107 protein-coding genes and 2 pseudogenes (1 of these 109 running past the window's edge) are annotated in these 115343 nt (G+C 42.5%); 56 read left to right on the plus strand and 53 right to left on the minus strand.

Annotated elements, in window-relative coordinates:
* Positions 1-203: 203 nt before the first annotated feature.
* Complete coding sequence (locus HWQ44_RS04920; protein ID WP_292715633.1) at positions 204-827, minus strand: 4Fe-4S single cluster domain-containing protein; 624 nt, start codon at positions 825-827, stop codon at positions 204-206.
* 199 nt (positions 828-1026) lie between these two features.
* On the opposite strand from HWQ44_RS04920, the gene HWQ44_RS04925 reads away from it, so the two are divergent.
* The 7 genes from HWQ44_RS04925 to HWQ44_RS04955 all read left to right on the plus strand — a co-directional run bounded on the left by HWQ44_RS04925 (position 1027) and on the right by HWQ44_RS04955 (position 11860).
* Positions 1027-2220 (plus strand): NAD(P)/FAD-dependent oxidoreductase, encoded by a 1194-nt coding sequence (locus HWQ44_RS04925; protein ID WP_292715636.1) that lies wholly within the window; start codon positions 1027-1029, stop codon positions 2218-2220.
* A gap of 241 nt (positions 2221-2461) precedes the next feature.
* Entirely contained in the window at positions 2462-3109 is a 648-nt protein-coding gene (locus HWQ44_RS04930) for an HAD family hydrolase (RefSeq protein WP_292715639.1), read from the plus strand.
* Between the two features lie 214 nt (positions 3110-3323).
* On the plus strand, positions 3324-5057 hold the full coding sequence (locus tag HWQ44_RS04935) for an ABC transporter permease subunit (protein ID WP_292715642.1): 1734 nt from the start codon (positions 3324-3326) through the stop codon (positions 5055-5057).
* 25 nt (positions 5058-5082) lie between these two features.
* Positions 5083-6468, plus strand: a complete 1386-nt coding sequence (locus HWQ44_RS04940; protein WP_292715645.1) for a nitrate/sulfonate/bicarbonate ABC transporter ATP-binding protein — start codon at positions 5083-5085, stop codon at positions 6466-6468.
* Positions 6469-6581: 113 nt separating this feature from the next.
* Entirely contained in the window at positions 6582-7442 is an 861-nt protein-coding gene (locus tag HWQ44_RS04945) for a Tab2/Atab2 family RNA-binding protein (RefSeq protein WP_292715648.1), read from the plus strand.
* 268 nt (positions 7443-7710) lie between these two features.
* Positions 7711-9024: a TldD/PmbA family protein gene (locus HWQ44_RS04950; protein ID WP_292715973.1), complete on the plus strand. Its 1314-nt coding sequence runs from the start codon at positions 7711-7713 to the stop codon at positions 9022-9024.
* Between the two features lie 196 nt (positions 9025-9220).
* On the plus strand, positions 9221-11860 hold the full coding sequence (locus HWQ44_RS04955; protein WP_292715650.1) for a chloride channel protein: 2640 nt from the start codon (positions 9221-9223) through the stop codon (positions 11858-11860).
* Positions 11861-11895: 35 nt separating this feature from the next.
* Here HWQ44_RS04955 and HWQ44_RS04960 read toward each other — a convergent pair whose 3' ends face one another.
* From HWQ44_RS04960 to HWQ44_RS04975, 4 genes are all read right to left on the minus strand, one after another.
* Positions 11896-12087, minus strand: a complete 192-nt coding sequence (locus HWQ44_RS04960) for a hypothetical protein (RefSeq protein WP_292715652.1) — start codon at positions 12085-12087, stop codon at positions 11896-11898.
* Between the two features lie 44 nt (positions 12088-12131).
* The gene (locus HWQ44_RS04965; RefSeq protein ID WP_292715655.1) at positions 12132-13292 is read right to left on the minus strand and encodes a glycosyltransferase family 4 protein; all 1161 of its coding nucleotides are present in this window, start codon (positions 13290-13292) and stop codon (positions 12132-12134) included.
* Entirely contained in the window at positions 13270-14523 is a 1254-nt protein-coding gene (locus tag HWQ44_RS04970; RefSeq protein ID WP_292715658.1) for an O-antigen ligase family protein, read from the minus strand. Before HWQ44_RS04970 ends, HWQ44_RS04965 begins: the two co-directional genes overlap by 23 nt.
* 698 nt (positions 14524-15221) lie before the next feature.
* Positions 15222-17270 carry a serine/threonine-protein kinase gene (locus HWQ44_RS04975; protein WP_292715976.1) on the minus strand — a complete coding sequence of 683 codons (2049 nt, stop codon included), beginning with the start codon at positions 17268-17270 and terminating at the stop codon, positions 15222-15224.
* Positions 17271-17829: 559 nt separating this feature from the next.
* Between HWQ44_RS04975 and HWQ44_RS04980 the strand changes: the two genes are divergently transcribed.
* Entirely contained in the window at positions 17830-19071 is a 1242-nt protein-coding gene (locus HWQ44_RS04980) for a peptidase (protein ID WP_292715661.1), read from the plus strand.
* Positions 19072-19389: 318 nt separating this feature from the next.
* Here the strand turns inward: HWQ44_RS04980 and HWQ44_RS04985 are convergent, their stop codons facing one another.
* The 10 genes and pseudogenes from HWQ44_RS04985 to HWQ44_RS05030 all read right to left on the minus strand — a co-directional run bounded on the left by HWQ44_RS04985 (position 19390) and on the right by HWQ44_RS05030 (position 33119).
* A complete protein-coding gene (locus HWQ44_RS04985; RefSeq protein WP_292715664.1) occupies positions 19390-20577 on the minus strand; it encodes a glycosyltransferase in 1188 nt (395 codons plus the stop codon).
* 353 nt (positions 20578-20930) lie between these two features.
* Positions 20931-21157, minus strand: a pseudogene (locus HWQ44_RS04990) (glycosyltransferase); the annotation flags it as partial.
* A 411-nt stretch (positions 21158-21568) separates the two neighbouring features.
* A complete protein-coding gene (locus HWQ44_RS04995; protein ID WP_292715665.1) occupies positions 21569-22237 on the minus strand; it encodes a response regulator transcription factor in 669 nt (222 codons plus the stop codon).
* The gene (locus HWQ44_RS05000) at positions 22215-23819 is read right to left on the minus strand and encodes a HAMP domain-containing sensor histidine kinase (RefSeq protein WP_292715670.1); all 1605 of its coding nucleotides are present in this window, start codon (positions 23817-23819) and stop codon (positions 22215-22217) included. Before HWQ44_RS05000 ends, HWQ44_RS04995 begins: the two co-directional genes overlap by 23 nt.
* A gap of 164 nt (positions 23820-23983) precedes the next feature.
* On the minus strand, positions 23984-26020 hold the full coding sequence (locus HWQ44_RS05005) for a serine/threonine-protein kinase (protein ID WP_292715673.1): 2037 nt from the start codon (positions 26018-26020) through the stop codon (positions 23984-23986).
* A gap of 438 nt (positions 26021-26458) precedes the next feature.
* A complete protein-coding gene (locus HWQ44_RS05010; protein WP_292715676.1) occupies positions 26459-27523 on the minus strand; it encodes a serine/threonine-protein kinase in 1065 nt (354 codons plus the stop codon).
* A 368-nt stretch (positions 27524-27891) separates the two neighbouring features.
* On the minus strand, positions 27892-28452 hold the full coding sequence (locus HWQ44_RS05015; RefSeq protein WP_292715678.1) for a hypothetical protein: 561 nt from the start codon (positions 28450-28452) through the stop codon (positions 27892-27894).
* 139 nt (positions 28453-28591) lie between these two features.
* Positions 28592-29815 (minus strand): type II secretion system F family protein, encoded by a 1224-nt coding sequence (locus HWQ44_RS05020; RefSeq protein WP_292715680.1) that lies wholly within the window; start codon positions 29813-29815, stop codon positions 28592-28594.
* A gap of 80 nt (positions 29816-29895) precedes the next feature.
* A complete protein-coding gene (locus HWQ44_RS05025; RefSeq protein ID WP_292715683.1) occupies positions 29896-31026 on the minus strand; it encodes a type IV pilus twitching motility protein PilT in 1131 nt (376 codons plus the stop codon).
* 86 nt (positions 31027-31112) lie between these two features.
* Positions 31113-33119 carry a type II/IV secretion system protein gene (locus HWQ44_RS05030; RefSeq protein WP_292715686.1) on the minus strand — a complete coding sequence of 669 codons (2007 nt, stop codon included), beginning with the start codon at positions 33117-33119 and terminating at the stop codon, positions 31113-31115.
* A gap of 455 nt (positions 33120-33574) precedes the next feature.
* On the opposite strand from HWQ44_RS05030, the gene grpE reads away from it, so the two are divergent.
* From grpE to HWQ44_RS05045, 3 genes are all read left to right on the plus strand, one after another.
* Positions 33575-34324 (plus strand): nucleotide exchange factor GrpE, encoded by a 750-nt coding sequence (gene grpE, locus HWQ44_RS05035; protein ID WP_292715979.1) that lies wholly within the window; start codon positions 33575-33577, stop codon positions 34322-34324.
* A gap of 227 nt (positions 34325-34551) precedes the next feature.
* The gene (gene dnaK / locus HWQ44_RS05040) at positions 34552-36510 is read left to right on the plus strand and encodes a molecular chaperone DnaK (protein WP_292715689.1); all 1959 of its coding nucleotides are present in this window, start codon (positions 34552-34554) and stop codon (positions 36508-36510) included.
* Between the two features lie 87 nt (positions 36511-36597).
* On the plus strand, positions 36598-36708 hold the full coding sequence (locus tag HWQ44_RS05045) for a toxin-antitoxin system HicB family antitoxin (RefSeq protein WP_292715691.1): 111 nt from the start codon (positions 36598-36600) through the stop codon (positions 36706-36708).
* 293 nt (positions 36709-37001) lie between these two features.
* On the opposite strand, the gene HWQ44_RS05050 is transcribed toward HWQ44_RS05045, so the two are convergent.
* Positions 37002-37178 carry a hypothetical protein gene (locus HWQ44_RS05050; protein ID WP_292715693.1) on the minus strand — a complete coding sequence of 59 codons (177 nt, stop codon included), beginning with the start codon at positions 37176-37178 and terminating at the stop codon, positions 37002-37004.
* A 265-nt stretch (positions 37179-37443) separates the two neighbouring features.
* Here HWQ44_RS05050 and dnaJ point away from each other — a divergent pair, with 265 nt between their 5' ends.
* From dnaJ to HWQ44_RS05085, 7 genes are all read left to right on the plus strand, one after another.
* On the plus strand, positions 37444-38574 hold the full coding sequence (gene dnaJ, locus HWQ44_RS05055) for a molecular chaperone DnaJ (RefSeq protein ID WP_229548044.1): 1131 nt from the start codon (positions 37444-37446) through the stop codon (positions 38572-38574).
* Complete coding sequence (locus HWQ44_RS05060; RefSeq protein ID WP_292715701.1) at positions 38574-38831, plus strand: sulfurtransferase TusA family protein; 258 nt, start codon at positions 38574-38576, stop codon at positions 38829-38831. Before dnaJ ends, HWQ44_RS05060 begins: the two co-directional genes overlap by 1 nt.
* Positions 38828-39937 (plus strand): small ribosomal subunit biogenesis GTPase RsgA, encoded by a 1110-nt coding sequence (gene rsgA, locus HWQ44_RS05065; protein ID WP_292715704.1) that lies wholly within the window; start codon positions 38828-38830, stop codon positions 39935-39937. Before HWQ44_RS05060 ends, rsgA begins: the two co-directional genes overlap by 4 nt.
* Positions 39938-40061: 124 nt before the next feature.
* The gene (locus HWQ44_RS05070) at positions 40062-40802 is read left to right on the plus strand and encodes a Uma2 family endonuclease (protein ID WP_292715707.1); all 741 of its coding nucleotides are present in this window, start codon (positions 40062-40064) and stop codon (positions 40800-40802) included.
* A 44-nt stretch (positions 40803-40846) separates the two neighbouring features.
* Positions 40847-41416, plus strand: coding sequence for a Uma2 family endonuclease (locus HWQ44_RS05075; RefSeq protein WP_292715710.1), 570 nt, complete (start codon positions 40847-40849; stop codon positions 41414-41416).
* 602 nt (positions 41417-42018) lie between these two features.
* Positions 42019-43608, plus strand: coding sequence for a glycoside hydrolase family 57 protein (locus HWQ44_RS05080; RefSeq protein ID WP_292715713.1), 1590 nt, complete (start codon positions 42019-42021; stop codon positions 43606-43608).
* Positions 43609-43886: 278 nt separating this feature from the next.
* The gene (locus tag HWQ44_RS05085; RefSeq protein ID WP_292715716.1) at positions 43887-44654 is read left to right on the plus strand and encodes a superoxide dismutase; all 768 of its coding nucleotides are present in this window, start codon (positions 43887-43889) and stop codon (positions 44652-44654) included.
* A 127-nt stretch (positions 44655-44781) separates the two neighbouring features.
* Here HWQ44_RS05085 and rsmG read toward each other — a convergent pair whose 3' ends face one another.
* Entirely contained in the window at positions 44782-45516 is a 735-nt protein-coding gene (gene rsmG / locus HWQ44_RS05090) for a 16S rRNA (guanine(527)-N(7))-methyltransferase RsmG (protein ID WP_292715719.1), read from the minus strand.
* 69 nt (positions 45517-45585) lie between these two features.
* Entirely contained in the window at positions 45586-46260 is a 675-nt protein-coding gene (locus tag HWQ44_RS05095) for an ABC transporter ATP-binding protein (protein ID WP_292715722.1), read from the minus strand.
* A 307-nt stretch (positions 46261-46567) separates the two neighbouring features.
* On the opposite strand from HWQ44_RS05095, the gene HWQ44_RS05100 reads away from it, so the two are divergent.
* From HWQ44_RS05100 to HWQ44_RS05110, 3 genes are all read left to right on the plus strand, one after another.
* On the plus strand, positions 46568-47524 hold the full coding sequence (locus HWQ44_RS05100) for a Sll0314/Alr1548 family TPR repeat-containing protein (protein WP_292715725.1): 957 nt from the start codon (positions 46568-46570) through the stop codon (positions 47522-47524).
* A 74-nt stretch (positions 47525-47598) separates the two neighbouring features.
* On the plus strand, positions 47599-48051 hold the full coding sequence (locus HWQ44_RS05105; RefSeq protein ID WP_292715728.1) for a DUF3531 family protein: 453 nt from the start codon (positions 47599-47601) through the stop codon (positions 48049-48051).
* Between the two features lie 8 nt (positions 48052-48059).
* The gene (locus tag HWQ44_RS05110) at positions 48060-48491 is read left to right on the plus strand and encodes an NUDIX hydrolase (protein ID WP_292715731.1); all 432 of its coding nucleotides are present in this window, start codon (positions 48060-48062) and stop codon (positions 48489-48491) included.
* 75 nt (positions 48492-48566) lie between these two features.
* On the opposite strand, the gene HWQ44_RS05115 is transcribed toward HWQ44_RS05110, so the two are convergent.
* On the minus strand, positions 48567-48836 hold the full coding sequence (locus tag HWQ44_RS05115) for a hypothetical protein (RefSeq protein ID WP_292715734.1): 270 nt from the start codon (positions 48834-48836) through the stop codon (positions 48567-48569).
* The gene (locus tag HWQ44_RS05120) at positions 48833-49051 is read right to left on the minus strand and encodes a hypothetical protein (protein ID WP_292715736.1); all 219 of its coding nucleotides are present in this window, start codon (positions 49049-49051) and stop codon (positions 48833-48835) included. Before HWQ44_RS05120 ends, HWQ44_RS05115 begins: the two co-directional genes overlap by 4 nt.
* A gap of 223 nt (positions 49052-49274) precedes the next feature.
* Between HWQ44_RS05120 and HWQ44_RS05125 the strand changes: the two genes are divergently transcribed.
* A complete protein-coding gene (locus tag HWQ44_RS05125; RefSeq protein WP_292715738.1) occupies positions 49275-49745 on the plus strand; it encodes a DUF29 domain-containing protein in 471 nt (156 codons plus the stop codon).
* A 7-nt stretch (positions 49746-49752) separates the two neighbouring features.
* Here HWQ44_RS05125 and HWQ44_RS05130 read toward each other — a convergent pair whose 3' ends face one another.
* From HWQ44_RS05130 to mfd, 5 genes are all read right to left on the minus strand, one after another.
* Entirely contained in the window at positions 49753-49962 is a 210-nt protein-coding gene (locus HWQ44_RS05130; RefSeq protein WP_292715982.1) for a type II toxin-antitoxin system HicA family toxin, read from the minus strand.
* Complete coding sequence (locus HWQ44_RS05135) at positions 49959-50162, minus strand: type II toxin-antitoxin system HicB family antitoxin (protein ID WP_104908349.1); 204 nt, start codon at positions 50160-50162, stop codon at positions 49959-49961. The genes HWQ44_RS05130 and HWQ44_RS05135 overlap by 4 nt, the downstream gene beginning before the upstream one ends.
* 111 nt (positions 50163-50273) lie before the next feature.
* Positions 50274-50837: a hypothetical protein gene (locus tag HWQ44_RS05140; RefSeq protein ID WP_292715740.1), complete on the minus strand. Its 564-nt coding sequence runs from the start codon at positions 50835-50837 to the stop codon at positions 50274-50276.
* A complete protein-coding gene (locus tag HWQ44_RS05145) occupies positions 50837-52222 on the minus strand; it encodes an AAA family ATPase (RefSeq protein WP_292715743.1) in 1386 nt (461 codons plus the stop codon). Before HWQ44_RS05145 ends, HWQ44_RS05140 begins: the two co-directional genes overlap by 1 nt.
* Before the next feature lie 120 nt (positions 52223-52342).
* Positions 52343-55984: a transcription-repair coupling factor gene (mfd, locus tag HWQ44_RS05150; RefSeq protein WP_292715746.1), complete on the minus strand. Its 3642-nt coding sequence runs from the start codon at positions 55982-55984 to the stop codon at positions 52343-52345.
* A 240-nt stretch (positions 55985-56224) separates the two neighbouring features.
* On the opposite strand from mfd, the gene HWQ44_RS05155 reads away from it, so the two are divergent.
* Positions 56225-57553, plus strand: a complete 1329-nt coding sequence (locus HWQ44_RS05155) for a hemolysin family protein (RefSeq protein WP_292715749.1) — start codon at positions 56225-56227, stop codon at positions 57551-57553.
* Positions 57554-57699: 146 nt separating this feature from the next.
* Positions 57700-58602 (plus strand): ABC transporter ATP-binding protein, encoded by a 903-nt coding sequence (locus HWQ44_RS05160; RefSeq protein WP_292715752.1) that lies wholly within the window; start codon positions 57700-57702, stop codon positions 58600-58602.
* Between the two features lie 2 nt (positions 58603-58604).
* Here HWQ44_RS05160 and HWQ44_RS05165 read toward each other — a convergent pair whose 3' ends face one another.
* Positions 58605-59285 (minus strand): tetratricopeptide repeat protein, encoded by a 681-nt coding sequence (locus HWQ44_RS05165; protein ID WP_292715754.1) that lies wholly within the window; start codon positions 59283-59285, stop codon positions 58605-58607.
* A gap of 660 nt (positions 59286-59945) precedes the next feature.
* On the opposite strand from HWQ44_RS05165, the gene HWQ44_RS05170 reads away from it, so the two are divergent.
* Together HWQ44_RS05170 and HWQ44_RS05175 are read left to right on the plus strand one after the other, a co-directional pair.
* Positions 59946-60272 (plus strand): YbjQ family protein, encoded by a 327-nt coding sequence (locus tag HWQ44_RS05170; RefSeq protein ID WP_292715756.1) that lies wholly within the window; start codon positions 59946-59948, stop codon positions 60270-60272.
* A 337-nt stretch (positions 60273-60609) separates the two neighbouring features.
* Positions 60610-61242: a hypothetical protein gene (locus HWQ44_RS05175; protein WP_292715759.1), complete on the plus strand. Its 633-nt coding sequence runs from the start codon at positions 60610-60612 to the stop codon at positions 61240-61242.
* Positions 61243-61493: 251 nt separating this feature from the next.
* On the opposite strand, the gene HWQ44_RS05180 is transcribed toward HWQ44_RS05175, so the two are convergent.
* Together HWQ44_RS05180 and sufR are read right to left on the minus strand one after the other, a co-directional pair.
* Entirely contained in the window at positions 61494-61754 is a 261-nt protein-coding gene (locus HWQ44_RS05180) for a hypothetical protein (protein ID WP_292715762.1), read from the minus strand.
* 90 nt (positions 61755-61844) lie between these two features.
* Positions 61845-62528: an iron-sulfur cluster biosynthesis transcriptional regulator SufR gene (gene sufR / locus HWQ44_RS05185; RefSeq protein WP_292715765.1), complete on the minus strand. Its 684-nt coding sequence runs from the start codon at positions 62526-62528 to the stop codon at positions 61845-61847.
* A 246-nt stretch (positions 62529-62774) separates the two neighbouring features.
* On the opposite strand from sufR, the gene sufB reads away from it, so the two are divergent.
* From sufB to HWQ44_RS05205, 4 genes are all read left to right on the plus strand, one after another.
* Complete coding sequence (gene sufB, locus HWQ44_RS05190) at positions 62775-64214, plus strand: Fe-S cluster assembly protein SufB (protein WP_099103157.1); 1440 nt, start codon at positions 62775-62777, stop codon at positions 64212-64214.
* A 130-nt stretch (positions 64215-64344) separates the two neighbouring features.
* Positions 64345-65136 (plus strand): Fe-S cluster assembly ATPase SufC, encoded by a 792-nt coding sequence (sufC, locus tag HWQ44_RS05195; RefSeq protein ID WP_193945662.1) that lies wholly within the window; start codon positions 64345-64347, stop codon positions 65134-65136.
* On the plus strand, positions 65136-66497 hold the full coding sequence (gene sufD / locus HWQ44_RS05200) for a Fe-S cluster assembly protein SufD (protein WP_292715775.1): 1362 nt from the start codon (positions 65136-65138) through the stop codon (positions 66495-66497). The genes sufC and sufD overlap by 1 nt, the downstream gene beginning before the upstream one ends.
* A gap of 14 nt (positions 66498-66511) precedes the next feature.
* A complete protein-coding gene (locus HWQ44_RS05205; RefSeq protein ID WP_292715778.1) occupies positions 66512-67774 on the plus strand; it encodes a cysteine desulfurase in 1263 nt (420 codons plus the stop codon).
* 96 nt (positions 67775-67870) lie between these two features.
* On the opposite strand, the pseudogene HWQ44_RS05210 reads toward HWQ44_RS05205, so the two are convergent.
* Both HWQ44_RS05210 and HWQ44_RS05215 read right to left on the minus strand, forming a co-directional pair.
* A pseudogene (locus tag HWQ44_RS05210) lies at positions 67871-68128 on the minus strand (Uma2 family endonuclease); the annotation flags it as partial.
* Positions 68101-68322 (minus strand): PIN domain-containing protein, encoded by a 222-nt coding sequence (locus tag HWQ44_RS05215; protein WP_292715781.1) that lies wholly within the window; start codon positions 68320-68322, stop codon positions 68101-68103. The pseudogene HWQ44_RS05210 and the gene HWQ44_RS05215, both read right to left, overlap by 28 nt.
* A gap of 79 nt (positions 68323-68401) precedes the next feature.
* Here HWQ44_RS05215 and HWQ44_RS05220 point away from each other — a divergent pair, with 79 nt between their 5' ends.
* Positions 68402-68947: an isopentenyl transferase family protein gene (locus HWQ44_RS05220; protein ID WP_292715784.1), complete on the plus strand. Its 546-nt coding sequence runs from the start codon at positions 68402-68404 to the stop codon at positions 68945-68947.
* Positions 68948-69022: 75 nt separating this feature from the next.
* Here HWQ44_RS05220 and uvrB read toward each other — a convergent pair whose 3' ends face one another.
* Entirely contained in the window at positions 69023-71020 is a 1998-nt protein-coding gene (gene uvrB / locus HWQ44_RS05225; protein WP_292715786.1) for an excinuclease ABC subunit UvrB, read from the minus strand.
* Between the two features lie 254 nt (positions 71021-71274).
* Here uvrB and HWQ44_RS05230 point away from each other — a divergent pair, with 254 nt between their 5' ends.
* The 4 genes from HWQ44_RS05230 to HWQ44_RS05245 all read left to right on the plus strand — a co-directional run bounded on the left by HWQ44_RS05230 (position 71275) and on the right by HWQ44_RS05245 (position 73647).
* A complete protein-coding gene (locus tag HWQ44_RS05230; protein WP_292715789.1) occupies positions 71275-71739 on the plus strand; it encodes a hypothetical protein in 465 nt (154 codons plus the stop codon).
* Positions 71740-72094: 355 nt separating this feature from the next.
* Positions 72095-72277 carry a CsbD family protein gene (locus HWQ44_RS05235; RefSeq protein ID WP_099103871.1) on the plus strand — a complete coding sequence of 61 codons (183 nt, stop codon included), beginning with the start codon at positions 72095-72097 and terminating at the stop codon, positions 72275-72277.
* Positions 72278-72570: 293 nt separating this feature from the next.
* Positions 72571-73011 (plus strand): hypothetical protein, encoded by a 441-nt coding sequence (locus tag HWQ44_RS05240; RefSeq protein WP_292715793.1) that lies wholly within the window; start codon positions 72571-72573, stop codon positions 73009-73011.
* 114 nt (positions 73012-73125) lie between these two features.
* Complete coding sequence (locus HWQ44_RS05245) at positions 73126-73647, plus strand: hypothetical protein (protein ID WP_292715796.1); 522 nt, start codon at positions 73126-73128, stop codon at positions 73645-73647.
* Positions 73648-73778: 131 nt separating this feature from the next.
* On the opposite strand, the gene HWQ44_RS05250 is transcribed toward HWQ44_RS05245, so the two are convergent.
* Entirely contained in the window at positions 73779-73910 is a 132-nt protein-coding gene (locus HWQ44_RS05250; protein ID WP_292715799.1) for a hypothetical protein, read from the minus strand.
* A gap of 63 nt (positions 73911-73973) precedes the next feature.
* On the opposite strand from HWQ44_RS05250, the gene HWQ44_RS05255 reads away from it, so the two are divergent.
* Entirely contained in the window at positions 73974-74612 is a 639-nt protein-coding gene (locus HWQ44_RS05255; protein WP_292715802.1) for a histidine phosphatase family protein, read from the plus strand.
* A gap of 5 nt (positions 74613-74617) precedes the next feature.
* Here HWQ44_RS05255 and HWQ44_RS05260 read toward each other — a convergent pair whose 3' ends face one another.
* From HWQ44_RS05260 to HWQ44_RS05275, 4 genes are read right to left on the minus strand one after another with little or no spacing between them, the layout of a single operon-like run.
* Positions 74618-75076, minus strand: coding sequence for a hypothetical protein (locus tag HWQ44_RS05260; protein ID WP_292715804.1), 459 nt, complete (start codon positions 75074-75076; stop codon positions 74618-74620).
* 19 nt (positions 75077-75095) lie between these two features.
* A complete protein-coding gene (locus HWQ44_RS05265; protein ID WP_292715807.1) occupies positions 75096-75515 on the minus strand; it encodes a PIN domain-containing protein in 420 nt (139 codons plus the stop codon).
* Positions 75512-75802 carry a hypothetical protein gene (locus tag HWQ44_RS05270; protein ID WP_292715810.1) on the minus strand — a complete coding sequence of 97 codons (291 nt, stop codon included), beginning with the start codon at positions 75800-75802 and terminating at the stop codon, positions 75512-75514. Before HWQ44_RS05270 ends, HWQ44_RS05265 begins: the two co-directional genes overlap by 4 nt.
* Before the next feature lie 47 nt (positions 75803-75849).
* Positions 75850-76206, minus strand: a complete 357-nt coding sequence (locus tag HWQ44_RS05275; protein ID WP_334853268.1) for a hypothetical protein — start codon at positions 76204-76206, stop codon at positions 75850-75852.
* A 25-nt stretch (positions 76207-76231) separates the two neighbouring features.
* Here HWQ44_RS05275 and HWQ44_RS05280 point away from each other — a divergent pair, with 25 nt between their 5' ends.
* Positions 76232-76519 carry a hypothetical protein gene (locus HWQ44_RS05280; protein ID WP_292715813.1) on the plus strand — a complete coding sequence of 96 codons (288 nt, stop codon included), beginning with the start codon at positions 76232-76234 and terminating at the stop codon, positions 76517-76519.
* Between the two features lie 49 nt (positions 76520-76568).
* Here the strand turns inward: HWQ44_RS05280 and HWQ44_RS05285 are convergent, their stop codons facing one another.
* Positions 76569-80468, minus strand: a complete 3900-nt coding sequence (locus HWQ44_RS05285; RefSeq protein WP_292715816.1) for a tetratricopeptide repeat protein — start codon at positions 80466-80468, stop codon at positions 76569-76571.
* A gap of 145 nt (positions 80469-80613) precedes the next feature.
* Here HWQ44_RS05285 and HWQ44_RS05290 point away from each other — a divergent pair, with 145 nt between their 5' ends.
* On the plus strand, positions 80614-81741 hold the full coding sequence (locus tag HWQ44_RS05290; protein WP_292715818.1) for a succinylglutamate desuccinylase/aspartoacylase family protein: 1128 nt from the start codon (positions 80614-80616) through the stop codon (positions 81739-81741).
* Between the two features lie 109 nt (positions 81742-81850).
* Here HWQ44_RS05290 and HWQ44_RS05295 read toward each other — a convergent pair whose 3' ends face one another.
* Positions 81851-82933, minus strand: a complete 1083-nt coding sequence (locus tag HWQ44_RS05295; protein WP_292715988.1) for an ATP-dependent 6-phosphofructokinase — start codon at positions 82931-82933, stop codon at positions 81851-81853.
* 283 nt (positions 82934-83216) lie between these two features.
* On the opposite strand from HWQ44_RS05295, the gene era reads away from it, so the two are divergent.
* Together era and HWQ44_RS05305 are read left to right on the plus strand one after the other, a co-directional pair.
* Positions 83217-84191 (plus strand): GTPase Era, encoded by a 975-nt coding sequence (gene era / locus HWQ44_RS05300; protein WP_292715821.1) that lies wholly within the window; start codon positions 83217-83219, stop codon positions 84189-84191.
* 113 nt (positions 84192-84304) lie between these two features.
* Positions 84305-84982, plus strand: coding sequence for a response regulator transcription factor (locus HWQ44_RS05305; RefSeq protein WP_292715824.1), 678 nt, complete (start codon positions 84305-84307; stop codon positions 84980-84982).
* A gap of 111 nt (positions 84983-85093) precedes the next feature.
* Here the strand turns inward: HWQ44_RS05305 and HWQ44_RS05310 are convergent, their stop codons facing one another.
* The gene (locus HWQ44_RS05310; RefSeq protein ID WP_292715826.1) at positions 85094-85333 is read right to left on the minus strand and encodes a hypothetical protein; all 240 of its coding nucleotides are present in this window, start codon (positions 85331-85333) and stop codon (positions 85094-85096) included.
* Positions 85334-85766: 433 nt separating this feature from the next.
* Positions 85767-86336, minus strand: a complete 570-nt coding sequence (locus HWQ44_RS05315; protein ID WP_292715828.1) for a DUF3611 family protein — start codon at positions 86334-86336, stop codon at positions 85767-85769.
* A gap of 553 nt (positions 86337-86889) precedes the next feature.
* Here HWQ44_RS05315 and HWQ44_RS05320 point away from each other — a divergent pair.
* Together HWQ44_RS05320 and HWQ44_RS05325 are read left to right on the plus strand one after the other, a co-directional pair.
* The gene (locus tag HWQ44_RS05320; RefSeq protein WP_292715830.1) at positions 86890-87363 is read left to right on the plus strand and encodes a TspO/MBR family protein; all 474 of its coding nucleotides are present in this window, start codon (positions 86890-86892) and stop codon (positions 87361-87363) included.
* A gap of 89 nt (positions 87364-87452) precedes the next feature.
* Positions 87453-87926, plus strand: coding sequence for a TspO/MBR family protein (locus HWQ44_RS05325; protein ID WP_292715834.1), 474 nt, complete (start codon positions 87453-87455; stop codon positions 87924-87926).
* Here the strand turns inward: HWQ44_RS05325 and HWQ44_RS05330 are convergent.
* Complete coding sequence (locus tag HWQ44_RS05330) at positions 87914-88639, minus strand: M15 family metallopeptidase (protein ID WP_292715837.1); 726 nt, start codon at positions 88637-88639, stop codon at positions 87914-87916. The genes HWQ44_RS05325 and HWQ44_RS05330 overlap by 13 nt on opposite strands.
* Before the next feature lie 117 nt (positions 88640-88756).
* On the opposite strand from HWQ44_RS05330, the gene HWQ44_RS05335 reads away from it, so the two are divergent.
* From HWQ44_RS05335 to HWQ44_RS05355, 5 genes are all read left to right on the plus strand, one after another.
* Positions 88757-90244 (plus strand): aminotransferase class I/II-fold pyridoxal phosphate-dependent enzyme, encoded by a 1488-nt coding sequence (locus HWQ44_RS05335; RefSeq protein WP_292715839.1) that lies wholly within the window; start codon positions 88757-88759, stop codon positions 90242-90244.
* A 203-nt stretch (positions 90245-90447) separates the two neighbouring features.
* On the plus strand, positions 90448-91428 hold the full coding sequence (locus tag HWQ44_RS05340; RefSeq protein WP_292715842.1) for a choice-of-anchor A family protein: 981 nt from the start codon (positions 90448-90450) through the stop codon (positions 91426-91428).
* Between the two features lie 135 nt (positions 91429-91563).
* A complete protein-coding gene (locus HWQ44_RS05345; RefSeq protein WP_292715845.1) occupies positions 91564-92583 on the plus strand; it encodes an ABC transporter ATP-binding protein in 1020 nt (339 codons plus the stop codon).
* Between the two features lie 153 nt (positions 92584-92736).
* Positions 92737-93624 (plus strand): ABC transporter permease, encoded by an 888-nt coding sequence (locus HWQ44_RS05350; RefSeq protein ID WP_292715848.1) that lies wholly within the window; start codon positions 92737-92739, stop codon positions 93622-93624.
* A gap of 40 nt (positions 93625-93664) precedes the next feature.
* Positions 93665-94063 carry a hypothetical protein gene (locus HWQ44_RS05355; RefSeq protein WP_292715851.1) on the plus strand — a complete coding sequence of 133 codons (399 nt, stop codon included), beginning with the start codon at positions 93665-93667 and terminating at the stop codon, positions 94061-94063.
* A gap of 65 nt (positions 94064-94128) precedes the next feature.
* Here the strand turns inward: HWQ44_RS05355 and HWQ44_RS05360 are convergent, their stop codons facing one another.
* Positions 94129-94569, minus strand: a complete 441-nt coding sequence (locus HWQ44_RS05360) for a peroxiredoxin (protein WP_099101976.1) — start codon at positions 94567-94569, stop codon at positions 94129-94131.
* Positions 94570-94763: 194 nt separating this feature from the next.
* On the opposite strand from HWQ44_RS05360, the gene HWQ44_RS05365 reads away from it, so the two are divergent.
* From HWQ44_RS05365 to HWQ44_RS05385, 5 genes are all read left to right on the plus strand, one after another.
* Positions 94764-95168, plus strand: coding sequence for an Npun_F0494 family protein (locus HWQ44_RS05365; RefSeq protein ID WP_292715860.1), 405 nt, complete (start codon positions 94764-94766; stop codon positions 95166-95168).
* Between the two features lie 362 nt (positions 95169-95530).
* The gene (gene cobQ, locus HWQ44_RS05370) at positions 95531-97015 is read left to right on the plus strand and encodes a cobyric acid synthase CobQ (protein WP_292715862.1); all 1485 of its coding nucleotides are present in this window, start codon (positions 95531-95533) and stop codon (positions 97013-97015) included.
* Between the two features lie 102 nt (positions 97016-97117).
* Complete coding sequence (locus HWQ44_RS05375; protein ID WP_069073076.1) at positions 97118-97354, plus strand: 2Fe-2S iron-sulfur cluster-binding protein; 237 nt, start codon at positions 97118-97120, stop codon at positions 97352-97354.
* 58 nt (positions 97355-97412) lie between these two features.
* The gene (locus tag HWQ44_RS05380) at positions 97413-97631 is read left to right on the plus strand and encodes a type II toxin-antitoxin system HicB family antitoxin (protein ID WP_292715868.1); all 219 of its coding nucleotides are present in this window, start codon (positions 97413-97415) and stop codon (positions 97629-97631) included.
* Between the two features lie 274 nt (positions 97632-97905).
* On the plus strand, positions 97906-98235 hold the full coding sequence (locus HWQ44_RS05385; RefSeq protein WP_292715871.1) for a hypothetical protein: 330 nt from the start codon (positions 97906-97908) through the stop codon (positions 98233-98235).
* Between the two features lie 207 nt (positions 98236-98442).
* On the opposite strand, the gene HWQ44_RS05390 is transcribed toward HWQ44_RS05385, so the two are convergent.
* From HWQ44_RS05390 to HWQ44_RS05405, 4 genes are all read right to left on the minus strand, one after another.
* Positions 98443-98886 carry an SRPBCC family protein gene (locus HWQ44_RS05390; protein ID WP_292715874.1) on the minus strand — a complete coding sequence of 148 codons (444 nt, stop codon included), beginning with the start codon at positions 98884-98886 and terminating at the stop codon, positions 98443-98445.
* 72 nt (positions 98887-98958) lie between these two features.
* The gene (gene zds / locus HWQ44_RS05395) at positions 98959-100398 is read right to left on the minus strand and encodes a 9,9'-di-cis-zeta-carotene desaturase (RefSeq protein ID WP_292715876.1); all 1440 of its coding nucleotides are present in this window, start codon (positions 100396-100398) and stop codon (positions 98959-98961) included.
* Between the two features lie 277 nt (positions 100399-100675).
* Positions 100676-100840 carry a CopG family transcriptional regulator gene (locus tag HWQ44_RS05400; RefSeq protein WP_181928261.1) on the minus strand — a complete coding sequence of 55 codons (165 nt, stop codon included), beginning with the start codon at positions 100838-100840 and terminating at the stop codon, positions 100676-100678.
* Positions 100841-102587: 1747 nt separating this feature from the next.
* Positions 102588-104207: a hypothetical protein gene (locus tag HWQ44_RS05405; protein ID WP_292715881.1), complete on the minus strand. Its 1620-nt coding sequence runs from the start codon at positions 104205-104207 to the stop codon at positions 102588-102590.
* Positions 104208-104881: 674 nt separating this feature from the next.
* Between HWQ44_RS05405 and HWQ44_RS05410 the strand changes: the two genes are divergently transcribed.
* The 3 genes from HWQ44_RS05410 to HWQ44_RS05420 all read left to right on the plus strand — a co-directional run bounded on the left by HWQ44_RS05410 (position 104882) and on the right by HWQ44_RS05420 (position 106194).
* Complete coding sequence (locus HWQ44_RS05410) at positions 104882-105238, plus strand: iron-sulfur cluster assembly accessory protein (protein WP_179069217.1); 357 nt, start codon at positions 104882-104884, stop codon at positions 105236-105238.
* A gap of 120 nt (positions 105239-105358) precedes the next feature.
* The gene (locus tag HWQ44_RS05415; protein WP_292715887.1) at positions 105359-105781 is read left to right on the plus strand and encodes a tetratricopeptide repeat protein; all 423 of its coding nucleotides are present in this window, start codon (positions 105359-105361) and stop codon (positions 105779-105781) included.
* Positions 105782-105948: 167 nt separating this feature from the next.
* On the plus strand, positions 105949-106194 hold the full coding sequence (locus HWQ44_RS05420; protein WP_292715890.1) for a hypothetical protein: 246 nt from the start codon (positions 105949-105951) through the stop codon (positions 106192-106194).
* A gap of 88 nt (positions 106195-106282) precedes the next feature.
* Here HWQ44_RS05420 and HWQ44_RS05425 read toward each other — a convergent pair whose 3' ends face one another.
* On the minus strand, positions 106283-107203 hold the full coding sequence (locus HWQ44_RS05425; RefSeq protein WP_292715894.1) for a TIGR01777 family oxidoreductase: 921 nt from the start codon (positions 107201-107203) through the stop codon (positions 106283-106285).
* Between the two features lie 363 nt (positions 107204-107566).
* On the opposite strand from HWQ44_RS05425, the gene HWQ44_RS05430 reads away from it, so the two are divergent.
* Positions 107567-107914, plus strand: a complete 348-nt coding sequence (locus HWQ44_RS05430) for a hypothetical protein (RefSeq protein WP_292715896.1) — start codon at positions 107567-107569, stop codon at positions 107912-107914.
* 72 nt (positions 107915-107986) lie between these two features.
* Here the strand turns inward: HWQ44_RS05430 and HWQ44_RS05435 are convergent, their stop codons facing one another.
* The 6 genes from HWQ44_RS05435 to HWQ44_RS05460 all read right to left on the minus strand — a co-directional run.
* Positions 107987-108484, minus strand: a complete 498-nt coding sequence (locus tag HWQ44_RS05435; protein WP_292715898.1) for an FHA domain-containing protein — start codon at positions 108482-108484, stop codon at positions 107987-107989.
* 223 nt (positions 108485-108707) lie between these two features.
* Positions 108708-111236: a cation-translocating P-type ATPase gene (locus HWQ44_RS05440; protein WP_292715900.1), complete on the minus strand. Its 2529-nt coding sequence runs from the start codon at positions 111234-111236 to the stop codon at positions 108708-108710.
* 159 nt (positions 111237-111395) lie between these two features.
* Positions 111396-111656, minus strand: coding sequence for a hypothetical protein (locus HWQ44_RS05445; RefSeq protein WP_292715902.1), 261 nt, complete (start codon positions 111654-111656; stop codon positions 111396-111398).
* A 347-nt stretch (positions 111657-112003) separates the two neighbouring features.
* The gene (locus HWQ44_RS05450; RefSeq protein WP_292715905.1) at positions 112004-112279 is read right to left on the minus strand and encodes an NINE protein; all 276 of its coding nucleotides are present in this window, start codon (positions 112277-112279) and stop codon (positions 112004-112006) included.
* Positions 112280-113115: 836 nt separating this feature from the next.
* Positions 113116-114690 carry a type II CAAX endopeptidase family protein gene (locus HWQ44_RS05455; RefSeq protein ID WP_292715908.1) on the minus strand — a complete coding sequence of 525 codons (1575 nt, stop codon included), beginning with the start codon at positions 114688-114690 and terminating at the stop codon, positions 113116-113118.
* Between the two features lie 192 nt (positions 114691-114882).
* Positions 114883-115343: the 3' portion of an ABC transporter permease gene (locus tag HWQ44_RS05460; protein ID WP_292715911.1), read on the minus strand. 367 nt of this gene lie beyond the right edge of the window; only the last 461 of its 828 coding nucleotides appear in the window; the start codon falls outside the window, past its right edge; it ends in the stop codon at positions 114883-114885.

Consider the following 115343-nt stretch of genomic DNA (forward strand, 5'->3'; position numbering starts at 1 on the left):
CTCAGAAGGTCAACGTCGAGCCTCAGAAGGTCAAAGTTGAGCCTCAGAAGGTCAACGTCGAGCCTCAGAAGGTCAACGTCGAGCCTCAGAAGGTCAAAGTTGAGCCTCAGAAGGTCAAAGTTGAGCCTCAGAAGGTGAATTTTTAAGCTTTAACCTCAATCCCACCCCATGCTCAATGCATTTCAGAAGTGCTGAGTGCCCCACTATGTTAGTTCTAGTCCACCTTGATAGCCAGTGACAATGCGGCCACCATCCTTGAGGATGTGGATTTCTATCTGGTCGCTAGCCCAAGTAATCTGGTCTTGGAAAGCCGGGTTTAACACCCGAACCCGTTGATTGCTAGAAGAAACTGGAGAATTGGGAGAATTAATTGCCAGAGATTGTACAAAAGGCCCGTCAATCAAAATATCGAGTTGTTCTAACAATGCTTGGGAACCAGACGGCGCAGATTGGGACTGTAGCTGCTTAAGAGTGAACCCAGTAAAAGACATTACATTTAAACCAGCAGCTTTTACCTTTTGAGCTAAAGATGCTAGTGCGGTTGCTTGCCAAAACGGTTCTCCACCAGAGAACGTTACACCCGTGTTGCGGGGATTGCTGAGAATATTTTCGGCAAGGGTATCAACAGCAATCAATTGGTTAGCCTCAAAAGACCAGGAGTTAGTATTAAAGCAGCCAGGACACTCACGCAAACAACCTTGTACCCAGACGACTGCACGACAACCAGGGCCATTAACTTCTGATTGATCGACGTAACCCATAATATTGAGATAGCCTGGGGGAATTTCCGTGAGTGCTAGCGATGGGTCAGTTGGCTTAATTTCCATCTCTTTAACTCCTTTTAGCCGTTAACTGTTAAATATAGCGAATCTCTAGTTATATAACCGTGACAATAGTTATATAACTAGGGATTTAATTGATGATTAATCTCTCAAAAACTTTTGGGGGTTTGGAAAAGTCCGGTTTAACTTACTAGACTTAAGATAACTGCCCAATTAATATTGATTGTTCCATAACATAGAATAGATGACTGAACAAACTTCTAGAATTTGTATCCTTGGCGGAGGCTTTGGTGGTCTTTACACAGCCCTGCGGTTAAGCCAATTACCTTGGGAATCTAAGCAAAAACCCGAAATTGTTCTGGTAGATCAAAGCGATCGCTTCCTATTCTCTCCTTTACTTTACGAATTACTCACTGGCGAACTACAAACCTGGGAAATTGCCCCACCCTTTGAAGAACTTTTACAAGGCACAGGGGTGCGTTTTTATCAAGGGGTTGTGTCTGGGATTGACATTGACCAGCAACGGGTAAATGTCCAAGAAGGGCCAGAGATTCCTTACGACCGATTAGTGCTAGCGCTAGGAGGTGAGACACCACTAGATTTAGTACCGGGTGCAACAGCCTACGCCTACACATTCCGCACAATCTCTGATGCCTATCGTTTAGAAGAACGCCTGCGATTTTTAGAAGAATCGGATGCTGATAAAATTCGGGTAGCGATCGTTGGGGCTGGCTACAGTGGTGTAGAGTTAGCCTGTAAGTTAGCCGACAGACTAGGAGAAAGAGGACGCTTTCGGATCGTTGAAATAGCTGACCAAATTTTGCGAACTTCCCCAGAGTTTAATCGGGAAGCAGCAAAGAAAGCAATAGATGCTCGTGGTGTGTTTCTTGACCTAGAAACCAAAGTAGAATCAATTGAGCAAAATACCATTTCCCTAGAATACAAAAACCAGTTAGACACGATTCCCGTGGATTTGGTAATTTGGACTGTGGGAACGAGGGTTGCGCCCGTAATCAAATCTCTTCCCCTCAAGCAAAATCAGCGTGGTCAAATCACCACTACATCCAATCTGCAAGTTCTCGATCATCCAGAAATCTTTGCCTTGGGAGATTTAGCAGACTGTCATGATGCTGAAGGACAGCAAGTCCCCGCTACTGCACAAGCGGCTTTTCAACAAGCTGATTATACTGCTTGGAATATCTGGGCAACTTTGACTAATCGCCCTCTGCTTCCCTTCCACTACCAACAGTTAGGAGAAATGATGGCACTAGGAATAGACAACGCCACTCTCACTGGTTTGGGCATTAAACTAGATGGGCCCTTGGCATACATCGCCCGCCGTGTTGCTTATTTATATAGGCTACCAACTTTAGAGCATCAGCTTAAAGTTGGTTTTAATTGGCTAGCCCGTCCGATTATAGAAACACTTTCTCGGTAACTTCAGGTTGGTAATTTGTCATTGGTCATTAGTGACTTTTGCCAGTTTCCAGTTCTGAGTAAAAAAATGAGATTCTCAACTCAGCACTCAGCACTCCTGAAGGGCGTTGGTAAAGAACCCACAAATTCACGATGATTTGCTTGATTTTCGCCAACTTACTTAGCAGATGCTAGACTCTACCCACAGAAGCTCTTTAATAAGTCAAAATCTAACATTCAACATTCAAAATTTTCAAACTTTGATGGAACAACCGAAAGTTATTTTTTTAGATGCTGTGGGTACACTCTTCGATGTCAAAGGTAGTGTGGGCGAAGTTTATAGTCAGATAGCTCAGGAATTTGGTGTTACAGTTTCAGCCGAAACATTAAATACAGCCTTCATCCAAAGCTTTAAAGCAGCGCCGCCGCCGATATTTCCAGATGCAGAACTACAAGATATTCCTCAGCGCGAGTTTGATTGGTGGCGGATAATTGCCCTGAACACTTTTGAAAACGCAGGTGTTCTCAAAGAATTTTCTGACTTTTCGGCTTTTTTTAGCGAACTTTACATTCACTTTGGCACTGGTGAACCGTGGTTTGTCTATCCCGATGTCTTACCAGCTTTAATTAACTGGCGGCGGTTGGGAGTTACTTTGGGGGTGCTGTCAAATTTTGATTCTCGGATTTACTCAGTATTGCAAAGTTTGGGATTAAGAGAGTTTTTTACCTCCGTCACCATTTCTACCCAGGTACGTGCAGCTAAACCCGATCCTCAAATTTTTGCTATTGCCTTAGACAAACATAAATGTTCCCCAGAGGCGGCATGGCATATCGGCGATAGCATTGTAGAAGACTACCATGCAGCTAAAGCAGCTGGACTCAGAGGCGTTTGGATCAACCGTGGAAAATGAGGGTTAATCAACAGTAGTCCAAATGTCAATTTAATGCATAGAGAACTGGGCAATCTTGTAATACACTAAAACTTAAACTACTTTCTCAGCGATCGCAGTAGAGTTGATTGACGATGGTATTCTGACCATAGGCTATATTATTTGCCGTTGTCCACTGAGGGCAATAATGTATTATTAGCTCAAAAAGGTATGCCAGCCTCGTAATTATCGTTAAATGCTGAAGCAAACTTTTCCTTCCCCTGAAGCACTTCGACGGTTCCCTTTTGGTCTGGCTGATATTGCCCTCATTCTTGGTACATTAGTGCTGCTGGCGCTGATTGCGCGTGTCGGTGCTGGAACATTGGTGAGTTTTGTACCACCAGATGTAGTACCAGGTATCAGCCTCGACCCACGTAATCTACCGTATTACGCTGGGCGATCAACCCTGCGAATGTTTATTGCCCTGTTTTACTCAACACTGTTCACCTTAATTTATGGTTACGTTGCGGCTAAAAGCCGCCGTGCTGAACGAATTCTGATCCCACTGCTCGATATCTTGCAGTCGGTTCCGGTACTAGGCTTTTTATCCATCACAGTTACAGGTTTCATTGCCCTGTTTCCTGGAAGCCTATTAGGACTGGAAGCAGCATCGATTTTTGCAATTTTCACCAGCCAGGTCTGGAATATGACCTTTTCGTTCTATCACTCACTGAGAACACTGCCACCGGAACTAGATGAGGCAGTAAGGCTCTATCGGTTGTCAAAATGGCAGCGGTTCACCAAACTCGAATTACCTACGGCAATGATTGGGCTGCTGTGGAATGCAATGATGAGTTTTGGGGGCGGTTGGTTTTTTGTAGCTGCGAGTGAAGCGATCAGCGTGCTGAAGCAGGAATACACATTACCGGGAATTGGCTCTTATGTAGCAGCCGCAGTTGCAGCTAAGAATTTACCTGCCTTGGGTTGGGCGCTATTGACGATCGCTGTGGTGATTATCCTGGTAAATCAACTATTTTGGCGACCATTAGTCGCCTGGGCGGATAAGTTCCGGTTGGAACAGAGTGCAGCAACACTAGCGCCGGAATCCTGGGTCTACGATCTGCTAAAAGCAGCCCGAATTCCTCGTCTGCTAGGACGGGCGTTAGCTCCTTTAGGTGAAGCTCTCAACCGCATTCTCTCATTGTTAACACCACCAGAAACTCCCCCTGCTGTGGAAACTGGTCAGCAGAAAATAGGCGATCGCCTTTATAACTTGATCCTGCTGGTTGTAATTGGTGGGCTACTGGTTGTCGGGTTGCACTTCATTTTCACAACAGTGGGACTGGGTGAAGTTTTCAAAACCTTTGGACTGGGATTACTCACTCTACTACGTGTACTGGTATTGCTGGTATTTTCAACTTTAGTTTGGACACCTGTTGGAGTAGCGATTGGGTTTAATCCCCGACTGGCAAGTTTGTTGCAGCCCGTAGTGCAATTCCTGGCTTCGTTTCCAGCAAACTTTATCTTTCCCTTCGCTACGCTCTTTTTTATCCGTTCCCATATCAGCATTGATTGGGGTAGTATTCTGTTGATGTCCCTGGGCGCACAGTGGTACATCCTCTTCAACTCCATTGCTGGAGCGATGAGTATCCCAACGGATTTGCGTGAGATGGCAACCAGCCTCGGTTTGCGTGGTTGGCGGCTATGGCGCAAGTTAATCATTCCCGGCATTTTCTCCGCTTGGGTAACAGGTGGCGTCACTGCCACCGGTGGCGCATGGAACGCCAGTATTGTCTCTGAGGTTGTCGCTTGGGGGTCAACTACCCTGACTGCTAGCGGGTTGGGAGCATATATTGCTCACGCAACCGGAGCAGGTGACTGGCCTCGCATTACCTTGGGGATTGGAATGATGAGCCTATTCGTTGTTGGGCTGAACAGAGTTTTTTGGCGACGACTGTATGAGTTAGCAGAAACCAAATACCATCTCTAAACCATCGTTCGCTAGAGGAGCAAGCATGACATCTACGCAAGTTACTAATAACGTACTAATCGCTGTTGAACAGGTCAATAAAAGTTTTCCCCTGCCAGAAAGCAAAGGGGAGTTTAAAGTTCTTAGCAACATTAATCTGACGGTAGGTGCGGGTGAAGTAGTAGCGTTGCTGGGGCGCAGTGGCAGTGGCAAAAGTACGTTACTACGAATTATGGCAGGCTTGATTCCACCAAGTGAAGGCAGGGTAATCAGCAATGGGAAACGCCTGCAAGGTGCTAACCCTGGTGTGGCAATGGTATTTCAAAGCTTTGCACTGCTGCCCTGGCTGACAGTACAAGAAAATGTCGAGTTAGGGCTAGACGCCCAGGGTGTTGGTCGGGATGAGCGACGACAACGAGCGCTGAAAGCCATTGACTTGGTAGGCTTGGATGGTTTTGAGAGTGCCTATCCCAAAGAGTTGTCTGGGGGAATGAGACAACGGGTTGGCTTTGCCAGGGCATTTGTGCTGGAGCCGCAAGTACTATTTATGGATGAGCCATTCAGCGCCCTAGATGTGTTGACGGCTGAGAACCTGCGCGGAGAAATTGATGATTTATGGAATGCTGGCACATTTCCGTCCAAAAGTATTTTAATTGTCACTCACAACATTGAAGAAGCTCTGTTTCTGGCAGATCGGGTAATTATCTTGGGATCAAATCCGGGGCATATTCGCGGTGAGGTGGTGATTGATTTACCGCGGCCTCATGACCGTACCAATATCCGCTTCAAATCGCTGATAGACTATATATATACGGTGATGACTAACCCAGAAGTGGAAGTGACTGGGGCAGTTGCAGCAGCCACATCAGTTTTAGAAGTATCGCGATCGCCTGGTGTAATCCAAGAATCGCCCTATGCAAAACCCTTGCCTCATGTAAGAGTCGGTGGTATTAGCGGTCTGCTGGAGTTAATTGTAGATCAACCAGAGGGCAAAGATGATATTCCCCGTTTAGCAGAACGAATCCGGTTAACCGTCGATGATCTGCTACCGATGCTTGATGCAACTGTGATGCTGGGCTTTGCTGAGGTTGCACAAGGGGATGTTTTCCTCACCGAGATTGGGCAAGATTTCGCAACCACAACCATTCTCCGCAGTAAAGACCTGTTCCGGCAGCAGGTGCTATCAAATGTGCCAGTCGTTGTCAGCATGGTGCAGACATTGCGGGAAAAACGGAATCGGTCAATGCGAGCGGATTTCTTTATCGATTTACTTAATGAATATTATTTCCATGAAGAAGCGGAGCGGCAATTTGCCACAGCCGTAGATTGGGGGCGTTATGCCGAACTGTTTGAGTATGACGCTAGTGAAGATAGATTGTACCTGCCAGAACTAACAGCAGCGCCAAGTAGTCAATCTGAGTCGGTGGAATGAGGGATAAGGGAGATGAGGGAGATACTTTCAATTCAGTAACGCCAAATGCTGCCCCAACACTCGTATGATCAACATATCAGGAAAACATAACAGCCAGATTTTTACCGCAAAACATGGGCAGTATTTGGGAAATCGATTTTTACTCTCGTCCAATTTTGGATGCTAATCAAAAAAAAGTTTGGGAAGTCTTAGTCTGCGAAAGTCCCTTGGATATCAGTACAAAAGCAGATTCTTTGTTTCGCTATGCTCAATATTGCCCAAGTAACCAGGTAAATTCGGGCTGGTTGCGGACAGCATTGCAGGAGGCTATTAACCAAGCTGGAAAAGCACCAATTAAAATCCGCTTTTTCCGCCGCCAAATGAACAATATGATTACTAAAGCCTGCCAAGACTTGGGCATTCCCGCCCAACCTAGCCGCCGCACTTTGGTTCTCAACCAATGGTTAGAACAACGCATGGAGGAAGTGTATCCTCAAGAGGCAGGGTATCAAGGGGGGACTAATCCCTCAGTCCGCTTGGAGAAACCTTTGCCGCAACGTTTACCAGATGCTTTGGAAGGACAGCAATGGGTATTTGTTACCTTAGACGCTGCGGATTTGGCAGAAATGCCAGAGTGGGAAATTGGCTTTGGTGAAGCTTTCCCCTTAGAGTTGGTGCAAGTGTCACCCGAAGCCCGTATTCCTGGTATTTTGATTTTCTCACCAAGAGCGTTGCCTTTGGCAGGCTGGATGTCTGGTTTGGAGTTGGCTTTCTTGAGATTTGACACCAGCGAAGAGGCAAGATTGGTTTTAGAAACCGGTGTAACTGAAAGCTGGATTGTGGCAAATATCAAAAAACCTCAAATTTTAGCAGAGGCTAAAGGTTTTGAAGAAGCCAAGCAAAAAGCTAACGGAGTGCATTTTATCGGTGTACAGTCTGATCCCAAAGCACAATCTTTTGCTGGTTTTTGGCTGTTGCAAGAGGTTAATCTTTGAAAATGGGCATGGGGCATTGGGCATTGGGTATTTACAAAGGACTAATGACTAATGACTAGAAACGTTGAGACATGGCAATGATTTGGGATAATTAACTGCGTCCATCAGTGTTGATCTGTGGTTTCAACGCAACTGCTGAAACATGCTGATGATTTTTGGATGGTTATCTGCGTTTATCAGCGGAAAGTCTTATCGTCGGCTTTTGGCGATTCGGACTTTCTTGGACAGCGTTGATATGCGGTTCAAAATCCACAATTCACTAAGGGTCATGGGTTCTGAAAATTTGTCACAAGATACACTAGCAGAACAGCTGTTGGAACTAGCTATAAAATCTGGAGCAGAAGCAGCTGAGGTGTATCAGTCGCGATCGCTTTCTCGTCCAGTGTTTTTTGAGGCCAACCGACTCAAACAGCTAGAAACCAGTCAATCTGAAGGTACAGCACTACGGCTTTGGCGAAATGGGCGTCCGGGACTCACGGTGGCTTATGGTTCTGTCACGGCCGAAGTAATGGTGGAAAAAGCTCTGGCACTGAGTCAACTTAATCAACCGGAACCAGTAGAATTAGGCTCTAACTCTCAGCCCGCCTATCCAGATTTAGGAGAAAGTGTGCCGATAGAGGTTTTGGTTGATTGGGGCAAAGAAGCGATCGCACTCATCCGTGATGCCTATCCAGATATTGTGTGCAATGGTGACTGGGAATGTGATATTGAAACCACTAGACTAGTCAATACCAAAGGTTTAGATTGTCACTATACTGACACTACTCTCAGTTGCTACATATCAGCAGAATGGGTGCGGGGCGATGATTTTTTGAATGTTTCCGATGGACAAACTCAGCGGGGCGAACTCCACCCGGAGAGATTAGCTAACCAAATTTTACAGCGGTTAACTTGGGCCAGAGAAAATGTCTTACCTCCTACTGGGCGCGTCCCAGTTTTGTTCACTTCAAAAGCAGCCGATATGCTTTGGGGTACTGTACAAGCAGCTTTGAATGGCAAGCGAGTCTTAGAAGTAGCTTCTCCTTGGGGGGAACGTCGAGGGAACCAAGTAGTTTCATCTAGCCTCACCCTCTATCAAGATCCGGAAGCTGGCCCTTACAGTTGTCCTTTCGATGATGAAGGCACTCCGACTCAATCTTTAGTGTTTATCGAAAATGGGACTTTACAGCATTTTTATAGCGATCGCACCACCGGCCGCCAACTCGGTACTGACACCACTGGTAATGGTTTTCGCCCTGGTTTAGGTAGCTATCCCACACCTAGTTTATTTAATTTTCTCATCCAGCCAGGTTCGGCATCACTACCAGATTTGATTCAACAGCTAGATGATGGCTTGATTGTGGATCAAATGTTGGGTGGTGGCGGTAGTATTTCTGGAGATTTTTCGATCAACGTTGATTTAGGCTACCGCGTACAAAATGGTCAGGTAATTGGGCGCGTTAAGGATACGATGGTCGCAGGTAATGTCTACACAGCCCTCAAGCAATTAGTTACACTGGGCAACGATGCTGATTGGAATGGTTCTTGTTATACTCCATCTCTGATAGTAGAAGGGCTATCCACTACGGGGAGAAGTAATTAAAGAGGCAGGGGGCAGGGGGCAGGGAGAGCAGGGGAGGCAGGGGAGGCAGGGGAGGCAGGGGAGGCAAGGGAAGAAGAACGATTATTGCCCAATGCCCGATGCTCAATGCCCAATTCCCAATGCCCAATGCCCAATGCCTAATGCCCAATTCCCAATGCCCAATGCTCAATGCCTAATGCCCTAATTGCCAAAAATTATGTCTCTTCCTGTTCTGAATCAGCGCTTTCGTACCTGGTGGCAGCCTAGAAGAGGTTTAGCGATCGCCGAAGCTTGTGTGATCGGTTTGGTTGCTGCCCTATCTGCGGTGTTTCTGAAAGTAGGATCGGGATGGCTGGGGACATGGCGAGTCCATAGTACCCACTTTGTACCTACATGGCTGGCACTACCGGCAATTGGTCTTATCCTGGGGTTTGTGGCTGGATGGTTGGTTGATAGGTTGGCACCAGAGGCTTATGGTAGCGGTATTCCGCAAGTCAAAGCAACTCTGGCTAATGTGCCGATGACATTATCTTGGCGGGTGGCAGCTGTGAAGTTACTCAGTGCCATGATTGCCATTGGTTCGGGCATGACTTTGGGACGACAAGGCCCCACTGTCCAAGTAGGGGCAGGTTTGGCAGCAGGGTTGAGTCGTTGGGTTCCCACTTCTCCAGATCATCGGCGGCAAATGATTGCAGCAGGTGCCGGTGCGGGTTTGGCTGCTGCTTTCAATGCCCCGATCGCAGGTGTATTATTTATCGTTGAAGAGTTACTCCAGGATTTATCAGGACTGACTCTGGGAACTGCCATTATCGCCTCCTTTATTGGTGGGGTGATATCCCGGCTTTTAGGTGGTGGCTCTCTTGACCTTAACCTGCAATTGACGGAATCTTCTAGCCAATTCTCCATCCCCGAAATTCCCTTTTTCGTGCTATTGGGTATTTTGGCAGGGTTGTTGGGTGCATTATTTAATCGCGGGTTGATATTTAGTATTAAATTTTATAAAAGATTACATATCAGCTTACCGCTGCGGGTGGCTTTGGCTGGATTTATCTCTGGTGTTGTTGTGGCAATGCTCCCTGCATCCTTCCGTGATAATACGGGATTACGGGAGTCCTTAATTACTGGAGGCGCTCATCCTAGCGTAGCAGCGATCGCCTTTGCGGCACAATTTATCCTCACACTAATAGCATTTGGTTCTGGAGCGCCGGGGGGATTATTCGCTCCCAGTCTGATTTTGGGTTCTTGTTTAGGACACATCATCGGTGTGTGCGAATTATACATCACGGGAGTGGGTTCTCCTACTACTTATGCGTTAGCAGGTATGGGTGGATTTTTTAGTGCCGTTTCCAAAGTGCCAATCACAGCAATTGTGATTGTGTTTGAGATGACTACAGATTTCAATCTGGTACTACCTTTGATGATTGTTTCTGTAGCAGCTTACCTGGTTGCAGATAAGGTAGTACCTGGTTCACTTTATGAGAAACTTTTGGAGTTAAAGGGCATCACTCTGACCAAAGAAGTTCTGATGGAAGGAGCATTAACTAAGTTAACTGCAAAAGATGTGATGCAAGAACGGGTGGAAACTCTGGACGCAGAGATGAGTTTGGAAGAAGCAATGCAATCCTTCGCCCATTCCCATCATCGCGGTTTCCCAGTGGTAGAAGACAGCAAGTTAGTAGGGATTGTGACGCAATCAGATTTGCTGAAAATACGCGAGAGTACAAAGCACACGCTTCACGAACGCAACCTAGCCGATATTTTCTTAAAAGAAATTATGACGCCTGTGCCGATGACAGTAACACCAATTCACACCCTGGGCAATGTGTTGTATTTACTCGACCGCTATCAAATCAGTCGCTTACCAGTGGTAGATGGACAGAAATTGATCGGAATTATTACTCGTGCAGATATTATTCGGGCGGAAGCAGATCATCTCAATTGTGACAACAGGACGCCTAAACTGCGACCAGAACCTTCTTATGTAGTTTACCAAACGCGATCGCCCAGCACCGGTAGAGGTAGATTATTAGTGCCCGTAGCTAATCCAGAAACAGCAGGTATTTTATTACAAATGGCAGCAGCGATTGCCCGCGATCGCCATTATGAAATAGATTGCGTGCAAGTGATGCTGATACCCCGCCACAGTTCCCCATCAGAAACACAGGTAAGAACGGCAAAAAGTCGCCGCTTGCTACGACAGGCGGAAGTCTTAGCAAAAAAATGGCGAATTCCCCTACACACGCAGATTCGAGTTACGCACGACGTAGCGCAGGCAATTTTGGAGATCATCACCGAACAACACACCGACCTCATCTTGATGGGATGGAAAGGTAGCACATCTACCCCCGGTCGGATTTTTGGCACCGTCGTAGACATTGTAATTCGCCAAGCCACCTGCGAGGTAGTGTTAGTAAAATTAGGCAAAATTCCCCAATCCCCAGTTCCCAATCCCCTTTTCAACCGCTGGCTAGTCCCAATGGCTGGTGGCCCCAATTCCCGGTTAGCGATTAAATTGCTCCCAGCTTTAGTTACCTTGGGAAATGAACCGAAAATTCGCCTGACACAGGTGTTCAAGCCATCAGAACTCAAGCCAGACATGTCAGTTTCAGAACAAGCCATCCGTCATTTGATGCGGCGTTGCAAACTGTCTAGTACTGTAGTTGCTCTCCCTGTCCAAGCTGATTCAGTCGCCGAAGGTGTGATTAACCTAGTGAAAACCGAAGGTTACGATGTTGTCGTTTTGGGAGCTTCGCGCGAGGGATTGTTGCAGCAGGCGATTCAAGGTAATATTCCAGAAGCGATCGCCTCTGGTGTAGAAAGTACAGTGATTTTAGTCAGAGGTGCGATTAATAATTAAAGAAAGACGCATTACAGTATAACTATTTGATTTTACTAACGATAAAATATACCAATAATCAGAGCAACAACTATTGGTATTAGGATTGGAATAGCAACTATAAGTCCCCACTTACCAAACTTAATCTCCTCACCCTCAGATTTTAAAAACGCAATCCAACCTACAACTCCCATCAAAATCCAAATACACCCAAAGGCCAGAAATATAACAAAGACTGAATCTTCCATTTTTCAAAGATTAAATGTGTACAAAAAATTACCTTTAATGGTAACTAATATCCACCAACTAACTTTGCTAAACTTGCGCGAAACTGGCTAAAATCAAAAGCATCAATAGTTCTTTGCTGCAAGTATTCTGGTTGGTAAACTAGTGGGTTAGAGCAATCCCCTTGCAGAATTTGAATTAGATTATAAGCAATTTCTTCTACATTATCAGGGTCAACTAAACATCCCAACTTACCTTCAGCCAAGGGATCTATAGAACCATCTTGATTACCCGCCAACACAGGTTTACCACAAGCTAAAGCTTCTAGATAAACAATACCAAATCCTTCTCCTTTACTAGGCAAAGCAAAAACATCACAGAGATTGTAATGAGCGCACAATTCCTCATCTGGTACAAACCCTGCAATAGTGACACAATCTTGTAGATTTAAGCTGCTGACTAAAGCATTAATTCGAGGCAAATCATCCCCTTTACCTGCTAAAATAAAGCGAACATTCGGGATATGGAAGCGGATTTTAACTAAAGCATGAAGGATTTGGTCATAACCTTTGTATTGTGCCATGCGTCCCATCCGCGTAACTGTTAGAATTACAGGCTGTTCATCTGTTAAGTTATATCGTTTGAGTAAGTAGTTAGGTTTGGGATTTATTTTAAATTGACTGGCATCAAATGTATTAGGTAAAAGGACTATTTTATCTGAGTCAATATTCTTATCTTCAAGCAATCGCTGACGTGTGTAATTACTCACACTTATAATTTTATCTGCTTTTTGTAATGCTAATTTTGTCGCATTATTTTCAAGATCCCAAACTTCTAAGCCATGAGCAACTACCCAGTAAGGAATCCCAGTCAAAAGTTTTAGAACATAACAAGCAACAGCATAGTTAACATGAGTTGATATGACTATAGTAGGACGTTGAAGAATAGCCAAAACAATTATTTTGGTAGCGAATAAAATCGTTTGCAATAATCTTGGTAAACCTCCAAAATAATGAAATCTTGTTGAAGTTAAAAATTGCAAATTCGGCTGTTGTTTTAAATTCTCCTTATCATACTTGAGAAATACATCATACTTAGCTTCAGGATATACATCTTGTAAAGCTTTTAGCAAAAATATTGAGTAAACTTGAATACCTCCCTTAAAATCAAATATATTCGGAAATATTAAGTTAAAATGACGTTTATCAATCGCGGATTTTTTGGACATTGTAAATAATTTCAGGTTTTGATTCAATAACAAAATCTTTTTTAGAATTGATAGCTGCTGCCAGAAAATAAAACTCAATAGTTGTGAAAGTATAGTCTTCAGCAAAAAAATCTGGCAGTTGAGACGCTAAAAACATCATAATTGGAATGATAGTCACGGGATTAGCATATTTAACGTAAGATGCAATTCTTACTAAAAAATTAGTAAATAACAATAATCCAGTAATTCCTTGTTCTACTAAAACATTTAAAAATATATTATGTGCGTGATAACCTTTAACCCCAAAAACTTTCACTCCTATATGTTCTGCAAAAACTCCTACACCTATACCAGTAATCGGTCTTTTAATAGTTTCAATAATAGCTGCGTGCCAAAGTGCAAACCTTGATAAGGCTGTTCCTACAGGACTAGGAAGCACTATTTCGCTAGGATTGGTTAAAAATAAATTAACTAAGGGAAATATTTTACTATGTCCCAAACCAATTCTATATGTAGATACTGGTATGGATATAATGCATAAAAGCCATAGACCCATAATAAAAACCATTTTTCTAATACTAATAATTTTATATATCAATAAAAGAAACATCCCAAAAATCAAAACTAGCCAAGAATTTCTGCTGGCAGACAAAGCTAGGGAAACGAGAAAAACAAATTCGCTTATGTATAATTCAAGTTTAGATATATTGTTCTGTTTTGCTAAAATTAGGCTCAAACATAATCCAATAGCAACTATTACTCCAAACTGATTAGGATTTTGCATGATTGACCCAATCTGAGGATAATAACTTGGAAATTTTAATAATTCAAAAATCCAGTGATTGGGGAATAAAGCTTCTAAAAAACCAAACGCCGCAATTATTTGTAATAGATATAATATACAACGATAGTAAAATGTTAAAGATGATGTTTTGAGATTTCTAAAAGTTAGAATTAAAAAAGCAAAAAATGCTATAAAGTAAGTAGTATATTTTATACTGTAAGTAATAGCAGTGTTGGGAAATGGGCTAATCAATGAGGATAGCCACATCCACAAATACACTAGAGTCATAGATATCAAAATGGTTCTATGCTTTTTTAAAATTTCTGGTATTAATTTTACAGATAAACTAATTATCCCAAAGCTAAATAGAGGAAGTAATAAATAATGGATACCAATATTTATTCCCGGAAATTTAATCCGCCCCAAAAGCGAAGAAAACAGTATTAGCAGGAAAAATATATTAATCATAACCTTGTAGTTGTGAATAGTTATTTGACAACAAAAAGCCTAAAATAAACCCAAACTTGCAGGTTTAAGCAAAGGGTTTGATATTTTTTCTAACTAAAATTCTGAGTACGTAAAGAATCCTATCATATTTACAGTCACCGGCGATATCATCTCTTGAAGTTATGAGTGATCTGAGATTTTCGCCGAGCTAAATATTCTGGAGCGTGATGCAAAAAATGGTATAAAGTATGGTAATGGCAAATGGACAAAAAAGAAATAAGTTAAAAATTTTCAGAAGCCTTACCAATTATTTATTTTAACTGGGGAATGCAATCCGCCGAAATCAGCTTATAATCTGCCTTTCAAGTATATCTATGATTGCTAGATTTAAGAGCGATCGCTAGCCCCTAAAGCCCAGCAAACCCCAATCGCCTTTAAAAGATAAAATTACATCTTCAGGTATGACGGATGGCGATAATTGAAGGTAATATTTCCGCAGCGATCGCCTCTGGTTGAGAAAACACAGTAATTTGGGTTAGGAGTGTGATTAATAATTAAAGTATTGCATAAATCAATACGGAATGATTTTATAGGTTTTATTTTGCATCTTTGTGTGAGATTCTCATAGCAGAAGTGTATATATCCACAATTCACAATTGACATTTATACTAAAATTGCTATTGCGTATCTCTCAATTGCTGCAAAAAATTCACTACTTTTCAGGGACTCATCTGCCAAATCTTGAGAATGTTCTCACCACTCCCACCACCAGCAATAGTTTGTCCATCTGGGCTGATGGCAACGGCATAAATATATCCAGAACCCGTCTCTAAAGTGCGGATTTCCTTTCCTGTGATTGGGTTCCAAAGTTTAATTGTCTTGTCACTACTGCCACTAACAAGGGTGACACCATTTGAACTTACGCTTGGCAAAAAGGCAACAGAATTAACCTTATCATTATGTCCTTTTAAGGTATGAATTAACTTTCCTGTTTTCAGATTCCACAATTTAATTGTCTTGTCTTTACTACCACTGGCAAGGGTTTTGCCATCGGGAGAAAAAGCGACTGAAAGAATCGACTCTGCATTTCCCTCCAAAGTGCGGATTAACTTTCCTGTCTCCAGATTCCACAATTTAATTGTCTTATCCCAGCTACCACTGGCCAGGGTTTTGCCATCAGGACTGAAAACTACAGATGGAACACCATTGGTATGTCCGTCTAAAGTGCGAATTAACTTTCCCGTCTCCAGATTCCACAGTTTGATTTTCATGTCCTTACTAGCACTACCACTAGCAAGGGTTTTGCCATCAGGACTGAAAGCTACAGAAGTAACTCCGTCGTTATTTCCCTGCAAGGTGCGGATTAATTTTCCTGTCTCCAGATTCCACAGCTTGATTGTCTTGTCCGCACTACCACTGGCGAGGGTTTTATTATCAGGACTGAAGGCTACAGTCCAAATCCAATTGGAATGTCCTTCTAGGGTGCGGATTTCCTGTCTACTTGCCAGATTCCATAGCTTGATTGTCTGATCATCACTGGCACTAGCCAGGGTTGTACCATCAGAACTGAAAGCGACGGAATTCACATCGCTGGAATGCCCCTTCAGGGGTTTTGGTAGGAAAGAATTTTCCGAGACGCTTTTTGGGGACTTAATAGGCTGAGAAAATTCGGTCATTCTATGGGGGTGAGACTGTAAATACCAAACTCCCCCCAATCCCAACATCAAAATGCTAGAACCTAACAGTAGATGATTTTTCCGCTTGATATTTGGTTTTGATGAAACGGGCCCTTTCTTGACTGCGGTGCCTATAAATGTTGGTGTAAGTATAGTTGGGGGAACTGATGAAAATGCTGGTAGCTGCGGTGTCAAGTCAGTGATGACTTCATCAGCCGATTGGTAACGCTTTTGGATGTCTAGTTGCAACAGCTTATCCAAAACTTCACCCAACTCTATAGAAACAGAAACCCCATTCCTTCCTGGACTGTTCAAATGTTGTCGCCAAGACGAAACCCAACCATAACCCTGCTGTATCCACAATTGAGATGGGCGAACCCCAGTCAGTAGATGAAAACAAGTCGCCCCCAAACTGAATAAATCACTGGCTGGGTAAGCTTTTCCATCTTGCATCTGTTCAAGTGCAGTGTAACCATGTGAGCCAATAACAGTACCCATTTTAGTCTGCACTGTTGCCGCCAACTGCTTGGAAGCTCCAAAATCAATTAGCACTAATCGCCCATCACTTTGACGGCGAATAATATTCTGTGGTTTGATATCCCGGTGAATCACTCTCCGCACATGGATAAACTTCAGCACAGGCAATAAATCTAGCAAAAATTCGCGAATCTCTATTTCGCTGTATCTTCCCCGCGTCTCCCATTCTTTAAGCAAGTTTTGCCCATTGATAAACTGCTGTACCAAGAATAGATAGCTATTTTGCTCAAAATAAGCCAATAAAGTTGGAATTTGCGGATGTTCTGCGAGTTCTTGCAGTCTGCTCGCTTCTTGTTTAAATAGCTGAATGGCCTTTGTTAGTGGGCCAGTTCCCTGAAGCTTTGGTGCGAATTGTTTAACAACACAGCATTCATTCAGTTTGTGTATATCTTTTGCCAGATAGGTTCTACCAAATCCGCCCTCATCTGACAACACCTGAGTGGGACGATAGCGACCTCCCAGCAGGGGTATCAATTCCGCTTTACAACTGTGGCAATAGTTGTTTTTATCAGGATTTAGGGGTTTTTGGCAATCGGGATTCACACAACAAAGCATACTGGGAATCCATTTCAATTGGAGTATATATTCATCTTAAGTCATGCAGTATAATCTCTCTTGTTAGTAAATATCACTGAGATAACATCCAAATCCCCAATTTCCTTACCTCATCAGGTATAGAACAATTTAAATAATTTGGAGGAAATTGTGTTTGAGTGATGCCTTTTGACGAATTGATGGGCATCAACTCTGCTTATACATCACATCTGTATTTGCCATTTAGTCAGTTTTGCAAAAATATCTGGGCAATAATCCGAAAAGCAGCAATTTAAGTTTTTAATTCAGTATATACCTACAAGATTTAGATTACTAAAGTAAATCTAAATTGAAAATCTAATTTTTTCGATTTAATTCTGGCAAAAATTTGGTGTATGTATGATATACGAATTAAATTCTTTCTCGGCGACACCTTTGGCAAGCCTATAAGTTATCCACGCTAAATTTTCCTTTCAGTGTATATCAAAAGTCAGATTTTTTAGCTGCCGAACAATACCAACTAGTCTTAAATTTGTCTATCCTGAAAGAAAAAATCATCAGCAAAATTAGGAGCGTAATTATGCTATTAGAAAACACAAACTATCGCCGTAAATTAAGTCAAGCTTTAATTTGTTGCGTGAGTAGTAGTTTGTTGATTACAAGTAATGTGCTGCCTATAAGTGCTTTGGTAAAACCTCAAAATTCTCAAGACTTCATAATTGCAAAATCACCAGATGAGAGACAACCAGAAGCAGTAAAAAAAGGAATTGATCAAATTCCTGCTTCTCAAGCGTCAGTATCTCCAAAACGCAAGACATCTATTGAATCACCAATACAGCAGACTCCTAGTGTATCGTCTAACACAGAAAATTCTCAGCCAACTTCCAGCGCTTCAAATGATAGCTCTACTTCTAGACCATCTGGACGTAGAGCTTCTAACTCAAACTCTAATCGTTCCAATAGTGGCTCTGCATCTAGATCATCTGGAGGTAGTAGAATTTCTAACTCAAATGCCAATCGTTCCAATGCTGGCTCCAGGCGAGTTCCCAAAGCAAATTCTAATGTAGCTACAAGTAGGAACCAAAATATCGATAATTCAGCACTTTCTTCATCTATGACACCTACTTACAAAGAAATTAACTTTGTAGATGTTGCGTTGGGTATTCTGAGTAGGGGTGACTTTCAATCTCAAGGTAGATATTTTCATTTCTATGAGTTTGAGGGCAGAGAAAATCAATTAGTTCAAATTAGACTGATTGGCAGTAATGACACACGTAGAACAAATAACTTGAGTTTAAATCCCTTGTTGTTTCTGCACGATCCTAATAATAATATCATCGTCAAAAAAGGCACTTTGGATAAAAGTAGTGGTAGCGATGATGCATTCATTTTTGCACGACTACCTATGAACGGCACTTACAAGATTGCAGTTACTAGCCAAAATCCCGGTGAGATAGGTCGCTATAGTCTGGCTCTCAGGAATGATAGAGCTAGTTATACCTTAGATGAATCAGGTCAACTAACTGCTAAAAGCTCAACCCTGAAACAAAATGGCGGCGCTTACAATATTTCCAATTTTCAAGGTAAAAAAAATCAGCTTGTTAGTATTCGTGTAGATAGTGTAGATGAAGAGTTTTCTCCTTATATAGCCTTGCTAAATTCTCAAGGACAGACGATCGCTATAGATAAAGACAAAGACAAAGATGGTGTGTATACTGCTTTAATTGACCGAGCTAGGTTGCCTCAAGATGATACATACTATATAGTTGTTACTTCCAAGAATCCACAGGAACGCGGTAAATACAGATTGACTATTTTCTGAGCTAATTGCCGATTCTGGTGTCGAGACTATTGTACGAGTGGATGTCGCCTAGAATGTCATACCATTGACAAAAATCTTTGCAACACATGAATTGGCTGTATGGTTGTACAGATGTACAACCATACCTACGTTCTTTTTGGCTTGCTTACCCAGGGGTTTTTCTATGATTTCAATAAACGCTATTAACTCTACCGAGTTGTTGTTGACGATATTGTAGAGTTCTTTACTGATTGAAGCATCTTGATTATTCGCTTGCAGTGGGTTGTGTATTATCCAAAGCTGCCCTTCAATTACATGATCAATCCTCGCTTTTTCAATCTAAGCAATTTTTTGCTTGACTGCTAAAGTTTTTAAGAGGGTTACAGTTTTTTCAACTCCGGCGAAATCAACGCTAATTTTATTGGGCTGTTCTTCCAGGTAATTGATAATTTTTATAGCAAAGTAATCGGGTTGCAAATCATAAGGAGTTATAAGTTTGACGATTCCTAAATTGGTTAATTTTTCGGTTCTAATGGTTTGTTCTCGATCTTGGTTGCCTGTAAAGGGAAGAATCATGGCTCGTACACCTGTGGTTAAAACATTCATTGTGGTGTTATAGCCAGACATATTTATCGAAAGTTCTGCTTTTTTCATATAACTTAGCAAGTAAGGAGTATGGCGTCGAATAGAGATATTTTTGCTATTTCTTGCCATTACTTGCAGCTCTTTAAATTTTGAATCTGGGATGAATGGCCCAGTGAAAACCTGGATATTATGCGACAATCTTTTCTCTAAGAAAGGTACTGTTTTCACTACACAATCAAGCAGTTCATGACCAAATCTGCCACCTCCTACACTGACTAAAATCAGGGGTTTGTCTGAGGTAATAATTACTCGATCTTCATCGGTGAAAACAGGATTGCTCTGTGGCTGTTGCACCACATATCCGGTATAATATATTTCACATTTGAGGTCACTGACTCTAGAAAAAGTTTCTTCTAATGGGACAAATTCAGGGTCACCGTGAACCAGCAACATATCAAAATATTGGTTGATGAAGTTGCAGACTTTCTCTTCGTGTTTTGCTTGCTTATGTGCTTTAGTAACTACAATATCTCGCAAACTACAAATCACTTTTGTTGAATTCTTATTTGACTTTGCCAATTCTAGTAAGGGAATTAATTCAAAAGAAAAGCGTCTTCTGCCAAAAGGAAATAATTCAATGATTAAAATATCAGGCTGGAATTGATTAAAAATTTCCAAAAGTCGATTTTTTCTGATCTCTTTGACTTCGTTAATGCTAAAAGCATCATCTACTACTTGCAGTTCTACAAATTCGGCATCAGTTTTAATTGCAGGCAGATTGATGAGTTCGATACCAGCAGGAATTTCAAATCCTTGAATGATTTCACCGCCATTAATAAAACAAATTTGGAAGTCTTTGGTTAAACCGCGCACAATTTCCCTGCTGCGAACCAAATGCCCCATACCCAAAATATGTTGGCAGTAGAACATAATACGTTTCATAACGATTTTACCTCTGTAATACCATTTTGAATTTTAGGTTTTGGATTGTCAAAGAGTCGTGGTAATTGCTTTGAGTATTCCATCTGTTGCAATCATTGTTAGAAGTTTGCATAAAACAAACAAGTCAAAAGTTAAAAAGCAAAAGAAAAAATTATTCAGTATTGTTTTACTTTTTACTTAAACGATTTTGGCAATCATCACTAAATCAGGTAATTGTTCCCGTGACTGGTAGCAAAATGGAATCCCGCTCTTTTGCGAGTAAGGTGGAGATGTATTAGGTAATTTTCGGTAACACATTCAGATTAATTACCAGAAGGTAAATCTGCGAAGTATGCAGTTGTTGTAACAGCGATCGCAGATAAAATTAACTCTGAGCGCAATTTCACAGTTTCATCGATTTCTGTCCCCAGATACTTCGCAGACATTTCACCCGATCTTCCCCGATTTAGGCAGGTTAGCATCGGCAACCAGAAACAACCAGAATAGAAAGTTCTGCAATCGAACCCAGTAAGTGAGTGCAGATTGCCAGCATTCTGCAAATATTACCGAGACCATCGTGGGAATATCCCATCAGTCTCATGGCTAAATATCCCTCAGTTATTCAGTGAATAGATGCCCTACTAATCAAGTAGAGTCTCAATTTTCCATGAGTCTTTTATGAAACTTTCATGAGAAGATTCTCATGAATTTGCCTCGTTAGCGCAGCAATGGGCTTGCTTAATGGAGTTCAAAGCCTCATTAATAAAGTTCAAAGATTTGTTCACTAGTAAATAAACCTCAGTAGGGTGGGTATTATAATGCCCACTCTACAAACTCCCCTACTGTCCATGCTCATTTTCTAGGAGTTGTGCTTGAGAGATTTTGTCAGCGATCGCACTTTTGATTAACTTAAGATATATCCCACAATTGCTGACCTTCTGCATCGATGTTGGGATTAGTTTTGATATAAATGATTACAGCAAAATTTAAAATCCTTTTATCCAAAATAGTATTAACTTCGCAAGCGATAGCCTATCCCTCTAACAGTTTCAATGAGGTTGCTGCCTAGTTTCTTGCGGAGATAACCGATATATACATCGACAATATTAGAACCTGGATTATAGTCGTAGCCCCAAACGTAATCTAGCAGTTGTTCTCGACTTATAACCTGTCCGGGATGACGACAAAACATTTCTGCCATTGTAAATTCACGCGCAGGTAATTCGATAAGGCGATCGCCTAGTTTCACCTGTCGAGTTCGCAAATTAAGCACCACATTACCCGCTTTCAGGAGAAACTCTTGGGCATCTCTCACAGGTCTAGCACTTCGCAAACGCAACCTGACGCGCGCCAGAAGTTCTTCAAATCGGAAAGGTTTGGTGACATAATCATCTGCGCCTCCTTCTAGCCCAGCGACTTTATCGTGAATGTCACTCCGAGCTGAGAGGATAATTACAGGTAAATCTTCTCCCTGTCCCCGCAGTTCTTCCAATACCTGAAATCCATCTTTTCCAGGCAATCCCAAATCCAAAATTAGTAAGTCAAAGATTCCATTCTGTGCAATGTCTAGCACATGCAGCCCATCGGTAACAGTTGTTGTCGTAAAACCTTGCGATCGCAATCCTTTTTCAATAAATGAGGCAATGCGGGGTTCATCTTCAGCGATGAGAATATTGGGCATATGCACTCATTTCCTGCGGGGGATCGAGGGGTAAAAGGATGGTAAACATCGAACCTTTTGCTAGTTGACTCCGAAGCAATACTTGTCCACCGTGCGCCTCAGCGATCGCTCGGACAATTGACAGCCCCAATCCTGCACCCTCGGAACGACGACGACTGTTAGAAGTTCGAGCAAAACGCTCAAAAATCCGTTTTTGATCGACAAGGGGAATGCCTTCGCCTGTATCGCGTACCCAGAAACGCACCTTTCCTTTAGCAATCCCAGAACCTATGGAGATAGTATCACTCTTTCCAGTATGCTGAGTTGCATTCTGCGCCAGATTCATCACAGCCTCAGTAATTCTATGACGGTCAACTATAATTTGACCCTTTGCCACCACATCGATTTGCCAATCCCGCTCTGCTAATGCCTGGGCTTTGACAAATAACTCTTGGGTTAAGTCTGCTACATTCACCGTCGCCAACTGCAAAAAGTCTAAGTGTTCTGCTTTGGCCAGCAAAATCATGTCATCGACCAGACGGCTCATCCGATCTAATTCTCCTATAACCAGTGCCAAGGTTTCCTGTTGCTCTTGAGGGTCATCTCCCATCAGTTCCAGATGTCCGCGAATGATGGTAATGGGAGTCCTGATCTCATGCCCAGCATCGTTGACAAATTCTCGCTGGGTAGCAAAAGCTCCCTCTAATCTGTCCATCATTTCGTTGAATGTCGTTGCTAATTCTGCCAGTTCTCCCTTACCTCGCGCAGGTAAGCGCTGGGTTAAATCTGACTCACTAATTGCACGGGCAGTGGTGGTAATCGTCCGTAGGGGAGCTAGCACCCGTCCCGCCGCCAACCACGCCAAAATGAACGACACCACAAACACGAAACTAGAAACTTCAATAATTACGGAAACTGCTTCTAGTGTCTTTGCCCGCTCACCATCTGTATTATGGGCAATAACGAAGACACCCTGCGTTTGTCCATTAATTTTAATCGGTTCCACCATGTAAAGGATCTTACTAAGACCCGGGTCAGAAAATTCTTTTTCTCCTTGTTCTGGTTTAGTTTGTTTTGCCCACCGTTGCATGAGTGGTGATTCCTTGGCAAGTAGTTTGGGACGCGCTCTGGGACTAGATTTATAAAATTTACCATCAACAAACGTGATGAAGTAAGAGTCATCTTTTGGCAGTCTATACAACAGATAAGCTTTGAAAAGCTCGATCAAATCTTCTTTGGCAGCAGGAGGAGCGATTTGTTTTTTTCCGCCGAGCAACCATTTCAAGTGTTTTGCCCCAATGGCTATATTTTCTGAGTCTTCCTCAGGCAGCGTATCCTCTGGAGCCAAGATTTCACCTTTAATTAATCCATTAAAAGCCGCCATATCTTCTACCATGTTTTGACGAACCCGCTCATCAATGCGCTGGTAGAGCTTGTAGCGAAATGCGGGAATGGCGATGAGAAAAGTTATCCCCAAAATCAGCAAGTACCAGAGCAAAATCCGGGTGCGTGCTTCTCCAAATACTTGCTGCCAAGCTAAAAACAGCTTTGGTATTTTAATCCCAGACTTGCGATCGCGGCGATGGCCGGTGATACTGCTCATTTTTACCCCTCCTCACTTGAGACAGTTTATCGCAATTGGGGATTTGTCATTTCTCATTTGTCATTGGTCATTTTTCATCAGGAGGTTTGATGTTCAAAGGTGGATGAACGAGATTCTAATTCTCCCTCATCCCCAATCCTCAATCCCCAATCCCTACTCCCCACTTACTGAGATAACCGCCAAATCTTAATAGTATTGTCCTCACTACCGCTGACAAGGGTTTTGTCATCAGGACTGAAGGTAAGGGATGTCACAGTGTTAGTGTGCCCCGCCAATGTGAGAATTTCCTCTCCTGTGGCTAGATTCCAAAGTTTGATGGTGCGATCGCGGCTACCACTAGCAAGAATTTTACCATCGGCACTAAAAGCTACGGTCGTTACAGTGTTGACATGTCCCACCAGTGTGCGAATTTCTTTCCCGGTAACTAGATTCCAAAGTTTGATGGTGCGATCGCGGCTAGCACTGGCTAAAGTTTTACCATCTGGGCTAATAGCCACGGTTGTTACTGTTTGAGAGTTTCCCAAGAGTGTACGAATTGAGTATCCCTTTGTCAGATTCCAGATTTTGATAGTCTTGTCAAAACTGCCACTGGCAAGAATCACAGCGTCGGGGCTAATGGCCACTGATCGCACCCAGAATGTATGCCCTACTAGTGTCCGAATTTGCTCTCCTGTTGCTAAATCCCAGATTTTGATAGTGTTATCATCGCTACCACTAACCAGAGTTTGGCTATCAGCGCTGATGGCTAAGGCATGAACTGAGTCAGAATGCCCTGTAAGAGTGCGAATTTGCTTTTCTGTTGCCAAATTCCAGACTTTGATGGTGTTATCATCACCACCACCCACCAGAGTTTTGCCATCAGGGCTGATCGCCACAGCATTTACCTGCTGAGAATAGGCGTTGAGTGAAGAGATTTGTTTTCCAGTTGCTAGATTCCAAAGTTTAATTTTGCGATCGTCGCCACTGCTGGCAATGGTTTTGCCATCGGGGCTGATAGCGACAGACAAAACCGAGCTTTCATGTCCTTGGAGAGTATTAGCTAAGGAAACCTTTCCCAAAACAATTTTTAGTGGTTGACTTAAAAGCGCCTCATCTTTGCCAGAACTATTATGCTGACTCAGCCTAGAAACTAAACTGGTCTGAATCCGACGAAAATGTTTATACCAAGATTCTCCAAAGCCAAACAAGAGAATGAAAGCACTTACCAAGATTAAAATTCTCAGTAAGGGATAACTTTTTGGTAAATATGGTGCTTTAGTGGGTGGTATTTTTCCAGACGACTTTCCTGCTGGTGGTAGTGCGAGGAGTTGTTTTGGAGTCAAGTCTCTGAGAACTTCATCGGCTGACTGGTAACGTTCATAGATGTCTTTTTTCAAAAGCTTGTCTATGACAAAATCCAACTCAGGATTTAATGGACTCCGCAAATATTCCCGCCAATTGCTCACCCAAGCGTACCCAGATTCCATCCACAACTGAAAGGGAGAATTTCCTGTTAACAGATGAAAACAGGTAGCCCCCAAACCGAACAAGTCACTGGCGGGGAAAGCTTTACCATCTCTAATTTGTTCCAGGGGAGAATAACCATGTGAACCAATAGATGTGCCAGATTTCTGCTGAACTTTCGCGGTGAATTGCTTTGAGGAACCAAAATCAATCAGACTTAATCGCCCATCACTTTTATGGCGGATAATATTTTCTGGCTTGATATCTCGATGAATGACTTTGCGATCGTGGATAAATTTCAGGATGGGCAGTAAATCTAGCAAAATAGCTTGAATTTCCCTAGAATTATAAGCCTTACGCTGTTGCAAATCCTTTAATAAATTCTCCCCATTGATATACTGCTGCACCAAATATAGACAGCCGTCTTGCTCGAAGTAAGCTATCAGAGTCGGAATTTGAGGATGTTCCCCAAGGTCTTGTAGTCGCTGCGCTTCTTCAGCAAACAACTCCATCGCCTTTTTTTGCGACCAAGTTCCTTGAAATTTTGGAGCTAATTGCTTGATAACACAGCGTTCATTGAGTTTATCTACATCTTCTGATAGATAGGTTCTGCCAAATCCCCCCTCATCTGAAAGGACTCGGATGACACGGAAGCGATTTCTTAAAAGTGACACCAATGGGGTGCTACAACTTTGGCAAAACTTCTTTCCATTGGGATTCAGGGGATTTGGGCAATCGGGATTTAAGCAGCAGATCATGATCTGACAGGCGCGACTGCATGACAACTTAGGCTAAGTTTGCCCCGAAATTTCCCTTAAGAATATCGACTCTCGGTTACTTGTGGTAGAAAACCCTGTTCTGGGGATTGGGGAATTACTTATATAGTTAGCGTTTGTAAATAGTAGTCAGTCTTCCTCATCTGTGGAAAACTACGAGAGCCATAAGATTAATTATTCTATCGATTATATAATAATCTGAATAGAAATATTTTTCTTAACTGCTAAACCTAGTAATTATGCTTGTATCTTGACAAGCCATAAATGACTAAGTATTCAAGATAAACCCTGCTTAATTAATCATTACTGACTACAAAATATAGTTATAAAGCTTACTAAATTTGTTTTAGCTATTTTAAATCATCCATGATTAATTATTCATTTGATACTTTAGGCAAAAAAGGCTTGAACTTAACTGTCCTAGCTTGTTTCCTTGAGTCTTGCTCTCCATTTCCGAATGGCACTTGCAGTTCTGGCTACAGGTGGCACGTATACATCATAATTTTCGGGTTGTGTAATTTCGTGTTGCTTAATACTTTTATTATTCAATTTTTGGGTAGTTAGACAGTTAGCCAAATTAGGCAAATAGCTTTCATAACTTAAAGCTTTGATCACTTCATCGGCAGTTTTAAACCGTTCCTCTAAGGTAATTTTCACCATTTTTTCTAAAATATGGGCGAAACTGTTGCTGATATTTATCTGTTTTTGCCAACATATTTCACCAGTATTTGGGTCATAGTCAAATTCTAAAGGACTTTTAGCAGTCAACATATAAATACAAGTTACACCTAGTGCATAAATATCACTGGCATAAACTGGACGGAGAGAAAACTGTTCTGGTGGTGCAAATCCCCTAGTCCCAATAAAATTAGTGTTTGCAGCTTGATTGATTGAGTTTTCACAAGCATTAACTAATTGCTCTTTCACCGCACCAAAATCAATCAGCACCACCCGCCCATCATACTCACACCGCAATAAATTTTGGGGCTTAATATCCCGATGAATCACATGATGTTTATGAAGATACTGTAATACAGGTAATAATTCCTGCAAAAACTGTTTCACTGAAGCTTCACTTTTAGGCCCAGTTTGTCGCACTTCTCGCGCCAAAGTCAAACCCGGCACATATTCTTGAATTAAAAAAAACTCCCCATTCGCCTGAAAGTAGTCTAATAACATAGGAATTTGCGAATGACTACCGAGTTGACCCAAAGTTCTTGCTTCTTTTTCAAAGCGTGCACATGCCTTTTGCCAACCTTGGGGACTAGTCACTTTTGGAGAAAGTTGTTTAATGACACACAGGGGATTCCCAGGTAATGCGGCATTTTTAGCTAAAAATGTGATGCCAAAACCACCTCGACCCAAAATTTGCAGTATTTCATAGCGATCGCGAAATAGCCGTTTGGAACCACACATTTGACCCAATTGAGTTTGTTGTGAAATGCTCTCTTGAGAATTCGTTATTTTCTGAGAAAAGCGATTCATTAGTATAAAATATCTGCTCTGAAATGTCTCTAATTCTACGACAATTATTTATTGGCAACAGTAAAATTACTGGATCTTTGCCAAATCCTCATTAGTCTTCAAAAAATAAAAATAAATTTTTGTAGAAGTACCTGTTTCAAGGTGTTATGTGACGAGCTAATTTGTAGTTTGATTAAGAGAGGTAAAAATCTGTTGGGTAGTTATACCAATTCTCCATAAAGATGCAGATAATAAAACCCCCCTAGTTTAGCAAGGGGGGGGGTAAATATATGCAGTTTCATAAAGAAACGGTATTAACTCGCTTAGTAAATTTATAAAGACGCAAGGACTTGCACCCCTACAACTGGATGTTTTTTAAATAGAAGTCCCTAAGCTGGTGGAATTTGTGGAGAGAAAATATCTGTGAAATTATCCTCAGACATCGAATCTGGTGTTTGTATAATAAATGGGAGTTCGGCTCCCACAAGGCCTCTCTGGATGCGTTCTAAAGTCTCACTAAAAACGACAAACAAAGGATATATAGTATTAGCTCCCTCACTCAAAATATGACTGTGGCGCAGAGGCATCAACCACTCATAATCATTGTCTAAGCAAACTTGGGTTTGTCGCCAACGTCCTAACAAATCAGAAAAGTCTTCGTGAGCGCGATGAATAAAGACTAAAATTTCGGCTCCAGTTTTAATTTTCCACTCTGGATCGCACATCAAAATTGCCACATCACAGGGTAAGCAAATCGTTTGTGGGGCGGTTGTAGCAGTGTTGCGAAGCCGGACAATTGGCAAGGGTATAGTGATCACACTTTCATCTGGACGGCGCAGACTGGGGATCATCTCCAAGTATGGCCGATATTGCTTTAGTAAGGCGATCGCAGCTAGATGATTGCTGTACTCTGCCAAACTCGCTTCGTACTGAGATTTTTGCACAGTCATAGTTTATTAAATAGTGAGGAGTAGAGACGCTATTAATCGCATCTGTACAGGAGTTAAGAATAAAATTAATCAGTTAGGAGTTAAAAGTTAGGAATAAAAAGTTTGAATTCCTAACTCATAACTTATAACTATTAATCCCCTATCCCAGCTTTTCAAATACCTTAAACATAGGTAAATACATTGCTAATAAAATGGTTCCAACCATTCCCCCTAAAACCACAATCATCACTGGTTCCAAAATACTGGTCATTGCTTTTACTGCTTGTTCGACTTCATCTTCATAGAAATCAGCAACTTTCATCAACATTCCATCTAATTCTCCAGTTTCTTCTCCGATACTAATCATCTGAATTGCCATAGCCGGAAAAACTTTATCTTTTTGTAAAGCAATGCTAATCATACCTCCTTGTTGAATTTCCATACGGGCTGCATCTATGGCATTGGCAATTACTTGGTTTCCTGATGTATCTCGGACAATTTCTAAGCAAGTTAAAATTGGCACACCTGAACGAGTCAAAGAACCAAAAGTCCGGCTAAAGCGGGCAACCGAAGATTTTTGAATTAAGTCACCAAACAACGGCATCTTCAGGGAAAGACGATCAATTGTTATGCGACCAACAGGAGTTTTACCATATTGTGTAAAGGCAATTTTCAGTCCCACAATAACACCGAGAAGTACAAAAACTTTCGGACTTCTCAAAAATAGACTGGCATCCATCAAAAATTGTGTTAGAGGTGGTAATTCAGTTCCGATTTCTGTAAAAATCTTCGCAAAAACGGGAATGAGAAAAATGGTCATACCGAGAAAGATAGAAACTGCTATAAAACCCACAACCGTTGGATAAGATAATGCTGATTTAATTTGGTTTTGTAGGCGAGCAACATCTTCTAACAATTTGGCTAAACGATTCAATACTTCGTCTAGAACACCACCAACTTCGCCAGCTTGAATCATACTCACATATAATCCATCAAAGCAGTCAGGATGCTTCCGCATTGACTCTGAAAGATTCATTCCGCTTTGAACATCGTTGCTAATCTCAACCAGGGCTTGTTTCAATTTAGTATTACTACACTGTTCGGAAAGCACCCCCAGACTTCTAACGATCGCAACTCCCGCATTCATCAAAACGGCAAATTGACGCGAAAAAACGGCTTTGTCTTTCACAGAAACCTTAACTAAGGAATTCTGGAATTTTTTTAAGGCAATATCTGGCTGAAATCCTTGAGATTGTTTAAGTTCTTGAACTACAAAACCTTGATCTCTGAGATTAGTACGAGCTTGTACCAAGGATTCAGCAACAATTTTTTCGGTTCGGGATTTTCCTTGCGAATCGCGAACACGAGCAACGTAGTTTGGCATAAATAAATTAAATTCAAAATTCAAAATTCAAAATAGTCAAGGGGATGAAATATTCTTCATTTCCCCTATCCCAAGTTCCTTTAATGTGCTTTGGCTGCCGCACCGGGTTTAGCACCTGCGGCAGCCGCAGGCGGTGTAGAATTACCAATGAGACGTTGAATTTCATCAGGCTTAGAAGTTTTAGACATTGCTGCTTCAAAGGAAATCGTTCCTGATTTGTAAAAATCGGCTAAAACCTTCTCCAGAGTTTGCATCCCCAATTTGCCGCCAGTTTGAATAGCTGAGTAAATTTGAGATGTTTTGCCTTCTCGAATTAAGTTGGAAATAGCAGGAGTAACAATCAGAATTTCTTGAGCCATCACCCGACCATACTCACCGGGTTTAGGGTTTTTCTTTGACACCAAGGTTTGGCTAAATACCGCCACTAAGGAGTTAGACAACTGCACCCGCACTTGGGTTTGTCTTTCATGGGGGAAAACGTCAATAATCCGGTCAACTGTCTGTGCGGCTGAACTAGTGTGTAGCGTGCCAAATACCAAGTGTCCTGTTTCTGCGGCGGAAATCGCCAAAGAAATCGTTTCCAAATCGCGCATTTCTCCCACCAGAACGATATCTGGATCTTCCCGCAAAGCTGCTTTCAAAGCATTAGCAAAACTCTTAGTATCTTCACCCAATTGCCGTTGGTGAACCAAGCTTTTAATTGGTTCATAGACAAATTCAATTGGGTCTTCCACCGTCAAAATATGCTCTGCCTTGGTGCGGTTAATCAAGTCAATCATTGCCGCTAGGGTAGTTGTCTTTCCGGAACCTGTAGGGCCTGTCACCAGAATTAACCCTCTGGGCTTATCTGTCATTTCCCGCACGATATCTGGCAAACCTAATTTTTCAAAGTTAGGAATCTTAGAACTTAATGCCCGTAAGCAAGCAGCATAAGAACCACGTTCTTTATAGACATTGACCCGGAACCGAGCCAAACCCTTAACACCATAAGAACAATCTAATTCCCAGTTCTGCTCTAAGGTTTTACGCTGGGTGTTGTTGAGCATACTAAAAATCAGCCTTTGACATTGATCGGCTGTCAATACATGCTCACCTATGGGGGTGAGTTTGCCACTAATACGGAAGTAGGGAGGCAAACCTGCGGATAAATGCATATCCGAGCCACCCAATTCAATCAACTGCTCCATCAAATCTTCAATCATCATTTCCATAGTTCTGCTTCCTTTTAATGTTTTTTATTTGTCATTTGTCCTTTGTTTAAAGTTATTAAGCATCGACCAATGACCAATGACAAGTCTTAAAACCGAGCTGTCATACAGTAAGGACAATCCAGCCATTCTTGTTTCAATGTGGCATCGCAACTTCGGCATGTAAGACCAGTCTTGCGTTTGGCTTTTAACTCTGCTTCCAAGCCAGTATCAGTAAACGTCACTCGTTCTACTTCTTCTAGAGTGGTGGAACCTTCACGCACTAAGTCCAAACTGTAAGCCAGCAAGGTTTTCATGCCCTCTTCTATTGCCACTTCCTTGATGCGTTCGGTGGGTGCATCTTCGTTGATGAGAGTTTGCAGGTTTTCGGTGACTCGCATGACTTCATAAACACCACAACGCCCTTTGTAGCCGACCCCATTACATTTTGGGCAAAGGTGATTTTTGGCTTTGGCTTCGGCGATCGCATCTAATGTCAAGGTGTTAGCTTTATAGAAGGTGACTCCAACATCTGAGGAAGCTGATAGACCATAACGAGCCAGTTCCTCAGTTGTAGGAGTGTAGGGAACACGACATTCAGAACATACACGCCGCACCAAACGTTGAGCTAAAACGCCAATTAGGGAACTAGAAACCATGAAAGGCTCAATCCCCATTTCTCCCAAACGAGCGATCGCTCCTGGGGCATCATTGGTATGTAAGGTAGTTAATACTAAGTGACCAGTCAAGGCAGCCTCAATTGCTGTTTTTGCCGTTTCCTTATCCCGCGTTTCACCCACCAACAGCACATCAGGATCTTGCCGCAAAAAAGCCCGCAATGCAGTCGCAAAATCCAGCCCTTTTTCCCGAATTACCTGTACTTGAGTAATCCCTGGAAGGCTGTACTCAATTGGATCTTCCACAGTACTGATATTAATACCGGGATCATTCTTTTCTGATAGTGCAGAATACAGTGAGGTTGTTTTCCCAGAACCAGTTGGCCCAGTCACCAAAATTAGACCGAAGGGACGGCTAACCATATCCTGGACAATATGTAAAGTCTCTGGATCGGTAATTAACTTATCTAATCCCAGTTGGGTAGAGGAGTTATCCAAAATCCGCAGCACCACCTTTTCCCCGTAGCGACTGGGTAAGGTATTCACCCGGAAGTCCACCTTACGTCCCTCAAACATCCGCCGAATACGTCCATCTTGGGGTAGACGGCGTTCAGCAATGTCTAGATTGGAGATGATTTTAAATCGGGCTGTCACCGCCGGGATGATTTTTTTCGGTAGGGGATCGAAAGCTTCGCGCAGTACGCCATCCTTGCGAAAGCGAATCCGTAAGTTTTCTTCTTGCGGTTCGATATGAATGTCAGAAACTCCCTCATGCAAGGCTTTAGCCAGGATTCTGTTGACTAGGTTGATGACTGGGGCATCCTCTGCACCCTTCATCGCTGCCCCTAGATCAGCCTCCATTTCTTCAGGAGCATCAGAAATATCGAGATTTCCAAGGTTTTCTAAATCCTGATTAATATCTGTAAACTTTTCTTGATCTAGGTGCTTCTGCTTAACAGCCATTTCATCCAAGTATTGGTTGATTAGCTGCTGGTAGTCTTCCTGGGTAATCACCATGCGCTGCAATGCCAAGCCTTGGGGGCGCAAGATGCGGTTCAGGTCATCGGAAGCTTCTAGATTATCTGGAGCAACCATCGCCACTAAAACTGAGGGCGGGGTTTGGTCTTCGTGTTTCGACAGTGGTACTAAACGATGGCGACGACAAATATCCACTGGAATGAGGGTTTCAATCAGGTTCCCCATCATCGTGTTGCCAACGGAGTTGACTTCCGGATCGAGGAATTCAACTCCGTATAATATTTTAAGTTCAAATAATTGCTGTTTTTTGTATTGCCTGAGCAATTCAGGTGATAGTTGTTGCCCAGTGATTGACTCTAGTACTTCCGTTAAGGGTCTGCCAGATTTGCGGCTTTCAATTAGTGCCTGCCTCATCTGTTCGGTATTGACATAGCCAGATTGCACTAGCTTGTTGCCGAAGGGCGAAAACTCTGTTCTGGTAGTTAGAGCGGTACTGCGCCGTTGTGGTGACGAGTAAGTCATAAATGAGCGAATGAGTATGGGAAACCTCTGCTTAAAGTATTCCCAGCCTAGGAGATAGAATTCTCATTTTCCAAAAAAGCGGATAGAATTCGCGGCTACACAAACAAAGTTCGCCTGCGCGGACTAAAGAAAAATTGAGTGTTTTAAACCCACCTCCGTGGGTTTTGCCTGTGTAGAGGCGGTTTCTAAGCGTCCTTTTACTAAACCCCTACAGCGCAGATCTATTTACCAATTTCCCCAGTCCCTAATACCCAATCCCCAGTCCTACTCGTTCGGGTTCCCGCCTTAATGGCGTCTGGGCTAACGTGTTCACCATTTGTCACAATAAGAGGACGGTTACATCACTTCCAAGAACTTGTTGGCAAAAAAATCAGCCTCAGTGGCACGTCGTGGATGACGACGGTTGCAAGCTGTGGAGATACACTGCCATAAACAGGATCTGGAATGAGTAGACAATAATGGATGAAAATAAACAGATAAACAATACAAGCCAGCAATTGGGTGAACCAATAGAGGTAAAGCAAGTAATGAAGAGTGACTCTCCAGCCCAAATTAATTTCAATGAATCTGGCAGCGATGTGACAGAGCAAGTGGCAGCCCAAACAAATATATCGGGGGATACTGCTACTCTCAATTCAGAAAACAGCGTCGCTGCAACCGAGAAAACTGAAGTGGAAAAAGCAGCTTTGGCAGAACTGACTCAACAAATCGAGTCCGTCAAAACGCAACTGGAAGAACGTAGTACTCAATATATGCGGATTGCCGCTGATTTTGAGAATTACCGGAAACGCACTAGCAAAGAAAAAGAAGACCTAGAGTTGCAGGTGAAGCGGAACACGATTTTGGAATTACTGCCAGTGGTCGATAATTTTGAGCGGGCGCGATCGCACCTCAAACCACAATCTGATGGCGAAATGACCATGCACAAAAGTTACCAAGGTGTTTACAAACAATTAGTAGATAGCCTGAAGCGCTTGGGTGTATCACCAATGCGTCCTGAAGGTCAAGAATTCGATCCTAACTTGCACGAAGCAGTAATGCGGGAACCTACGGATGAACATCCTGAAGGAACAGTGTTAGAAGAGTTAGTGCGCGGATACTTCTTAGGCGATCGCGTGCTACGCCATGCAATGGTCAAAGTAGCTGCTCCCAAGGAAGATAGCCCTGCGGCACCAGAAGATCAGTCGAGTTCAGCCAACAGTTAAGCTGTAATCGCTCACCTCGCTGACCGCAAGTGCCTGGGTTCTAGCAAGGAGGAGCATCGCGTACCTAAAACTTGGACAAGGCTTTGGATAACTCTCTGTGTTTAAACTTCTCTTTTGCTACCAGCAACAGAGGTTCCACAGACGTTATCCGCTAGCCTTTGTTTAGAGAATAAAAGTTAGTCCGCGACACATTACAGTAGAAAGACTCAGTAAAAATACTGGCGAATATGGGAAAAGTTATTGGAATCGACTTAGGCACTACTAACAGTTGCGTCGCAGTTTTGGAGGGCGGTCAACCACTTGTGATCTCCAATTCTGAAGGGGGACGAACTACTCCAAGTATTGTGGGATTTGGCAAGAGTGGCGATCGCTTGGTTGGTCAATTGGCAAAGCGCCAAGCCGTAACCAATGCTGAAAACACAATTTACAGTATTAAACGATTCATCGGGCGGCGTTGGGAAGACACTGAAGTAGAACGCGATCGCGTCCCCTACAACTGTGTTAAAGGTCGAGATGATACTGTTGATGTCCAAATTCGCTCCAAAAACTACACGCCACAAGAACTGTCCGCCATGATCCTGCAAAAGCTGAAGCAGGATGCGGAAAACTTTTTAGGTGAAGAGGTGACTCAAGCAGTGATCACCGTACCAGCATATTTCACAGATGCCCAAAGACAAGCAACTAAAGATGCTGGCACAATTGCAGGTTTAGAAGTCCTACGAATCATTAATGAACCAACAGCTGCGGCTTTAGCTTTCGGATTGGAAAAGCAAGACCAAGAGCAGCTAATTTTAGTATTTGACTTGGGAGGCGGTACCTTCGACGTATCGATCCTGCAACTTGGGGATGGCGTTTTTGAAGTTAAAGCAACTTGTGGTAACAACCACTTGGGGGGAGACGACTTTGATAATGCGATCGTCCTTTGGATGATGGAACGTTTCCAAGAACAAGAGAAAATCGACCTTTCCAAAGATAAGATGGCCCTGCAACGCCTGCGGGAAGCAGCGGAAAAGGCAAAAATTGAACTCTCCAGTATGGTGAATACCTCCATCAACTTGCCGTTTATCACCGCTGATGACACCGGGCCAAAGCATCTGGAGATGGAACTCAGCCGCTCTAAATTTGAAGAACTCGCAGCGAAATTAATTGAAGCGACCATCGAACCAATGATCCAAGCGCTCAAAGATGCGGATCTCAAACCACCAGCCATAGATCGGATTATTTTGGTAGGTGGTTCTACACGTATTCCCGCAGTCCAAAATGCGCTAATTAAGTTTTTCAATGGCAAAGCTCCCGATCGCTCCATCAACCCTGACGAAGCTGTAGCATTGGGAGCGGCTATCCAAGCAGGTGTGTTGGGTGGCGAAGTCGATAATCTCTTACTACTGGATGTCACCCCTCTGTCCTTGGGAATTGAAACTTTGGGTGAAGTGTTCACCAAAATCATTGAACGCAACACCACAATTCCTACGAGTCGGTCACAAGTTTTTTCCACCGCAGTTGATGGGCAAACCTCAGTAGAAATTCACATCCTCCAAGGTGAACGGGCAATGTCACGAGATAACAAGAGTCTCGGCAAGTTTTTGCTGGCAGGAATTCCCCCCTCGCCCCGTGGTGTGCCGCAAATTGAAGTATCCTTTGAAATCGATGTCAACGGCATTCTGAAGGTTTCTGCCCAAGACAAAGGTACAGGTAGAGAACAAAGTATCAGAATTACCAATACGGGTGGTTTGAGTAGCAACGAAGTCGAACGGATGCGCCAAGAGGCCGAACTGTTTGGCGAAGAAGATAGAAGACGTAAAGAACTGGTTGAACTCAAAAACCAAGCCGATAATCTGTTATTCAGTTACGAATCCACCATCAAAGATAATAGCAACTTTATTGGCGACCAGATGAAAACCTTGGCTAGTGAAAAAGTTTCACAACTCCAAGCTGCAATGATTGACTCCAGCATTTCCACAGTGGAATTTAAGCAGCGCTTAGACGACTTCCAACAAACCTTGTTTGCAATTGGTGCTGATGTCTACAATCGAGCTAATAGCCAAAGTGATGAGATTGAGGAGGCTTCAGCTAGTCTCTTTACCCCAGAAATCGACTCACCAATGAATGGCACACTGATACCACAATTCAACTTTGATTTTGACGAAGAAAGTACCGCACAAGCTGATTATGAGGCGATAGATTAGGAATTGGGCACTTGTACTGAGCGAACGCGAGTGCGTCTCGTAGAGAAGCCAAAGTATAGACCATTGCTCAATAATTAAGATAAATTCATGGTAAGAATTCACCCTGATTTAGACAAAAAAATTGTAGTCAAAGCAAAGAAAGTGGGACAAAGCCTTAACTCGTTGGTCGAAAAAAGCTTATACCTGTATGCTAGTTAAATTAGTTAACAGGATCGCAAAAGTCCCCACCCTGGACTCTTAGTAGGGTGGGAATGAACAGGGGGCGGCAACGATTGCACACCTGACCAATATTAGCCTGATAGAAGAGGCGGAAAACTATAAACTAGATTAATCATTCGTTTTGTTCGCGCAAATAGGCGAACAAATTTTTTTTGTCCAAAAGCCCAAATTAGTAGAATATCTAAATCAATTAAAATATATTGATTATAAATTTAGCGAAGTTTCACAAGACCCCAGCGGTTTGCTAGATTGTAGAAGCAAATTACTTTGGGCTAGGCAGTATGCCAGTTCAGATCCACTTCCATTGCATAAGGGTGGTTTTCCACACCTAATGGTGCGGCTAGCCCCTCTGGTTGATGGGCGGGGTTTTCCTCTCCTACGTAGCACAATTGTAAAAGAGACAGCCGACTCGGCAGTGAGAAGTCTAAGCAGAGGCTTCGCCTGCTCATAACTTCTGTGGCTTTTGTCGTCTTCCACGAGGAAAGCATCTGTTGCTCAAGATTTGTCGGTGATTTTTGTAAAAGCTAAAGGGTAAAATCAATTTATTAACAAAAATTAATTTTATCTTCTGCCTGACCTCCGGCAAGCCACCTTCTGAAGAATACTGTGTTGCTCTTGCATATCTGTAAGCAAAACACTTTTCCGTAGGGTAGCAAGTGACCGTGACCTTCTACTGACTTCTGCTTTCTTCCTTCTAACTTTTACCTTTGCTATATGGCCCGCGACTATTATGAAATCCTGGGTGTCTCTCGCGACACCGACAAAGAAGAAATCAAACAAGCCTATCGCCGTTTAGCCCGGAAGTATCACCCAGATGTGAACAAAGAACCGGGAGCGGAGGATCGCTTTAAAGAAATTAACCGTGCTTATGAGGTACTCTCAGAACCCGAAACCCGCGCTCGTTACGATCGCTTTGGGCCAGAGGGTGTGTCAGGTGCTGCTGGCGCGGGCTTTCAAGATGTTGGCGATATGGGTGGTTTTGCCGATATCTTTGAAAGTATTTTTAGTGGTTTTGCTGGCGGTATGGGTAGTCCCACGCAACAAAGACGGCGCAGTGGGCCGGCCAGGGGTGATGACCTGCGGCTAGACCTAAAGTTAGACTTTCGGGAAGCGGTATTTGGCGGCGAAAAAGAAATTCGCATTTCCCATTTAGAAAATTGTGAAGTCTGTAGTGGTTCTGGTGCTAAACCTGGAACCCGCCCTCGGACTTGTTCTACTTGTACCGGATCGGGTCAAGTCCGCCGTGTCACGAGAACACCCTTTGGCAGTTTCACTCAAGTATCGACTTGTCCTACCTGTAATGGAACAGGGATGGTAATTGAAGATAAGTGTGATGCTTGTGATGGTAAGGGCGCAAATCAAGTCACTAAGAAACTCAAAATTACCATTCCCGCTGGGGTGGATAATGGCACTCGCTTGCGGATTTCTAGTGAAGGAGATGCAGGTCAACGTAGTGGCCCTCCTGGGGATTTGTACGTCTACTTGTTCGTAAATGAGGACGAGGAATTCCAACGGGATGGTATTAATATTCTCTCGGAAATCAAAGTTAGCTACCTGCAAGCAATTTTAGGTTGTCGGTTAGAGGTAGATACGGTAGATGGGCCAGTGGAACTGATTCTTCCAGCTGGAACTCAGCCGAATACGGTGATGAAGTTGGAAAATCGCGGCGTACCCCGCTTGGGTAATCCCGTTAGTCGTGGGGATCATATGCTGAACGTATTAATTGATATTCCCAATAAAGTCACCCCAGAGGAGAGGGAACTATTGGAGAAGCTGGCTAAAATTAAGGGTGATCGCACTGGTAAAGGCGGTCTAGAAGGATTCTTGGGAAATTTATTTAAGTGATGAAGCCCTCTTCTGTTTTAACTCCCGATGCTCAACTTGATTTACGCGGCACCCCTTGCCCGATTAATTTCGTGCGGACAAAACTACGTCTGGAGAAAATGCCATTGGGAGGTTTGCTAGAAGTCTGGCTAGACCCAGGTGAGCCGATTGAGCAGGTTCCTGATAGTCTGACAATGGCAGGTTATCAGGTGGAACAAATTACAGACTACACGAGTTATTTTTCTCTGTTAGTGCGTCGTCCACTTACTGACCAATGACAGGGGAAAATTTTGCCGCAACTGGACAGCTATTGGGTACTGTAGTGGCTGTACAGGCTAATTTTTATCGAGTACATCTGGATCAAGAGGATGGGGAGATGAGGGAGATGAGGGAGCAAGATCCTTCTCATCTTCCTTATCCCCCTCTCTTGCTTTGTACCCGGAGAACACGCCTGAAAAAAATCGGACAACAGGTGATGGTAGGCGATCGCGTTCTGGTAGAAGAACCAGATTGGGCTGGAGGACGGGGTGCGATCGCTGATGTTCTACCCCGTCAAAGTGAGTTAGATCGTCCGGCGATCGCCAATGTCAACCAAATCCTATTGGTCTTTGCCGTTGCCGATCCACCTTTGGAACCTTATCAGCTGAGTCGGTTTCTGATTAAGGCTGAGTCTACTGACTTGGATGTGCTTTTATGCTTGAATAAAAGTGATTTAATTTCAGTCCAGGAACAACAAAAAGTTAGCGATCGCCTGCTCAGTTGGGGCTATCAAACAATCTTTATCAGCGTTAAAGATGGTATTAATACCGACCAAGCAGGCAAATATTTGAGCAATAAAATTACTGTAATTGCTGGGCCTTCCGGGGTTGGTAAATCCAGCTTAATTAATACGCTGATTGACTCTGCAAAGCTGCGAGTCGGAGAAGTTTCTGGTAAACTGGCTCGTGGTCGTCATACCACTCGGCATATAGAATTATTTGAGTTGCCTAGTGGTGGTTTGCTGGCTGATACTCCCGGTTTTAATCAGCCTGATATGGATTGTATCCCAGAAGAATTAATCCACTATTTCCCAGAAGCCAGAAAGCGGTTAGCAATTGCAAGCTGTCGGTTTAGTGATTGTCTGCATCGAGACGAACCTGAGTGTGCAGTGCGGGGAGACTGGGAACGATATCAACATTATTTAGAATTTTTGGATGCTGCGATCGCTCATCAAACACATCTACACCAACAAGCTGATCCAGAATCTACCATGAAGTTAAAAAGCAAAAGTAAAGGCAAAGGGCAGAGTCAATACGAACCCAAGTTAGAAAGTAAAAAATATCGCCGGATTTCCCGAAAGACTCAGTTACAAGACTTGCAAGAGTTATATCGGGATGAGGAATAAGGAGTGCGATGTCTACGACGGGCTGTGACGCTCGCGGACTCGCTACCGCTACGCTATCGGTGTCGCATTCATCATGCAGAGGTTGGTCACGATAGCATAGATACAAACATAAAAACTATCTTGTATGTCTCAGCCTCTTGCCACTACCCCTAGTTTAGAAGATGTCACTGAGAGTATAATTTTCCCACCGGGTGATATCTATAGTGACGAACCCCCCTTGGAATCTGACTTACACCGCGAACAAATCGATTTACTCATCCGCCTGATTAAATGGTGGTGGCGCGATCGCGAGGATTTTTATGCTACCGGCAACCTGACAATCTATTTCAGTCCCAATCAGAAAAAGTCAGAAGAATTTCGAGGGCCGGATTTTTTTGTGGTTTTAGATACAGAGAAAAAAGACCGCAAAAGCTGGGTTGTGTGGCAAGAAGACGGCAAATACCCCAATGTGATTATTGAGCTATTATCTAATTCCACTGCCTCGGTTGATAAAGGTTTAAAAAAGCAAATTTACCAAAATACATTTCGCACTCCAGATTACTTTTGGTTTGATCCAAATAACCTAGAATTACAGGGATTTCACTTAGTTGATGGGCAGTATCAAGAACTTGTACCCACTGAGTCGGGTTGGTTGTGGAGTCAGCAGTTAGGGCTGTATTTGACAGTATATTTGGGCAAATTACGCTTTTTTACACCAGATAGGCAGCTGGTGATGTTGCCAGAGGAAGAATCAAATCAACAGTTAGAGCAGGTAAACCAACAGTTAGAGCAAACAAATCAACAACTAGAACAAGAACGTCAACGGGCTGCAATCTTAGCAGAACGCTTACGAGCCGCAGGTATTGATCCTGAGCAAATATTCTGAAAAATAGAATTTTATCTCTAAACTAGGCATAGGAAAATAATGCTATGAACCAAACAATATCTAATAAAGTCCGTTGGACAATCTCAGACTTAGAATTACTTGCAACTGACGAATGGAAGCGCTATGAGATTATTGACGGAGAACTATTTGTGACTAGAGCGCCTCACTGGAAACATCAAGGCACTGCGGGCAATATATGCTTAGAATTACAAATTTGGTCTCGCTCTAGTGGGCTAGGGGAAACCCGTCCAACTCCCGGTATAATTTTTACAGATGCCGATAATGTTATACCCGACATAGTTTGGATTAGTCATGAGCGTTTAGCACAATTGCTAGACGATGAAGGGCATTTGAGAGGAGCGCCAGAACTCATTGTGGAAGTGCTTTCTCCTGGGACAACTAACGAACGTCGAGATCGAGAAGCCAAGCTGAAACTATACTCATCCACAGGAGTCCAAGAATATTGGATTGCAAATTGGCAATTACAGCAGCTAGAAGTTTATCGCCGAGAAGCTGCCCAATTAAAACTGATCGCAACCTTGTTGGCTGATGACGAAATCACATCACCACTGTTACCAGGTTTCGGCATTCGAGTTCAGCGTTTTTTTGGATAATTCTAGCGTAGGCGTAGCCCGCTGTAGGCATCGCTCATCAAACTCAGCTGCACCAATAAACTAGGCAAAGAGCAGAGCCAGTAGGAACCCAAGTTAGAAAGTAAAAAATACTGCCAGATTTCTCGGAAGACTCAGTTATAAATGACGTTTTTTTTAAACCAACGTGAGTCTCCCACAGAAACGCACGTTAACCCAGAATATTGCCGGGAGAAGAAGCAAACCCGAAATTGAGTAAGTCGGCGATCAATATTCAATGTATATGAAGAAATATAAATTTGAAGTAGGGTGTGTTACGCCGTAGGCTAATGCACCTTAAATTGTTGAGGTGAGTTAGCTGAAAAATTGGCAGAATGCTTACCAGCTAAAGGTCTTGAGCCTGAGTAAATATTTTCATTACAGGATTATACAATAAACAAATAGGCAGATTTTACAACTAGTTGAAAACAAAAGGCGGTGGAGGCATAACAAATGTTGTGCCCTCACAAGCACTGTAATTAACTCAATTGAAAACTATTCTTACGATCCCCATAAAGTCTTAAAATATTGTTAATTTCAGCCAAACCTCTCGACCTTCAACTTACAAGTATCACCCCAAAATCACTATGGCTATCGGCTACGTCGCGCTTGTACTCCACGCACATCTGCCCTTCGTTCGTCACCCGGAAAGTGACTACGTGCTGGAGGAAGAATGGCTCTATGAAGCCATCACAGAAACTTACATCCCATTATTGAAAGTATTTGAAGGCTTAAAGCGAGACGGTATCGACTTTAAAATCACGATGAGTATGACACCCCCTTTAGTGTCGATGCTTCGCGATCCTCTGCTTCAAGAACGCTACGAAGCCCACTTAGCTCAACTAGAAGAACTTATAGCACTAGAAGCAGAACATAATGTCAACAACGGACATCTTCGTTATTTAGCCGAACATTACGCTACTGAGTTTAGCGAAGCACGTCAGCTATGGGAACGCTACGGCGGAGACTTGGTGACAGCTTTTAAGAAGTTCCAAGACAGTAATAACCTGGAAATTATCACTTGCGGCGCTACTCACGGCTATTTACCGTTGATGAAAATGTATCCGCAAGCAGTGTGGGCGCAAATTCAGGTAGCCTGTGAACATTACGAACAAACCTTTGGACAAGCACCCAGAGGCATTTGGTTGCCTGAATGTGCCTACTATGAAGATTTAGACCGGATGCTAGCGGATGCTGGGTTACGCTACTTCCTCACTGATGGGCATGGTATCCTTTACGCCCGTCCCCGTCCCCGCTTTGGCACTTATGCCCCAATTTATACAGAAACTGGTGTTGCTGTCTTTGGTCGAGATCATGAATCTTCCCAACAGGTATGGTCTTCTGAAGTGGGCTATCCTGGGGCGGCGGAATATCGGGAATTTTACAAAGATTTGGGTTGGGAAGCAGAATATGAGTACATCAAGCCCTACATTATGCCCAATGGTCAACGGAAAAATACGGGCATTAAGTATCACAAAATTACGGGGCGTGGCTTAGGGCTGTCAGATAAGGCGCTCTACGATCCTTATTGGGCTAGGGAAAAGGCCGCAGAACACGCTGATAACTTTATGTATAACCGAGAGCGGCAATCTGAGCATTTACATGGTATAATGCACCGTCCGCCAATTATCGTTTCGCCTTATGACGCAGAGTTATTTGGACATTGGTGGTATGAAGGCCCTTGGTTTATCGATTATCTATTCCGCAAATCATGGTATGACCAAGGAACATATCAAATGACCCATTTAGCAGACTATTTGCGAGATCAGCCAACTCAGCAAGTCTGTCGTCCTTCGCAGTCGAGTTGGGGTTTCAAGGGTTTCCACGAGTATTGGTTGAATGAAACGAATGCGTGGATTTATCCGCATTTGCACAAAGCCGCTGAACGGATGATTGAAATCTCCCATCTGGAACCAGAGGATGAGTTGGGGGAAAAAGCATTGAACCAAGCGGCGCGGGAATTGTTATTAGCACAATCTTCTGACTGGGCATTTATTATGCGGACGGGAACTATGGTACCCTATGCAGTCAGACGGACGCGATCGCACCTGATGCGGTTCAATAAGCTCTACGAAGACGTTAAAATCGGCAAAATTGACAGTGGTTGGCTGGAAAAAGTCGAGTTAATGGATAATATCTTCCCCGAAATCAACTACCGCGTCTACCGTCCGTTATAGTCTCACATAAAGTAATCAACAGCAGTAAGGTGGGCAATGCCCACCTTATATTTAGTAGTGAGGAGCGTTTATTTTAGGGACTTGCAAGTAATATATGACAGTGTGTAATTATTATATCGAAATATGCAGCTAACACACCTTATAGTAATTTAATTTTTATTTTATAAATAGTTTCTTAAACTACGATAAATAATCGCCAATTCCCGATTTTTTGTAGCCAGAATCTAAGAAAATAAAAACTGCAATAGAGACTTAATAGATTCGCTGCAAAAACTTATATGACTATTAATCGACGCCATTTCTTGTTCTTACTTACAGCAGGTGCGGGTGCTTTTGCATTAGATGCTTGTGCATTAGCAGAGAAATCTCCTAATGGAAATACTGCAACTCCTGAGGCAACACCAAGTAAAACTCCAAATACAACAGGGGCTATCAAACTCCCGCCTTTAGCTTACGCCTACGAAGCACTGGAACCACATATCGATGCCAAAACGATGCAGTTTCACCATGATAAACACCACGCAACTTATGTGAAAAACCTGAATGCAGCCTTAGACAAACACCCAGAACTAAAAGGCAAAACTGTTGAAGAACTGTTGCGGAAACTTGACAATGTACCACAAGATATTCGCAGAGTAGTACGGAATAATGGCGGTGGTCATGTCAACCACTCAATGTTTTGGGAAATTATGAAGCCGAAAGGAGGGGGAGAACCAACAGGAAATATAGCTTCCGCAATTAATCAAAGTTTTGGCTCTTTTGCAGCTTTCAAAAAACAGTTTAACGAAGCTGGGGCTAGTCGTTTTGGTAGTGGTTGGGTTTGGCTAGTACGTAACAAAGATGGCAAGTTGGAAGTGACAACTACAGCTAACCAAGATAGTCCTTTAAGTTCGGGTAAATATCCCATCCTGGGTAATGATGTATGGGAACATGCATATTATCTCAATTATCAGAATCGCCGCGCCGATTATTTAGATGCTTGGTGGAACGTGGTTAATTGGGATGAAATTAACAAGCGGTTTGCAGCAGCAAGTAAATTTGCTTAAACATTGAGACAAAGAAAAACAGGGAGATAACAAAAAATAAAAAGTTTATCTTCCGCTCCTGTCAAAGTAATTTGTAATTACAATCAGTAGACGCTTGTACCCTTTTTAATTACGAATTACGAATTAGTCAAAGAGGCTTTTGAGTAGGTATACCAATAGGACGGGGAAACTGAACTGGTGTGGTGGCTACCTTACGCAAATACACACAGTGTCGAATGCTGTGACTCAGGGGTGTTGTAAATTGTTCAATTGATTCAATCACGCCACCCAACTGGTTCACAGCATTCTGCAAGGCAGTTGTTTCATCCTCTGTCCAATTACCGCGATAAATTATGGCTAAACCTCCCTGTTTGAGAAGTGGTAGGGTATATTCTGCACAGACAGAGGTTGCCCCTACAGCACGGATCAATGCAATATCGTAAGCTAGTCGATGCTGGCCGTGCTGACCGATTTCTTCAGCTCTAGCAACGAGAGTTTTGGCATTGGTAAGGGCAAGTTCAGTTAATATATTGTCGAGAAAAGTAATTTTTTTCCGAGTGGAATCGAGAAGAGTAATTGTGCAATTAGGTACAGTAATTGTCACTGGAACACCCGGAAAACCTGCACCTGTACCAATATCGATGAGATTAGGGGAAGCAGGGGAGAAATTTGCTGATAATAGGGGTGCAATTCCTCGCAGAGAATCCCAGAGATGTTTTTCCCAAAACTCTTGAGGGTCAGTGATCCGAGTTAAATTTAGTTGGCGATTACCTTCTAGGATTAACTCATAAAGCCTTTGGAATTGCGCTTGTTGTTGGACAGTTGGTTGCCAATTAAGAGTTTGCTGCCAGATTTCTGCCATCTCAGGCAATAAGTTAGTCATTTGTCATTTGTCATTTGGTATGGGGCATAGTTATTCTGCTTGTCCCCCTTATCTTCCCCTGCTTTCCTCTCACACTACTGGTAGAGGTTCTTTAATTTTGGCTTCTAATGTCTTTGGGTCTACTGATTGTAATTCACCGTGGTTGAGTGTCCAGCAACGGTCTGCGATCGCTAACAAATCCCCAGCATCATGTGTCACGATCAACAATGTCCAATCTTGTTTCAGTTTCGCTAATAAATTTACCAGTTGCCGCCGCATTGACCAATCTAAACCAGCTGTGGGTTCATCCAATAACAGTAAATTTGGCTGGCGAATCAATTGGACTGCTAAAGCTAAACGTCGTTGCTGACCACCGCTCAAAGCATGGGGAGCGGCGGAAAGCGATAAATGCTCTAATCCCACCTCACTTAGGGACTGTCTGACTCGTTCTGACCCTAACTCAGGATGTCCTAAACGCAATTCTTCTAAAATCGAACCACCGCAAAAATGCCGCTCTGGAAACTGAAATACCAACCCGGCTAATTGTTGTAACTGCTCGGCTATAAGTTCTTGTTCCCGCCAGAAGAGTGCGCCGGTAGTGGGTTCCGCTAGTCCCGACAAAATTTCTAGTAAAGTACTTTTACCGGAACCACTCGGGCCAATAATCAGACCTAGCTGCTGGGGTGCTAATTCTAAATTGATCGATTTGAGAATCGCTGTTGGGCACGCTGTAGGATGATAATTTACATTTCGGAGATAAAGCATTTGTTAAGATTACCAAAAAGTCAGCAAATTACTGATTAGCTACACTGAGAGTATCTGGAAAATTCTGGAAAAAAATTTATAGCGCATTACCTGGATTAACACCTTAATTTAGCAGCAAGAATTATCCACTTTTTCTCCATTGTGGCAGACTAAGCCTGAAATAATGGCTAGAGGAAGCCTGGAAACATGGAAAGATTACCAATATATAAGAAAATTTTGGTTGAAGCAAAGGCAAGTTAAATTAACCATTTTTGCATTCTAAGTAACACATACAACTATTTCAACCGCAATTATTCTGAGGGTTAAAATGACTAAAAAGTTTTCTTCGCCTCGATTAGTAGTGTCTGCTAAACTCACTACCCTTGCTCAGACTGCTTTTGCGGCTGCGTTCGCCTTTGGCGTTGCCCCTTGGGCAATCGCACTTAATTTGTGGGTAAATCCGTCCCTAGCTGGCGATCCATTTCGCGATCGCGAACCTCATCAAATTGGCGACCAAACAGAAGCAGCTTTTAAAGCAATTTTCCAACAGGGCAACTATCCAGCAGCAGATCGTTATCTGGAACAAGCACTATCCAAAGAGCCAAATGAACCTCTAGCTTATGCTATGAAGGCATCTTTAGCATACGGAAATAAGGATTGGGCTAAACTCGACACCTACAGTCAGAAAACTCTAGAAGCTGGACAAAAGCTGATTTCTAGCGATCCATTGCGTGGTAATTTATATACTGCTGTTGGTCATTTTTTAGAGGGTGCAGTAGTTATCAGCCGTGAAGGTACAGTCAACGGTGTGCCACAAGCTTTTAGTCGGTTGCGACAAGTTTATGAATATTTAGACAAAGCCGAAGCAATTTCTGCCAACGATCCAGAACTGAATTTAATCAAGGGTTATATGGATTTATTATTGGCGGTTAATTTGCCTTTTGCTAGCCCAGATCAGGCAATTGGACGCTTAGAACAAAATGCTGCTCCTGGGTATCTCGTGGAACGGGGTATTGCTCTTGCTTACCGAGATTTAAAAAGGTATCCACAGGCACTAGATTATGCCAATCGGGCGATCAAAACCACATCAGATAATCCAGAAATTTATTATCTCAAAGCTCAAATCCTGAAAGAACTGGGGAAAAAAGAAAAAAGCCAGCAGATGATCCAAGAAGCGATCGCTAATTTTGACAAAGCATTGACTAAAAAATCCCAACTCCCAGGCGATTTAGTCAAACAAATTGAGCGTGAACGCAGAAGTGCTGTTAGCTTGAAGAATCCTTAGCCCCCATTCCCCATTCCCCACTCCCTACTTTGATATGCTTATTTGCAGAAGAGTAATTGAGATATTAGACCAAAATGGAGATTCAGTTCCGCGAAATTAATCCTTTTGATGTGTGGATTTGGCTGAAATTCAGCACAAATCCTTCTGCGCGTGAAAAACAATATGTAGAAGAAGTTTTCAATTCCTGGTTTTATCTGGGTAAATTGGGTGCATTTAACGCAGAGAATCTTCAGGTGCAGGACACTGGACTCGATATCAGCTACATGAATTATGATGAACAAGGCTATGACAAAAGCCTGCTAGCACTGATGCACAACATTGGTGAGTTTGAATATGAGGCTCAGTGGGGACGTTGTTGGTTTGACTTAGGAACCAGTGATGCGATCGCATTGGATATTTTAATCAACGCTCTCACCCAGCTAAGTCAGGAATATGTCACCATTGAAGAATTGTACATCGGTGGCGAAAATCCAGATTGGCCTATTGAGGATAGCGAAAGTCGTCCTCAGTCTATTTACGATAATTAGTTATAAAAATGAATAAAGCTGGCGAAATTCGGGTAATAGCCTTGGGGCTAATTCGGGATGGCGAACGCATATTTGTTTCTGAAGGCTATGATCCCGTAAAGCAAGAAACATTTTATCGGGCTTTAGGCGGTGGTGTTGATTTTGGCGAAACCAGCCACGCCGCCTTAGAACGAGAGTTTCAAGAGGAAATTCAGGCAGACTTAAGGAATATTAAATATCTAGGTTGTATAGAGAACCTATTTACATTTAATGGTAGGCAAGGTCATGAAATCATTCAGCTTTATCAATGTGACTTTGTTGATTCAAAATTTTATCAACTGGAAAGTCTAATTTTTTCAGAATCACAACATCATAAACATAGAGCGTTATGGATAGATATATCTCGCTTTAAATCTGGTGAATTACGATTAGTACCTGAAGTATTTTTTGAATATTTATAAATCATTTGAACATTTCAACTTCATGGTAAGCGCTCATCTTTTGATCTAAATGGAGTATGCGATCGAACTTTGTCGCTACAGATGAGAAAGCAACTTGTTATACTCTGCGTGTGAACCAAGCCAAAACCAAATAATGGTATCTCCATCTAACTGTCCAACCGCTCGATAATTTTTGCTAATCCGTGCTGAATAAATTGGTAGTTCTGGATGTACTTTTTTGAAGCGCAAGCTTGGATGGCTCGGATCTTGTTTGAAAAGGCGGTATGCCTGACGGGTTTGCTCTTGAACTTGCTCAGGTAGATCAGCAAACCCTTGACGAAACTGAGCGGTTATACGTGACTTCACAATGTATCTGGATCTAACTCTTGGGTTTTACCTGCACGGTATTCAGCCATTGCCTCGGTTGCAAGTTTGGCAAGCATATCTGGAGAACGGGCAAAAGCTTGATCCCAACGGCGTTCATCTTCTAGTTCTTCCAAAATCATCGCCGCGATCGCATCTTGTTCATTGGCAGGTAAATTTTTTAGTTTAGCGATCGCTTGTTCAAGTAGCTCAGTCATAGCTGTTAATCTTTACGAAAGTCATACTATAAATTATCTCAGCTTATAATCTGTAGGGGTTGTTAGGGTGCGATCGCTCCATAGCCGAAGAGTAGGTTTGAGTACGAGCAAGTAATCTCTCTCAATAGTACTAAGAGAGTTTGAGACAGTTCTACAATAAAAGCAAAGACGTTGAGGTTGAACTAACCTAATGGGTGTACCTGACACAAACCCAAAGATACCAATGCTTTCACCAAGCCTCTACGAAACTGATTTTTACGCTTGGACAAAGGAACAAGTAACTTTACTTCGCAATGAGCAGTGGAGTCAGATTGATCTGCAAAATCTGATTGAGGAGATTCAATCTTTGGGTAAACAGCAACGTCAAGAACTGCGAAACCGTCTGAGTGTGTTGATTGGACATTTATTAAAATGGGAATACCAATCCCAACGCCGTAGCCGTAGCTGGTTATCAACACTTCGGATTCAACGCTTAGATATTGCTGAACTGCTCGAAGACAATCCTAGCCTAAAGCCCTACCTTGAAGAAGCACTTCGCAAAGCCTACCTTAAAGGTGTCGAATTGGCTGTTGGAGAAACAGATTTGCCCAAGCGGACTTTTCCGGTAGAGTGTCCTTACAGTTTGGTAGAGATTGTGGACTATGATTTCTACCCCGGTGAACCAAGCAAGCTACTAGATGAATCAGAGCAGTAATTTGAAATTAAAGTAAATCTTCTTCAGATAGCTGGGCTATTTTCATCAAGGCTTTCAAGGTTCCAACTTTCAAGTCTTGATTGCGGTGAACAGGAATTGACAGGATTTTTTCTACTTCAAGGTTTTCATAAATATGATGACTGCCAGTAATTCTTTGCAAAACCCAACCTTTATTTTCCACAATCTTACAAAGTTGCTTGCCAGAAATCGATTTTATACAGCAATTTCGACAACTTGATCTGTTGACTCAATTGCATTACGACTGTTGGCAACTTCAAGCCAACCTTCAATAGCATCTTTTAAATTAGCCATTACCTCTTCTATGGTGTCTCCTTCGGTAATACAACCGGGAAGCGCGGGAACCTCTGCCCAATAGCCGCCTTCTTCTGCTGGATGAATGATTGCTCTAATTTTCATAAACTTGTTGAGCTAGTTTGTAAGAATATGCTAATAACTATAACTATTTCCTCTTAACTCTGGCTAATCAAACTAATTTGGTCAGCTCAGAAAAGTCCTTATCCAATGTTATTATCTTTGACCTTGAACTAAATCATTAAATTGAAAAGACGAGCCGCTTTTCTTTAGTATCTTTATATTTGAGAGAGAGTCATGAGTAGGGTCAATGCGTGTTATCTTTTTGGCTATTTTGATGTTCTTAATGCTGACGAAACGACATTCATAATCCTTGAGAAAATTTTGCTCCTTCCAAAATGATTGACCAATTTCCCGACAGTAGGCAACAAAACACTGTGCTCCTTTAAGTTGTTCAATAATTTCTGTGTGCGATCCTCCTTTCCCTGCCTTCATCTCAATACAGAGGATGACCTTTTTCTTCCCAGTATCAGTAACAATGACAAAATCTGCACGTTTGCACTCACCACGATTCCCTTTAAAAACCGCATTCGGTGAGATGAAAGTATCTGCTTTAATGATGATGACGTCATCATCATCGGGCATCCCATAAATAGTTACATCGTAATTGGCGGGTGGAGGCTCTTTGAGTATGACCTTATTTTTGCCGTAGCGATCATTTTCCAATGCTACTGTAGCGGTTTCCTTGATCATCTCTTTGAGGATAGCAATATCAGACATTACTCCTCACCCCAGACGATCGCTTCCTGAATCCGGTTCATCGTTTCGATGGTTGTATCAAAGCTGCGGGCTTCAATCCCCAGTTCTGGGTCTATATTGGCTGGTGTAAGGGTCTGGCATTTAGTTTTTCTCTTTTTGCCCTCTAGTATTATCGGTGTTTCTTCCGCGATATAGACTTTGATGTTTTCAGAAGAGATCAGTTCTGCTGCCCGATAACCTTCTTCTTCAGCAATTCGCTTGAGATGGGGTTTATCATGGTTAAGCATGATCAGCGTATTTAGTTCTTTAATAATGTAATCACTGTGGGTGGTGATGAAAACTTTAATGCCCAGGTTCACCAGTTGGGCAAATAGCCGTGCGACGCGGCGCTGGTTTTCAGGGTGTAGGTTCAGTTCGGGTTCATCCACCATCAGTAAATCACCAAGCTGGGCTTCGTGTCTCAGATAAAAGCCGATATCTAGCAGAGAACGAACGGCGCTAGAACTTTCATCCATAGAAAGCTTGATCCGTTTACCCTTTGGCTCATAATAAAGTTGATCGTTACGGGTGACTGTGTATTTACCACCAATAATGTCGGCGAAATCAGCCAACATATCGGGATGATTCTCAGCAATGAAACTGCTTTTTTGGAAAATTGTCTCCAGTTGCCGCGTAAAATCCACATTTTTTTCTACTGGGAGCGCATAATCCTGGTATACGTTAGATAGAAGCTCTCTTGGATTGATGTTTTTATCAGCCTGACCCATTTCTTCGAGCAAGCGATTGCGGGCGAAATTCAACTCTTTGCGAAAAATGACAGCACCGGTTCGTTCTGCACTAGCGATAAAAGGGTTAGGAAGAAACTGATCAAAAATGATATCTTTTAGTGCGTCGGCAATGATGCGCTTAAGAATATCGCGGGGGATTTTTACCTTCTCTTTCTGAACAAGCAGAGTTACAACTAATTCTGTGCTTTTTTCACTTTTGGTAATAGAGAAAAGTGATGCCTCGCCGGAGGCAATTTCCCGATTAAATCTGCCTGCTAAACTAATATTTTGGATGTCCAGACTTACCTGAAAGTCTGTTGTTTTAAATCGTTCTGCCGGTGCTGCAAAAATCTTCGGTAATTCCTGGGTATATGCCTGACAACCTTTAGTAACAATCTGCTCGGATTTTTTAATATATTCTTGTATATCAAGACGAATTACACCGTCCGCAAGCAGCTGCTTGATCTTATCGGCGTTAATTTGGATGGCAAACATTCGTCGCCAAGTAGACAAAAAGCCAAACAAAGCATAAGTAGCGTAAGTCTTGCCCGTATTATTGCAGCCACAAATGATTGTCAGGTCGCCAAGTGTGAATTCGGCTTGCTTTAAAGCACCAAGATTTTTGACTTTAATTTTCATTGCCGTATTCTTTTAGCAAAAATCCCCTATCCTTGAGTGATAACACTTTAGTATTAACCTTTAAATCATATCCCCACTGGGATTTAGAGGTCTAACTATTTATTCAGACGGAAACACCGCTCAAACAACAGCTGCCTCTGGAATCGCACCCTGCATTCTCCCGAAAGCATCAATCAAATTCTGCAATTGTTGATCTGCTTTAAAAACTCCTAACCCACGCACTGTCACTTTACCTGGAGAATATACAAAGCGCGTCTTCAGATTGTCTGGTAAATTCGCAGCCAATAAATTCCAAGCAGGTTCTTCCATCGGCGTTTCTAAAACGACGTGCTGCTTTTGTTCTGGTTTAATCCGGCTAAATCCAAGTTTTTTCGCTAGCTGTTTGAGTTCCATAACTCGCAAAAGTTGATTTGCAGGGACAGGTAAAGTACCATAGCGATCGCTCCACTCGGCTGCAATTAGCTTTAATTCTGATTTAGATTTAGCTGTCGCCACCGCCCGATATGCACTCATCTTTTGATCCAAATCGGTAATGTAATCTGCGGGGATAAATGCCGTCAGGTTGAGATCAATTTGGGTATCCTCCACTTTCGGAATTTCTTGTCCGCGGATTTCCCGAATTGCTTCTTCCAGCATTTCCATGTATAAATCAAAACCAATAGCATCCATTTGACCGGATTGTTCAGCACCTAGCAAGTTACCCACGCCTCTGATTTCCATATCGCGCATCGCCAGTTGATACCCAGAACCTAGCTGAGTAAATTCCTGAATTGCTCGTAATCGTTGGCGTGCTGCATCAGATAATGCCCGTTGCTTCGGATAAAATAACCAAGCATGAGCTTGGATACCTGCACGTCCCACACGACCACGTAATTGATACAACTGTGCTAATCCAAAGCGGTGAGCATCTTCAATCAAAATCGTGTTGACTCGTGGAATATCTAAGCCAGATTCAATAATTGTCGTACAAACCAGGATGTCTGCATCGCCATTGCTGAAAGTGAGCATGGTTGATTCTAACTCGCTTTCATCCATTTGACCGTGAGCGATCGCAAATCTAGCTCCCGGTATTACTTCTCGTAAATTAGCTGTTGTCTCTTCAATTCCATCCACTCGTGGAACTACATAAAATACCTGTCCACCTCTGTCTAATTCTTGACGAATTGCAGTGCGGATACTTTCAGAATTAATCGGTGAAAGATGTGTTTTAATCGGCCGTCTAGTTGGGGGTGGTGTGGTAATCAAACTCATTTCCCGAATTCCTGACAAGGACATATACAAAGTTCGGGGAATGGGAGTGGCGGAGAGGGTAAGCACGTCCACTTGAGTTTTCAAGCTTTTAATTTTCTCTTTCTGATTTACCCCAAAGCGTTGTTCTTCATCTACTACCAACAATCCTAAATCGCGGAACATCACACCTTTACCTAAAAGTTGATGCGTACCAACCACTACATCTAATTCACCCGTGGCCAATCGCTTTTGAATATCGCGGCGTTCTTCAGCCGAACGAAAACGGTTGAGTAAACCGACATTTACGGGGTAGGGTGCAAAACGTTCTTTAAGTGTATGGTAATGCTGCTGTGTTAAAATAGTCGTCGGCGCAAGGAGTGCCACTTGTTTACCGGCGGTGACTGCTTTGAAAACAGCACGAATCGCCACTTCCGTCTTGCCGAAACCGACATCGCCACAAACCAAACGATCCATTGGGCGATCGCTTTCCATGTCGCGTTTTACATCTTGGACAGCTTTTAGTTGATCCGTCGTGGGTTGGTAGGGAAAAGAATCTTCCAGTTCCTCCTGCCAAGGCATATCACTGGGAAAGCTAAAACCTTGTTGTTGCGATCGCGCTGCATACAGTTTCAACAAGTCCACCGCCAATTTTTTAATGGCTTTGCGGACTTTATTCTTGGTATTTTCCCAAGCTTTACCGGTCATCCTGTTAAGTTCTGGTGCTTTATCCCCTGCGGCGCGGAACCGCGATAAAGCCCCTACTTGATCGGCTGCGACTCTGAGTAACCCGTCAGCATACTGCACCACTAAATAATCACGGGTTTCATTATTAATCGTCAAACTTTCCAGCTTGACAAATTTGCCAACACCATGATTCCTGTGAACTACATAATCACCGGGACGCAGCTTATTAGGATCAACTTGCTTAGAAGTAGCTTTGTGACGCTTGCGGATATAGCCGGGAGTCGCCAAGGAATGCTGCCCAAAAAATTCCCGATCTGTGACAATTACCAATCGGTACGTAGGCAGGATAAAACCTTCAAGTTCCGCAAGCCCAGAATATTTTAGGGCTATGGGAATATGGTTGATTTGCAGCTTATCAATCGCTTGGTAGTCGCGGGGATTGGGGATAAACTGAGCCGGACAATCATGTTCTTGTAACAGCGAGACAGAACGCGAAGGTTGAGCAGAAAGTAGCCAGATCGAGAAATTGCGATCGCGTTCTTGACGGATGGTTTCAGCTAATTTAGCAAACTGGTGTGGTGTGACTGGAACAGGACGGCAGGCAAGATTGATCCCACTATTTTCTTCTGACAGTTCCGATAAATACAGTGTTTTAAACTTGGCAACATCAACCAGGCACTCATCAAACGAACGGTGGATTTTCGGCAATCTTAAAGGAGTAGAGGTCGATTCTTCCCCATGCCCAATGCCCCATTGTTCCTCAGCATTTTCCACCCAGCGATCGCTATGAGCATGGCACTGTTCTGGCTCATCAATGGCAATCAGGGTATTCTCTGCTAGGTAGTTTAGCAGAGATGCTGGTTGCTCGAACGCTAACCCCAAAAAGCGACGGCTACCTTCAATCAGTGATGAGTGCTGAGTGCTGTTAGCGGTAGCGGGGTGTTCAGCCCGTGCTGAGTCATAATTTAACTCAGCACTCAGCATTCGGAACTCAGGACTATTTTTCAGTGCCGCCATCACCACAGGAGTAAAGCTAGTGGGGGTAAGAATTATGTGATCAACTTTGTCGAGGGCTGAACGTTGAGTTGCTGGGTCAAATTCTCGCATTTGCTCAATTTCATCGCCAAACCATTCTAATCGGACTGGTAACTCAGAGGAAACCGGGAACACATCAACAATATCGCCCCGGCGACTCCATTGCCCTTCCATTTCCACCAAGGGCACTCTTTCGTACCCCAAAATAGTTATTTTCTCACTGAAGGCATTCAAGTCTAAATCCATCCCCTTTTTCAGGGTAAGACAGAATTGCCCAAAAGCTTCTGGTGGTGGTAAATGAGGTTGCAGCGCCCCTTGAGTAGCCACAATCGCTAAAGGTCGCTTCGCTCCGGGATTGGGGATTGGGAATTGGGGATTGGGAACAGATAAGGGAGTAACAGTAACTTTTTCAATAATTCCCTCTTGTCCTCCTTGTCCCCCCAGTCCCCAGTCCCCAGTCCCTAGTCCCCTATCCCTCATGCCCAAATCTGCCAATACCTGCATTTGCCCCCAACTCATCTCAGTTTCCGGGTCAAAAGGTTCGTAGGGAGAAGCCTCGGAGGTGGGATAAAAATGTACTGTTTGCCATCCCATTGCCTCCAGTTGTGCGTAAACGCGTCCAGCTTCTTCCAGAGTGGCGCAAACCATGAACAAATTCTTGCCCTGAGCCTGTGCTAATGCCGAAGCCACCAGAGTTTTGGGCAGCCGGGGAATGCCATTTAACCGCAATTCTTGTTGTCGATTTAGCTTAGAAATAAATTCAGTAGTGAGCGGCGATCGGCCTAAGGCACGCACAATAGAAGAAAATGACATAAGTACTACTAGCGATGGGAGTCTTTGTGGGTCAGCAAATCTTGAGGCAGTTTATGTCAACTATTTTAAAAGTGTTAACAGCCTTCTTATTCCTTCGGTGGAAGAATAATGCACAGCGACTAATAAACTTAAGAACTATAACTATTACTTTGTGTACAGTCAAAGCATTTATCGAAACACCTTTAATACTAGATACTAGGGATTGAGCTACGTTCGCTCTGATAAGCCGCAATTTTAAACATGTCCTCCATCACTTTTGAAATTCTAATCATTTTGGTGCTAATTATTGCCAACGGTGTGTTTTCTATGTCTGAGATGGCAATTGTCTCAGCCCGCAAAGTTAGGCTACAGCAGCTTGCTAATCAAGGAGATGTCAAGGCAAAGGCAGCATTGAAACTAGCTGAGTCTCCAAATCATTTCCTGTCAACCGTTCAAGTGGGTATTTCCCTGATCGGTATCCTGACAGGTGCTTTTGGAGGAGCAACAATTGCCAACCGATTGGGAATCTATGTAAAACGTGTCCCCTTGTTAGCACCTTATAGTGAACCAGTATCTTTCGGAATAGTGGTTTTGCTCATTACCTATTTGTCACTGATTGTTGGCGAATTGGTACCGAAGCGTCTGGCATTAAACAACCCAGAAAGGATTGCATCGATTGTAGCTATTCCGATGCAAGCCTTGGCGGCGATCGCTTCTCCAGTAGTCTTTCTCTTAAGCGCTTCTACAGATTTGATCCTGCGATTACTGGGAATTACAGCTTCTACCGAGCCGCAAGTCACCGAAGAAGAAATTAAAATCTTAATTGAGCAAGGGACTGAGGCGGGAACCTTTGAGGAAGCCGAGCAGGATATGGTGGAGCGAGTCTTTCGTTTAGGCGATCGCCCTGTCAGCTACTTAATGACACCCCGCCCTGATATTGTCTGGCTAGACTTAGACGACACTGCCGAAGAAAATCGCCAAAAAATGGTTGATAGTGCCTATTCTCGGTATCCAGTTTGTCAGGGGGGACTTGACAATGTGCTGGGTGTTATCCCAGTCACCGACTTATTAGCCAGGAGTTTCCGAGGAGAAGCACTAGACTTGACAGTGGGATTGCGACAGCCCGTATTTGTGCCAGAAAGCACCCGTGGCTTGAAGGTTTTGGAATTGTTCAAACAAACGATTACTCATATGGCGCTGGTAGTGGATGAATACGGCGTGATTCAAGGATTAGTCACTCTCAACGACATCATGAGCGAAATCGTGGGTGATGTTCCTTCAACAGATGGGCAAGATCAACCACAAGCTGTGCAACGCGAAGATGGTTCCTGGCTTTTGGATGGGATGTTGCCTGTGGAGGAGTTTTTAGAACTTTTCGGTATGGAAGAGTGGGAATCGGAGGAACGCGGCAGTTATCAAACTCTAGGCGGTTTTGTGATCACCCATTTAGGACGTATTCCTGCCGCAGCAGACTATTTTGAATGGCAAAGTATGCGAATTGAAGTGATGGATATGGATGGTAATCGCGTTGATAAGGTGCTAGTCGTACCGAAGGGAAGTAAATCAACGGATACGACAAAATCTGACTAGCGATCGTTCGAGTATTGGGAATCGGGCATTGGGCATTAATGATTACAAATTCACGCCGTATGCAACTTTTACTTAAACGGATACAACTCCCTAAATTTATTTAGGGGGATTGTTAATTTTGAATTTTGAATTCGGAGTGAAACGACGTGACTGCTGCTGTCTTTCTAGAAAATGTCTACAAGTTTTACAACAATGTACCTGTAGTCAATGACCTGTCATTCAAAATTGAAGCGGGTGAGATATTTGCTCTACTTGGCCCAAACGGTGCGGGTAAATCAACCACAATTCGGATGCTGACTACACTTACAAAACCGTCCCAAGGACGAATAGAAGTAGGTGGATATGATGTGATGAGCCAAGCTATGTTGGCAAAACAGAGTATTGGTGTGGTCTTGCAACAAGTCAGTGTGGATAACGATTTAAGCGTTTGGGAAAATATGGAACTGCACGGGAGACTACATCACATTAGTAACCCACAGCGACAAAAACTGATTAATCAATGGCTAGAGTATGTTGAGCTAGGAGAAAAACGTAATGATTTGGTAAAAACGCTGTCTGGGGGTATGAAACGACGGTTGCAGATTGCGAGAGCTTTATTGCATCAACCGCAAATTTTGTTTTTGGATGAACCAACGGTAGGACTAGACCCCCAAACCAGGCGACGCCTCTGGGAAATTATTCGAGATTTGAATAAACAAGGGATGACGATGCTACTGACGACCCATTATATGGATGAGGTCGAATTTTTGTGCGATGCCTTTGGCTCTAGCAAGCCAGGACGCATCGGTATTATGGATAGCGGTAAGCTGATTTCTTTGGGAACTTTACAACAGCTGCGTTCTGCTCACGGTGAAGGTTTGGTAATGAAGCAATTAGGTGTGTCTGAAGTGGGAAGTGATGGCGTCCGTAGTTGGGAATATTTGTTTTTCCCATCCTTGGAAGCAGCGAATATCTACTTGAATGAACAGCCCAATAAAACTGGAATGATGGTGCGTCCCTCTAACTTGGAAGATATTTTTGTGGAATTAACGGGACGCCAGTTAGATTAAGCTCATCCTCCTAACTGTCGCAGCATGGTTTCTACCCTTTCTACGCCATCTGAGTCATTGCGCCGCTTGTACAAGTCACGGGCTTTCTGAAGTAAGCTGTTCGCTTGTTTGGCTTGTCGTCGCTGTTTATACATTGAACCCATCAACTCATAAGTCTGGGCGTTGTTCTTATCCAAACTGATTGCTTGCTCATAAGCCCAGGTAGCTGCATTATAGTCTCCCATACGCGATTGCGTCACAGCCAATCCTAAATAGGCATTAACGTTGTTACGGTTCAGTTGTATGGCACGACGGTAGCCTTCCTTGGCTCCAGGTGTGTCGCCCAAATTTGCTTTGATGTAACCCACAGCGTAGTAAAAATCACTGTTGTTAGGGTTGATGGCGATCGCTCGCCGATAAGCAGTTAATGCTGCCTGATAATTTCCTTGTTGAGCGTATAAATACCCAATACCTGAATGAATTTTAGCATTTTTGGGATCTATACTAGCTGCTTGCTGATAAACAGCGATCGCACCACCATAATCGCCGGCATCTACTAACCTCCGTCCTTCTTCTAGTAGTTGCTTTAACTCTGGGTTTTTGGCTTGTGCCACTAATACCTGAGCCTGAGCCACTGAAGGGATAGTGAAGGTAAAACATCCTAGTAACACCACACTAAACACGAATGATGTTGGCTTGTACACAGTAAATTTCCTGAAATTTTAGAGGACTTTTTTTCTTGTACATTAAAACAAAAATATGGACTTTTGAAAACTGTATTTATTCGTATTGATGAAGATGTGAATAGTTCATCCATTCTTTGCTTTACAATCAGCGCTACATAACAGAGTTTTTACTGAAGGATAAAGTGTAAGATGTCAAGTTTCAGATGAAGTTATCCTACATATAAACCAGTATCACAGCAAAATTACACCTTTTTTAGTCAGTAGTTATACGTGTTACCCAAAAAATTCCTACAGGCCTCTGACTTAATCCTAAATCTTGATGTACCGAGCTTACAGGGTTTGACATTCATTCCTATTTTTTATTGAATTGAAGAATTTGCTGACCCTGCATCCAATTTTTCTCACATTTTTAGTCCTTGATACTACCCTTTGAGAAGTCATGATCCAGGCGTTAACATCCTTTTTTGGTCATTACAGGGTAAGATAAATTTAATCAGTAAAATGTTCCTTTGAATCCTGGTTTCTCTTGAGGAAAATACTACGGCTAAAAGCGCAATCTAAAATAGTGTGAGAGAATCTTTCTCAACCCTGTCTTCTGTAATCAAAGTTACAATCGCTCAATTATTTTGATAAACACTTGGATAATATCAACCTATATTCTCTGTAGGAGGCTAATTTATGATTATAACTACCACTGATGTAATTCAAGGAGCCGTGATTGATTCATATTTAGGCATTGTGACAGCAGAAGTAGTCTACGGCAGCAATTTCTTGCGAGATTTTTTGGCTGGTATTCGAGATATTATCGGTGGACGCACTGGTAGCTATGAACGTCTATTTGAGCAGGGTCAACGCAAGGCATTAGATGAATTAGAACAACGAGCACAACGTTTAGGAGCAAATGCTGTGATCGGAATTGAAATTGATACTGGCACAATCAATCTTGACCAGTCAGGAGTTCTTTTGCTGATTACTGCTACAGGCACTGCTGTAAGGATGCGTTAATTTTTGAGGATCTTGACTTTCGACAATTGTGACAAAGTTTTGTCTGAACTTTAATTGCATACACAATTAAAGCTAGTTTCTACTATTAAGTTAATAATCGTATTTTAATTGAAAAATTTTCATATTGATAATTTCTAAATAATTATTCAGACATTAATAAATAATAAAAGCTATTAAAAATTGTTAAAAAAGTCTGTTTTTCTCACTAAAGATAGACCTATTAAATCTTTCTATTGATAGAGATTAAAATAGATCATTTAGTTATTTAATTTGAAGCATAAAGGATGAATATACCTGAACAAAAGCTTTGCTGAAACAGCACTGGAGAACATAAGCGATGTCATACGTAAATCGGACAGGCAATGACGTTATTCCTACTGATCCTGTGGTAGCAGGTCGAGTAGCTGAATATCATGATCGTGTTCGCTGGGGGCCGATTATTGCTGGTTTGTTGGTTTCTTTAGCTACACAATTAATTTTGAGTTCTATCATTGCTGCGGTTGCGGCAGGCACAGTTGCAGGTTCAGGTGCACCTAGAACAATTGCCCCTAACGCTGCGGGTAATGCGGGGCTTTGGTCAACCATCGCTTTACTAATTTCCCTATTTACTGGTGGTTGGGTTACAGCCCGTGCTTGTGGGCCGATGAACCGCAATACAGCTCTTCTTAACGGCGCAATTCTTTGGGCAACGACTTTGGCGGTTAGCTCATGGCTTTTAGCAAGTGGAGTATCTGGTGCTTTTGGTGTTGCTGCTTCTAACGCAGGAGAAGTCATAAACCAGGTACAACAGCAAGGTGGTGTTAATGTACCACAAGCAAACATAAGTGCCCAACAAGCTCGTGAAACGGCAGCTAATATACGTTCGGGATTGTGGTGGTTTGTGTTTGGTTCTTTGTTGGGTTTAATAGCCTCAATGATTGGAGCCGTAACTGGCGCTCGCACTCCTCGGACTAACACTTACAATGCTTAAATAACTGTTTGAAAAATCAAATGTTATTTATTTTAAAAAAAAAGCACCTTGAAAAAGGTGCTTTTTGTCAGGAATATTTCCTAAATAAAGTAAAACCCTGACTTCTGGTGAGAAGTTGGGGTTCTGATAGCAATAAGAATTAAAATTTAGAAAGCTAAATTTTATCTGGGTTTCTAGGCTTGTATCTGTCAGATTCTTTTTTGAAATTGGTATGAGTATTAGTTTATATCGACCTACTTGTATCCCCTTGTTCACCATTTCAGATATGAACCTTCAATTCCCTGCTCACGTCGAATTTTGCCATCTTTCTCAAACCAAGCAATTACTTGCTGTGCTGTCAAATCTTCAATAGCAACACCATACTCTTGGGCGATATGCTTTAAAAGCTTCAGTGATGAAATTGTTAATCTTGTTAAAAATTTTTCTGGAGAAGACAACAAAGCCGCATCTACTTTTGCGGACTCTTCCAGAGTTAAAAATTGTGCTGATGGTTGCTGTGGTAGTACGTCCATAAACGCTCTCTTAAACTTAGTTGGGCATTGGGTATTAGTTATTAAAAAAAAGGACTAATGACTAATGACTAATTGACTAATAATGAAACTTTACTTGCGAACTTGTACCAAATAGCCACAACGATGTTCGCCATCAATAATCCAGTGGGTGCGTTCTACGGTACAATCGGGTAAGACGGCAGCAAACATTTCCAATTCGTGACCACAAATGCTGGGGAAAGACTCGGCAACGTTGGAAATGGCGCAGTTATGCTCCATTAAGATAAAGCGATCGCTCTCAAAGCTGTCATTTACATCAACAGCGTGATACTCTGCCATGAAGCCTTCCGCTTTTCTCAATTCTACTAAGTTGGCTACACGTTCCCGTAGTGAACCGCTACCCACGCGATCGCGGTATTCTAATGCTTTGCGCTGCCACTGTTTCTCTAAAATCGATTTAAATTGGTCATGTCCCATCGTTTCGGCTAAGGTGTCTAGCAGCGAAACCGCAAAATTGCCGTGGCCATCACCAAAGCGATCGCTCACTGTGCGATGCAAGCGATCGCGTCCTTGACGACTGAGTTGATAAACGTGCTGCGGACGCCCCATTCCCGCAGCCTGCACCGATGTCGAATACAAAACTAGCTCCTCCGTCTCCAAATCCTTGAGATGGCGACGAATCGCTTGGGGGGTAACGTCTAAAACTTCAGCTAGCTCCAAAGCCGTTGCTTTTTCGTGTTTGTGCAGATATTCTAAAATATCTTGCTTGGTTGAGGACTGGTGGGTAGTCGCCATCTTCTGGTGCGAGACGTTCAGCGAACGCCCCAAAAATTTCTTTGAAAATTTGACTTTGACAACATTGTTGTTGTTAATCTAGCGTAAAATGAAGATAGGTTAAACAACAATGAAGTTGTTTTAGTCTCCACCACTATTCTAGCAGCCGTGTAACCATTCCGTAACGCGAGATGGGAATCGGCTAAAGAAAAGTCCGACTCCCATCCTTATAGAGATTCAAGTTCCGAACACGAGAGATTATTACTGATGAGTGCCACTGTCAAAACCTTAGTCAACCAACCCTACAAGTACGGCTTTATCACCGATATTGAGGCCGACACTATTCCGCGTGGACTAGACGAGGACGTTGTACGCTTGATCTCCTCTAAGAAGAACGAGCCACAGTTCATGCTGGACTTTCGCCTCAGAGCTTATCGCCAGTGGCAAAAAATGACGGAACCAACTTGGCCGAATGTCAAGTATCCGCCAATCAATTATCAGGATATTATTTACTACTCAGCGCCGAAACGCAAGAAAGAAAAGCTGAACAGCTTGGATGAAGTTGATCCAACCCTTTTAGAAACCTTTGAGAAGTTAGGCATTTCCCTATCTGAACAGAAGCGATTGGCAAACGTTGCTGTCGATGCAATTTTCGATAGCGTTTCTGTCGCGACTACATTTAAAGAAAAGCTAGCGGAAGACGGCGTTATTTTCTGTTCGTTTTCCGAAGCATTGCAAGAACACCCAGAATTAATCAAAAAATATCTGGGTAGCGTTGTTCCCATCGCTGACAACTATTTTGCCGCCTTGAACGCCGCCGTATTTAGCGATGGTTCTTTTGTCTATATTCCTAAAGGCGTAAAATGCCCAATGGAACTATCTACCTACTTCCGCATCAACTCTGGTGACACGGGACAATTTGAGCGGACTTTGATTGTCGCCGAAGAAGGTAGTTATGTTTCTTACCTCGAAGGTTGCACCGCACCGATGTATGACAGCAACCAATTGCACGCTGCTGTTGTGGAACTCGTCGCCCTCGACAACGCCGAAATTAAATACTCCACCGTCCAAAACTGGTACGCCGGAGATGCTAACGGTAAAGGCGGTATTTACAACTTTGTCACCAAGCGCGGTTTGTGTCAGGGCGTAAATTCTAAGATTTCCTGGACTCAAGTAGAAACAGGTTCAGCAATTACTTGGAAATATCCTAGCTGTGTGTTGGTGGGTGATAACTCTGTGGGTGAGTTTTACTCAGTGGCGCTGACAAATCATCAGCAGCAAGCTGATACGGGTAGTAAGATGATTCACGTAGGTAAGAATACCCGCAGTACAATTATTTCTAAAGGAATCTCCGCAGGTAATTCTAGTAATAGCTACCGAGGTTTGGTGAAAGTCAATCCGACAGCTAAAGGGGCGAGAAATTATTCTCAGTGTGACTCAATGCTGATTGGGGATAATGCCCATGCCAACACTTTCCCCTACATCCAGGTGCAAAATAACGGTGCGAAGGTAGAGCATGAAGCTTCTACTTCTAAGATTGGGGAGGATCAGTTATTTTACTTCGCTCAACGGGGTATTTCTTCAGAAGATGCGATTTCAATGATGATTAGCGGCTTCTGTAAGGATGTTTTCAATCAGCTACCGATGGAGTTTGCTGTGGAAGCTGATAAGTTGTTGAGTTTGAAGTTGGAAGGCAGTGTTGGATAGCTTTTGTAGTCAGTACTTCAGTGCTGTCAAGTTGCTAGGAACTGAAAAAATTAACGCTTGTAGTCAGCACTTTAACGCTTTTCTCCAGCACTAAAGTGCTGACTACGAACTAAAAAAGAAGAGAGAAAACATGATTATTGAAAATAGTGAAGTTGTGCTGTCAGTACGGAATCTGACAGCTAATGTTGATGGAACACCGATTTTGAAAGGTGTGAATCTTGAGGTGCGATCGGGTGAAATTCATGCGATTATGGGGCCGAATGGTTCTGGTAAGAGTACTTTTTCTAAGGTGTTGGCTGGGCATCCGGCGTATGAGGTGACTGGCGGTGAGGTGATTTTCCAGGGGCAGAATTTACTGGAGTTGGAGCCGGAAGAACGCGCCAGAAGTGGCGTATTTTTAGCGTTTCAGTATCCGTTAGAAATTCCCGGTGTGAGCAATTTGGATTTCTTGCGGGTGGCGTATAATTCCCGTCGCAAGGCGCAAGGTTTAGAAGAAATAGACGCTTTTGATTTTGACGATTTGATTGAGGAAAAGCTGGATGTGGTAAAGATGAATCCCAGTTTTCTCAGTCGCAGTTTGAATGAAGGGTTTTCTGGTGGTGAGAAAAAGCGGAATGAAATTCTGCAAATGGCATTGCTGGAACCAAAGTTAGGAATTCTGGATGAGACAGATTCGGGTTTGGATATTGACGCGCTCAGAATTGTGGCCAATGGGGTAAATCAACTGGCAAGTCCAGAAAATTCGACAATTTTGATTACCCACTACCAACGATTACTCGATTATATTGTGCCTGATTTTGTGCATGTGATGGCACAGGGGCAGATTATTACGAGTGGTGGTAAGGAACTGGCGCTGGAATTAGAGTCTCGCGGTTATGACTGGGTGCTGGAAGAGTTTGCAGCGGCTGAGGTGGGTGTGTAATGAGTATTCAAATATCTCCTAGTCCAATACCTAATTCAAATGCAGTCAGTTTGACATCGATGTTAGATAGAGATGATTATCTGACTGGGTTGTTAAATCAAGTAACGGCAATTAAAACAGAAGGTTGGTTGCAGGAATTACGCCAAAGTGCTGCTAATTGGGTACGCCACTCGACTATTCCGACTACCCGCGAGGAAGAATGGCGATTTACTGATTTGTCGTCTTTGCGAAAGGTGCAATTTAATGTAAAGACGGGAAATTACGCATCTTTAGAATTTGATATTTTGCCAGAAGCGGCTAATAGTCGTTTGGTATTTGTTAATGGCGTTTTTGCGCCGGAGTTATCAGCAGTTTCAGATTTGCCATCTGGAATTGTGGTGAGTAATTTGGCTGGCTTGTCTGTGGTTGAGCAGCAAGCTGTACAGCAGTATTTAGCTCAAGCTGAGGGAGCGCAGGAAGTTTTTACTGCTCTCAATACGGCTGGGATAACTGATGCAGCTGTGGTGTATGTGAAGAAGAATGTGGTAGTTGAGACGCCAATTCATCTAGTGTTTATTTCGGTTGCGGGTGAGACGGCGACGATTTCACAGCCACGTTGTTTGGTGGTAGCGGAAGGTGGTTCGCAGGTGACGTTGGTTGAGGAGTATACGAACCGCAGAGGCGCAGAGAAAGGAGTCTATCTTACCAATGCGGTTACAGAAGTTTGGCTTGGTGACAATGCGGAGGTGAGTCACACTAGGATTGAGCGAGAAGGTGCAGAGGCTTTTCATATTGGGAAAACTGCGATCGCACAAGCTCGTGATAGTCGATATACTTGTCATGCCATAACTTTAGGTGCAAAGTTGTCGCGGCACAATTTAGAAATTTTGCAAACTGGTGAGCAGACACAAACTACTCTCAATGGTTTGACGATAATTTCTGGTAAGCAATTGTCTGATACTCACAGTGCGATCGCACTCAACTATCCCCACGGTACAAGTGACCAATTGCATAAATGTATTGTAGGCGATCGCGCTCATGCCGTGTTCAATGGTAAAGTTTTTGTACCCAAACTAGCGCAGTTGACAAATGCAACCCAGTTGAATCGCAATTTGCTGCTATCATCTAAAGCCAGAGTTGATACCAAACCCCAATTGGAAATTACGGCGGATAATGTAAAATGCGCCCACGGTGCTACCGTTAGCCAATTGGAAGATGATGAAATATTCTATCTGCAAAGTCGGGGAATTGATGAAAACGATGCTCGAAAGTTATTAATTAACGCCTTCGCTGCTGAAGTTATCAACAAAATACCAGTTCTTTCTCTGCAAGAAATCCTTTTAAACACAGTCAATAATCTCAAGTCTCTGACTAATGAGTAATAACTAATCTACCAATGACTTTCACCTCTACCAAAACCCTTGCTGATAAAGTTCGCGCTGACTTCCCGATATTGCATCAGGAAGTCAACGGGAAACCCCTAGTTTATCTCGATAATGCTGCGACATCACAAAAGCCTTTGTTGGTGTTAAATACCCTACGGGATTATTACGAACACTATAATGCTAACGTGCATCGAGGTGCCCATTCCCTGAGTGCTAAAGCTACTGATGCTTATGAAGGTGCTAGAGATAAAATTGCCAAATTCATTAATGCTGCATCCCGTCAGGAAATCGTTTACACCCGCAACGCCAGCGAAGCGATTAACCTAGTAGCCTATAGCTGGGGAATGAACAATTTGCAGCCTGGGGATGAAATTATTCTGTCGGTGATGGAACACCACAGTAATATTGTACCTTGGCAATTAGTAGCACAAAAAACGGGTGCAGTCCTGAAATTTGTGGAACTGACACCAGAAGAAACTTTTGATTTGTCACAGTTTAAAAAGCTGATTTCCGACAAAACAAAATTAGTGTCGGTAGTGCATATTTCTAATGCTTTGGGTTGCATTAATCCAGTAGAAGAAATTGGTGCGATCGCTCACCAATCCGGTGCTAAATTCTTAGTTGATGCTTGCCAAAGTGTTCCTCACTACCCCATTGATGTACAGAAAATAGATTGTGATTGGTTGGTAGCTTCCGGTCACAAAATGTGTGCCCCTACTGGGATAGGATTTCTGTATGGCAAGTTAGAGTTGTTAGAATCCATGCCACCATTTTTTGGTGGTGGCGAGATGATTGCAGAGGTGTATTTAGACCATTCTACATACGCAGAATTACCGCATAAATTTGAAGCTGGTACACCTGCAATTGGAGAAGCGATCGCACTTGGTGCAGCGATCGATTATCTTAGCAGTATCGGCATGGATAAAATCCACGCCTATGAAGCAGAATTAACAGCTTATTTGTTCCAACAATTAGAGCAAATTCCCCAAATTAGAATTTACGGCCCCAAACCAAATGCTAAAGGTGAAGGTAGGGCTGCACTTGCGTCATTCACCGCCGGAGAAGTCCACGCCAACGACTTATCTACATTATTAGATCAAGAAGGCGTTGCTATCCGTTCTGGACACCACTGTACTCAACCATTACACCGTTACTTAGGTCTTGCTGCAACCGCACGAGCAAGTCTATCTTTCTACAATACCCGTGAAGAAATTGATATTTTCATCAAAGCACTGAAAGAAACCCTGGACTTTTTTGCGGGTTTCCTTGCTTAAATTCACAAAATATTCAGACACTGATTGTGCCAAATATCAGCAACATATCTTGCTAATAGTTGGCACAATTTAATTATCTGGATTTTTTATGGGAGTAACTAAAGTGTCATACAGATACTTTTGCCCAGGTTCTACCTGCACCTTCACATCTACAATGTATACTTCACAGGTGCGATCGGCTAGAGCATCATCTAAGAGCTTAAAGAAATTTCCAAAAACCTGATTATGGTTGCGTGTAGCACCACTCATCATCACAACTTCGCCATCCCAATACTCTTAACGTTCCTCTTGGGTGGGTTCCCAAACCAGATATTCTTCTGCACTCATCAAAATGCGATCGGGTAAAGTAACCATTGGTGCGATCTCTTAATGCTCCATTGAAGCGATAATTTGCCAAGATTCAACTTGATGGCGATTTCCCAAAGACTAGCTATGCTCAGATAAACTATATCTGCGGTATTGATGATTATCCTCAGATTATCTGGAAGGCTGGAGTCATTTTCAGTTAGCCAGATAAAAGCATGAGTATCTAAAAGGAAAGCACTCATTCCATGTATTCCTTAAAAACTTCGAGAGGTTCATCAAAGTCATCAGGCAAAGGTAAAACAAAAGTTAAGGAGAGTAGCGATGAAAAAAGTAGCGGTGTTTGGCAATACTGGAGGCGGTAAATCAACTCTAAGCAAAAGATTATCGAAAATCACTGGTTTGCCACTTCACATCTTAGACAAGATTCAATATCAATCAGGCGGCATTCAGCTTTCACACGAAGAATATAAGCACACCCATGAGAAAATTTTGGTTACTGACCGTTGGATTATTGACGGGTTTGGTTGCATGGAAACCGTCTGGCTGAGACTGAACGAGGCGGATACTCTAGTTTTTATCGATCTACCGCTATATGTGCATTTCTGGTGGGTGACTAAACGATTAATCACAGGTGGCTTTAAACCGCCAGAAGGCTGGCCGGAAAAGAGTCCAATATTTAAGAGTTCGCTTACTAGCTACCGCGTACTTTGGTTATGTCACAAATATTTGACCCCAAAATATCGTGAGTATATCGAACAGGCTCAAAGTACTAAAAGTGTTTATCATATTCGCTCAACTGAACAGATTTCGCAATTTTTTGAATTCATTGAAAATGAGACTAACCTAGAAGATAATGCATCAGCCTAACGCCGGAGTTGAACCACACCTCCGGCTAAACGTAATTCATATTATTAGGCGAATATGGTCAGTAGAAGATTCACGTTAACGTCCTAGCATTTTATCCCGCAGATGTTTAATGCGATCGCGCAATTTGCCCGCCTCTTCAAATTCCAGTTTCTTCGCCGCCTCTTTCATCTGCGCTTCCAACAAAGTAATCAACCCTGGAATCTGTTCTAATGGCAGTTCATCTAGATGTTCATCTACAACTTTCAAGTCAGTTGCATTTAACCGCCGAGATACATCTAAAAAAGCCAAAATCGCATTACTTGATTTTTTCACAATTGGTTGCGGTGTAATCCCATGCAGTCGATTATGTGCTGTTTGAATCCCACGCCGCCTATCTGTTTCATCAATAGCTTTAATCATGCTACCTGTCATATTGTCGGCATACAAAATCGCTTGCCCCTGGACGTGACGTGCGGCTCTACCAATAGTTTGAATTAAGGAACGCTCGGTTCTCAAAAAACCTTCTTTATCTGCATCCATAATTGCTACTAAGGAAACTTCGGGTAAATCCAAACCTTCCCGCAGCAAATTCACACCAACCAAAACATCAAATTTTCCCTCGCGCAAATTCTGCAAAATTTCAATGCGCTCAATAGAAGTAATCTCGGAATGTAAATACCGTACCCTGATACCGTGGTCTTGCAAATATTCGGTTAAATCTTCCGCCATCCGCTTGGTTAATGTGGTAATTAACACTCGTTCATGGCGATCGGCTCTATCTTTAATTTCTCCCAACAAATCATCAATTTGTCCTTCTGTAGGACGCACAGAAATTTCTGGATCAACCACCCCTGTTGGTCGAATCACTTGCTCAATTACATGGTCTTCAGAAACTTCTATTTCCCAATTTCCGGGAGTTGCGGAAACAAAAATACACTGATTTACCTTTTGCCAAAATTCCTCGGCTTTCAAAGGACGATTATCAGCAGCGCTAGGAAGCCGAAATCCATGTTCAATTAAAACTTTTTTTCTAGCTTGATCGCCGTTATACATCCCACGAATTTGGGGCACAGTAACGTGAGATTCATCAATAATTAATAGCCAATCCTTAGGAAAATAATCAATTAAACATTCTGGTGATTCTCCAGCTTGTCTTCCTGCTAAGTGACGGGAATAATTCTCAACCCCGTTGCAATAACCGACTTCGCGTAGCATTTCTAGGTCATAGCGTGTACGTTGATCTATGCGTTGCGCTTCTAATAATTTCCCAGCTTGTTCTAAGTCTAGTTTTTGCTGTTTTAACTCGGCTGCAATATCATTACAAGCTACTTCTAACCGTTCTTCTGGAGTGACAAAGTGACGCGCAGGGTAAACATTCACCGCTTCCAAGCTTTTGAGAATTTCCCCTGTCACTGGATCGATATAGCGAATTGCGTCAATTTCATCACCAAAGAATTCGACGCGAATAATTCGGTCTTCATAGGCTGGGCCAATTTCTAAAACATCGCCTCGGACGCGAAATTTTCCCCGACCCATTTCTATGTCGTTACGGCTATATTGAACATTTGCCAAATCTCGTAAAATTTGGCGTTGATTTACTTCCATACCTATCTGAAGAGGGATGGCAGCTTTCAGATATTCTGCTGGCATTCCTAAACCATAGATGCAGCTGATGGAAGCAACGACAATGACATCACGACGTTCAAAAAGCGATCGCGTCGCTGAATGCCGCAACATATCTATTTCATCATTAATCGCCGCCGTTTTTTCAATATAAGTATCGGTAACGGGAATATACGCTTCTGGCTGATAGTAATCGTAGTAACTGACAAAATACTCGACTGCGTTGTTGGGGAAGAAATCCCGCAACTCGTTACAAAGCTGTGCAGCCAGGGTTTTGTTATGCGCCAGAACTAAAGTAGGCTTGCCAATTTTCTCAATAACTGCTGCTACCGAAAATGTCTTACCAGTTCCAGTGGCTCCTAATAAAGTTTGGTAACGATTGCCTGATTGGATACTAGCAGAAAGTTTAGCGATCGCTTGTGGTTGATCGCCTGTGGGACTAAAGGGAGCTTGAAGACAAAATTCTGTCATACAGTTTTGCTGTAAATACCCTATCTCATGGTGACGATTCCGCCCTGTATCCATTGTAGCTGGCTTATTAGACTAAAATAAATAGTAATAATTGTTTACGAAAATTATTAATTCAAGTTTACTTATGTATCAGTTTTAAAGATACTTATATCTATGTGAGGTTTTTTAAGGTTAAACTCTAATGTATATGGGAAAAAATTTCATCTTTCCTTAATTATTGTAAAATTCAATTAACAAACCAGAGGTGTTCGTTTATGACTATTAGCAGCGCTGGCAAAGCAATCAGTTCTCGGCAAAAGCCTGCCAAGTCTCCAGGGGAAACCACAGAGGGAGTTGAAAATCAACAAGATCAGAGCTTGAATGCAGATAAAGTCGAGGAAGTTAATGAACTGCCAGTAGGAGCTTCTGGAACACTCGCCATTTCTGGAATTCGTCCCATAGGCGCTAGCGACTTAGAAGTTGCTGAACACCTCTCAATTGCTGGGGTGCGTCCCGTTAGCACCAGTACCTTGGAAGTAGTTGAAACCTATAACTCAATGGGTATTCGTCCAATAGGTGCTAATACATTCCAAGTTGTTGAAAGTATCAACCTCTCTGGCATTCGTCCAATCGCCTCAAGTTCATTGGCAATTTCTGACAGTTATTCCACCTTCGGAAATCGTCCCATAGCACCAAATGAGATTGACAATTCTGAAAGCCTGATGGGTTTTCTAGATTAGACAAAAAACATCCCCATAACTTGATTAACCCAGTTTCTACACGAAACTGGGTTTTTTAGTTAAACAGTCAAAAATATAAATTACGATATTTGCACTTGTTCTATGTCTTTTAGCATAGGTAACTAAACTGTATTCACTTTAATTTATATTTAGCCAACAGCCAGGATGCTTACTACAATTACCTTTCTTAATTACAAATTACGAATTACGAATTACAAATTGCAAATTATTTAATATGCCTTGTGGTGGAAGGCTTTAGCAAAAACTTTAAGCTAGTCTGTAAAAGTAATAACAAAAGATTTCAAAGTTATAAACTAACTTTGAAAGTAATTTTTCATTAAATCAGGAGTACAAAATGAGCATAGAAGATCGCGCTAAAGCTGCTGCTAAAAATGTTGAAGGTAAAGCTCAAGAAGCATTAGGAAATGTCACTGGAGATCCAGAAGATAAAGCGAAAGGTAAAGCAAAGCAAGCTGAAAGCGAAGTCCGTCACGGGATTGAAGACGTGAAAGACAATGTGAAGAAAAACATTGACTAATAATTCATAGTTTTTTTGCAGAAACTCTAGGGATATCAATGGGGTGGATTCCATTTTTGCAATCAAGTATGAAGTGTTCAAGATTCAATGCGATACACCTTTATCTTCCTGTTAGCAAGTGTGGAAATATAAAGGAATGGCTTGATTCGCAGAACGCATTTTGTAGAGGCGTAGTTTACTACGTCTCTACATTACAAAATATTTATTTAATTTTGAGCAATAAACTTTATTTTACTTTAAACATACAACTGATTATATCTGTTATTTAAAGTGTTTTTTCAGGAGATAAAAAAATGATTCTGCTTCAGCAAAGTCGCAAAATATTGGCGACTTTCCTTTTAATTGGAGTACTGATGATAACTACCGCCTGTGGTGGTGGTGCAGTGTCACAACTTGACCGCCCAACTGCTCCATCAGCAATTGGCCGAGATGTAACCTATGCAGAGTTAGAGCGAGGCAATACCCCAGGAGGACAAACCTTTGGTAACTGGGTTGTGCAAATATCTCAAGGATTAGTTCAGGACGCTTTCGTTCGTGATAACAATAAACTAGGTGTTGTGATTGCCCCTCAAGTTCGTCCTAATGAAGTGCGACCATTAGCAAAATCTCTAGTTCAAGGTTTTCATAAAAACTTCCCCAATCAAGACCTAAAGGTTTTGATTTATGCACCTGATAAGAAATTGATTTTGACTACTGAGTATGACACTCAGACTAATCAAGTTAAGTATAGCTAATTGTTGAATTTGCAATAAAGGCTTAAAGAGAGTCTCATGAATTGGCATTTGAAATTATGGTTTTAAGATGCCAGTCATCAAAAAATCTTTGACGTAAAAAAGGAGAGAAGTAAAGTGGCAAGCAGCGAACAGTATAAACGTCAAATAATGAAAGATTTGGCTCAGGGAGATGTTGAATCTATTGATGATACTACAGCCGAATCAACAGCGGAATATCAAAATTTCGATGATTTTGCCCAACGGACAACACCAGATCAACGTCGGCAGTTATTTGGTCGATCTTTACATCCAGATCAGATTCCTACCAGCCAAATGGAGCCAGAATTACAAAATGCGATCGCACAAATTAAACCCAATGAACGGGACGATGTAGCACGGGCCTTTTTCAAGCACTTGAAACAAAGAGGACTAGACGATAAGCATCTAGAGCAACAGTTGGGACTTTCTACACACAACCCCAACCGCATGACTGCTGATGATGTTAGCAAATTAGCGTCCTTCGTTTATCACAACCACCCCGACATTTTCCGCGAAGTGTTGGCGGAGCAACCAGGAATTATCAAGTTTCTTAGTAATCCTGTAGTGGCAGGTATAATTGGAATTGCGGCAGCTAAGTGGTTGGGTAGTCGCAAATAAATTTTGAGTTTTAGTTTGGAGTGTTGCGTAACAAAGTAGGTGGGCATAGCCCACCTTTATTTTTGCCTATTATGTAAGTAAAGACTATGTATATAATATTATTAAATGATTTTTAGCCAAATAAAATTCACTTAATAAGCGATCGCTGCACCAAAGCCTACCTTTTGAATGGCGATGTCTACCACGGGCGTAGCTGCGGCAACTTTGCCCAATCTGAAAATTATTCCAAATCTCAAAAAATTGTAGTAATATACCACAGGCATTAACTATCTTCAGCTACATCTGATTGTTACCGCTCTTAAATTTACAATTGATGAGAATATACCGTGAGCCTAACTCTTTATTTCCTCCGTCACGGACAGACAGAATGCAGTCGCAATAATTCCTTTTGCGGTTCCATAGACTCAGAACTTACCCCAGAAGGGTTGGATATGGCAAAGGCTTTTGCTGAGGTATATAGTTCTATGGATTGGACAGCAATATTTTGTAGTCCTATGCGGCGAACTGTATTGACAGCAAAACCCTTATGTGAATCTATAGGGATAGAACCACAAATTAGGGATGGTTTGAAGGAAATTAACTATGGCTTGTGGGAAGGAAAAACGCCTGAAGTAATTAGCCGTGAATATCACGATGATTATATTCGCTGGTCAGCAGATCCGGCTTGGAATGCTCCAACTGGTGGAGAAATGGCAGTTACAATTGCTACTCGTGCTTTGCAGGTAATTGAAGAAATTAAACAAAATTACAGTAGTGGTAATGTTTTAGTTGTTGCACACAAGGCAACTATCAGAATTATGCTGTGTAGTGTACTGGGGATTGATGTGGGACGCTTCCGTTTTCGTTTGGGATGCCCTGTTGCTTCAGTCAGTATTGTAGAATTTACTTCACATGGCCCGCTGTTAAAGGTTTTGGCAGACCGTAGTCATTTGGATGAGCGTTTGCGAAATTTACCAGGAACGTGAAGGAGTTAGGAGTTATTATTTTTCCCTTGTTTCTCCTGACTTTCTGGCTCAGTGTATTTGCAGAGAACGTTGATTCCAATTTTGATAATATATAATACGACAATTGTTGCGATCGCACCATCAATTGGTATTCCATGTACTGCTGCAACGGCTACCAGTGAGCCAATGATACTATTGAGCAGAGAAGAACTACCAGGGTTATTAGTGTATTCTTTGATTTTGCCCCGTAAACCATCATCACCACAGATTTCCGCGCGGATTTCGTCGAGGGTGAGTTGTAAGAGAGATTTTTTGCCCCTACTATAATCTGTTGTGCCGACTTTCTCTTGCCAAAGTGCATCAAAACTCGCTTCTAGATTGCCGTTGTGTTGTTGCAGGGTAGTAAGTGCATGTTGTGCTGGGGTTTCGTTTGCGAGAAGTTGCTGAAATTCTTGGATTTCGACAGGGGTTAATTGGGCATTCATATATATTTGACTTAATTATTTATGGAGTATTTGTTAGTTCCTGAATCAATTCTTCAGGTGTGATAATTCTGGGAGTAGCAACTGGAAAATCTCTAGGATTGCGAGTAATAATAGCATCTAAGTGATTGAGTGCCGCAGTGCTGTATTGAATAGCGTCTTCAAAATCTCTAAAGTTAGCAGTTAATGCCATGTTGATTGTGGTACTGTCTACTGTTGCGACTTGACAGAAGGTTACAATTCTATTTAAAAGGGATAGAGCAGAGGCTCGACCTTTATCTTTCCGAATGATGTAGTAGAGGTCACTAAAAGTAGAAGCAGAAAGATAACCTTCTATTTGTTTTTGATAAATAAATGAGAATACTTGTATAGTATTGCTGTAAAAAGGATGGCGTTCAAGAGCAAAATCCAAAATTATATTAGTGTCTAATAAGACTCTCACAGATTATGTTTCTCCTTCAAATATTCCCATTTGGCTTGGTCGGGGTCAAAATCTGAAGGAGTCGGCTCTGTACTTTCCAACCACTCTTTCAAAATGGGTATAGAGCATTCCACTATTCTTTTTTGCTTTTCAGACTGGGACTGAGTTTGATTTTCTCTAGAACTTTCCAAGGATGGAACAGGTTGCAAAATAATCACTTCTACCGTCCCTGGAGCAATATTTAGAGGTTCGTCAATAATTAAATTACCGGATTCATCAATTGTGGCGTTTAGCTTATAGGCTTGCATATTGGTTTTCCTCATCTATATATAATTAAATAATATTTCAGGCAATTTCACAGATTATGTTTCTCCTTCAAATATTCCCATCGGGCTTGGTCTGGGTCAAAGTCTGGTGGTGTCGGTGGGACATTTTCAAATAAACCTTCAAATGCTTTTACTTTAGACTTTCTTCTCGGCTTCTCTGGCTGTGACTCAGTAGGAGTTTCTGTAGAAGTTTCCAAGGATGAAACTGGCTGCAAAATAATCACTTTCACTTTTCCAGGAGCAATATTTAGAGGTTCGTCAATAATTAAATGACCTGATTCATCAATTGTGGCGTTGAGCTTGTAGGCTTGCATACTTTTGCCCTTTTTGTTTCTAGGATAGAACACTGCTGTAAATGTTGCGTAGGTGTAGCCCGTCGTAGACATCGCACTTCTGAATAACCACCTTGTCGTGACCAAAACGATCGCTTTGGTTATGAAAATGATGATTTTGGTTATGAAAATGATGATTTTGGTTATGAAAATGACGATGTTGGTTATGAAAATGACGATTTTGGTTATGAAAATGATGATTTTGGTTATGAAAATGATGATTTTGGTTATGAAAATGACGATGTTGGTTATGAAAATGACGATTTTGGTTATGAAAATGATGATTTTGGTTATGAAAATGATGATTTTGGTTATGAAAACGATCGTTTTTGTGGCAAACGCTTATGCGATCGCAAGCAACGCTTAAATAAAACTTATGAATGATTTGACGTTGGCAATAAATCTTGCACTGCACCCTACGACTCTGTTTCTAGCCTATCTCGCGCTGTCCAAATTGCCTCGCGCACCTCTCTGGCGCACTCTTCACCCGTAGCCTCGCGCCAAATAGCTTGAAACTGGCTTTCGCCTAACTGCTTAAGCATACGTGCTAAATCATTGATCCGATAACCAATCCAATCTTGATTATGCTCTAAGTCAATGGCTAAAACATGAATATAAATTTGCAAAGCCTTAGAATAATTTTCCTGAGCTTCTAAAACCTTTCCCCATTGCCCCAATGTTAATGAACCCTTATACCAATCGCGGAATTGTTCAAAAACTTCCCAAGCTTTTTGATAATAGTTAATTACCACATCAAACTGTCTTTGCTCTTGAGCTACCGTGCCCAGTTGGTAATAATCACCAGCAGCACTGTACAAATCCCCTGCATCTTCATATATCTTCAGGGCCTTGTTGTAGTAATCAACTGCCACATTAAACTGCTGTTGCTCTTGAGCTACAATGCCCAGTACGTGATAGTCGCTAGCAGCACTGTGCAAATCTCCAGCATCTTCATAAATCTTCAGTGCCTTGTTGTAGTAATCAACTGCCACATTAAACTGCTGTTGCTCTTGGGCAACTATGCCCAGTACGTGATAGTCGCTAGCAGCACTGTAAAAATCTCCAGCATCTTCTTTTATCTTCAGCGCCTTGTGATAGTAATCAACCGCTACATCAAACTGCCTTTGCTCTTGGGCAACTATGCCTAGATTGTGATATTCTCTGGCTGCACTGTGCAAATCTCCAGCATCTTCATAAATCTTCAGCGCCTTGTTGTAGTAATCAACTGCCATATTAAATTGCAGTTGGTCTTTGGCTACCATGCCCAGTTGGTGATAATGCATAGCAGCATTGTACAAATCCCTAGCATTTTCATAAATCTTCAGCCCCTTGTGGTAATAATCAATTGCCACATCAAACTGCCGTTGCTTGTGGGCAACTATACCTAGTTGATGATATTCACCCGCAGTACTGTACAAATCCCCGATATCTGTATAAATCTTCAGTGCCTTCAGGTAGTAATCAACAGCCACATCAAACTGCCGTTGCTCTTGAGCAACTATGCCGAGTTGGTGATAAGCAACAGCAATGTCGTCATTCATTAAGGGGTCGTTTACAGCTATCAATTCATCTAAAATTTCTTGATAGATTTTCCTTGCGTGTTCCAAATCAAGACTTTTAGCTGCTTCACTTGCATCCACACCCCGTAAATACATCCAAAAATTAAAAGCATCTTTACCCTTTGCTTTTGCATCTGCCAAGTAAATGCCAATTTGGTTTAACGCTCGGTGTCGCAGTGACTTGAATTCGGGTTTACGCCCTAAGCGTTCATACACTTTTCCCAAAGCTAACAGAATTACTCGTGCTTCAACCCATTCCTGTTGCTGTTCGGCGAGGCGCAGGTTTTGCAACAGATTTGGTTCTTCCATTAGCAGCATAAAAGTTGCTTGTTCGGCGTTGCTGATTAGTTCCTTACAGTAGATATCCGCCAGATAAGCGTAGAAAATCAGCAAATTTTTTTCGAGTTCTTTAATATTGCGTTGCGCGTCCACAACCGCCTGGGAATCAATTCTGAGGCGGGTGCTGTCAGCCTCACCATTTATTCCCAGGCTGAACAAGTTCAATTTTTGCCGTAAATACCAAGGTAATGCTGGGTGAATCTTGTAAATAGTCTCATAATCCCAATATTCTACAATACCGGCGGCGGCGGCTTCGTTGAGAATTTTCATCCAATCAGCTTTCTGCAAGTTCTCTTCAAACACTGTTTGATAAGCTTGTCCATAGCTATTATCAGGACTTTCTGAGAACTGATACAGCCAATGTGCATCAACCCGTTCCGAAAACAGCGCCAAAAATGGTAAATGCTGACGTGTTCGTTCTGACAACTTAGCAAAAGAATAATCCAACGACACAGTAAGAGATTTTTCTCTCCCCTCTTCCTCTTGTCCCCTAAAAGTATCTAACCCCTGCCGCAACGCCTCAATTAACTGCACGGGTGTCTGCATCTTTAAATGCGGCAACACCACCCGCAAAGACAACGGATGTCCCCCCAACAATTTCAACAATTCCAAATACTCTGCTGGCAGGTTCTTTCTCTCCACACCTACGGTTTGCAAAATCTTCGCGGCTAACTCTTGGGCATCCGCTTGAGACAACCCCCGCAAGTTGATTAAACTATACCCACAATCTAGCCAAGGTTCTTCGCGGCGACTGGTAATTAATACCCAAGATTTACCACCCCGTAATTCTTTAAGAAACCGCTTCAGCTTGTTTCTTTCTTCCCCATTCAATAATGGTTCATTCCCCGTAGGAAAACCGTTGACAGGTTCAAAGTTATCCCAAATCAACAAGCAAGGATTAGTTTGCAAATATTGCCGCACCACATCTTCTTGCTTATCTGACATCATTTGGGAAAATCTCTCACCTCCCAACGCCCTACCAATTTGGTTAATTACCTGACTCAACCCCGCACCCTGTTCAAAGGAGGTGAAGAACATACCGCCAGTGCGTCCTTGAGTATCATCCAACCACCTGGCGAAACCTGCAACTAACTCAGTTTTACCAACGCCGCCCATTCCCTGCACCAAAACCAGATGATTTTGCCGAAATGCTCTCTCTAAACGCAAAATCTCATAATCCCGCCCAATAAAACCATAAGCACTTTCATCAGGTAAACCTACAGCCTTGCTACTTTCTGGGGTATTGTCTGCTTGCGCCATCAAATCGGCAAAACTGGGTGCTGTCTTTTTAGGAACAAAAGGTGTATAGGGTTCCTGCTGATACAACACCGGCACAAGCCAATCTTGTAAAGGTAAATTTCCTTTGGGACTGGGGCGCATTTTGTCAATAGACATGGACTTTCGCCCTGCTGCAACGGCTGTGGCGATACACTCTCCCCTGACTAATTCCCCATACAACCGCCCAATAAAGTGTTCTGCACCTTTGGCGTAAACTGAATACGCCATCGCTACCACACCCTTAGCCCCCAATTTCACCAACTGTCCCGCCACAGAAGAAAAAGCTTCTTCGCCTACTTGTCCAGACTTGCAAGCATTCAGCACAAAAATAGGCACGCGACAATCTGTCAAATATTGAGCAATTTCTCTAGCGCTGACAGCTTGCTCATTTCCCTGTTCATCCTCAAAAACTAAAACTCCCTGTGTCTCGCTGTCAAAATTCCCATGTCCATCAAAATGGACGATATGATAAAAACCCTTATTTGCCTGGAGTTCTGCTTCAAACTCTTTCAAGCTAGGGGGACGCAATACCTTAAGATTGACTCGCTGACGTATCGGTTGCAGCGCCGCCAGCAGTGGACGGGCAATGGTTTTAAACCCAACGTCTTGCTGATCGTCAGGACGGGCAATAACTAGTAAAATATTCAGTTGGTCATCGGGCATTGCTGGCAATGGTGCTTTTACGCTCTGACTGCTGAGACTGCGATACATCCCCGCTAGTGAAGGTGCAAGAAATTGATAATCAGGGGAATATAGCAACTCCCAAGGCAAATTCAGCACTTCGGCGTTATCAGAAATGATGCCCAGTTCACAGTTATCTAGCCCTTCGCGTGTCGCTTCCTGAAAAAACTCTCTTCCTTTCTCTGTACTGCGAAATACTAGTTCAAATAGCTGTTGTCCCCAATGCTGTAATTTTTGTTCAATTTTTACAGCGTTATCTGGAAAAATACCGTAAGGGAACTTCAGATAATCTTCTAAATACCAGCGCAACTCAGCTGCGTTTTCTTTATCGAAGGGTTGCTGAAAGGCGACTTCTGACGCAAAACGAGGACTTTCATATCCGCGTTGCCAAGAAAGTTGGATTTTATCGTCTTGATGCGTAATCCGCAACCAATTTTGCGCCATAGCTACTGCCAACACTAGTTAATGTGATGCTAACTTATCCTAGTAATTCACGCGGAGGTTAGCTGATTACGCAAATGAAATCAGCTAATTCTATCGGGCTAGGCTTTTAATTCAGTACAGATACAGCGATAATTTACTCAAATCATCACCGAGTTATTTCATGCTGCCAGTTATTGAAAGCATTGTATTACGTCAAATGGCTTCGGGCGATCGCCTCTACTTACAACTATACAAATTCATCGGCGCTCAACCTGGTAAAAAGGTATACATTCAATCTAATCTGCACGGTGCGGAAATTGCTGGTAATGCCGTTATTCACCAGCTAATTGAATTTTTATTAACAATAAATGATACAGATTTAGCTGGAGAAATTTGGCTAGTTCCCGTTTGTAATCCAATGGGAACAAATGAACGCGCTCATCATTTTTCACCTGGGCGTTACTGCGTTTACGAAGCTAAAGACTGGAATCGCATATTTTGGGACTACGAGAAAGAAGCTGATGATTTAGTAGCTTTTACTAAATCTCAACTTCATATCGATATAGAGGTGATTCGACAAAATTATCTAACTATCATTAAGCAACAATTTGCAAAAATTTTAGAAAAAACTAATTCTTCTAGTGGTGTTCCTTACACTGAACTTTTTAGCTACAAACTACAAAATATGAGTTTAGATGCAGACTACTTAATTGACTTACATAGTTCTACAAATCAAGCCTTAGACTACGTTTATTACTTCCAAAATCGAGAAGATAGTGCAAAATACTTTCTACTCGATTTCGGAATCTTACTTGATAAATATGATGGCGATGCTTTTGATGAAGCTTTTATCAAACCTTGGTTAGCGCTGGAAGCTTGTTTTAAAGAGTTTGGTAGGGAAATCAAGTTTGATGTGGAAGCTTGGACACTGGAATTGGGAACAGGAATGCAAATGAATCCTGATTCAGTCGCCAAAGGTGTACAGGGTGTAAAAAACTATTTAGTGCAAAAAGATGTATTGCAAATTCCTGATTTATCAGATGATACAAAAACCCATGAGATGACTTTCGCATCTAGCAGCAACCGGAAAAAATATTATGCGATCGCAGGTGGGATGATTCAATCGAGAATAGCATTAGGTAGTAAAGTCAAAGCTGGAGAAAAGCTGTATCAAATTCTCAGCTTTAATAAAGAAGGTCAACTACCTAGTGTAATTGATGTCTGCGCTCAACATGATGGATTAGTTTATGATGTGGCAACCAATCAAGCCGTGAATGAAGGCGAGTTTGTACTAGGAATTGTGAGTTAGAGCATGGGGCATTGGGCAAGACGCGATAAATCGCCGTCTCTACAAAAGACTAATTATTGTAGAGACGGCGATTCATCGCGTCTCTCGCTTTAACCGAACAGTATTGAGTTTAGTCACCTAAATAAATACTCATACCACGAGCGGTTTTAACTAAAGTACCATTAGGATCGACAGCGCTATATTGAGCGATCGCTTCTGTAATTGGTACACTTAATACTTGGCGATTTTGCCATGTCACCATGCGATCGTATCTATCTTCGGCAATCAAGTTAACCGCTGCTACGCCAAAGGCTGTTGCAACTAATCTATCTAGTGGTGAAGCAGTCCCACCCCGTTGAATGTGTCCTAAAACTGTGACTCGCGTTTCTACACCGATGTGCTGAATAATTTCATCGGCTAAGTATTCGCCAATTCCACCGTATCGACTTTGACCTAAGCGATTTGTAATCGTCACATTTTCGCCACCTTGGGTGCGAACTGCTTCGGAAACAATAATCAAACAATAGTTTTTACCTTTTTCTTGGCGTTCTTTGATTTTGTGGCAAATATGCTCAACTGTATAAGGAATTTCGGGAATTAAAATTACATTTGCTCCCCCCGCAATTCCCGCAGCTATTGCTATGTGTCCAGCATCACGCCCCATTACTTCCAAAATCATGACTCGACTATGACTTGCAGCAGTAAAATGTAAGCGATCTAGTGCTTCCGTGGCAATATTCACCGCTGTATCAAAACCGATGGCATGTTCAGTAACGCCAATATCGTTATCAATGGTTTTGGGAATACCTACTAGATTAATCCCGCCTTGTTGGGCGAGGCGACGGAGAATTGCCAAGCTACCATCACCACCAATACCAATCAAAGCGTCTAAACCTAGTTGATGATAACCTGCAATAATTTCTTCGGAGCGATCGCATAAACTGCCATCCGCCATTGGAAAAGCAAAAGGGTCGCCTTTATTGGTTGTCCCCAACATTGTGCCACCCGCAGTTAACAGCGAGTCAACTTGATCAACTTCCAGTTTGGTGAATTGTGGGGGACGCGCCATTAATCCTAGAGTCGCTTGCCGAATTCCCAAAACCTCCCAGCCGTAAGTATCCACAGCACAATTTACTACAGCCCTAATCACAGCATTTAAGCCAGAACAATCACCTCCACTGGTAAGAATTCCAATGCGTTTGCGTTCTCCCATCTCTTTTATTGACATTTTGATTCAAATATATTGAGTAGTCGATGAAACTTAAACCAAAGTTAGCAGCAGATTAAACCTAAGCAAAAGCGCTCCTTGTAAATGCCAAAGTAATTTTATGTTTGTTTTGTATCTAAAAACAAAACCAAGTTATCTCAGCTGTAAAATGTTAAGTGTAGAGCCAGTAGTAGATTAAACCTGAGCAAAAGCAATCCCCGAAAATGCTAGGGTGTTTTTATGCTTGTTTTGTGTTTAAGAAAAAATCAAGTTATCCCAGCTGTAAAATATGAGGGTGGAGCCAAAGGTGACTAGTATTGATAATTACACTTTCTCTTTTTCAGGAGAAGTAACAATCCCACAGGCTCCTCCTGAATTTAAATCAGGTTTTATCGGCATTGTTGGTCGTCCCAATGTCGGTAAATCTACTTTAATGAATCAATTGGTAGGACAAAAAATTGCCATAACCTCCCCTGTAGCACAAACGACACGGAACCGTTTGCGGGGTATATTAACTACACCAGAGGCGCAGTTAATATTTGTAGATACACCAGGAATTCATAAGCCTCATCATCAATTAGGCGAAGTATTGGTGCAAAATGCCAAAATTGCCATTGAGTCGGTAGATGTAGTGCTATTTGTGGTAGATGGAGCGGTAGCTTGTGGATCGGGCGATCGCTATATTGCCGAATTGCTCAGTCGCAGCAAAACACCAGTAATTCTGGGCGTGAACAAAACCGACCAACAACCGACTGACTCTCAGTTTCTAGATGATAGTTACGCTCAGATGGCCCAGTCCCATGAATGGGAAATCGTAAAATTTTCTGCCAAGACTAGTGCCGGATTACCGCAACTTCAAGAATTATTAATTGAACATTTAGAAATTGGGCCATTATATTATCCCCCAGACTTGGTAACTGACCAGCCAGAGCGCTTTATTATGGGTGAATTAATCCGAGAACAAATTTTATTGTTGACTCGTGAAGAAGTACCCCATTCAGTAGCGATCGCCATTGATCTAGTAGAAGAAACTCCCAGCATTATCCGTGTACTTGCTACTATCAACGTCGAGCGCGATTCCCAAAAAGGCATACTCATTGGCAAAGGTGGAGCAATGCTCAAAGCAATTGGTAGTGAAGCTCGCGAGCAAATCCAAAAGTTAATCGCTGGTAAAGTTTACCTCGAATTGTTTGTCAAAGTCCAGCCAAAATGGCGACAGTCGCGGATTAGTTTAGCAGAGTTAGGCTATCGCGTCGAAGAATAATAATTGGTCATTTGTCATTAGTCATTAGCCATTGGCAAGCAAAAAAAGCAAACGACAAAGGACAAATGACAAATGACAAAGGACAAATGACAAATGACTTTTAATTAATAAAAATGTCTTTAGATACTCGCTATCCCTTAAATTTACCGATCAATGCTCCGCCGTTGCGCGTGTTAATTGTTGAAGATGATCCGATGATGCAACTGGGATTAGAGCAATCGTTAATGGCTCATCCTCAGTTGGAGATTGTTGGACAAGCCGAAGATGGTTATTTGGGAGTCCAAGCAGCACTGCAACTGAAGCCTGATTTGGTAGTTATGGATATTGGCTTGCCGCGATTGGATGGCATTGCAGCCACACAGCAAATTAAGGCGGCGCTACCAGCAACTCATGTGGTGATGCTGACATCTCATCAAACGGAGACAGAAATTATTGCGGCACTATCTAGCGGTGCAGATGCGTATTGTATCAAAGGTGCAAGTGTGGAAAGATTGTTAAGTGCGATCGCAGCCGCAGTTGATGGTGCAGCCTATCTCGATCCCCAAATTGCGCGGCGAGTGATTGACAATCTCAAACCGCCTTCACCCACCACCAACAACGCCAACTTATCTGGGCGCGAGTTAGAAGTGTTAAAGCTCATGGTAGACGGCTTGAGTAACCCAGAGATTGCCGAAAAACTCTATCTCAGCCCCAACACCATCAAAACTCACGTCCGAGGGATTATGAATAAATTAGCAGTAGACGATCGCGTGCAAGCAGCAGTTGTAGCACTACGTTCTGGGTTGGTTTGAATATCTTGATAATTCCATTTACAAGTAGAGGCGTACATATATATATGTACGCCTCTAGTGCCGATTCATTTGTTGCCAAAATTGTTGAAAAATAGTCTACCTCAATGCATTTTAGTTAAAAGAAGTTGAGAATTCATTGGGGTCTAAATCAGCAGGAAATAATAAAATTTCCTTGCCTTCTAAGTTTGCCTTGTGGTGAAGCAAAATTGCCTTTTCCAAAAAACAAAATTTAATAGGAACCCATCTGTCGCTATAAAAGTAGACAGTTACTCGGCTCATTGCATACTCTTTCAATGGTAGTGGAAGAGACCAGGATGAGTCCACAGTTTGAACCTTACCTGTAGATTCCATGCTTTGAACCTCAGTTATTAAGTATATTTACTTTCACTCATCAGGATGATTTAAAGTAACTGTCAGAAGTAATAACAATCTGCCTTTAAACTATATCTTTAGATAAAAGTTAGAATAATTAAAACTGACCTAAAGACACGAAAAAAGGCGGTCTACACTGAGCATTTCTGCGTTAATAGACTAGCAGTCTTGCTGTTAGGTGTTATGGAAAGCGATTTATTTGAAAGCTAGACTTTATAGATAATTGAATCTATGAAGTTAAGGCTGCCGTGACAGTGAGAGCATTCTAAGCGCTGGCTATTGAATAATTTATCACCCCTCTAGTTGCTTCAGAAATCGCAGTGCGATCGCCTCCAAGGCGGTAGCGATCGTAGTTGGAATTTACTCATGACTCAAAACTTATACTAAGTTTTTTCTCTTGTGCCTTCTTGCGTTAGTGTTGATGCACTCGTTCCAGCAACCATAAGGAAGCGACAGTACCCACAAAGTGAGCAGCAATCCCAGTGATGTCTGCCACAGCCACAAAAACATCCATTGGTCGAATAATCCTGTAGGGGTCAGTGATTGCTACTCCTGGAGGTTGGGATATAGATTTTGCCACTAGCACTAACACTGTTGAACTAGCACCTAAGAGAGTTAATAATATTCCCACTAAACCTGCAATTATCCCCAGTCGGAGGATTATAGTTGTATCTGGCTTACTAGGATGCAAAGCTAGATTGGGATTTTCTAAAGCTTTGCCTATGCGAGTGTAACGAAAATCCCAATAGAGACAGAATAACAACAGTACAATTCCGCATACAGCCCAAAATATACCAATCCCAAGACCAGTATTCTGTTGCTGAACAAAGCTACGACCAGTCAAGGCAAACAACAAAGCTAAGACCGAAACTACTCCAATTGCCAATTGTATCCAGAAAGCAATCCAGCCTGTAAGGCGAATGGTATTACCAATTCCTCGTGTTTCTGGTGCTAGCGAACGCGGTTCTGATTCTATTTGCATATCAATTACCATTGAATCTAATTACCTTAATCCCCCTACTGCCAAGATTATTTCCACTGTTCACCCCATACCCCCATCCCTAGACATAATCACCTCAAAATCTTGGGGAATAAAATCTTAATGGGCATTGGGTATTGGGAAGAGACAATAAAGACAAGGGAAAAACTTCTTCGATAATTCTCCCTAGTACAACGCGGCGGAAATAAACCACCCCTGACGCTCGATGACTCGCTAACGCTGCGCTAACGGGTTCGGCAGTTCCTCATGGGGGGAACCCCCATCGCCTTTGGCGTCTCCCCTTGGGAGAAGACCGGACTACCTCACCATTCCAAATCAATGAAATGCTTACGCTGTATTCATTTTTAATTTTTAATTTTTAATTTTTAATTCCGCCTTGCGGTACTAGTCCCCAGTCCCCATAATTTAAAATCCTGCCAAACGATGTAAAGGTTTCAAACTCAGGGACGATGAAGAATTAGCAATTAAATTGACAAAATCACACTATAAAGAGTGATATTAAGCGATAGATAGCGCTTGTAAAGGACTAACGGGCATGATTAAATCTTGGATGGTGATTGGGGGTGTGGCTTTCTTAGTTGCCTTAGCAGCTAACGTGATTACGCCTAGCGATCGCCAGTGGTTCAAGCGCTTACAACGACCGAGATGGCTAACTTTTGAGGGTGCGATTCCAATTATCTGGACTGTAATATTTATTTGCGGTGCTTGGTCGGCTTATATTGTCTGGGAGAAAGACCCAGGAAGCACTTCAACCTGGTTAATTATGGGTTTATATCTGCTTTTAGAAATTGTGACTATTGCCTATACGCCTGTAATGTTTAAGCTTCGCAGTCTGAAAGTGGGCACAATTCTCGGTGGCACAGGTTTGATCATTTGTGTTTTATTGATACTTGCAGTCTTAGGTTTTTCTGGTTGGGCAGCACTATTACTAGTTCCTTATTTGCTCTGGAGTCCCATTGGTACTTATACCACTTGGCAGATGGCTAGTCTCAACCCTCAAGATATCTAAGATTCGCACCAGCGAATGATTCAACATATTCTCTAAATTGCCAAACTTGCAGTGTATGACTTGACAAAATACACACACAAGAGTGCAATATGATTCCATCTTGGATAATAATTGGGGCTGTAACTTTTTTCATCGCCCTTGGTAGCTTCTTAATCACGCCGCGTGATGTTAAATGGTTTGCACGTTTAAGTCGCCCTCGCTGGCTAGTTTTTGAGCCGCTGATTCCGTTGATCTGGACTGTAATTTTTATTGGCGGTGCAGCTTCAGCTTATATTGTTTGGCAAAAAAATCCCGGAAGTCTAATTACTTGGCTACTAATGGCTTTTTACCTTCTTGTGGAAATTATCACCGTCGCCTACATACCTGTAATGCTGAGGTTTCGCAGTCTGAAAGCTGGGGAAATTCTTGGGCTAGCCGGTTTGATTTTAGCCGTTGTCCTGGCAATCTGCGTTTTGCCCGTTTCTCCAATAGCAGCGCTGTTACTGCTTCCCTATCTAGTTTGGACTCCTATTGGTACTTACACTACCGACGAGTTAAGAGAACTAAATCCTCAAGATGCATAAGGTATCTGTGCAAGACGCCCATAACGTGCAGTGACAGGATTGGCTGGATTGGATTGATTATTCAGCCAAGCCCACATTTGATCGCCAAGAGAAAAATGCCACCACTCTCTGGGATTGCGTTGAAAACCAGCTTTTAACATTACATCTTGCAATAGTTGACGGTGAGTATGATACTTTTGCATTTCTGGGCGATCGCTATTGGCATAATAATCGGGATGCGATCGCTCTGACATTTCATCAATCGGCGAACCCATGTTCACTATTTGCCCTGCATCATCTACTAGCGTCACATCCACTGCCGCACCAGTACTGTGAGGAGGCGGAGTTTTTTCATCCAAACTTGGTGCAGCCCAAATTGCATAAACCACTTCCCAAATTTCTTGACGTTGGTTTGGTGATAACTCCACCTCAGTCAGTCCCCTGTCTTGTAATGCTTGGGCGAAGCTGTAATCTACCATAAACTGCTGAACTGCGATCGGGCGATAGGCATCAAAGATTTGGATACGCCAGTTAGGATGCAGAATATTAAGATAATTTTGCGCTTGGAGCAAATTTTCGATAACGCTCTGACGGAGATAATAAGGAGAGCGATCGCCATAAGGCGCACCTAATTTTTCATAAGGATGGGGAGATTCCACCGCAAACAATTCTAAAGGAATCGCAATTAGCGGTTCACCACACTCGAAAATTGGGATTTGATGATAGGGCCTCATGTGACTAATTGGTAATTCGTAATTCGTAATTATTACCTCATGCTGTGCATAAGGAATAATTTATTTCTGTTCATTAATAAATTTACCTTCCTTGTACCTTCAATTACGAATTATTAAATGCTCAATCAAAACCAAACACCCTTATTAGATGCCTTAAAAGCCAATGCAACAAGACCTCACGCGCCTTTTTATACCCCAGGACATAAGCTAGGTAAGGGAATTTCTCAACCCTTGGCTGATTTATTTGGTAAAGCCGTCTTTCGCGCTGATTTAACCGAATTAGCAGATTTAGATAATCTCTTTTCACCCCAAGGCGTTATTCAAGAAGCACAACAACTGGCGGCTGAGGCATTTGGTGCTTCGCAAACATGGTTCCTTGTCAATGGTTCTACCTGTGGGATTGAAGCGGCAATTCTTGCTACCTGTGGCACGGGTGATAAAATCATTTTGCCTCGCAATGTCCATTCTTCTGCGATCGCAGGTTTAATTCTCTCAGGTGCAATACCAATTTTTCTTAATCCTGAATACGATCCAGTTTTAGATATTGCCCATAGCATCACGCCCAATGCTTTACAATCTGCACTCCAACAGCATCCTGATGCTAAAGCAGTGTTGACAGTTTATCCAACATATTACGGTGTTTGTGGAGATTTGAGTGCGATCGCCAATATTACCCATCAATACAATATCCCTTTACTTGTAGATGAGGCACACGGCGCACACTTTACCTTTCACCCAAAATTACCCACTCCAGCTTTAGTAGCAGGTGCAGATTTAACTGTACAATCCATCCACAAAGTGCTTGGTGCAATGACACAAGCATCAATGCTGCACATTCAAGGTAATAGGATAGATTGCGATCGCATCAGTAAAGCTTTGCAGCTCGTACAATCTACCAGTCCCAGTTATTTACTTTTAGCTTCTTTAGATGCAGCGCGTCAGCAAATGGCACTCCACGGAAAAATGCTGATGTCTCGCGCTTTGCAACTTGCTAATGAAGCTAGAACAAAAATCAATCAAATTCCTGGATTATCTGTTTTACAGATTCCTATCCCCCCTTATCAAGGAGGTTTGAGGGGATCTCTCGGCTTTGTGGCTTTAGACGAAACGCGACTAACTGTCACTGTTTCTGGTTTAGGCTTAACCGGATTTGAAGCAGATGAAATTCTCGATGAAAAATTTGCTGTCACAGCTGAATTCGCCTCATTGCAACATCTCACCTTTATCATTAGTTTGGGCAACACCCTAGCTGATATTGAGCAATTAGTGCAAGGTTTTACCACTCTTGCCAAAGAATATCGCCGAACCAACTTGAATGTTAAAAGCCATATTTGGCAGAATCTTTTCACAACACAGTGTCATACTTTATGCTGTTCTCCCCGTGAAGCCTTTTTTGCTGTCAGTGAAATACTACCTTTGACACAGACTAATAAACGCATCTGTGCCGAAATCGTCTGTCCCTATCCTCCAGGAATTCCTGTGTTAATGCCAGGAGAAGTCATCACTAAACCTATCCTTGAATATCTGCAACAAATCCAGGCAATGGGTGGATTTATCAGTGGTTGCAATGACACTAGCCTCAAAACTTTTAAAGTTGTGAAATAACGTCTTAACTCCAAACTCCTAAATTATTGTTGATAAAAATTTAATTCATTTAGTCAACAGTAAATATGCGGTTGAACGGACAAGTTAGGAGAAAATATACAGTAATTATGCCAGGTATGAAACTTCAATGAAAAGAGCTAGGAGACTAATGCGATCTTTGATTTATACCCATAGGATAATGTTGATGATTCATAAACTAGAAGATGAAATCAAAAACCTATTATAGGCGGCTAGTAGCAGCTCCTATTGTAGTCACTCTAGCGCTGGGTTTCTCAGCAAGAGCGAATGCAGTTGAGTTAGGCGCTGCCTCTGATTACAATGTATTTGTTTTGGGAGATATCTCTCAAAAATATACAGATATTGAAGGAAAACTTGCTGCTGGCGGTAACATTAATTTTGTCGGCGGACTCGGAAGCAGACTTTCTAACAATAGCGGTAACGTAGTAGTAGCTGGACAAAATCTAACTCTGAGCAACGGTCAAGTCTACCACGGTAATGCTGTCTATGGAGGCAGCGCCAATGTGTCCAGCAATGTAGGATTTCCACAGGGAACTCTCAGCAAGAGCAATCCCATCGACTTCAATGAAGCAGGGAAAGAATTGCGAGGGCTATCTCAATATTTGGCAACCTTAACTCCTACTGGTAAAACAACAGTTCAACCTTGGGGTGCTATTAACCTTAGTGGCAGTGGTACTGCTTTCAATGTTTTTAATCTTGCAGGTTCATCTGTCTCCAAGACAAACTATTTTGAAATTAAGGGGGACACAAATTCAACTATCGTTGTCAATATCAGCGGTAAGGATGTGTCGCTGCAAAACTTTGGTTTTAATATCATTGGCACAGATAAACAAAAGGTAATCTACAACTTCTATGAAGCGACAAACATAACTGCCAGTGGGATTAGCATATTAGGTAGTATTCTTGCTCCTTTGGCTAATTTCAATTTTAATAACGGTCAAGTTAACGGCAACGTGGTAGTTGCTTCTTTGACAGGAAATGGCGAATCTCACAACTATCTGTTTAATGGTGATTTGCCGAATCTCCCAAGTAAGTACTACACTCCGCCTAAGCCTCCCACTCGGACTCAAGTTCCAGAGCCTACAAATCTTCCAGGTTTAGGATTAGTTGCTGTAGTATTTGGTTTGTTTCGCTACAAACGCAATCAAGCAACTTGTTTAAAATAATTAAAAATTTTTGGCAGCATAGCGCATAAAGCGAACTTATTTACAGATTTTCGCTTATGCGCTATTTCCTTGCTCTCTACCTTCTACAATAAGGATAGACTTTATTGAGATTTGTATAGTTGGGGATCAGCTGTCATGGCTCCCGCCGTTTTCATTCAAAATTTGCAAAAGCGCTACGGTACAGTGGTTGCCGTCCAAGATGTTTCCTTTCAGGTAGAACCAGGAGAAATCTTTGGTTTACTTGGCCCCAATGGTGCTGGGAAAACTACTACCTTGCGTGCCTTATGTACGCTGACCACACCGGATGCTGGCAAAATCGAAGTATCTGGTATTTCTGTATTAGATAATCCCAGAGTCGCAAGACAACGACTAGGCTACGTAGCTCAGGAAGTCGCTATAGATAAGGTGTTGACTGGAAAAGAACTGCTGCAATTGCAAGCAGCACTTTATCACCTCCCAGGCACAGTAGCCAAACAGCGCATTGAGACGGTATTAGATTTACTCGGTTTGCAAGAATACGCCAACAAAAAGACAGGTACATACTCAGGTGGTTTACGCAAGCGCCTAGACTTGGCTGCTGGATTACTCCATGCACCGGATGTTCTGGTATTGGATGAGCCAACTGTGGGACTTGACATAGAAACTCGTTTTGTGGTTTGGGATTTCCTGAGAAAATTACGCGCCTCTGGAACGACGGTAGTAATTACCAGCCATTACTTAGAAGAAATTGACGCTTTAGCCGATCGCGTGGCAATTATAGATCGCGGCGTCGTGATTGCAAGTGGTACACCTTCGCAATTGAAAGATCAAGTAGGGGGCGATCGCATCACCTTGCGAATCCGCGAATTTTCCCCCATTGAAGAAGCTGAAAAAGCTAAAAACCTCCTGAAACCTTTACCCTTTGTCCAAGAAGTCATCATCAACAGCGCTCAAGGTAATTCCCTCAACTTGGTAGTGACACCTCAGAATGATGTTCTCATTAACATACAGCAAGCGCTCAATAGTGCTGGCTTGCCCACATTTGGCATCGCCCAATCTCGCCCCAGTCTCGATGACGTTTATCTCGCCGCCACAGGACGCACCTTATCGGATGCAGAACTTGCAGCCGTCGCCACCCGCGATCCCAAAGCTGAGAAGAAGCAGAATATGAGATAGGGACTGGGGACTGGGGACTGGGGAGGAGTTTTGCCAATACCCAATCCAAAATCCCTAATCCAAAATCCCTAATCCCCAATCCCCAATCCCCATTACCCCTTATCCCCAGAGGGGGCCCCACCTTCCCCAATCCCCAATCCCCAATCCCCAATCATGAGTGTTACTCCTAAATCTGATATAAATTGGCAGCCACTAGCATCGCCGCAAGCAGATGCTAATGCTGCACCTAACTTTTTCGGTGAATTGGTACAAGAGACGCTGGCTTTAACTCGTCGCTTGTTTATTCAGTTGCAACGCCGTCCCTCATCTTTGGTTGCCGGAATTATTCAACCAGTAATGTGGTTGATACTATTTGGTGCTTTGTTCCAAAATGCTCCCAAAGGTATATTTGGCAACACAACAAATTACGGACAATTTTTAGCTGCCGGCATAATTGTGTTTACAGCCTTTGCTGGGGCGCTAAATGCTGGTTTGCCGGTAATGTTTGACCGCGAGTTCGGCTTTTTGAATCGTTTGCTAGTAGCACCCTTAGCATCGCGGTTTTCCATTGTCTTTGCCTCAGCTATCTTCATCATCAGCCAAAGTTTGTTGCAAGCAGCGGTGATTGTAGCAGCGGCAGCGTTCTTGGGGGCTGGACTACCAGATGCAGTAGGTTTAAGTGCGATCGCTGTTATTGTCTTACTCTTAGCTTTGGGTGTAACAGCCATCTCCCTTGGTTTAGCTTTTGCTCTACCCGGACACATCGAATTGATCGCAGTGATTTTTGTCACGAACCTCCCATTATTATTCGCTAGTACTGCTTTAGCACCTCTATCCTTCATGCCTCAGTGGTTACAGGTTATCGCTACCCTGAATCCTCTCAGCTATGCGATCGAACCAATTCGCTATCTCTATCTCCACAGTAGTTGGGGACTAGGTAGTGTAGTAATGCAGGCTCCTTGGGGTGATGTTACCTTTGGGGGAGCGTTGCTAGTGTTATTTGGCTTTGCCCTAGTCGCCTTACTAAGTATTCAACCCCAACTGCGACGAACTCTGGCTTAAAAAGATAAAATAGATAAATTTTAGGTAGGGTCAAAACCCCATGAAAAAACCATTTTTACAAATTCCTAGACTCTTTGTAGCTACCGTAGCAGGAATTAGCTTTGCTTCTTTGCTCATGGCTCAACCCAGTTCGGCTCAAATCAGCAGCCCAACGGATGCTTTTCCCAGCAATACTACAACAGACCAAAATACCGATCCTTTCTCCCGTTCCAACTCAGACAATTTTAATATGTTTGATCTGATTCATCGGGCAAATTTCGGGACTCTCAACTGGGATTCTAACCAACAGAACGAAGAACTAAACTCAGCAGCAGCAGCCTTTAAAGCAAGGCAACAAAAACTAATTCAAGGTCAACAACAGCAACCAACCCTCAGTTTGCCAACGGTTACACAACCATCAGTGACGCCGCCATTGGTGACACCACCATCAGGTAACTGAATCCAACAAAGAACCCCAAGCCTCTAGAGGCTTGGGGCTAAGACTATTTAAAAAATCCTGAATTATCAGATCAGCCCAAGTGCAGCTAAAACATCGCTAGCATGGGTGGTGGTATTTACAGCACTGTCAACATGGGTAATTTTACCGCTGGGGTCAATTACGTAGGTGACGCGCTTGGCATAACCGCCGCCATCCACATCGAAAGCTTTGATTAGGGATTTGTCGCTATCAGCCAGTAGGGGAAAATTCAAATTATATTTTTGGGTGAATGCTTGATGGGAGACTTCATCATCTGCACTAACTCCCAAGATGACAATATCTTTACCTTGATATTGAGACTGGGCATCCCGAAAACTACAGGCTTGTTTGGTGCAACCTGGCGTGTCATCTTTGGGGTAAAAATACAAAACAACCGTCTTTCCGGCAAAATCAGATAACGAGACTGTGTTGCCGTTTGTATCTTTGGCGGTAAATGCAGGTGCATCCGTACCAACTGCTAGAGGCATAATTAACCTTTCCTGTTTCAGATTGTTGATGCACTTGAAATTTTACATTAATTTATAATGTTTAAATATAATTACTAAAAAATAGCAGAACTATACTTTAGGTAACTAATTTTGGTTTAATTGGGTATCTGGTACAAGAAAAAATATATTCTTAAATTAATCTTTTTGAAAAGAAAAATTTCTACCCATACACAATGCCTGCTGTTGATTCCCAAAACCCAAATATATTTGTCTATCCTCGAAGCACAGTAGAAAGAGCCGAGCGATCGCTCGTGTGTTCGCCCTTTAATGTATCTTTATTTGAAGTGATGGGACACCAGAGTGTGTCATTAACTGCGATCGCCCTAGAAAATGGACTCAAGCAGGGCTATACTAAACGCCCTTTATCAGAATTAGCCTGTGATAACGCTTTGGGCTGGCTGATTCAAGTGGGTGTATTGCGGCGAGAAGTCGATGGTCAGGGAATTACAGATAGTTTTCGCCTCACTCCCTTGGGACGTCAGTTAGTGGAACAATATCAGGGGAAAAATTGGCGGACTCCTTCATGGCGCGATCGTTTATCCGATATTGTGATTCATTGGTTACGGATACCTTTTTAGAATAAAAAACCCAAGAGTTAGGATTAAGGGATCAAAGGGAACAATATATACGGAAACATCACATCTATTCATGAAGTCTTTACCATAATCATCTAATTTAAATTTGTGATGGGTATGGGGTATGGGGCAAAACAGTTTCGTTAGCGGTAGCGAGGCGTTTAGCCCGTTCCAACTATAGAAGTGAGATTCCCTACTCAGCACTATTGAGGGGTATTGGGCATTGGTATTAGTTCTTCTCTCCCTGCCTCCCTTGCTCTCCCGCTTGGATCTTTCCCTGCTTTTTTAACTGATGGATGAATTGTCAGATGACTATTCACTCCTAAAATTCCACCCTTATCTTGAAAAACTAACTAATAGCAACTATGAAATCAATTATGGTAGTGGGGACAACATCCCATGCAGGGAAATCACTTTTAACTACAGCTATTTGTCGTATTCTGTCGCGGCGTGGCTGGCGAGTGGCTCCCTTTAAAGGTCAAAATATGGCTTTAAATGCTTATGTCACTGCCAGTGGTGGAGAAATTGGCTATGCCCAAGCAGTGCAAGCTTGGGCGGCCGGAGTTGTGCCTTGGGTAGAAATGAACCCAATTTTACTCAAACCCCAAGGGGATATGACTTCCCAAGTAATTATTAAAGGCAGGTCTGTAGGCAAAGTGAGTGCCTCAGATTACTATGAGCAATATTTTGAACTGGGGTGGCGGACAATTGAAGAATCCTTACAGCATTTAGGAACAGAATTTGACTTGCTGGTTTGTGAAGGTGCTGGTAGTCCAGCCGAGATTAACCTCAAGCACCGCGACTTAACTAATATGCGGGTGGCAAAATATTTGAATGCGCCAACCATGTTAGTGGTTGATATTGACCGGGGTGGTGCTTTTGCCCATGTGGTAGGTACTCTAGAGTTATTGGAACCAGATGAACGCGCCTTAATTAAGGGTGTAGTCATTAACAAGTTTCGAGGACAGCGATCGCTCCTAGATCCGGGGATAAAATGGTTAGAAGAACGCACGGGTATCCCTGTTGTTGGTGTTATACCTTATTTGCAAGAAATGTTTCCAGCAGAAGACTCTCTTGACCTGCTAGAACGTCAATCGTCGTCAAATAAAGCTCAAACTGACCTCAACATTGCCGTCATCCGCTTACCAAGAATTGCCAACTTCACTGACTTTGACCCACTGGAATCAGAAAGTACAGTTTCAGTTAAATACTTAAGTCCTAAGCAAGATTTAGGACATCCTGATGCCGTAATTATCCCAGGGACAAAGACCACAATTGCCGATTTACTACTGCTGCAAAAAAGCGGTATGGCAGAAGCTATCCAACACTATGCTGCTTCTGGCGGAACGGTTTTAGGTATCTGTGGTGGCTATCAAATGCTTGGTCAAATCATCGCCGACCCAGAAGGGATAGAGGGACAAGCTGGCAGATTTCAAGGGTTAAATCTTTTACCAATTAGAACTGTAATTACAGGACAAAAAATTGCCCGCCAGCGCCAAGTTAGCTCAAATTATCCGCAACAGGGCTTGCCAGTAAATGGCTTTGAAATCCACCAAGGGCGATCGCGTATCGAACAGCAAGGAATAGATCCCCAATCCTACCATGCCCTATTTGACGATATTAATTTAGGGTTAGTGGATAGTTGTCAATCGGTGTGGGGAAGTTACCTGCACGGGCTTTTTGACAACGGCCCTTGGCGACGGGCTTGGTTAAATCGCCTCCGTCAACAGCGCGGTTTAAAATCTTTGCCCACAGGTGTTGCTAACTATCGGGAACAGCGAGAGCAGATTTTGGACTCTCTAGCCACTGAAGTTGAAAGCCATTTAGACTTAAGTCCGTTTTTGTCTTAAGCTAAAATTCCTTGAAATGTCATTTGTCATTGGTCATTAGTCATTTGCAAAGAACAAAGGACAACTGACAAATGACAATACTAAATTAAATGCGTACCATTGATGATTGTTCGTGTCCGCTTTTTACCAGATGATGTCACAGTCGATGCCGAAGTGGGAGAAGCCCTCTTAGATGTAGCAGACCGGGCTGGGGTATTTATTCCCACCGGTTGTCTCATGGGGTCTTGTCACGCTTGCACCGTCGAATTAGAGGATGGAGAAATCATCCGCGCTTGCATCACCGCAGTCCCGCCACGCGAGGAATTGACGATTAATTTGTTCAGCGACCCAACTTGGTAGTTTTTTTAACCCTATAAGTTCAAAATATCAGATGAGAAAGTAGAGGAGAAGAAACAAGATGAGTAAGCTTAAATACCCAATGCTTATTCAATGGTCTGAAGAAGATAATTGTTTTTTGGTAGCATTTCCTGATTTTCCAGGACAACGCTGGCGGACTCATGGCGATACTTATGAGTTAGCTGTGGCAAATGGAATTGAAGCTTTAGAGTCTCTAATTATTGCTTACAAAGCTACGGGTGATTCACTTCCAGAAGCAACAGTAAGTAGAGTGCGTTAAGGCAATTGAGCAGGTGGTATGTAATGCTTCACAATTTGCGCGATCGCACGTTATTTTTAGTTGAAATAGTATTTTTACGTATTATTACTTAATTTTTGTGAAGGAGTAATTTGTATATTAGATTATCAGTATATGCCTTAATTATAAAATCGTGCGATCGTACTTGGTAATGCTCACTAACCTAAAAAATTGCCAAAACCATTGACTATCTTTGAGTGTTAGGGCGAACTGAAGAGTTACAGTACACGTGTAAAATTATTTTGGAAATTACATCATGATTCAACAACAGAAATTTCAGAAGTTTAATTATACAGAGAAGCTAGTGAAGAATTATAATTTCCAGGTTGGCGAAATTATTACAGGTTCAATAGTCCCTCCTGAGAGTTTTCTTACCGTGTCTCCAGGAATGCCCGATAAATTTTTAGGAAGCAACTCTGGATTTGAGGTTAAAGGAAAAGTTCATAAAGTTAATGATACAGGAGAGTTTGTCTCACTGTTATTAACAGAAATTAATCCTCCTTCAAATCATCCAAATGCTAACAAAATCGGTGATATAATTAGTCTACTTCATATGGAATCTTACTCTCTTTTCCTAGTAGAATAGTCCCATTTAAAAGTGAAGCAATTCTTAGTTATTAAGGTTAATGTACCAAACAATATTTTGTGTATGCTGATAGATTTTTAGATAACCTAAATCATAACAAGGGTGGCTGATCGCACCTCCTCTAACCCTTAAAAAATCTATATTTTTCCATCAGACAGCAAGAGACTTTTACAGTTTGTTTCCTACTGCCTGTTTTTGCTATCTATATCAATTAGCTTTAACATTCAGCGCGTATTCTTTAAACCTTTCCAAGTCAGCTTGAATCGTTGATTCAACTATCCGCCCCAAAAACAAATTATCCATAATTTTGCCAAAAATGCCCGGAATAGCGTAGGAAATGGTCATTTTGACAACGCTAGTACCGTGGCGATCGTAAAAGCGAATTGCTCCCTGATTCGGCAAACCATCAACAGATTCCCATTGGATAATTTGGTTGGGAACAACTTTGAGAATTCGAGATTTCCAATTAAATTCTAAACTGCCGGTCTTCAGTTTCCAAAGAGATATCTCTGGATTATCTGGCGGAATTTTCACTGAATCAATCCATTTCATCCACCGGGGCATTTGCTCCAAATCAGACCAGAGGCTCCATACTAAATCTATGGGAGCCTCTACTTCTACTTGCACAGTATGCTCTAACCAATCTGACATTCTCTCTTCTTCCTTTGCGCTCTTTGCGCCCTTCCTTTGCGGTAGCCTGCGGTAAGCCACTGCGTGTCTACGTTATCTCTTCAAACTCTCCAAAATCACTTTTGCCGCCCGCCGTCCAGAAATAGTTGCTCCTTCCATGCTGTCGATGTAATCTTGCTGAGTATAACTCCCTGCAAGGAAGAAATTATCTACTGGTGTTTTTTGGTTGGGACGGTACGCATCCATCCCTGGCGCTTCACGGTAGAGAGACTGAGCAAGTTTTACCACACTGTACCAAGTCATATTTAGCTCCCGCGACGAAGGAAACAGTTCATGGACTTGCTTGAGGACATGCTGTGCGATCGCTTCATTACTTTGGGCAATAAACGGATCTCCCGGTGTCAGCACTAGCTGTAACAAAGACCCCTGTCCTGGGCGATAATAATCAGCAGGGCTAGTCAACGCCAAATCGGCAAAACAAGAAAAGTCAGCATCGGCCGTGTAAAGTAAATTATCGATTCCAGCCGCATGATTTAGCTGTTTACGTTCCTCTCCATTGTTCAGTTCCGTTACCCAACCATCGAAGCGTAACTGCACTGTAGCCACTGGCACTGCATCCAGTTTGTAAATATTGTCAAATTCTGACCACTTCCGCCACTCGTGGGGTATGATGCGTTGAATTCCTGGAACATCACAGGCAAAAACGTAAGCATCAGCTGTGATAGTTTCTACTGCATCACCTTGGGCAACTACTATACCAGTGACATGGGTTTGTTCAGTTGACTCTGTAAACTGAATTTCCCGAACTTGTCGGCGTGTGTAAACTTTGGTGCCTCTAGCTTCCAGATATTTCAGAATGGGCTTATGTAAATATTCAGATGGAGAACCTTCCAGCATTCGCAAAACTGAAGCTTCAGTTCTAACTGCAAATAACTGGAATATTGTTAACATACAACGGGCAGACATATTTTCGCAATCAATAAATCCTAATGCGTAGGCGATAGGGTTCCATAAGCGCTTGATGCTGCCATTACTCCCACCGTGACTGCGGAACCAATCGGCAAAGCTAACTTTATCTAATTTGCGGATGGTTTTCATCGCCCCGTTAAAGTCTACCAATCCGCGAACTATAGGACTAGTACCCAAAGCGATCGCATTTTGCAATTTATCCTGCAACGATAGTTGGGAAGTAGTGAAAAATGCCTTTAAGCCATTGAAAGGCGCACCTGTAAGAAAGCGAAAATCCAAAGCACCAGTGCGCCCCCCTTTATTAATAAAAGTGTGGGTATGTTCCTTGAGGCGTAAGTTTTCTAACACCCCCACTTTCTTCATCAAATCAAATAGTTGGTAGTAGCACCCGAAAAATACATGCAACCCCATTTCTAGATGGTTGCCATCTCCATCAACCCAACTGCCAACTTTACCACCCACAAACGGACGAGACTCAAAAATCTGTACTTCACAACCAGCATCAGCTAGATCTACTGCGGTTGCTAGTCCAGCCAATCCCGCACCTACGATTGCAACGCGCATTCCGTCGTTCCTTTTCAGTTTCTTTACAGATTGTAACTGGGTTGGTGTCGGAATTTGCTACTTAATATCAACTCCACCAGCACATTAAGGGATGGCAATGTCGATACTAAAATCTTTGTTGATCGCTTCTTTTAGTCCCGATAAATGACCAAATGCGTTTTTCTCGCGTCTGTATCAGCTAGACAAACTCTTGTCCATAGCGGCGGACTCAAAAAGTATCATATTTTTTTTGGTGGTAAAGCAGTTATCTGGATAAGTCGTCAAAGCATCTTCTTACCTATTTGCTGTCGTCGGAGACAGGCAAACTTCTAATCAGTTCACGAATCACGTCGGTTGCGGGTCTACCTGTTTGTTGGCAATATTTTTCCAGTTTTTCCGCTTCCTGTGTTGCGAGATTGACTGTTATACGTTTAACGGCCCATTTTTTATTTGTCATTATCATGCTATTTGCTGTATATTTTAGATTGTCGAAAGAGTCTAAGTAAAGAGGGAACCGATAAGATTATCAGAATTTGTCGCAGGAAACAAGTAATACCATTAATATTAAAAATGTTCGTTTTGTCAAAGGATTCATCATTTCCTAAAGAAATCAAAAAACTACACTTTTTTGTTACTATTGTGACAGTAGAAAAAGCACATTGTTGCTTCTGAAGATAATAACCCTACTAACAGCATGAGTAAAGCCTGACAATGAAATTTGATAAATGAATTTGAGACACCTACTATTGACTTAATCAAAATTTCCAAAGTTATTCTCCATTGAAAGGATTTGACCTTCTCGCTTAACCAAGTTCGCCAAACCCTCTTCGAGAGAATATCTGGTAAAACACCAGAAAATAAAGCTTCAGAATCATTGTCATGCTGAAATACTGGCTTACAGGCGGGTTACAGTGGTGTGTATAGAGCGTGAATAATCACTTAAAAGTAGGCAAATAAGCGATCGCTCTAGAACAAATACTTATCTGCACCCATTCCTGTAACCAAGAAGTTAAGAGCTACTTGAACGGTTATGATTTTTGGCTTACCTCGATCAAGCTAATTGCTTTTCCGTGCCAATATCGTAACCATAAAAAAGCGTATAAGACTCAGTTTGCTGGGTGTAAATAGCCAAGGATGTTGGTAAATTTTGACATCATTATCTGTAATTTCACACAGATGAATTAGCCCATAACAGATATGATGCTACTTGACTGTTGACGAGAATATTTTAGTTTTGTTTCATGCTTCTACACTAACTTCCGGTAAAGATACGATGAAATTTTGCATATTTTTTATCCTCTCTCTAGCGATATAGTTTGCTCTCAACCCGGCGATTTTTCTGGCATTGTTCGTATTTATCTATCTAGAGGTTATATAAATCATCTTTAGCCAATTATGATGCCACAAATTACACAGTAAATATTATTCTTAGATTTAAACTAAGAGATAAGTTACTAGCAATAAAGTATTGATTTACAACTATTTTGTATTTGGTAAGTATACCTAAAAAAATAATTGTATATTTCAATTTTTTTCGGTGGTGTGTTCATTATAGCTATGATTTACGCACTTTAAATAATCTTTATTTAGACATTAAATCAGCTAAGATTCATCCTTTATAAAAAAATTACAAAGAAAAAGATATACACCTGAACTTTTACTTAATGATATTGATATATAACAAGACGCTAGAGGACTCAAAAGCTGGTTAAAAAAAGATTCTGATATCTAAGTGCGTCAGCTAGGTTTGATTAAAATAAACTTTGCAGATACTTTTATCATTATTTTGTAGTTATTTATACTGATAGATATTCGATTAAATGACTGGAAAACGATGAAAATACAGGTACTTCATGAAATTGAGGTAAAGTTAACTTCTAATTCTTAGCCGCCTATAAGTATTGACATATACATGAATATGGATTAAAAAGTGCCGCAACATGAGAGATCCGACGATAAAGAAGCATGAAGAGTACTGAGCGTAGCCGGAGACGATCCACCTCCGGTTAAAAGACCACCTACAAAAGATGGGGCATATACAAATGCGAAAATCCTGAGTCCTTTTACTTCAATTGAACACTCAGTTATTAAAAAGAAGAGGGGTAAGTGCCTTGCGAGATGCAGTCTCAGTCAATTTGCAAATCAAATACACATTGACTTAATTTCTCATACTGATAATTTGAGATTGAGGATTGCAGCAATTCGTGTAACTATTCAAATTTGAGTTGGGGCATCAGTTGGAGAGTGCCAATACCTAAATCTTTTGGTGAAAGCGATCGCGCTTCAAACAAAGCCATCATATCTCGTAACTGAGGATTGCCACGGGAAGCTCCCGTTAGTCCTTTAGCAATGATTAAGCCACAGTAGCCCTTAGTATTTTTACACCGCTGATTCCATTTTTTCCGGGCTTCTACATGAATAGGATCTTCATCTAAAAATTCACCGAATAGGAACAATTCGCCATTTTGAGTTTGCAATAAACCCAGGTCGTAGCGATCGCCATCAAAGGAGTCGGCACCTGGATTAAAGCAAATGGCTCTCAGTCCACCGACTGTTTCAATTCTTTCAATTACAGTCTTAGCCTTGGGCCGGGAAGTTTGAATTAAAATCACCGGTAAACCGTCACCTACTTGTTTGATTTCACCAGCCGGATGGTAGCTGACCCCCTTCCGCAGGTACTCCAACATTTCCCAGGACACCACACCTAAGCTGAGGAAAGAATCTTCTGGTATCAAGTCATCTTGCAATGATTGGAAATCAAGATTCCCAATCTCCCGCTCATCGACACCAAAGCCTGCCATTTCCTCTAATTCTGCTGCTAACTGCGGCATGGTAGAGACTGTCACAGCTATAGATTTAGTTGATTCTTCCGACTGCGGCAGAGAAATGCGATAGCGACGGCTGAGGGTAGGGAAGATGTCCTCATGAAGCTGACGACGGTGATCGCGAATAAAGCGGCTCAGGCTTTCGATCGCAACCAAGATTACCAGTGCTTCTTCGTCATACAAAACAGACCGTAGTCCTTCTAGGGGGTGGATATTACCGAAAGTAGGGTCAATTTCTGATAATGGCAGGTCTGCCAAATCATCTTCTTCATCAGTTTCATCAGCACTCTCAAAAGTGAGAAACAAGCAATCTTGCTTGAGGAACGCTTCTTCTAGATGTTCCGTTGATTCCTCATCTCTTAAAACTGCGGCGCGAAACTGTTTTAAAGACTCTTCTGAGCGATAAAACAAAATCCCATACTCCATTCCCAGCATTCCCATCACTGAGGCGTAGAGTGTGCCAACATCCCACTTATTAATCTCGATGGACAAAATTTGCTGTTCTTCTAAAAATTCCCAAGGTGCTGCTTGCCAAATTGCAAATGCTTTCTCTCGCAAGATTTGTGCATACTGTGGGGGTAAGTCGGGGGTTTGACTATCGAGGATGTCGGCAAATCCACGAAAGAGTTCGTCAATTAAAGGCAGTTCTGGTGCGTAATCAATGGCGATATCCAAATCTTGTAGCACTCCCCGCAGGTAGAATTGGATCTCCCGATCTTTGACTAAAATTCTTTGGGGCCTAGCAGGTCTTGCCGGACTCTGGGGATGCTCCATTGCTTGCATTAAGGTGCGAACTATTGCTTCTGGGCCAATATCTGAAGCTACCACGTCCATTCCTCGAACAACACCTTGGGAGTAATCTACCCAAAGAATGCATTCTCCCTTTGCCTCTGAGTCTGAGTGCTGGCTTGGTGATGACAACGGACGGCGATCGCCCTCCCATACAGAAGGAATTTGAGTTAATTTTTTCAACCGACGACTGGTAGAGCGATTAAAACTTGTCATAGAGTAAGTTAATCAAAAGAAGCAATTTGGAAGTAAACTTTCGGGGATAGCTAGCCTCGGATTAAATTTTTCTGGCTGCACCTGAAGGGTGGTTACTTCTCAGGCTGCCGCAAGGCTTAAACTTCAAAAATACTGAATGTTTCAGGAGGCAGCAGGCAAAATACAGGAGGCAGAAATAACCCATATTTAAAAGCGTGAGACTTAGACTGCGAACGGCGATGCCAAATTATCCACTTGGGATGCATCCCAGACGCTCTCTACAAGACGCTGCGCGTCACTTGCTTTCCTGTAGGAGAAGGGGAGACACTAATGGAGAAGACCGCATCGGCTACGAATGTATGTCCCACTATGTGTCTCAATACAATTTATCTTTTTAAACAGGATCTTATACCGAGAACTAAAGTTTTCATTCATAATTATTTCCTCCTGCCTTCTGCCTTCTCCCAAAGGGAGACACTAAAAGCGATCTGCCTCCTGTCTTCTCGGATAAACACACTGAGTCTCTCAATTCTAGAATAAAAATCTTTGGCTGCTTTTGAGCGAGTGTTTACAATTTGGCATCTAGCGACATCTAAGCCGCTAGAATGAATACAAAAACACCAAGGGCAACCCACAGGCATTAACAAGCCGATACAGGGTAACGCCTAGACTTAATTAAGGAGTTTAAAAAGCAGATGACACAAGCAATTCAGGCTCAACAACGCGGAATTCTGTTGAGCGAAGCCGCATTGCACCAGGTAAAATCCCTCCGGGACAAGCAAGGCACAGACTTCTGCTTACGAGTAGGAGTCCGTCAGGGTGGCTGTTCTGGGATGTCTTACATGATGGACTTTGAAGACACTAGCAAGATCACCCCTCAGGATGAAGTTTTTGACTATGATGGCTTCAAAATTGTCAGCGATCGCAAGAGTCTTTTATATCTCTACGGCTTAATGCTCGATTATAGCGATGCCATGATTGGCGGTGGCTTTCAATTCACTAACCCCAATGCCAACCAAACTTGCGGTTGCGGCAAGTCATTTGGGGTGTAATATTGTCAGTTGTCATTTGTTCCTCGTCATTTGTCGTTTATCATTTGCATCTGCCTAATGACTAATGACCAATGACTAATGACCAATGACTAATGACCAATGACTAATGACCAATGACCAATGACTAATACAGTTGAATCCCTGTTTGATACAGGTTTAGAACGCTATAAAGCTGGAGAATCAGTAGAATCTTTAATCCCTGTGTTTAAAGAAGTGTGCGATCGCGCTCCTAAAACTAGTGCTGCTTGGGTTTGTTTGGCGTGGTTGTATCTACTCGATAACAAACCCAACTTGGCTTACAAAGCTGCACAGAAGGCAGTCAAGTTAAATCCACAAGATCCCCAAGCTAGAATCAATCTCGCCTTAGCAATGCTAGAAACAAAGCAAAAAGGTTTGCGGGAACATGTTGACATAGCACAGCAGTTAATTTTTGTCAATGAAGAATGGAGTGATGAAATAAAAAATAGTATTGAAGACGGTTTAAGTAGAAAACCAGATTGGCAGAGTTTGACAAAAGTCAAAAATTGGCTGTTTGAAAAGTAGAGGATGGAGGATGGAGACTGGGGACTAGGGACTGGGGACTAGGAGGACAAGAGGGACAAGGGGGTATTTATTGAAGCAAGTCTCTACGTTGTCTCTTGTCTCTTCCCAGTACCCAATCCCCAGTACCCAATCCCCAATCCCCAGTACCCAATCCCCAGTACCCAATCATGAAAGAGAAATTGTTAAATTGGCTAAACATGGTTTTAGTCGCAGATGTTTTTTTGGTTTTGTTTGGCTTTGGCTGGTTAGCGATCGCTGCGATCGGTGATGCTGCGGGAATAAATCTGGGTTTGGATTTGTGGCATCAATTGTGGCAACCTTTGTTTAACCCAGCAATTGGCATCCTTATGGGCGGTGCTATTCTCAGCGGTATTATCAGTTGGGTTTCGAGAAAATTTCTCTCTAGTCAATAGTCAAAGAATTGGGCATGGGGAATGGGGCATGGGGAATAGAGAACAGGGAAAAGTTTTTAAATGCCCAATGCCCAATGCCCAATGCCCATTAATTAAGAATTTGTGTTAATGCTGGTTGCAAATTAGGATATTTGTACTCAAAGCCTGTTTCTAGGGTGCGTTTTGGGATGACTTGCTGACCTTCTAAAACTACTATAGCGCCGTCTCCTAAAAGGGCTTCGATCGCAAAAGCAGGAACAGGCAACCAAGAAGGGCGATTCATCACTTGTCCCAAAGTTTGGCTTAAATCTGCCATCCGAACTGGGTTAGGGGCAGTGGCATTATATACACCTTCTATTTCTGGTTTAGTTAAAGCTTGCAAAATCAGGTTAACTAAGTCGTCTACGTGAATCCATGAGAACCACTGCCGACCACTGCCAATAGGCCCGCCAGCAAAGAGTTTGAAAGGCGGAATCATTTTACCTAAAGCACCACCATTACCTAAAACAATCCCAAAACGCAGAATTACTAACCGGACACCAGCATCTTTTACCTTTCTCGCCTCTGCTTCCCAGGCTTGGCAGACTTGGGCGAGAAAATCGTTACCAGATAGACTTGTTTCATCATAGGTTGCCGTTTCACTGGTGCCGTAGTAGCCAATAGCCGAAGCGTTAATTAACACTGTTGGTTTAGGGTTAGCGTTGGCTATTGCTTCAACTATTTTTTGTGTACCTAACTTTCGGCTATTGAGGATTTCTTGTTTGCGTTCTGGTGTCCAGCGTCCTTCACCAATGGGTTCTCCTGCCAAATTAACTACGCCATCACAATTAGCGATGACACTTTGCCAAGAACCAGATACGTTTGGTGTATAGGCAACAATCTCTACATTGGCGAAAGCCTCAGATGGAAAAACCTTTTGAGCAAAGGCAGTGTTCCGAGTTAATACTACTATTTTATGACCTTTTCCCTGGAGTCGTTGTACCAAAAGACTACCGACAAATCCTGTTGCTCCAGTAATTGCGAATTTCATTTTCTACCTCAGCCAAACCTTTATTGTAAAGTTTTTGATCAAACTTTCAGCTTACCAAAGAAGGCAAGAGGCAGGAGGCAGAAGACAAACCCCATAAATAAATTCGTATTTTTATAACAAGGAAACCTTTTGTTTGGCGCTTTACGTCTTGAAAAATCCTTCTACCCAATTCAATAAATAAATTTAGGCAGCTGGCTCATAACCCTGTGACAGAGGGCAAAATATCTTTTATGACTCCTGTCTCTTCGTTGACTGGATATCTCGGTAGTCCCTAATCTCAAAAATTTTGCTTTTTTAATGACTTTCTGTTTAGATGCTTCGGTATTATAGGATGGACAGAGTGTTGCAAGGCGTGGGGCTATTATGGCTCGCTATACCTGTTTATTTATTGTTTCTGTCAAGAGTGACCATCTGTTGCCGTTACTTGTAGAACTTCTACAGGACTGTCAGTTGGATATTCAATACCACACGGGCGATTACATTATCGCTCGTCAGGTTCCTGGCAATGTTCCTTTTCCTAAATTGATAACAGTAGAAGTACTGATTGATAAATCAAAGTCTACCGAAACAGAAACCCGGATGAGTATTGTGATTAAAAATGAAGAACTACCACTCCAACTAGATAATTACTGCCGACAAATGTTTGAGTTTATCAAGCAGGCTATTGAAAGTAGCCGCCATTGGCATTTGATTGAAAGTCTTGCAGGATAGCTTTGCTGATTGTGTTGACACTCGCACAGCTTCAAGCAGTGAGAGTGTCAAACTGTGATTGGTAGTTATAATTCAGTCTCCTATATCCTCTAAATCCTCGGCCATACCGGGGTTTATTAGTGTAATGTCATACTCGCTCGAATCTGTTTGTCCCAAACGCTGAGTGTTTCTTAAAAGGTAATAAATGGCACGGACTTGAGGCCCAAAAACGATCTCATCTTCATTTCTGAGATCGTGGGCTGGTATCTTGCGTCCATTAATCATCAAACCGTTGGAACTAGGCTTGCCTTTGGCATCGCCATCTACAATCCGGTAATAGTAGCTATGACTATTATGCTCTCGTGGCAATCTCACTAATGTGGCATGGCGGCGGGAGACAAATTGCGACATCAAACGGATATTACATTCGCGATCTCTACCGATAGAGTAGACGGGGTGCTCCAGAGAAAATTCTTTGCGACCTTGATCGTCTTCAATAATCAGTAGATGGTTTTCATTAGTTTCTGCTGCCATTGACAAATCGGTGGAACTGTGATTGATCAAGATTTGTTTAGTATGGTATCCTGCCATTTTCGCGCACCATAAATCTGTGGTGCTGATCTAAATAAGCTTTAAAATTGCATAATACCTTGAAAGAGTAGAACATGTCTGTTCTACTCCAGTAGCTATGATAGCTTTGGTAAGTGTCTGAAGAAGGTTTGTGAACTAGTAAAACCTGAATCCCGACTCAGTTTAACTTTATATGGGAATAACCAAGATTTGGGCTGGGAAATTTTCCGTGTAAAGGAGTATTTTACGGGTGATGAGCTAATCGCCGTAATAATATTGAGTTTGTGACAACGCTAACAGAGCTAAAAGCCATTAATGCAGCAGCACCTGATGGGTTAAGGACAAAACCCAGACTAGGGAACAAAACACCAGCTGCTAAAGGAATTCCAACTGTATTATATGCAAAAGCCCAGAATAAATTTTGGCGGATTTTATTGAAGGTGGCGCGACTAAGCTGAATAGATTCGACAACATCGTTTAAGCGATCGCGCATTAGAATAATTTCAGCAGTTTCCATCGCCACATCTGTCCCAGAGTGTAAAGCAATTCCTACATCTGCTTGGGATAAAGCTGGAGCATCGTTAATTCCATCTCCTACCATTGCGACAACTGAGTGCTGAGTGCGGAGTGCTGAGTGGGGAGTGGGGAGTGAGGAGTTAGGAGTTTTATTTGTTCCCTTGTCTTCTTGTCCCTTTTGTCTCCTTGTCCCTTCTAACTGGAGAGACTGGATTGCAGCCGCTTTTTTAGCTGGGGGAACACCTGCTATTACATCAGCACTATCTAATCCTAGTTGTTTGGCTATGGCATTAGCTGCTTCTGCACGATCGCCACTCAGCAGCATTACTCGTAAGCCCATCTGACGCAATTTGTCTACAGTCGATCGGGCATCTGGTCTGAGGGTATCAGAAACACCAACTAGTCCGGCTAAAGTTCCGCCAATTGCTATATAAACGACTGTTTTACCATCTGTTGCTAAATCCTGTGCTACCTGTTGTGTGGTTTCGTTAATTGCAATGCCGTGCCAACTCAACCATTCCCAGTTACCCAACAATACAACTGTGCCCTCTACCACAGCAGATACCCCTAGTCCTGGTTCCGTGTGAAAATCCACAGCCTCTGGAATAGATAACTGTTGCCGCTGTGCTTCTTGCTGAATCGCTTTTGCTAAGGGATGGTGAGTACCGCTTTCTACGGCTGCTGCTAGTTGAATTAAGGAGTGGGATTCACTACTCCCTACTCCCCACTTCCCAGTCCCTAATTCCTCAATTAACAGACAATCTGTGACGATGGGATTACCTGTAGTCAGAGTACCAGTTTTATCAAATACTATGGTGTCTAACTGGTGTACTTTTTCTAAAACATCGCCACCTTTGATTAACAGACCTCGTTCTGCACCCATAGCAGTCCCGACAAGAATGGCTGTTGGTGTGGCGAGTCCCAAAGCGCAGGGACAGGCGACTACCATAACTGCGATCGCTAGTTTTAAGCTGATTAAGAGTGCTGAATGCTGAGTGCTGAGTGCTGTTAGCGGGGCGTTTAGCCCGTGGGGAGCGTGGCTCATCATTTCCATGCCACCAGACATGGTGATATCAGTCCAGATGTGAGTGCCGAAAAAGTACCAAAAGACAAATGTTAAGACAGATGCTGTCAACACACCGTAGGTAAAGTAACCAGCTACTGTATCTGCTAATTTCTGTACTGGGGCTTTCCGAGTTTGGGCGGCTTCTACTAGGGCGACAATTTGAGCTAGAGTTGTATCACTTCCAATCCGGGTTGCCTGAATAGCGATCGCTCCTGACTGGTTTAGCGTCCCTCCTGTCACCATATCTCCTGGTTGCTTGATTACTGGCACTGCTTCCCCAGTTAGCATTGACTCATCGACTGTTGTTTGACCAACCATCAATTCACCATCAACGGGGATTTTATCACCTGGCAGCACTTGTAACCATTCACCGACCCGCACCTGTTCAGCGGGAATTTCTACACTAGAAGACCCCACTCCTCCTTTCTCTGGGTTAGCAATCAATCGTGCTAACGGTGGCTGGAGTGCTAACAATTTCCTAAATGCGGCAGCCGCACGACCTCTAGCTTGTTGCTCTAATGTCCTTCCTAAGAGAATAAAGCCCAGCATCATTACTGGTTCGTCAAAGAAGCACTCCCAACCCAATTGGGGAAAGAGCAGCGCTACTAAACTAGCAATGTAGGCTGTCAGCGTTCCCAATCCCACCAGGGTGTTCATATTAGGCGCATTTCGCCGCCAGCCTAGCCAGCCATCTACTAAAATCGGGCGACCGGGAATTAATAGCGCCACTGTCGCTAGTCCACAGTGAAACCAGATGTTATTCAGCACTGGCAGCACTGAGCTACCAAGATTACCAAAATGTCCACTTCCCGACAATATCAGCAACACCGCAGCGATCGCCAACTGCCTAACAGAAGATCGCATTTCTCGGCGTTGGCGTTCTGCTGGATCTGGTAAGGTAGATATTTCGCCTACTATTGTGCCGCTAGCTTTTCGGGGTTGAGTCGGGAATCCAACGCCTGTTAATCGCTGTGCCAGTGCATCTGCATCTACTGCACCAACTTCTGACTCTACAACTGCTACCTCTGTGGCCAGGTTCACACAGGCACTCTTGACTCCTGGATGTTGGGTTAGCTGTCGCTCTACAGCGTTCACACACCCAGCACACTTCATACCCCCAACATCTAAAATAATCTTCTCTAGGATTGGGTCAAGTTCTGGGGCTGGCTTAGTTTTCGGGACAAGTTGCATGGCTTGTGTTTAGATTCGCTACAGAAATTCAACGCCTGACTAAAAGCGTCTCTAATTCGAGCGTAGGCTAAATATGGAACTATGACTCAATGTCAACCATATTAAAATTATTAATTTATCGTACCTCGTTGAGCATGAACGACTATCGCTGTACTTAATTCAAGGTTCCAAGTTCCTAGATTTATCTGTAGGGTTTTGAATTTTGAATTTTAAATTTTGAATTTTAAATTCCCCTACAGGGAGTTGACAGTTCCAACGTCGATAAGTGACATAAATAATAGCTGCTACCTGTATTGGCGCGATCGCAATCAGGCTTTTTAAGAAATAGTTGATCTCTAAATGAGACATAACACTGAAATATCCTAAGCCCAACAAGAAGAACATCGCCAAGTTTTGCTGTTTAGATTTGAGAATAAGCATATAAATAGAAATAAATATTAATAGGTAGAGTCACTATATAACTGCTAAAGACAAATCAGCCTAGCAACATATCTTTATTGCAAGAATTTTGTAGAAATAAGGAAGCTAGCTAGAGCAAGTTAGTTAAGTATCCTAATAGACAGGGTATTAACGGCAATCCGTTTTGGCTAAGGGGTAAAGAAAGGAAAATTCTTCAGGCTGGGTAAAGCGGAAGGGGAAAAGGATGTTTCTTGAGTCGCTGTCCCTTATCCCCAGCTACGGTCTACTGCAAGAGTTCGTCCTTGCTAGAATTCCACCCTTGTGGGTGTGTATTATCTTTTACCGCAAGCTAGAACTACCTTCTTCTATTAGAACCAGCCCTGCTTATTCACAAAGTAGGTATTTACGAAATTTTCAGGGGACTTATTCAAGTAGATCATGCCTTCAACTAAACCTACAAGTTGCATAATTAACAAGGCAATGCCGTAGGTGAAAGAACCCCCAACTACAGAAATCACCAACATGATAAAGCCTTCGGAAGCGTATCCTAGAATAAACTTATGAACCCCAAATGCTCCCAGGATAATGCCACAGTAACCAGCTAAAAGTTGTTTGGTTGGATGAGTGGGGTTGAGATTTGCCATATAAGTGCTGCTCCTTGATAAGTGAGTATAAAAACAAAGTCTTGAGTAGATGAAAGCAAGTAAATGTATGTGCTTATAAATAGATTTTTAATTTTTTCAGTACAAGTAAGCCCAAGACAAATAATCAAAATCAGCGTGCTTCTATTCCAGAGGGGACGCTAAGATGTCTTGCAGCATAGCCTGAAAATCTGGCGCTCCTTAATGAATTGTGGTGGATTTGATGATTGCAAACCCTGGTGCGGCAGTTTTGCAGATTTTTAGGTAAGACATTATTCTTGAGAAGAATGAACCTCAATAATCAGCAAAAACTGCTACTTACACCACTTTTTACAAGTCCATCAGTATTATTTCCGGATTATTTTGCGACGCCGATAGCGAAGCGGTAGCAAGTCATCGAGCGTCATAGCCCGTCGTAGACATCGCTTCTTCCAGTGGGCGTGAAACAGCATCGCACCAATGACAAGACCAACTATGTGGTTATTAGGAATCTAGAAGCGCAAAAGCATCTTCCATATCTTTGCTAACCCCTTGTTAGTTGCCGATCCCCACTTCGATGAGCGCCAAACGGAATTGCAATCCAATTTCTGACAGCTAAAAATGGTTCGGGAAGACAATTAACATCTCGAAAATGGCTAAAATGCTCCGAATGAGAATAAATGCTTAACTAGATATTTTGTTGTCTATGTTAACAGCATTCTTTGATTTGCTTTTGCCACGATCGCAATTTGGTTTTCAGCTAGTGTTTATGCTTGCAACCAATTGTAACTAGTTAATTGTTCTTACTTATGGAGATAAAAGCAGATATTTTGGTTTTGGGCAACAGTACTATTATAGTGTTAATTACTACCTAATATAAACAAGCTTAAAAGTGTACCACTATTCCAGAGGCTGTGGAGGAGCATAGGAGCGAGAAGGTTGCGCGATCGCGTGTAAACTACTCCCAAGACAATCCCCAATGCGGTGAGGGGCAGAATTTCCGACAAGCTGAGGTGAGCGATCGCAAACAATAAACTACTGATCAGAATCGCTCCCCACACGGGTAAGTAACGAGTCAGAGAGGGTAACAAAAAACCGCGAAACAGAATTTCTTCAAAAAATGGAGCGGCGATCGCTGCTGTAAAGAAAAATATGCCAAGTGCTACACCATCTTGGCTTTCTAGAGCTAGTTGCAACAGGGGATTACTACCACCTTGTCCTTGCCATAGCTGTTGATTAATCAAAGATACCACCACAACTATAGGTAAAGCCGTGCAATAACCTCCCAGTCCCCACAAAAACCAGTTATCTTGAAAACGGAAGCGAAACCAGAATTCTGGTAGTGGAAAAAAGCGCTTGAGAGAGAAATACAGCACTAACAGCGCCCCTAATGCCACCAATATGTAACTAACCAAGACAGAAAACGCCTGAAGTCGCACATCAACAATGGGACGCGGGATGGGTAGCACCGATATTACCAAGGGCACAAAAATTTGCCCCATAAAGAAAAAGCCGATAATAAAAACCTGCAAAACCGTTTCACCATCCCAAGGCGTTGACCAAGGGATATCAGCATTTTGAGCTAGTAATGAGGCTTTTCCTTTCAACAAGCGTTGAGCAAATAATAAAATCAGCAGTATTAGACCGATTAAAGCTGCCAAGGTGGGAATAGTGCCAATAACCGCTAATTTCAACACTGCTTGAGCAGAAGATTCTTTTTGTGCTGCTTTAACTACTGATAAAGCGTCTTGTCGTTGCTGGAATTGGTATAGCTGAACCAAAGCAGTAGAACGAAACCAACCTTCTAAATTCTTTTGAATCGGTTGTTGAGCATTTGGGAGGATACGGGGAGGATTGCTCCACAGTCCACTCAATACAGCGGCGGTTTGTCCAAATTCTGGATTAATATCTGAGCGTTGTTGTAATTCGCTCCAAGTTTTGAGGGCTGTATCAGTCTGTCCCTGCTGTGCTTGTAAAATTCCCAGACGCAGGTCTAATTCAGCCAGTAATTTTTGTAATTGTTTGAGAGACTGCTGTAACTGTTGCTGTCCCTGTTTAGAGGTTTTAGTAGTGGGAGGAGCGTCCGGTAGAGGTTTCGGAGGCGTGAGAGTTATTTCAGATTGAGAGCGTAATTGTGCAAGTTTGTTGTTAACTTTGTCTAAATTAGCTTGAACTGATTGACGCGCCTCCTGATACTGCTTTGTAGCGCTTTCCAGGGGTTGCTCACCAAGTATTGCTTCCCGAATCGCCTGGAGATTGTCATCACCGCTATCTTCTGATTGCCAAGCTTGGGCTTGTAGAGCAATATTAGTTTGGTATAGTTCCAGACGACTTTGAAATTGAGGTTCTTGCCAACTACTGAATAAAGCTGAAACTGCCAACAGAACTGCTATCGGCGTCAGCACAAAAATTAAAACCAATCGCTTGAGTGTCATCTATCCCCCTTTAACTAACCAATGGAGAGCGCGTCCCCCTTGGGAATTATCGCAATAAAAAGTCAGAGGTGGATAGATATCATCAATATTATAAGTTTGCGATCGCCTGCCCCAACGAATAAAGCTTACGTAGCATCAAGAAAAAGTTTTAGAGAAAATTCAACAGTCAAAGCACAGGTTATAATCAAGGCTTTAATCCTGTTGATGAGCAAATTTATAACCACCCCACAGAGAAAGAGCGATCGCTACCACCAGCAAAATTGGTATGCTGTACCAAGGAAACTGGGACAAGGGTAAATGAGCAGCTGCACGCAGTCCGATGCTGGCGTAGGTCAGTGGCAACAGGTAGACTACGACTTTGAGGGCAGCTGGTAATGTACCAGGGTCAAAGAAAGTCGCTCCTAAGAATGACATGGGGATAATTATAAAGTTGTTGTAGAGTCCAACTGATTCGAGCGATCGCACACTCAACCCCACAATCACCCCTAACCCAGCAAATACGGCACAATTCAGTACCACCAACACCAGAAATAGTGGGTTGAGAAAGTTCCAGTTTCCAGTCAACAGTATCGCTACCAAAATCACGGAACTGGAAGTCATCAACCCCCTTACGACTCCTGCCAGCATTTTACCGATATATAACGCTAGGGGGT

The sequence above is a fragment of the Nostoc sp. JL34 genome, from assembly GCF_017114945.1.
In the GTDB taxonomy this organism is placed as follows: Bacteria; Cyanobacteriota; Cyanobacteriia; order Cyanobacteriales; family Nostocaceae; genus Nostoc.

Excerpts from the sequence above, each read along its gene's own strand:
- HWQ44_RS04920 (WP_292715633.1), bottom strand. The coding sequence starts at position 827 with ATGGAAATTAAGCCAACTGACCCATCGCTAGCACTCACGGAAATTCCC.
- HWQ44_RS04925 (WP_292715636.1), top strand. The coding sequence starts at position 1,027 with ATGACTGAACAAACTTCTAGAATTTGTATCCTTGGCGGAGGCTTTGGT.
- HWQ44_RS04930 (WP_292715639.1), top strand. The coding sequence starts at position 2,462 with ATGGAACAACCGAAAGTTATTTTTTTAGATGCTGTGGGTACACTCTTC.
- HWQ44_RS04935 (WP_292715642.1), top strand. The coding sequence starts at position 3,324 with ATGCTGAAGCAAACTTTTCCTTCCCCTGAAGCACTTCGACGGTTCCCT.
- HWQ44_RS04940 (WP_292715645.1), top strand. The coding sequence starts at position 5,083 with ATGACATCTACGCAAGTTACTAATAACGTACTAATCGCTGTTGAACAG.
- HWQ44_RS04945 (WP_292715648.1), top strand. The coding sequence starts at position 6,582 with ATGGGCAGTATTTGGGAAATCGATTTTTACTCTCGTCCAATTTTGGAT.
- HWQ44_RS04950 (WP_292715973.1), top strand. The coding sequence starts at position 7,711 with ATGGGTTCTGAAAATTTGTCACAAGATACACTAGCAGAACAGCTGTTG.
- HWQ44_RS04955 (WP_292715650.1), top strand. The coding sequence starts at position 9,221 with ATGTCTCTTCCTGTTCTGAATCAGCGCTTTCGTACCTGGTGGCAGCCT.
- HWQ44_RS04960 (WP_292715652.1), bottom strand. The coding sequence starts at position 12,087 with ATGGAAGATTCAGTCTTTGTTATATTTCTGGCCTTTGGGTGTATTTGG.
- HWQ44_RS04965 (WP_292715655.1), bottom strand. The coding sequence starts at position 13,292 with ATGTCCAAAAAATCCGCGATTGATAAACGTCATTTTAACTTAATATTT.
- HWQ44_RS04970 (WP_292715658.1), bottom strand. The coding sequence starts at position 14,523 with ATGATTAATATATTTTTCCTGCTAATACTGTTTTCTTCGCTTTTGGGG.
- HWQ44_RS04975 (WP_292715976.1), bottom strand. The coding sequence starts at position 17,270 with ATGCTTTGTTGTGTGAATCCCGATTGCCAAAAACCCCTAAATCCTGAT.
- HWQ44_RS04980 (WP_292715661.1), top strand. The coding sequence starts at position 17,830 with ATGCTATTAGAAAACACAAACTATCGCCGTAAATTAAGTCAAGCTTTA.
- HWQ44_RS04985 (WP_292715664.1), bottom strand. The coding sequence starts at position 20,577 with ATGAAACGTATTATGTTCTACTGCCAACATATTTTGGGTATGGGGCAT.
- HWQ44_RS04995 (WP_292715665.1), bottom strand. The coding sequence starts at position 22,237 with ATGCCCAATATTCTCATCGCTGAAGATGAACCCCGCATTGCCTCATTT.
- HWQ44_RS05000 (WP_292715670.1), bottom strand. The coding sequence starts at position 23,819 with ATGAGCAGTATCACCGGCCATCGCCGCGATCGCAAGTCTGGGATTAAA.
- HWQ44_RS05005 (WP_292715673.1), bottom strand. The coding sequence starts at position 26,020 with ATGATCTGCTGCTTAAATCCCGATTGCCCAAATCCCCTGAATCCCAAT.
- HWQ44_RS05010 (WP_292715676.1), bottom strand. The coding sequence starts at position 27,523 with ATGAATCGCTTTTCTCAGAAAATAACGAATTCTCAAGAGAGCATTTCA.
- HWQ44_RS05015 (WP_292715678.1), bottom strand. The coding sequence starts at position 28,452 with ATGACTGTGCAAAAATCTCAGTACGAAGCGAGTTTGGCAGAGTACAGC.
- HWQ44_RS05020 (WP_292715680.1), bottom strand. The coding sequence starts at position 29,815 with ATGCCAAACTACGTTGCTCGTGTTCGCGATTCGCAAGGAAAATCCCGA.
- HWQ44_RS05025 (WP_292715683.1), bottom strand. The coding sequence starts at position 31,026 with ATGGAAATGATGATTGAAGATTTGATGGAGCAGTTGATTGAATTGGGT.
- HWQ44_RS05030 (WP_292715686.1), bottom strand. The coding sequence starts at position 33,119 with ATGACTTACTCGTCACCACAACGGCGCAGTACCGCTCTAACTACCAGA.
- dnaK (WP_292715689.1), top strand. The coding sequence starts at position 34,552 with ATGGGAAAAGTTATTGGAATCGACTTAGGCACTACTAACAGTTGCGTC.
- HWQ44_RS05045 (WP_292715691.1), top strand. The coding sequence starts at position 36,598 with ATGGTAAGAATTCACCCTGATTTAGACAAAAAAATTGTAGTCAAAGCA.
- HWQ44_RS05050 (WP_292715693.1), bottom strand. The coding sequence starts at position 37,178 with ATGAGCAGGCGAAGCCTCTGCTTAGACTTCTCACTGCCGAGTCGGCTG.
- dnaJ (WP_229548044.1), top strand. The coding sequence starts at position 37,444 with ATGGCCCGCGACTATTATGAAATCCTGGGTGTCTCTCGCGACACCGAC.
- HWQ44_RS05060 (WP_292715701.1), top strand. The coding sequence starts at position 38,574 with ATGAAGCCCTCTTCTGTTTTAACTCCCGATGCTCAACTTGATTTACGC.
- rsgA (WP_292715704.1), top strand. The coding sequence starts at position 38,828 with ATGACAGGGGAAAATTTTGCCGCAACTGGACAGCTATTGGGTACTGTA.
- HWQ44_RS05070 (WP_292715707.1), top strand. The coding sequence starts at position 40,062 with ATGTCTCAGCCTCTTGCCACTACCCCTAGTTTAGAAGATGTCACTGAG.
- HWQ44_RS05075 (WP_292715710.1), top strand. The coding sequence starts at position 40,847 with ATGAACCAAACAATATCTAATAAAGTCCGTTGGACAATCTCAGACTTA.
- HWQ44_RS05080 (WP_292715713.1), top strand. The coding sequence starts at position 42,019 with ATGGCTATCGGCTACGTCGCGCTTGTACTCCACGCACATCTGCCCTTC.
- HWQ44_RS05085 (WP_292715716.1), top strand. The coding sequence starts at position 43,887 with ATGACTATTAATCGACGCCATTTCTTGTTCTTACTTACAGCAGGTGCG.
- rsmG (WP_292715719.1), bottom strand. The coding sequence starts at position 45,516 with ATGACTAACTTATTGCCTGAGATGGCAGAAATCTGGCAGCAAACTCTT.
- HWQ44_RS05095 (WP_292715722.1), bottom strand. The coding sequence starts at position 46,260 with ATGCTTTATCTCCGAAATGTAAATTATCATCCTACAGCGTGCCCAACA.
- HWQ44_RS05100 (WP_292715725.1), top strand. The coding sequence starts at position 46,568 with ATGACTAAAAAGTTTTCTTCGCCTCGATTAGTAGTGTCTGCTAAACTC.
- HWQ44_RS05105 (WP_292715728.1), top strand. The coding sequence starts at position 47,599 with ATGGAGATTCAGTTCCGCGAAATTAATCCTTTTGATGTGTGGATTTGG.
- HWQ44_RS05110 (WP_292715731.1), top strand. The coding sequence starts at position 48,060 with ATGAATAAAGCTGGCGAAATTCGGGTAATAGCCTTGGGGCTAATTCGG.
- HWQ44_RS05120 (WP_292715736.1), bottom strand. The coding sequence starts at position 49,051 with ATGACTGAGCTACTTGAACAAGCGATCGCTAAACTAAAAAATTTACCT.
- HWQ44_RS05125 (WP_292715738.1), top strand. The coding sequence starts at position 49,275 with ATGCTTTCACCAAGCCTCTACGAAACTGATTTTTACGCTTGGACAAAG.
- HWQ44_RS05135 (WP_104908349.1), bottom strand. The coding sequence starts at position 50,162 with ATGAAAATTAGAGCAATCATTCATCCAGCAGAAGAAGGCGGCTATTGG.
- HWQ44_RS05140 (WP_292715740.1), bottom strand. The coding sequence starts at position 50,837 with ATGTCTGATATTGCTATCCTCAAAGAGATGATCAAGGAAACCGCTACA.
- HWQ44_RS05145 (WP_292715743.1), bottom strand. The coding sequence starts at position 52,222 with ATGAAAATTAAAGTCAAAAATCTTGGTGCTTTAAAGCAAGCCGAATTC.
- mfd (WP_292715746.1), bottom strand. The coding sequence starts at position 55,984 with ATGTCATTTTCTTCTATTGTGCGTGCCTTAGGCCGATCGCCGCTCACT.
- HWQ44_RS05155 (WP_292715749.1), top strand. The coding sequence starts at position 56,225 with ATGTCCTCCATCACTTTTGAAATTCTAATCATTTTGGTGCTAATTATT.
- HWQ44_RS05170 (WP_292715756.1), top strand. The coding sequence starts at position 59,946 with ATGATTATAACTACCACTGATGTAATTCAAGGAGCCGTGATTGATTCA.
- HWQ44_RS05175 (WP_292715759.1), top strand. The coding sequence starts at position 60,610 with ATGTCATACGTAAATCGGACAGGCAATGACGTTATTCCTACTGATCCT.
- HWQ44_RS05180 (WP_292715762.1), bottom strand. The coding sequence starts at position 61,754 with ATGGACGTACTACCACAGCAACCATCAGCACAATTTTTAACTCTGGAA.
- sufR (WP_292715765.1), bottom strand. The coding sequence starts at position 62,528 with ATGGCGACTACCCACCAGTCCTCAACCAAGCAAGATATTTTAGAATAT.
- sufB (WP_099103157.1), top strand. The coding sequence starts at position 62,775 with ATGAGTGCCACTGTCAAAACCTTAGTCAACCAACCCTACAAGTACGGC.
- sufC (WP_193945662.1), top strand. The coding sequence starts at position 64,345 with ATGATTATTGAAAATAGTGAAGTTGTGCTGTCAGTACGGAATCTGACA.
- sufD (WP_292715775.1), top strand. The coding sequence starts at position 65,136 with ATGAGTATTCAAATATCTCCTAGTCCAATACCTAATTCAAATGCAGTC.
- HWQ44_RS05205 (WP_292715778.1), top strand. The coding sequence starts at position 66,512 with ATGACTTTCACCTCTACCAAAACCCTTGCTGATAAAGTTCGCGCTGAC.
- HWQ44_RS05215 (WP_292715781.1), bottom strand. The coding sequence starts at position 68,322 with ATGAGTGCTTTCCTTTTAGATACTCATGCTTTTATCTGGCTAACTGAA.
- HWQ44_RS05220 (WP_292715784.1), top strand. The coding sequence starts at position 68,402 with ATGAAAAAAGTAGCGGTGTTTGGCAATACTGGAGGCGGTAAATCAACT.
- uvrB (WP_292715786.1), bottom strand. The coding sequence starts at position 71,020 with ATGACAGAATTTTGTCTTCAAGCTCCCTTTAGTCCCACAGGCGATCAA.
- HWQ44_RS05230 (WP_292715789.1), top strand. The coding sequence starts at position 71,275 with ATGACTATTAGCAGCGCTGGCAAAGCAATCAGTTCTCGGCAAAAGCCT.
- HWQ44_RS05235 (WP_099103871.1), top strand. The coding sequence starts at position 72,095 with ATGAGCATAGAAGATCGCGCTAAAGCTGCTGCTAAAAATGTTGAAGGT.
- HWQ44_RS05240 (WP_292715793.1), top strand. The coding sequence starts at position 72,571 with ATGATTCTGCTTCAGCAAAGTCGCAAAATATTGGCGACTTTCCTTTTA.
- HWQ44_RS05250 (WP_292715799.1), bottom strand. The coding sequence starts at position 73,910 with ATGCCTGTGGTATATTACTACAATTTTTTGAGATTTGGAATAATTTTC.
- HWQ44_RS05260 (WP_292715804.1), bottom strand. The coding sequence starts at position 75,076 with ATGAATGCCCAATTAACCCCTGTCGAAATCCAAGAATTTCAGCAACTT.
- HWQ44_RS05270 (WP_292715810.1), bottom strand. The coding sequence starts at position 75,802 with ATGCAAGCCTATAAGCTAAACGCCACAATTGATGAATCCGGTAATTTA.
- HWQ44_RS05275 (WP_334853268.1), bottom strand. The coding sequence starts at position 76,206 with ATGTCTACGACGGGCTACACCTACGCAACATTTACAGCAGTGTTCTAT.
- HWQ44_RS05290 (WP_292715818.1), top strand. The coding sequence starts at position 80,614 with ATGCTGCCAGTTATTGAAAGCATTGTATTACGTCAAATGGCTTCGGGC.
- HWQ44_RS05295 (WP_292715988.1), bottom strand. The coding sequence starts at position 82,933 with ATGGGAGAACGCAAACGCATTGGAATTCTTACCAGTGGAGGTGATTGT.
- era (WP_292715821.1), top strand. The coding sequence starts at position 83,217 with ATGAGGGTGGAGCCAAAGGTGACTAGTATTGATAATTACACTTTCTCT.
- HWQ44_RS05305 (WP_292715824.1), top strand. The coding sequence starts at position 84,305 with ATGTCTTTAGATACTCGCTATCCCTTAAATTTACCGATCAATGCTCCG.
- HWQ44_RS05310 (WP_292715826.1), bottom strand. The coding sequence starts at position 85,333 with ATGGAATCTACAGGTAAGGTTCAAACTGTGGACTCATCCTGGTCTCTT.
- HWQ44_RS05315 (WP_292715828.1), bottom strand. The coding sequence starts at position 86,336 with ATGCAAATAGAATCAGAACCGCGTTCGCTAGCACCAGAAACACGAGGA.
- HWQ44_RS05320 (WP_292715830.1), top strand. The coding sequence starts at position 86,890 with ATGATTAAATCTTGGATGGTGATTGGGGGTGTGGCTTTCTTAGTTGCC.
- HWQ44_RS05325 (WP_292715834.1), top strand. The coding sequence starts at position 87,453 with ATGATTCCATCTTGGATAATAATTGGGGCTGTAACTTTTTTCATCGCC.
- HWQ44_RS05330 (WP_292715837.1), bottom strand. The coding sequence starts at position 88,639 with ATGAGGCCCTATCATCAAATCCCAATTTTCGAGTGTGGTGAACCGCTA.
- HWQ44_RS05335 (WP_292715839.1), top strand. The coding sequence starts at position 88,757 with ATGCTCAATCAAAACCAAACACCCTTATTAGATGCCTTAAAAGCCAAT.
- HWQ44_RS05340 (WP_292715842.1), top strand. The coding sequence starts at position 90,448 with ATGAAATCAAAAACCTATTATAGGCGGCTAGTAGCAGCTCCTATTGTA.
- HWQ44_RS05345 (WP_292715845.1), top strand. The coding sequence starts at position 91,564 with ATGGCTCCCGCCGTTTTCATTCAAAATTTGCAAAAGCGCTACGGTACA.
- HWQ44_RS05350 (WP_292715848.1), top strand. The coding sequence starts at position 92,737 with ATGAGTGTTACTCCTAAATCTGATATAAATTGGCAGCCACTAGCATCG.
- HWQ44_RS05355 (WP_292715851.1), top strand. The coding sequence starts at position 93,665 with ATGAAAAAACCATTTTTACAAATTCCTAGACTCTTTGTAGCTACCGTA.
- HWQ44_RS05360 (WP_099101976.1), bottom strand. The coding sequence starts at position 94,569 with ATGCCTCTAGCAGTTGGTACGGATGCACCTGCATTTACCGCCAAAGAT.
- HWQ44_RS05365 (WP_292715860.1), top strand. The coding sequence starts at position 94,764 with ATGCCTGCTGTTGATTCCCAAAACCCAAATATATTTGTCTATCCTCGA.
- cobQ (WP_292715862.1), top strand. The coding sequence starts at position 95,531 with ATGAAATCAATTATGGTAGTGGGGACAACATCCCATGCAGGGAAATCA.
- HWQ44_RS05375 (WP_069073076.1), top strand. The coding sequence starts at position 97,118 with ATGATTGTTCGTGTCCGCTTTTTACCAGATGATGTCACAGTCGATGCC.
- HWQ44_RS05380 (WP_292715868.1), top strand. The coding sequence starts at position 97,413 with ATGAGTAAGCTTAAATACCCAATGCTTATTCAATGGTCTGAAGAAGAT.
- HWQ44_RS05385 (WP_292715871.1), top strand. The coding sequence starts at position 97,906 with ATGATTCAACAACAGAAATTTCAGAAGTTTAATTATACAGAGAAGCTA.
- HWQ44_RS05390 (WP_292715874.1), bottom strand. The coding sequence starts at position 98,886 with ATGTCAGATTGGTTAGAGCATACTGTGCAAGTAGAAGTAGAGGCTCCC.
- zds (WP_292715876.1), bottom strand. The coding sequence starts at position 100,398 with ATGCGCGTTGCAATCGTAGGTGCGGGATTGGCTGGACTAGCAACCGCA.
- HWQ44_RS05400 (WP_181928261.1), bottom strand. The coding sequence starts at position 100,840 with ATGATAATGACAAATAAAAAATGGGCCGTTAAACGTATAACAGTCAAT.
- HWQ44_RS05405 (WP_292715881.1), bottom strand. The coding sequence starts at position 104,207 with ATGACAAGTTTTAATCGCTCTACCAGTCGTCGGTTGAAAAAATTAACT.
- HWQ44_RS05410 (WP_179069217.1), top strand. The coding sequence starts at position 104,882 with ATGACACAAGCAATTCAGGCTCAACAACGCGGAATTCTGTTGAGCGAA.
- HWQ44_RS05415 (WP_292715887.1), top strand. The coding sequence starts at position 105,359 with ATGACTAATACAGTTGAATCCCTGTTTGATACAGGTTTAGAACGCTAT.
- HWQ44_RS05420 (WP_292715890.1), top strand. The coding sequence starts at position 105,949 with ATGAAAGAGAAATTGTTAAATTGGCTAAACATGGTTTTAGTCGCAGAT.
- HWQ44_RS05425 (WP_292715894.1), bottom strand. The coding sequence starts at position 107,203 with ATGAAATTCGCAATTACTGGAGCAACAGGATTTGTCGGTAGTCTTTTG.
- HWQ44_RS05430 (WP_292715896.1), top strand. The coding sequence starts at position 107,567 with ATGGCTCGCTATACCTGTTTATTTATTGTTTCTGTCAAGAGTGACCAT.
- HWQ44_RS05435 (WP_292715898.1), bottom strand. The coding sequence starts at position 108,484 with ATGGCAGGATACCATACTAAACAAATCTTGATCAATCACAGTTCCACC.
- HWQ44_RS05440 (WP_292715900.1), bottom strand. The coding sequence starts at position 111,236 with ATGCAACTTGTCCCGAAAACTAAGCCAGCCCCAGAACTTGACCCAATC.
- HWQ44_RS05445 (WP_292715902.1), bottom strand. The coding sequence starts at position 111,656 with ATGCTTATTCTCAAATCTAAACAGCAAAACTTGGCGATGTTCTTCTTG.
- HWQ44_RS05450 (WP_292715905.1), bottom strand. The coding sequence starts at position 112,279 with ATGGCAAATCTCAACCCCACTCATCCAACCAAACAACTTTTAGCTGGT.
- HWQ44_RS05455 (WP_292715908.1), bottom strand. The coding sequence starts at position 114,690 with ATGACACTCAAGCGATTGGTTTTAATTTTTGTGCTGACGCCGATAGCA.